Raw genomic sequence first — 110,656 nt, forward strand, 5'->3', positions numbered from 1 at the left:
GTTGGGGCGGTGGCGCAGACATCGGCGGCGCGGATCAACGTGATCGTGCTGAATGTGGGGAATGATGAGAGGCCGGCATTGCAGTTGCTGTTTGATCGGGCGTCGCTGGCGTATTTCCGTGAAGCAGTGCTGGATGCCATGGACGAGTTCGATGGTGGGTGGGCCGGGGTGGAGGAATTGATGCAATAACCTGTACCGGCCTCTTCGCGGGTAAACCCGCTCCCACAGGGTCATCACTGGGCTCGGGGCTGTGGAGTAGCTGTGGGAGCGGGTTTACCCGCGAAGAAGTTCACCCGGTGCCGAAGGTCAGAGCTGTACCAATCGCTCGCGCAGGAAGTTCACAAAACCCTGCACCGGCCGCGCCACCTGCCGGTGCTGCGGGTACACCGCAGACAGCTGCAGCGCCGGCGGCCGCCACTCATCCAGCACCGTCACCAGCCGCCCATCCGCCAGTGCCTGGCCCACGATGAAGGTTGGCAGATACGTCACCCCCATCCCGGCAATCGCGGCATCCCTGAGCAGCTCGCCATTGTTCGCCCGCATCCGCCCGGCCACCTGAATCACCTGTGCCTTGCCACCCTGGCTGAACTGCCACTGCACCTGCCGCGAATGCCCATATGGCAGGCAATCATGCCCCGCCAACTGCTCCGGCCTGGCCGGTACACCCCGTGCTTCCAGGTACGCCGGGCTCGCGCAATACACCCGCTCGACACTGGCGATGCGCCGCGCGATCAGGCTGGAGTCCTCCAGCGCGCCAATCCGTAGCGCCAGGTCATAGCCCTCGCCGATCAGGTCAACGGCGCGGTCGCTCAGATCCACTTCCACATCCACCTGCGGGTGCAACTGCAGGAACTCGGTCAGCAGGCAGCCCAGGTGCGCCATGGCGAACGACAGCGGCGCACTCAGGCGCAAGGTGCCACGCAAGGCCTGAGCCTGGCCGCTGATGTCGTGCTCCACCTGCTGCACTTCGCCCAGCAGGCGCAGCGCCGACTGGTAGTAGTGCTGGCCCAGCGGCGTAGCGTCCAGGCGCCGGGTGGAGCGATTGAGCAGGCGAACGCCCAGGCGCTCCTCCAACTGCATCAGGCGCCGGCTGACCGATTGCTTGGACATGCCCAGGCGGTCGGCCGCAGCAGTGAAACTGCCGGCCTCCATTACCTGGGCAAAGATCCGCATGTCTTCGTAAGGGTTCATTGTCTCGCTCTTGGTGACAGTCAAACGCTTTATAGCGGCTTTTTCCCATCAGCGCATCTCCCTAATCTACGCACAAGTCGCAGCGATGGCCCTGAAGGCCAGGCAAGACGCCCACTACCAACATTCAACAGAAAAGGATTCGCTCATGAACATTGTCCACAAAACCCTTACCGCTTCCCTTCTGGCCCTGTCCGTCTCCAGCGCCTTCGCTGCTGGCAGCCCGGGTATAGAACAGCACACCCAGGCCTTCCTCGAAGCCCTGGAGCAAGGCGGCGGCAAGCCACTGGAGCAGCTCAGCCCGAAAGACGCCCGCGCAGTGCTGACCGGTGCCCAGGCCTCGGTCAAGGTCGATCTCTCGGGTATCGAGGTGCAGGAGCGCACCATCCAGGCCAACGGCGAGTCGATCAAACTGCAAGTGGTGCGCCCGGCCAACGTGAAGGGCGAGTTGCCGGTGTTCATGTTCTTCCACGGTGGCGGCTGGGTACTCGGCGATTTCCCGACCCACCAGCGGCTGATCCGCGACCTAGTGGTTGGCTCTGGGGCAGTGGCGGTCTACGTCGACTACACCCCATCGCCGGAAGCGCACTACCCGACGGCGATCAACCAGGCCTACGCCGCCACCCGCTGGGTAGCCGAGCATGGCAAGGAAATCGGCGTGGACGGCAAGCGCCTGGCCGTGGCCGGCAACAGCGTCGGCGGCAACATGGCGGCAGTAGTGGCCTTGAAAGCCAAAGAGGCCGGCACCCCGGCCCTGCGCTTCCAGCTGCTGCTGTGGCCGGTGACCGATGCCAGCTTCGAAACTGCATCCTACAAGCAGTTTGCCGAGGGGCATTTCCTTACCACCGGGATGATGAAGTGGTTCTGGGACAACTACACCACCGACGCCAAGGCACGGGCGCAGATCTACGCCTCGCCGCTGCGGGCCAGCAGTGAACAGTTGAAAGGCTTGCCGCCAGCGCTGGTGCAAACGGCGGAGTTCGATGTGCTGCGTGACGAGGGTGAGGCTTATGCCCGCAAGCTGAACGCTGCTGGGGTGACCGTTACCTCGGTACGCTACAACGGCATGATTCATGACTACGGGCTGCTCAACCCCTTGCATCAGGTGCCTGCCGTGCAAGCGGCCATGCGCCAGGCCGCTGGCGAGCTGAAAGTGCACCTGCAATAACCTCACCCGCCCATGCGGCAGGGCCTGGTGCCCTGCCGGTTCAGGAGACCCGTCATGCTCACCGTCCGCAACGCCAAAGACCGCGGCCTGGCCTTCCATGGCTGGCTGAAATCGTTCCACACCTTCTCCTTCGGCCACTACCGCAACCCGGACGAGCAAGGTTTCTCCGACCTGCTGGTGATCAACGACGACCGCGTCATCCCCGGCAAGGGCTTTGGCCAGCACCCGCACCGCGACATGGAGATTTTCTCCTACGTGCTGGAAGGCGCGCTGGAGCACAAGGACACGCTGGGCACCGGCTCGGTAATCCGCCCGGGCGATGTGCAGCTGATGAGCGCTGGCCACGGCGTGGCCCATAGCGAGTTCAACCACAGCCAGGTGCAGCCGGTGCACTTCCTGCAGATCTGGATCGTGCCGAACGTGCAAGGGGCAACACCGCGTTACCAGCAACAGCATTTCAGTACCGAGGAAAAGCGCGGCAAGCTGCGCCTGATCATCTCGCCGGATGGCGCCGAGGGGTCACTGCAGGTACGGCAGAACGCGCGGGTGTATGCCGGTCTGTTCGATGGTGACGAGCGTGCCACCCTGACCTTGCCGGAAAACCGCCATGCCTACGTGCACGTGGCCCGGGGCAGCATCGAGCTCAATGGGCAAGTGCTGAACGAAGGGGATGGGGTGCGGGTGAGGCAGGAACAGGTGCTGGAACTGGGCAATGGGGTGGATGCCGAGGTGCTGGTGTTCGACCTGCGGCCGCATGAGTTGCCTGGCATGCCATAAGGCAGGTCCGGCCCTTTCGCGGGTAAACCCGCTCCCACAGGTACGCCACAGACTTCGAAATCTGTGGCGTACCTGTGGGAGCGGGTTTACCCGCGAAGGGGTCGCAAATCCAACTCAGGGCTCGAACCCTTCTACGATGATCACTTCAGCCTTCGCCACCCCCTGACGATGGCTGCAAGCCTCCTGGTACAGCTCGGACCGGTAACACGCCAGCGCCTGTTCGTACGAATCGAACTCGATCACCACGCTACGCTGAGGGGTAAGCCGCCCTTCCATTGCCTCGCTACGCCCGCCACGGGCCAGGAAACGGCCACCGAATGCCTTGAAGGCAGCCGGGGCGCGTTGGGTGTACTGCTGGTATTGCTCGTGATCGGTCACGTCCACATGGGCGATCCAATAGGCCTTCATGCGCTGCTCTCCTGTTACGGCGATATTTGTGTATGATGGTATACCATAATAATCACCCCACCACAGTGAGCGTGCAACATGGCTTTCAACACCATCGACGAACTTCTCGAGGACTACCGGCAAGGCAAGATGGTCCTGCTGGTGGATGACGAGGACCGGGAAAACGAAGGCGACCTGCTGATCGCCGCCGAGCGTTGCGACGCCCACGCCATCAATTTCATGGCCCGTGAAGCGCGCGGGCTGATCTGCCTGACCCTGACCGACGAACACTGCCAACGCCTGGGCCTGGAGCAGATGGTGCCGGCCAACGGCAGCGTGTTCAGTACCGCCTTCACCGTATCGATCGAGGCGGCCACGGGCGTTACCACCGGTATTTCCGCCGCCGACCGGGCGCGTACCGTGGCGGCGGCCATGGCCCCCAACGCCCGCCCCGAAGACCTGGTGCAACCCGGCCACATCTTCCCCCTGCGCGCCCGCGAAGGCGGTGTGCTGACCCGCGCCGGCCACACCGAAGCCGGCTGCGACCTCGCACGCCTGGCCGGCTTCACCCCGGCGTCGGTAATCGTCGAAGTGCTCAACGACGACGGCACCATGGCCCGGCGCCCGGACCTGGAAGTGTTCGCTGCCCGGCACGGCATCAAGATCGGCACCATCGCCGACCTCATCCACTATCGCTTGAGCACCGAGCAGACCATCAAGCGTATCGGCGAACGCGAACTGCCGACGGTGCATGGCACCTTCCGCCTGGTCACCTACGAAGACCGCATCGAAGGTGGCGTACACATGGCCATGGTCATGGGCGATATCCGCCGCGAGCAGCCGACCCTGGTGCGGGTGCACGTGATCGACCCGCTGCGCGACCTGGTCGGCGCCGAATACGCCGGCCCCGCCAACTGGACGCTTTGGGCGGCGCTGCAGAAGGTGGCCGAGGAAGGCGCCGGCGTGGTGGTGATCCTGGCCAACCATGAGTCCTCGCAGGCGCTGCTGGAGCGCGTGCCACAGCTGACCCAGCCGGTGCGGCCTTACCAGCGCGGGCAATCGAAGGTGTACTCGGAGGTGGGTACAGGCGCGCAGATCCTGCAGGACCTGGGCGTCGGCAAGCTGCGCCACCTGGGCCCGCCGCTGAAATACGCGGGGCTGGCGGGGTATGAGCTGGAGGTGGTGCAAAGCATCCCCTTCGAGCCCGGCCCCCTGTAGGAGCGGCAAATTGCAGAGGACGGAGTGATGGCCGGTAGCCTCATGCCTCTTGCTAAAAGTTTGGAATACCATAATATGATATCCCGTAGACCTTGAATCTGCAGGCCGGCACCTACAATCAAAAACGGCCACAAGACACTTTGTTTTAGCTGCTCCCCGAACACTGTTGGCGGGCGCACCACAAGCCCCGCCTCGAATAACAAAAGCAACGAGGGCGTAACCATGCTGTTGAGCAAACGTGTAACCGCAGTGCTGTCCGCCAGCCTGCTGACCCTGGCATGTCAGGCCGCCCAGGCCGCCGACAGCCTGAACTTCGTCAGCTGGGGCGGTACCACCCAGGACGCCCAGAAAGAAGCGTGGGCCGTACCCTTCACCAAAGCCACCGATATCAAGGTCGTCCAGGACGGCCCTACCGACTACGGCAAGCTCAAGGCCATGGTCGAGAGCGGCAACGTGCAGTGGGACGTGGTCGACGTCGAAGCCGACTTCGCCCTGCGTGCCGCCAGCGAAGGCCTGCTCGAACCCCTCGATTTCACCCAGATCAAGCGCGACAAGATCGACCCGCGCTTCGTCTCCGACCATGGCGTCGGCTCGTTCTTCTTCTCCTTCGTGCTCGGCTACAACGAAGGCAAGCTCGGTGCCAACAAACCGGTGGACTGGACCGCACTGTTCGATACCAAGACCTACCCCGGCAAGCGCGCCCTGTACAAATGGCCCAGCCCGGGTGTACTGGAACTGGCCCTGCTGGCCGACGGCGTAGCCCCCGACAAGCTGTACCCTCTGGACCTGGACCGCGCCTTCAAGAAGCTCGACACCATCAAGAAAGACATCGTCTGGTGGGGCGGTGGCGCCCAGTCGCAGCAACTGCTGGCCTCGGGTGAAGCCTCGCTCGGCCAGTTCTGGAACGGCCGCGTCTATGCCCTGCAGCAAGACGGTGCACCGGTGGGTGTGAGCTGGAAGCAGAACCTGGTCATGGCCGACTTCCTGGTCATCCCCAAAGGGGCCAAGAACAAGGACGCGGCCATGAAGTTCCTGGCCAATGCCAGCAGCGCCGAAGGCCAGGTCGAGTTCGCCAACAAGACCGCCTACGCGCCGGTGAACGTCGACAGCGTGGCCAAGCTGGACAAAGACCTCGCACAGAACCTGCCGACCGCCTACGCCCAGGACCAGGTCACCCTCGACTTCGCCTACTGGGCCAAGAACGGCCAGGCCATCGCAGCTAGCTGGAATGAGTGGTTGGTCAAATGAAAGTCGCCATCAACGCCCTGCATGACGCGCAAGGTGCCCCCACGGGCACCGGCGCTCCGGGAACGGCCCCGCGCCGCGTCAGCCTGAGCCAGCGCTGGAAAGGCAGCCGCAATTTGCTGCCGGCCCTGCTGTTCCTTGGCCTGTTCTTCTTCGCCCCGCTGGCCGGCCTGTTGCTGCGCGGGGTGCTGGAGCCGACGCCGGGCCTGGGCAACTACGAGCAGTTGTTCGCCAACTCGGCTTATGCACGGGTGCTGTTCAACACCTTCTCGGTGGCCGGCGTGGTCACCCTGATCAGCGTGCTGCTGGGCTTCCCGCTGGCCTGGGCAATTACCCTGGTGCCCAAGGGCTGGGGCCGCTGGTTGCTGAACATCGTGCTGCTGTCGATGTGGACCAGCCTGCTGGCGCGCACCTACTCGTGGCTGGTGCTGCTGCAGAGTTCGGGGGTGATCAACAAGGCGTTGATGGCAATGGGTATCATCGATGCCCCGCTGGAAATGGTGCACAACCTGACCGGCGTGGTGATCGGCATGAGCTACATCATGATCCCGTTCATCGTGCTGCCGCTGCAGGCGACCATGCACGCCATCGACCCGATGGTGCTGCAGGCCGGCTCGATCTGCGGCGCCAGCCCGTGGACCAATTTCTGGAAGGTGTTCCTGCCGCTGTGCCGCTCGGGGCTTTTCTCCGGGGCGCTGATGGTGTTCGTGATGTCGCTCGGTTACTACGTCACCCCGGCCCTGCTGGGTGGTGCGCAAAACATGATGCTGCCCGAATTCATCATCCAGCAGGTGCAGTCGTTCCTCAACTGGGGCCTGGCCAGCGCCGCCGCCGCACTGCTGGTGGTGATCACCCTGGTGCTCTTCTACCTGTACCTGAAGCTGCAGCCGGAATCCCCGGTCGGCAACGCGAGGTAAACCGCCATGCTCCTGTCTCCCAATGCCATGGGCCGCCCGCTGCGCACGGGCCTGTACCTGACCACCGGGGTCATCGCGGCCTTCCTGCTGCTGCCGGTGGTGTTCATCGTGTTGCTGTCGTTCGGCTCGTCGCAGTGGCTGGTGTTCCCGCCACCGGGCTGGACCTTCAAGTGGTACGGCCAGTTCTTCTCCAACCCGGAGTGGATGGACGCCGCGCTGGCCAGCCTGAAGGTGGCCGTGCTGACCACCATCGCCGCCGTGCTGCTCGGCCTGCCCACCGCGTTTGCCCTGGTGCGTGGCCGCTTCCCCGGCCGCGAGCTGCTGTATGGGCTGTTCACCATGCCGATGATCGTGCCGCTGGTGATCATTGCCGTAGCGGTGTACGCGCTGTTCCTCAAGCTCGGCTACACCGGCACACTGTTCGCCTTCGTGGTCAGCCACGTGATCGTCGCCCTGCCCTTCACCATCATCTCGATCATCAACTCGCTGAAGCTGTTCGACCAGTCGATCGAGGATGCCGCGGTGATCTGCGGCGCCTCGCGCCTGCAGGCAATCTTCAAGGTGACCTTCCCGGCGATTCGCCCGGGGATGATCGCTGGCGGCCTGTTTGCCTTCCTGGTGTCGTGGGATGAAGTGGTGCTGAGCGTGATGATGGCCAGCCCCGACCTGCAGACTCTGCCGGTGAAGATGTGGACCACCCTGCGCCAGGACCTCAGCCCGGTCATCGCCGTGGCCTCGACCCTGCTGATCGGCCTGTCGCTGCTTGTCATGTTCATTGCCGCCGCCTTGCGCCGGCGCACCGAAGCCAACGCCTGAGCGCGCGGAGAAAACAACAATGAGTGCAGTGATCAAAGACAACGCGCACGGCAAGACCCTGGTCAGCCTGCGCGGCCTGAACAAGCACTACGGCGACTTCACCGCCGTGGACAACCTCGACCTGGAAATCCAGGACGGCGAGTTCCTGACCTTCCTCGGTTCCAGCGGGTCGGGCAAGTCCACCACCCTGTCGATGCTGGCTGGCTTCGAAACACCGAGCAGCGGCGAGATCCTGGTCGATGGCCAGTCGCTGGTCAACGTGTCGCCGCACAAGCGTGACATCGGCATGGTGTTCCAGCGCTATTCGCTGTTCCCGCACCTGAACGTGCGCGACAACATCGGCTTCCCGCTGGCCATTCGCAAGCTCGGCGCCAGCGAAACCAGCAAGCGCGTCGACGCCATGCTCAAGCTGGTGCAGCTGGAGAAGTTCGCCCACCGCAAGCCGTCGCAGATGTCCGGTGGCCAGCAGCAGCGCGTGGCGATTGCCCGGGCCCTGGTGTACGAACCGCGCATCCTGCTGATGGACGAACCGCTCGGCGCGCTGGACAAAAAGCTGCGCGAAGACCTGCAGGATGAACTGCGCCAGTTGCACCGGCGCCTGGGCATCACCATCGTCTACGTCACCCACGACCAGGAAGAAGCCATGCGCCTGTCCCAGCGCATCGCCATCTTCAGCCATGGCAAGATCGTCGGCCTGGGCACCGGTTACGACCTGTACCAGAACCCGCCAAATGCCTTCGTCGCCTCGTTCCTGGGCAACTCCAACTTCCTGCGGATCAAGGCCAGCAGCAATGGCGCGGGCAGCTTCGAGGGCCAGCCGGTGGCTATCCGCCTGACCCCGGGCCTGGCCGCCTCGCAGGATGCGCTGATCATGGTGCGCCCGGAAAAGGCCCTGGCCCTGACCACCGAACAGGCCGCGCGCGAGCCGCTGCCGGCGGGCTGGAACGAGGTCAGCGCCAAGGTTGGCGAAGTGCTGTTCCTGGGCGAGAGCCAGACCTGCCATGTGGTGACTGCGGGCGGTACCGAGCTGACGGTCAAGGCGCTGTCGGCGGCTGGCATGCCGATGCAGCCGGGGGATACCGTGAAGGTGCGCTGGGCAGTGGCGGATGCGTGCATCTATACCGAGTGGGCAGAAAGTGACCTGAGCAAGTCTGCCGGGGCGCATTGATACCGCTGGGGCCGCTTTGCGGCCCGTTCGCCGGCAAGCCAGCTCCCACAGGTACAGCGCAGGTTTCAGGATTGGAAGGCCCCTGTGGGAGCTGGCTTGCCGGCGATGGGCTGCACAGCAGCCCCATTGACGCGAACATACAGGCATCAGGCAAAGCCCACTGCCCTATGGACTGTCACATTATCATCACGCCACTGTCGTAATCTGCCGGCCAACCCTATGCCACAGGCCTCCCGGCATGCACCGCCTGCTTGTCTTGCTGCTCTCCCTGCTACCGCTGGCGTCCCTGGCCGAGCCCGCTCACCTGCGCGTGCAAGGCTCCAACACCATCGGCGCGGCCTTGCTGCCGGCGCTGGTGCAAGGGCAATTGCGCGCACAGCAAGCTACCGCCATCGAACAATACCCGGGCAATCTGGCCAACGAGACTGTCATCACCGCGCGCGATACGCGTGGCCAGCCTTTGCGCATCGAAATCGCCGCACACGGTTCCAGCACCGGTTTCGTCGCCCTCGGCCATGGCGAGGCCGACCTGGCCGCCGCGTCACGGCCGATCAACGACAACGAAGCAAGCCAACTTCAGGCCTTGGGCGACCTGCGCGCCGCTGCCGCCGAACAAGTCATCGGCCTCGATGGCGTCGCCGTCATCGTTCACCCCGACAACCCGCTGCCACAGCTCACCACAGGGCAACTGGCACAAATTTTTGCCGGGCAGATCCAGCGCTGGGAGCAGTTGGGTGTTTCCGGCGGGGCCATCCACCTGTACGCCCGCGACGACCGCTCCGGTACCTTTGAGACTTTCAAGGCCCTGGTGCTGGAACCCCAGCACACCGAGCTTTCCCCCCAGGCCCAACGCTTCGAGTCCAGCGACGAACTGGCCGCGCGGGTAAGCACCGACCGCCAGGCCATCGGTTTCAGCAGCCTGGCGGCGGTGCATGGTGCCAAGGTGCTGGCGGTGGCCGAGGGTGACGCGCCGGCCATGCTGCCGGAGCGTGCACTGGTGGCCAGCGAGGACTACCCGCTATCGCGGCGCCTGTACTTCTACCTGCCGGCCAACCCCAAGCCCCAGGCCAAGGCCCTGGCCGATTTCGCCCAGAGCCCGGCGGGCCAGGTGATCGTCGCTGAGCAGGGTTTCGTTTCGCAGCAGATCAAGGCCCAACCTGTAGCTCCCCAGGCCGACATGCCGCCGCGCTATCGCACCTTGGTCCAGCAGGCACAGCGGTTGAGCGTCAACTTCCGCTTCCAGGAAGGCAGTGCCAGCCTCGACAACAAGGCCCTGCGCGATGTGCAGCGGGTGGCCGACTACCTGCGCCAAGCAGGCAAGTTGCAGCGCAAGGCGGTGCTGGTAGGCTTTGGCGACCCCAAGGAGACACCAGGCCGCGCCGCGCTGCTCTCCCGCCTGCGGGCCCAGGCGGTGCGCCGCGAGCTGGCGCGCGATGGCGTGGAGGTGCTGGAGGTGACGGGGATGGGGGATGACCTGCCAGTGGCAGGGAACGAGTTGGAGCAAGGGCGGCTGCGCAATCGCCGGGTGGAAGTGTGGGTGTATTGATCCGAAAGCGGCCCAGATCCCTGCAGGCCTTGCCTCGCAAAGAAATGTAACAGCTCCCCATTCGGCATCACCGGCAAACGGGTCTAGGCTCAAGCCCATGTGATACCGGGCCCCTCTGACGGCTGCCAGGCCGCCATGTCGGATCACTGTTGCCATGCAACGTCGACATTGAAGGAGGGGCTCATGACAGCTCTGCAGACATTCCTCACCACCCCGTTCCTCGGTACCAGCGCCTGGTTGTGGCTGGTGTTCATGGCCATCGTCATCGGTTTGCTGGTACTCGACCTCGGCGTGCTGCACCGCCACGACCGGGAAATCGAAATGCGCGAGAGCCTGCTGCTGTATTCGGGCTATTTCAGCGTCGGCGTACTGTTCGGCGTCGGGGTCTGGTACCAGTTGGGCGCGCAGTCTGCGCTTGAGTTCTACACCGGGTTCCTGGTCGAGCAGTCGCTGTCGATGGACAACGTGTTCGTCATGGCGATGATCTTCAGCTATTTCGCCATCCCCCGCCGCTACCAGCACCGCGTGCTGTTCTGGGGCATCCTCGGGGTGGTTTTCCTGCGGGCGATCATGATCGGCGTGGGCGCGGCGCTGGTGCAGAACTTCGCCTGGGTACTGTATATCTTCGGTGCCTTCCTGCTGTTTACCGGGGTCAAGATGGCGCTGTCGAAGGAGGACAGCCGCCCGGACCTGGCGAACAACCCGGTCCTGAAATTCGTGCGTCGGCACATGCGGGTCACCGAGCAGATCCACGGCTCGCACTTTTTCGTGCAGCAGACCCCGCCTGGGCAGCACAAGGCGCTACGCCATGCCACCCCGCTGTTCATGGCGCTGGTGCTGATCGAACTGGCCGACCTGGTGTTCGCAGTCGACAGCGTCCCGGCAATCTTCGCCATCACCCAGGACCCGTTCATCGTCTACACCTCGAACATCTTCGCCATTCTCGGCTTGCGCTCACTGTACTTTGCGCTGGCGGCACTGATGCACCGGTTCGTTTACCTCAAGTACGCGCTGGCACTGGTGCTGATCTTCATTGGCTGCAAGATCTTCTACCACGGCATGGTGGGCAAGGTGCCGGCGTTGTTGTCGTTGGGGGTGACGTTCGGGTTGTTGCTGGGTGGGGTGGTTGTTTCGCTGGTCAAGACGCGGGGGGAGAAGCCGGAAATCGAGGGTGCTCAATCCAGACAGCCTTCAAATGCCGATCGCACAGTAAGCGAGAAGGAGGAAGACCCGCAGATGCGGGTCTGACCATCCAGAGTGAGCCTTCAAGGGCCTCTTCGCGGGCTTGCCCGCTCCCACAGGTATTGCGCACAGCTTGGAGGCGGCACAGTTCCTGTGGGAGCGGGCAAGCCCGCGAAGAGGCCGGAACAGGCGGGCAAAATCACCGCCCGCTGCGCATCATCTCCGCCGGCACATACTTGCCAATCTCATACTTGCCGATCGCCGCCCGATGCACTTCATCCGGCCCGTCGGCCAGGCGCAAGGTACGCTGCATGGCGTACATGTAAGCCAGCGGGAAATCGCCACTCACCCCTGCCCCGCCATGAATCTGGATAGCCCGGTCGATCACCTTCAGTGCCACGTTCGGCGCCACTACCTTGATCTGTGCAATCTCGCTGCGGGCGACCTTGTTGCCGACCGTGTCCATCATGTATGCCGCTTTCAACGTCAGCAGCCGGGCCATGTCGATCTCCATGCGCGAGTCGGCAATCTTGTCGACGTTGCCGCCCAGACGCGCCAGTGGCCGGCCGAAGGCGGTACGCTCCACCGAGCGCTTGCACATCAGCTCCAGCGCGCGCTCGGCCATGCCGATCGAGCGCATGCAGTGGTGGATGCGGCCGGGGCCAAGGCGCCCCTGGGCAATCTCGAAGCCACGGCCCTCACCCAGGATCACGTTCTCATACGGCACCCGCACGTTCTCGAAGAGCACCTCGGCGTGGCCATGGGGAGCATCGTCATAGCCGAACACCGGCAGCGGGCGCACGATCTTCACACCGGGCGCATCGGTGGGCACCAGCACCATCGAGTGCTGCTGGTGGCGTGGCCCTTCAGGGTTGGACAGGCCCATGAAGATCATTACCTTGCAGCGCGGGTCGCAAGCGCCGGAGGTCCACCACTTGCGGCCGTTGATTACCCATTGGTCACCGTCACGCACTGCAGTGGCGGCCATGTTGGTGGCATCCGAGGACGCCACGTCCGGTTCGGTCATGGCGAATGCCGAACGGATCTCGCCACGCAGCAGCGGCTCCAGCCACTGGCGCTTCTGCGCTTCGCTGCCATAACGCACCAGCACTTCCATGTTGCCGGTGTCCGGCGCCGAGCAGTTGAACGGCTCCGGGCCGAGCAACGAACGGCCCATGATTTCCGCCAGCGGGGCATATTCCAGGTTGCTCAGGCCGGCACCGTATTCCGATTCGGGCAGAAACAGGTTCCACAGCCCTTCGGCGCGCGCCTTGGCCTTGAGTTCTTCCATGATCGCGGTGGGCTGCCAGCGGTCACCCTCGGCGACCTGGCGCTCGAACACCGCCTCGGCGGGGTAGACATAGGCGTCCATGAACGCGCTGACGCGCTCACGCAGTGCCTGGACCTTGGGCGAATAGGCGAAATCCATCGGGGCTACCTTCACGGTTCGGAGTACATGGGCCAGAGCCTAGAGCAGCATGCCCCCATCCACCTAGTCTATTTTCCGCGTGTATAAACATTCATAACCGATATATGATCGGCCAATAATTCCAACAAAGAGCGGCGCCCATGAACCTCAGCAAGGTCGACCTCAACCTGTTCATCGTGTTCGATGCGATCTATACCGAAGCCAACCTGACCCGCGCCGGGCAGATCGTCGGCATCACCCAGCCGGCAGTGTCCAACGCCCTTTCGCGGCTGCGCGAAACCTTCAACGACCCGTTGTTCGTGCGTACCGCGCAAGGCATGGTGCCCACGCCCATGGCGCAGAACATCATCGGCCCGGTGCGCAATGCCCTGGCACTGCTGCGCACCTCGGTGCAGGAAAGCCGCATCTTCAACCCGCAACAGGCCAACAAGACCTTCCGCATCAGCATGACCGACCTGACCGAAGCGGTGATCCTGCCACCGCTGTTCCAGCGCTTGCGCCGCCTGGCGCCGGCGGTGCTGATCGAAAGCTTTTTGTGCAAGCGCCGCGAGACCACCAAGGAACTTGCCGCCGGCCGCCTGGACTTCGCCATCGACGCACCGTTGAACACCGACCCGCAGGTACGCCACGTCAAACTGATGCAAGACCGCTATGTCTGCGCCCTGCGCCAGGGCCACCCGCTGGCCGACAGCAAGCTGACCCTCGACAACTACCTGGGCATGACCCACATCCATATTTCCAGCCGTCGCAACGGCCTGGGCTATGTCGACCTGGCCTTGGGCAAGATGGGCGTACAGCGCAAGGTTGCCTTGCGCTCGCAGCATTACCTGATGGCCTCGCAGGTATTGCAGCAGACCGACATGGCGATGACCGTCCCCGAGCGCTTCGCCCGTCGCCATCAGTTGCGTTACCAGCCACTGCCGGTGGAGGTGCCTGCGCTGGAAACGCACCTGTACTGGCATGAAAGCACCGATCAGGACCCAGCCAACCGCTGGATGCGCGAGCAGATCACCGAGTTGTGCGAACGTGTGGTGGCCGAGGAAGAAAGGGCCTTGGCACCCGCCTGAAGAGGCTGACGAGGGCCTTTTGCTGAGCCCTCGAAACGAGGAGAAAAAATTTCCAAGAAAACCTCAGGAGATAGAATTTTTTCTTGAGCATCTTGAGAATAGAGCCGCTGGAAGCGAAAAATATCTCTCAAGCAGCGGGTACGCTTGCTCCAACGATCGTCGATTTCACGGCGACAGACACGGACCCGCCCCAATGCCCAGCGCCCCGCTCTACTTCGATTACGCCGCCACCACTCCGGTCGACGACCGGGTCATCGAAACCATGCTTGCCTGCCTTGGCAGCCAGGCCAACTTCGGCAACCCGGCATCCAGTGGCCATGCCTTTGGCCAGGCCGCCCGCCACGCCGTGGAGCAGGCCCGCCAGCAAGTGGCCGAACGCGTCGGCGCACAGGCCGATGCACTGGTCTGGACATCAGGTGCGACCGAGTCCAACAACCTGGCGCTCAAGGGCATTGCCCAGGGCCTCGGCCAGCCCGGGCACCTGATCACCAGCCAACTGGAACACAAGGCCGTGCTCGACACGGTGGCCGAACTGGAGCGCCAGGGCTGGGCCGTTACCCGCCTGGCACCGGATGCCGCCGGCCTGATTCAGCCTGCGGCGGTGCAGGCAGCGTTGCGCGGCGACACACGCCTGGTGTCGCTGATGGCGGTCAACAATGAACTGGGTACGATTACCGACTTTGCCGCGATTGGCGAACAGGTACGTGCCCATGGTGCCCTGCTGCACGTGGATGCGGCGCAGGCGGTGGGCAAACTGGCCATCGACCTGAACGCGATGGCCGTGGACCTGATGTCGTTCTCGGCGCACAAGGTGTATGGGCCCAAGGGCATCGGTGCGCTCTACGTGGGGCCACGCGCCCGCATGCTGATGCGTGCGCAGATGCACGGCGGTGGCCATGAGCAGGGCCTGCGTTCCGGCACCCTGGCGACCCATCAGATTGCCGGCATGGGCAGCGCCTTTGCCTTGGCCGGCCAACCCGGCGACAGCGAAAACCTGCGCCTTGAGCAACTGGCAAGGCGTCTGCGCGGGGGCTTGCTGGCCCTGCCTGGCGTCACCCTCAACGGCTGCGCCAACCAGCGCATTCCCCATACCCTGAACCTGTGTATCGACAGCAAGGGCTTCAACAGCGCGGCGCTGGCCAGCGAGCTGGCGTTGTCGACCACCTCGGCCTGCAACTCTGCGAGCAATGCGGCCTCGCATGTGCTGCTCGCGCTGGGGCTGGATGAGCGCCAGGCACGCAACAGCGTGCGCCTGAGCATCGGGCGTTTCAGCAACGAGGCTGAAGTGGACAAGGCGCTCGAAGTGTTTGGCCGGGTGCTGACAGCGGCGTCAGCGGCACTTTGGTGAGCCTTCCCTAGAACAGCCGGCTGTCCGGGGTGAAGTCCTCGACCTCGAGCCTGGCACTGTTTGCCTGCGGATGGCGCGGGTTGAACAGGTAATTGGTGGTGCTGGGCATGATCGCGCTCGGCACCGGCAGCAGCAATGCCGAGCACTCGTCCAGAAAGCGGTTGCCCAGGCCCCGGGTCAGTTCGGTCTGGCTCGACCAGCCAGGCTGCAAGGCGGGCAACTGCGCTTGCGAAACGGTGTCGGGCAACTCGATACGCAGCAGCCGCATGGTGGTGGGGAAATCCTCAGGGTCGATCTCCAGGTGCACCAGCACCTCCAGCATCGCCCCGGCCGGGCTGGTGGCGGCATACACCACTGGCCGGCCGGCCTGGTGCCAGCGGCCGCTGACACGCAAGCCGCCCGTTCCGCTCAAGTCTGCATAGGCGCTGATACGCCACAGAATCACAGGCCGAAGCCCTCGGCGATCTGCAGTAACATTTCTTCGACCTGGGTGGTGCCCTGCTGGGTGGTGAGCATCTGCATCGGTGTCAACCCCGAGAAGCGCTCTTTGGGCTTGGACAGCCAGCGCTTGGCCTTGCCCGCCTCACCGAACACGGCTTCGGCCATGGCGGTAATATGAGCCGAACGGAACAGCCGGTCGCTTTCTTCCACGGTCAGTGGCTGATCACGTTCGATGCGGGTTTTCAGCGTGCGCAGGGGAATGATCTGGTCACGCTCCACAGGGGTGAACACGCCGAGCTCGGTCAGTTTCACCAGCCAGGTGGCAGCGAAGCCATGGGTAATGCGGGTGTGGATTTCGAAGTCACTGGCGAGTTCGGGGATTTCCAGCAGTGCATGCAGGCGCGCCCGGTACTCGTGGTAACCGTTGTCGCGAAGCACTTCGGCAAGCATGGCTCTCTCCTTTCCGGCGTTTGCCGACAAGTATGCGGCATATGCCGAATGTTTGCCAGTTCATGAGGCCTGTGAAAGTCATGACGGCGATGCCATCTTGTGGGAACGGCCCTGCTTCGCGAACGGGGCCGCAGGGCGGCCCCGGCAACCTCACAGGAAGGTGAACACCTGCGAAGCCGGCAAGCGCGACTTGTTCAAGCCAGCGTTGAAGTCCGTCTCGCTGCGATAGCCCAGGCTGAGAATGACCACACTGGTGAACCCACGCTCGCGCAAGCCCAGCTCGGCATCGAGAACCTTGCTGTCGAAGCCTTCGATCGGCGTAGCATCCAGCCCATGTGCCGCAGCCCCCAGCAAGGCAGTACCCAACGCCAGGTAAGTCTGCTTTTCCATCCAGTGCTGCACGTCCTTCTGGTCAAAGCGATGCAGGTCGACGTAGTGCCGGCGGCTCTGGTTCTGGCCGGCACGCGCCTGCTCATCACGGAAGCGGCCATCGGCAGCTTCCTGGTCGAGCACGGCATTGAGGTGCGCTTCAGTCATTTCGGTGCGGGTGCAGAACACGATCACATGCGAGGCATCGAGGATCTTCGACGAATTGTAGGCATAGCGCTCTGCGGTGCTCTTGGCCAGGCGGGCCTTGCCCTCGGCGCTGTCGGCAACGATGAAATGCCAAGGTTGCGAGTTGACAGAAGACGGGCTGTGGCGCAGTTGCTCGAGCAGCGCATCGACAGTGGCCTGGGGAATACGGCGCGAGACATCGTAGGCTTTGGTGGTGTAACGGCGCTTGGCCAGCGAGACGGTATCCATGCAACAACTCCGGGATGAACAGGGGATTTGCCGAGCATATTATCTTTCCTGCAGAAAAGAAAAACCGGCATAATTCAGCAACACTTTCACCCTAGGAGTGAAAATGCTGCGCATCGCAGACCTCGAACTGTTCGTCCGCAGCAGCGTGCTGGGCAGCTTCACCGCTGCCGCCCACGAGGCCGAACTGCTGCCAGGGCAGGTTGCCGCCGCGATCAAGCGCCTGGAGCGCGACCTGGACGTGCGCCTGTTCGCCCGCACCACCCGCAGCCTGCGCCTGACCGCCGAAGGCGAGTTGTACCTGCCGACAGCCCTGAATGTGCTGGAGAGCCTGCGCCAGGGGCGTGAAGACCTGCATGGCAACGCCAACACCCTGCGCGGCAACCTGCAGGTTTCGGCACCGTCCGACCTTGGCCGCAACATGCTGTTGCCGTGGCTGAGTGCCTTCCGCCGCGAGCACCCGGCCCTGCACCTGCGCTTCCTCCTGTCCGACCAGATCGCCGACCTCAACCGCGACCCGGTAGATGTGGCGATCCGCTATGGCCTCAACCTGGACGCCAACTACATTGCCCTGCCGCTGGCCGACTGGAACCGCCGGGTGCTGGTGGCTGCGCCCGAGTACCTGGCCCGCCACGGCCGCCCGCTCACGCCCGACGCCCTGCAGCAGCATGCCTGCCTGCTGTACATGCAGTACAACCGGGTCTACGACAAGTGGCGGGTGGGCAACCGCACCGTGCAGGTGAGTGGGCCGCTGGTCAGCGACGATGCCGACGTGATCCGCCGCCTGGCCTTGCAGGGCGAAGGCATCGTCTACAAGTCGTGGCTGGACGTAAGCGCCAACATCGCGGCCGGCGAGCTGGAAATCATCCTCCCCGAACACCATGGTGAGCCCGCCCCGGTCACTCTGGTGTGCCCGCACCGCAAGCAACTCAGCCCAGCGGTGGCACAACTGCACCTGTGGCTGCGCGAACGCTTCGAGGCCTTGCGTAACCGGGCGCTGACCAACGGCTGCACAATCGTTCCAGACTGAGCCTGGCCATTGCGCTAAGGTAGCGATTTGCGCCACGGCACGCCCCCATGAGCAACTGGATCGACCTCAAGCAAGACGCCGACACCGGCATCGAGTCGGTCCGCGCGCATTTCGTCGGGCATGCCTACGACCCGCACTGGCACGACAGCTTCCTGGTTGGCGTTACCGAGCAGGGTGTGCAGCAATTCGATTGCCGGCGAGTACGCCATCGCAGCACGCCGGGGCACGTATTCCTGCTGGAACCCGGTGAAATCCATGACGGCCATGCGCCCACCGAGGACGGCTTCACCTATTCGACCCTGTACCTGGAACCAACCTGGGTGGACAGCCAACTGCGGGCACTTTTCGAACACGCGCCGGGCGACAGCCTGCCCAGCTTCGCCGATACCTTGTGCCACGATGAGCACCTGGCGCGAGCCACTGCCCTCGCCTTCCAGGCCGTGCATACCCAGGACTTGCGCATTGTCCGGCAGACGGCCATGGACGACCTGCTGGCCTGCCTGACCCGCCACCTGCACTGGCGCCGGCGCCTGAACCCGGACCCGCGCCTGCCGCTGACCGCGCAGCGCGCGCGGGATTACCTGCACGCCAACCTGGAGCGCGACATCGGCCTGGAAGACCTGGCCCAGGCCTGTGGCATCGACCGCTTCCGCCTCACCCGCGCATTCAAGGCTGCATTCGGCCTGGCGCCGCATGCCTATCTGATCCAGCTGCGCCTGGCCCGGGCGCGGCGCCTGCTCGCCCAGGGCCAGACTCCCACCGAAGTGGCCATGGCCCTTGGCTTTGCCGACCAGAGCCACCTGGGGCGCTGGTTCCGCCGTGCCTACCAGCTGACCCCGGCCGACTACCGCAGGCGCTGCTCAAACCTTCCAGACTGAAAGGCGGCGGGCAGCGAGCATGGTGCTTCGTTTATCTGGAGCCCTTGATCATGTCGCAGTCGTTGTTGCCCTTCATCCTGTTTGCCCTGGTATCTAGCATCAGCCCGGGGCCGACCAACCTGTTGATTCTTGCCCATGGGGCCCGCTTTGGCCTGTGCGCGAGCCTGGCGCCGGTCGTTGCGGCCTGCGGTGCCGCAGCGGCGATCGTGCTGATGGTGGGCCTGGGGCTGGGTGAACTGCTGCTGCGCCACCCGCTGGCCCAGCAGTTGATGAGCTGGGCCGGGGTTCTGTGGTTGAGCTGGCTGGCGTGGAAGATGTTGCGCAGTGCTACCGCCCCGCTACAGGCAGCCACGGTGCAAGGCCTCAGTGCACTCAGCGCGGCCGCTCTGCAGGTGGTCAATCCGAAGGTTTGGTTGATGGCCGTGGCGGTGGTCGGGGTGTTTGCCGCGCCGTCGTTGCCAGTATGGCAACTGGCGCTGGTGTTCTTGCTGATCGCCCTGCCAAGCATGGCGGCTTGGGCGCTGCTGGGAGTGGGCAGCGCGCGCTGGTTGCAGGCACCGCGGCGGTTGCGGGTGTTCAACCAGGTGTTGGCGGGGGTGTTGTTGATTTCTGCGTGGGCTGCCGTACTGGCTTGAGCCCGCTATTGCCAGTACCGGCCTCTTCGCGGGCACGCCCGCGAAAAAAACAGCGCGGTCATTCAGGAATGCCCTGCCCCCCGCCCAGCGCCTCGCGGAATCGCCGGGTGCTGGCCACAGCCAGCAGCAACCCGACCACCGCCACGCTACCGCCCACCAGGCCGATATCCGCCACATCCAGCTGGCTGCTGACGATACTGCCCAGCAAAGCACCACCGCCGATGCCGATATTGTAGATACCCGAGAACAGCGCCATGGCCACATCGGTGGCATCGGACGCCAGCTTCAGGGTCTTGGACTGCAGCGACAGGCTGAAGCTGAGGATCGCCACACCCCAGAACATGCTCAACGCGGCAAACACGTAGAAGTTGCCCGACAGCGGCAACAGCAGCAACAGGCACGCCGCCAACAGGCCGATCGAGCCCACCAGGAAGCCATGCGGGAAGCGGTCGCTGTAACGGCTGAACAGCAACGAGCCGAATACCCCGGCACCGCCGAACAGCAGCAACACCAGTGTGGTGCGCTCACCGCCGATCTTCGCCACGTGCAGGGCGAACGGTTCGATGTAGCTGTAAGCGGTGAACTGCGCGGTAATCACCAGCGTCACCAGCACATAGGTGATCACCAGCGCCGGGCGCTTGAACAGGATCGGCAGACTGCGCAGCGAACCCGAGTTCTGGCTGGGCAGCAGCGGCAGCGACTTCATCAGGCACAGCATGGTCGCCAGCGCCACCCCGGCAATGCTCAGGAAGGTGGTGCGCCAGCCCAGCGCTTCGCCCACCACGCGGCCCAGCGGGATACCCAGGACCATGGCCAGGGTGGTGCCAGTGGCCAATAGGCCCAGCGCCTTGGCCTGCTGGCCGGGCGGCGCTACACGCACCGCCAGGGAAGCGGTGATGGCCCAGAACACCGCATGCGCCAAAGCAATACCGATACGGCTGACCAGCAACATGGCAAAGCTCTGCGACAACCACGACAGCAAGTGGCTGACGATGAACACCAGGAACACGAACAGCAACAGGCGCCGCCGCTCGATGTTGCGGGTCAGCAGCATCATCGGCAGCGAGGCCAGCGCCACCACCCAAGCGTAGATGGTCAGCATCAGGCCGACCTGCGCGGTACTCATGTCGAAACTGCGGCCGATGTCGCTGAGCAGCGCCACCGGGACGAACTCGGTGGTGTTGAAGATGAAGGCCGCCAGGGCCAGCGCAATGACGCTCAGCCAGCTGCCGCTACCCGCCGTGGGTGGCATGTTGGTGGGTATGGGTCCATTCATGGGTGCAAACCGCTTCTCCGCAGGCAAGGCAACAGGACGCACGCCAGTCACCCGCTTGCCGGGGTGTGGACGCACGCTTTGTTATTGGAAGGAATGCCCGGCATGGTACGCGTCAAGCCGGGGGCTCACAACCGCGAACCGGGCAGAAGGAGTAACATGCGCGCTTTGTACGAACGCGTATGCAACAAGGAGCCCGATCCGCTAATGGACCAGCAGCACACCCAGCAGCAGTGGCAGCAGGCGGTCATCGCCTATGCGCAGGCCGTCAACGACTATGTCGCGCAGGGCCGCGCGCAAGGTTGGGATGACCTGGAAGAGCCCCTGCCGCAAGCCACCGAGCATTTGCTCGATGCCTGGCTGCAAGCCCTGCAAGCAGCCAACCGGCCTGGCGTCGAAGCCTCCGAACAGCAAGCCTTCCGCGAAGCCTGGCCGCCCGCCCACCACCCATTGCTACCGCTGATCAAGGAGCACGGGCAAGGCATCGGCAACGTCCTGCTGCTGGAGGATGGCAGCCTGCTGGCACGCATCGGCATGCCGCATGACAAAGGCCAGGTGGTGCGCATTGACAATCTCGGGGTGACCCCGGTGATCGGCGTCGATCACTTCGGCCGCTGTCCGGCCCGGCGCTATTTCGCCCTGGCCAATGCAGAGGGCATACGCGTGACCGATGGCTGGGGGGGCCCGCAGGTGCTGCGCCTGAGCTGGCCCACGGGGCTGGAGGGGTTGCCGCCGGGTTACCCGTTCGAGCCATTCGAACTGCCGCCCACGCCGTCCGCACTGATCCCCTTCCCGGATGGCCAGCGGGTGCTGCTGGTGAGTGCCGAGGGTATCTTCCTGCTGGCCCGCCACGGCGCGACCCGCTTGCTGCCGCAACAGGCGCGGGTGCTCGACGAACTGGACGAAGGCACCGACCCGGACGACATCAGCCTCGGGCTGAGCATGGAGCATGGTGCGGTGTCGGTGGATGGCCGGTTGATCGTGGTCGGCGAACAAGGCAGCCGTCACCTGGTACTGGACGACCAGCTCAGGCCCGTAGCAGCAATCGGCCCGGCCAGCGAGTATCCGCACTTTGCGCTGTTCAACCACGCGGGTGACCAGTTGATAGTCAATGCCTGCCATTTCTACAGCGGTGCCACACTTGCCGTCAGGGTGGCCGACTTGCCGGGGTTGGACACCGACTACTACAGCCAGGACCCACGTACCCCGCTGGTACAGGATGGTGCACGGGTGTATGCCGGCGTGGCGCGCGACGGTGAGTACATCGTGGGGGATGCCTATGGTTACCTGCGGGCGTTTGGCGAAGATGGCGTGGAGCATTGGCAGCATTACCTGGGGTCGACCATCAGTGCGCTGGATATCAGTGCTGACGGGCGTACGCTGGTGGCAGCGAGCCATGCCGGGTTTGTTTCGGTGGTTGCCCTGGATAGCGGGCGGCCTGCCTGGCAGATCGGTACCGGGGCGCATGGCGAGGTACGGCGGTGGTTGTTCTGGAAAGGCTGGGACAGGGCATTGGCCTGGTAACAGATCCAGCGTCTTCATTGCCTGTGCCGGCCTCTTCGCGGGTAAACCCGCTGCCACAGGCAAATCACAGCTCACGAAGCCTGTGCTGTACCTGTGGGAGCGGACGAGCCCGCGAAGAGGCCGGGGCAGGCAACCAATCAGCCCTGCAAAGTGGCCATGTCGATCACGAACCGGTACTTCACGTCCCCGGCAATCATCCGCTCATACGCCTGGTTGATGTTGCGGATATCCAGCAACTCGATATCACAACGAATCGCGTGCTCGGCACAGAAATCCAGCACTTCCTGTGTCTCGGCAATTCCGCCGATCAATGACCCCGCCAGCACCCGACGCTTCATCACCAGATTGGCCGCGTGCACCGCCGGGTCGATCGGCTCGATCAGGCCGACCAGGATGTGCACGCCATCGAATTTCAGGGTTTCCAGGTACGGGTTGAGGTCGTGCTGCACCGGGATGGTGTCGAGCAGGAAGTCGAAACGGCCCGCCGCGGCGTGCATCTGCTCGGCATCGGTGGACACGATCACATGGTCGGCACCCTGGCGACGGGCTTCCTCGGCCTTGCCCTGGGAACGGGTGAACAGGGTCACTTCGGCGCCAAGGGCCTTGGCCAGCTTGATAGCCATGTGGCCCAGGCCGCCCATGCCGAGGATGCCGATCTTGTGACCAGGGCCGACGCCGTGGTGCTTGAGCGGCGAATAAGTGGTGATGCCGGCGCAGAGAATTGGCGCGGCGCTGGGCAGGTCCATGCCGGCCGGGATGCGCACCACGAAGTGCTCGCTGACCACGATGCTGCTGGAGTAACCGCCCATGGTGTTGCTACCGTCGACCCGGTCCGGGGTGGCGTAGGTCATGGTCGGGCCTTCCAGGCAATATTGCTCCAGGTCCTTGGCACAGGCTTCGCAGTGGCGGCATGAGTCGACCATGCAGCCAACGCCGACCAGGTCGCCGACCTTGTGCGCGGTCACTTTGTCGCCCACCGCAGTGACGCGGCCGATGATCTCGTGGCCAGGCATCAGCGGGTACACGGCGATGCCCCATTCGTTGCGCGCCTGGTGAATGTCGGAGTGGCACACGCCGCAGTACAGGATATCGATGGCGACGTCGTCAGGGCGCGGGCTGCGACGTTCGAAGGTCATGGGAGCCAGAGGGCTGGTGGGGGTCTGGGCGGCGTAACCGATGGCGGTGTACATGCAGGGCCTCGCTATGAAGTGAAACGATTCAGGCTGCGCATTCTGCGCGCCATGCGTGGCTCCGCCCACGGCTGATTCTCCGGTATCGATGCCTGATTCTCCGAAGATGCCATGCAACATCTGGCGCCGAGCGTTCATTCTGCGATGATCAAACTGTCTGATCCTCTGCCCAGGTCCATCATGCAATTGACCCGACACGTCGACGCCAATGCGCCGCTTTGCACACTGATCCGCAGCCTCGCCACGCGCCCGGGCTTCGTGCCTACGCACCTGCCCCAGGTGCAGGTGCTGAGTTGGGATCACTATGTGGCCAGCAGCCCGCAGATCTACGAACCCAGCCTGATGATTCTGGCCCAGGGCAGCAAGCTGGCACGCCTGGGGCCGCGTACCCTGGAGTACGGCGCCGGGCATTACCTGGTGCAGGCATTGTCGGTACCGTTCATGTGCGAAACCTTCGCCACTCCCCAAGCACCGTTGCTGGGCGTGGCGGTGGATATCGACCGCAGCGTGCTGGGTGAACTGGTGCAAAGCATGGCCCTGGCGCCGGATGCCGCAGTGCAGGCGCAAACCCCGCAGTCGATGACCTCGGCGGCACTGGATGCGCCGATGCGCGAATGCGTGGAACGGCTGCTGCGCTGCCTGCAGGACCCAGTGGACGCCAGGGTACTGGGCCCGGCGCGGGTACGCGAGGTGCTGTACACCGCCTTGCGCGGCCCACAGGCGGGCGTGTTGCGGGCGCTGGTGGAGCAACAAGGGCACTTCGCCCGCATCGGCGCCGCCCTTGCCTACCTGCGCGAACACTACACCGAGCCGCTGAGCGTGGAAGCGCTGGCCGCGCGCGCCAACATGAGCGTTTCGACCTTCCACGAGCACTTCAAGCGCTGCACCGACATGGCACCGATGCAGTACCTCAAGCGCCTGCGGCTGCTGAAGGCGCAGCAGATGCTGATCGGCGAAGGCCTGGGGGTGGCACAGACCGCGCACCGGGTGGGGTACCAGAGCACCTCGCAGTTCAGCCGCGAATACAAGCGCCAGTTCGACCGCAGCCCCGGGGATGAATTGCCGTACCAGAGCCTGCCGGTGTAATCGCCTGCCCTGGCGCCATGGCCTGAATCAGCTCGACAGCGGCCATTGCGCCAATGGCCAATAAGCGCCCTTGCGCGACTCGTACAGTGTGAAATGGCGGGCGGCGAGGTAAAAATCCGGCGCGCTGCTGGCTTCTGGCGGCTGGCCGCGGTAATCCCTGGCCAGCGTCAGGTGCGGGCGATACTCACGGTCGGCCGCTTCCACTCCCAACGGCAGCAGCGCCTGTTGCAAGCTGTACACCAGCTGCAACAGGGCCGGCGGCGTCTGCTGTGCCTCCAGCACCAAGGCGCTGGCCCGCTGCCACACCTGCAAGCGGTCCAGTACCAGCCGCGGTGCTGCGGACGACAGCGAAAGCTGGTCGACCGCCGCGCAAATTGCAGGCGCCTGGGCGGTATCCACATCGCCCAAAAACAGCAATGTCACGTGGAAGTTGGCGGCCGGCACCGGCTTGCCGCTACGCAGGTTCAAGCCACGTCGCCACTGAGCCAGGGCGCGACGCTGAGCCTCGCTGACCGGCAAGGCGAAAAACAACCGCTTGAAGGGGGTTCCGCCGGGGCGTACGTCCTGAATCATACGAACTCCTCAACATGAAACGTTTGCGCAAGGCTGTAGGGCATTACACCTAAGTCGCCCCGTCGTTTCGCAACAATAAGTACAAACTACCCCCATGATTGTTTATGCTGGCGGGCTTATGCCATGGCGCATGGCCATTTTTCGACAAGTAAACGTCCATGAAAATTGCACTCGTACTCCTCTTCGCCCTCTCGATCGCCTATGTTCACCTGCGCGGTCGGGTTCGTCACAAGCTGACCCGTCAGCTGGGCGATCACTCCAGCTTCCTGGCTCCGGTCAACAGCTTCCTGTACCTGTTTTCCAGGCACCCGGCCAAGCCTTACCTGCCGGTGGAGGCCTTCCCCGAACTGCAGACGCTGCAGGACCACTGGCAGGAGATCCGCGAGGAAGCCCAACAGCTGCTGCATGTGGGCGAAATCAAGAAGTCTGACAATTATGATGATGTCGGTTTCAACTCATTCTTCAAGACCGGCTGGAAGCGCTTCTACCTGAAGTGGTACGGCGAAAGCCACCCATCGGCGATGACCCTGTGCCCACGCACCACCGAGTTGCTAAAAGGTATCGGCACGGTCAAGGCCGCCATGTTCGCCACCCTGCCGCCGGGCGCCAAGCTGGTGCGCCACCGCGACCCGTATGCCGGTTCGTACCGCTACCACCTGGGCCTGGACACGCCGAACGACGACGGTTGCTACATCGACGTGGATGGTGAGAAGTATTCCTGGCGCGACGGCGAGGGCGTGGTCTTTGACGAGACCTACATCCACTATGCGGCCAATACCACCGAGCACAACCGCATAATCCTGTTCTGCGACGTGGAACGCCCGCTCAAGTACCGCTGGGCAACCGCGTTCAATCGCTGGTTCAGCCGCAACGTCATGGCCGCTGCCGCCGCACCCAACGATGCCGGGGACAAGACCGGTGGCATCAACCGGCTGTTCACCCGTATCTACAAGATCCGCGAACGTGGCAAGGCACTGAAGAAGCGCAACCGCACGCGCTACTATCTGGAGAAGTGGGCGTTCGTCGCGGCATTGGTGCTGGTGTTCATCTACATCTGATCGCTGTGGTTGCGCGCAGCCCAAGGGCCTGCGCGCAACCAACCAAAGTACAAGTCTCACCCTTCCCACTCTTCGACTAGCCTGAAAGCTCCACTCGCAACCTCTCCAAGGTGAAGACGATGAGCATGATGGACTGGGACGCCTACCGTAAGCAGTTGATGGCCGGCATCGGCGATCTCAAGCAGCTTTCCCCTGACACCGTGGCCGGCTACATGACCGCCAGCGGCGCAGGGGCCAAGACCAACCACCTGGACGCCAAGACCCGCGAGCTGATTTCCCTTGCCGTGGCCGTGACCACCCGCTGCGACGGCTGCATCGCCGTGCACTCGCAGCAGGCCGTCAAGCACGGCGCCAGCCGCGAGGAAATCGCCGAAGCCCTCGGCGTGGCCGTGGCGATGAACGCCGGTGCCGCGCTGGTCTACTCGGCACGTGCCATGGATGCGGTAGGCAAGGCCAACGGCTGAACGCAAATGGCGTCGCCGCCCTTGCGCGACGGCGCCGCGCCACCCAGACTGGGCGGCCCAGCCCTTGCAGGAACCCGCATGATCCACATCCGCCCGATGACGCCGGAAGACTTCGAACGCTTCTGGCCCACCTTTCAGGCCGTAGTACAGGCCCGTGAAACCTACGCATTCGACCCCGACCTCGGTTTCGATCAGGCCCGCCAGCTATGGCTGGAATTGCCCGTGCGCACATTCGTGGCCGAGGAAGACGGCGAGCTGCTGGGTTCGTATTACCTCAAGGCCAATACCGCAGGGCCTGGTGGGCACGTGGGCAATTGCGGCTACATGGTCTGTGAACCGGCACGCGGCCGCGGCGTTGCGCGGTTGATGTGCGAGCACTCACAGAAACAGGCGCGCCAGGAGGGTTTTCTGGCCCTGCAATTCAATTCGGTGGTGGCCACCAATGAGGTGGCAGTGGCGCTTTGGCACAAGCTGGGCTTCGAAACCGTTGGCCGTTTGCCCAAGGCCTACCGCCATGCCCGACTTGGGCTGGTGGACTGCCTGGTGATGTACAAGTGGCTGGCAGACGAGCCGGTAGTGGAGAAGCCGCCACTGCTGATCGGGCGCAAGAACATCGAAGCGCGGGTGTCGCGTCGGCGCGGGCGCTGAGTTCTTCAGGCCGCCCTGCTCGACGAAGGTCTATGGTAAAGTCGCGCCCTTTTTGAACATGCTGGGATATCGCTGCACATGACCCCCATCCTCCGCTTCCTCAACCGCACCAGCCTGGTGACGCAGATCGTCATCGGCCTGATTGCCGGCATAGCCCTGGCCATGCTTGCGCCCGCCATCGCCCGCGACATGGCATTCCTCGGGAAAGTGTTCGTCAGCGCCCTCAAGGCGGTGGCACCCGTGCTGGTGTTCATCCTGGTCATGGCCTCGATTGCCAACCACCGCCACGGCCAGGAAACCCACATCCGCCCGATCCTCTGGCTGTACCTGCTGGGCACCTTCGGGGCCGCGGTAGTCGCCGTGGCCGCCAGCATGCTGTTCCCGTCGAACCTGGTGCTGAGCACCAGCGACGCTACGCTGAGCGCGCCGGGCGGCATCACCGAGGTGCTGCAGAACCTGCTGCTGAGTGCGGTCGACAACCCGATCAACGCCCTGCTCAACGCCAACTTCATCGGGATACTGACCTGGGCCATCGGCCTGGGCGTGGCCCTGCGCCATGCCGGCGAAACCACCCGCACCGTGGTCGAGGACCTGTCCAACGGCGTAACCCTGATCGTGCGCGTGGTCATCCGCTTCGCCCCGCTGGGCATCTTCGGCCTGGTCAGCGCCACGCTGGCCCAGTCGGGCCTGGACGCCCTGCTCGGCTATCTGCACCTGCTGGCAGTACTGATCGGCTGCATGCTGTTCGTGGCGCTGGTGATGAACCCGCTGATCGTGTACTGGAAAATCCGCCGCAACCCCTACCCGCTGACCCTGCTCTGCCTGCGCGAAAGCGGTATCACCGCGTTCTTCACCCGCAGTTCGGCGGCCAACATCCCGGTCAACCTGGCCCTGTCGGAGCGCCTTGGCCTGCATGAAGACACCTACTCGGTGTCGATCCCGCTGGGCGCGACCATCAACATGGCCGGTGCCGCCATCACCATTACCGTGCTGACCCTGGCGGCAGTGCATACTCTGGGTATCCCGGTGGACATGCCGACCGCCGTGCTGCTCAGCGTGGTGGCGGCGGTCTGTGCCTGCGGCGCCTCGGGCGTGGCCGGTGGCTCGCTGCTGCTGATTCCGCTGGCGTGCAGCCTGTTCGGCATCCCGAGCGAAATTGCCATGCAGGTGGTGGCGGTTGGCTTCATCATCGGCGTGCTGCAGGATTCGGCGGAAACGGCGCTGAATTCCTCGACCGATGTGCTGTTTACCGCGGCGGCGTGCCAGGCTGAAGAGCGGCGCAACGCGTGAGTTTGCCGGGCACCTGTGGGAGCGGGTTCACCCGCCCCCACAGGTGCCAATTGCCTAACACGGTGGCATTACCTACCCTAGTGGCCTTTCCCCAGCAATGAGACAGGGCCATGTCAGAACACGAAACCGTCGGCGAAGGCCGCTTCAACAGCATCGAGATCCGTGTTCTCGGCTCGCTGATCGAGAAGCAGGCCACCAGCCCTGAAAGCTACCCGCTGACCCTCAACGCCCTGGTCCTGGCCTGCAACCAGAAGACCAGCCGCGAACCGGTGATGAATCTCACCCAAGGCCAGGTCGGCCAGGCCCTGCGCGCCCTCGAAGGGCAAGACATGACCCGCCTGCAGATGGGCAGCCGCGCCGACCGCTGGGAACAGAGGGTGGACAAAGCACTGGAGCTGGTGCCGGCGCAACTGGTGCTGATGGGCCTGATGTTCCTGCGCGGGCCGCAAACCCTCAACGAACTGCTGACCCGCAGCAACCGCCTGCACGACTTCGACGACACCGAGCAGATCCAGCACCAGCTGGAACGCCTGATCTCGCGCGGCCTGGCCTTGCACCTGCCACGCCAGCCCGGCCAGCGCGAAGACCGCTACACCCATGCCTTGGGCGACCCGGCGGAAATCGAGGCGATCCTGGCTGCACGGCAGCAGGAAGGCGGGGCACGCAGCAGCGGCGGCAATGTGTCGGAAGAACGCATCGAAGCCCTCGAAGCCCGCATCGCGGCGCTGGAGGCACGCCTGGCCGAGCTGGAAGGCTGAGCCGTCACGGCTCGGGGTCTGGGAAGTTCCGGCAACTCTTGCGCTCGGCCAGCTCTCGGTCACTCGGGCGCTGGTCGACGAACACGGTGCGGCCGTCGGCGTAGATTTCCAGGTAGCCCCAGTGCAGGTCCTGCTCTTGCTGCCCGGGTTTCGGGGGGACTAGCCACCAGGGTTCGCGGCTGATCAGGGTCATGGGTGTGATTCCTGAGGGTGTCTGCAGTAATCATAGACATCCTCATGTGCTGCTTTGTTTGTACTGGCCTCTTCGCAGCAGAAGGCTGCTCCTACAGATTCCGCACAGTTTTTGAATACTGTGGAATTCCCTGTAGGAGCAGCCTTGCGCTGCGAAGAGGCCGGTACGGGCTTACGCCGGTGCCGAAGTGCGAATCAGGTGGTCAAAGGCCGCCAGCGATGCCTTGGCCCCCTCACCCACCGCGATCACGATCTGCTTGTACGGCACGGTCGTCACGTCACCCGCCGCAAACACACCCGGGATGCTGGTCTGGCCCTTGGCGTCGACGATGATCTCGCCACGCGGCGACAGCTCGAGGGTGCCTTTCAGCCAGTCGGTATTCGGCAGCAGGCCGATCTGCACGAAGATGCCTTCCAGCGCCACTTCATGCTGCTGGTCGTTGGTGCGGTCCTTGTAACGCAGGCCGGTCACCTTTTCGCCATTGCCCAGCACTTCGGTGGTCAGCGCACTGGTGATCACCTTCACGTTGGGCAGGCTGTGCAACTTGCGCTGCAGCACGGCATCGGCACGCAGCTGGCTGTCGAACTCGATCAGTGTTACCTGGGCAACGATACCCGCCAGGTCGATGGCCGCTTCCACGCCGGAGTTGCCACCACCGATCACCGCCACGCGTTTGCCCTTGAACAGCGGGCCGTCGCAGTGCGGGCAGTAGGCTACGCCACGGGCGCGGTATTCCTGCTCGCCCGGCACGTTCATTTCGCGCCAGCGTGCACCGGTGGCCAGGATTACGGTCTTGGCCTTGAGCGATGCGCCGCCGGCCAGGCGCACTTCGTGCAGGCCGCCATCGGTGGCCGGGATCAAGGCTTCACCGCGCTGCAGGTTCATGATGTCCACGTCGTACTGCTTGACGTGCTCTTCCAGCGCCGTAGCCAGCTTCGGCCCTTCGGTTTCCTGTACCGAGATGAAGTTCTCGATGGCCAGGGTATCGAGCACCTGGCCGCCGAAACGCTCGGCCGCAATACCGGTGCGGATGCCTTTACGGGCGGCATAGATGGCTGCCGAAGCACCGGCTGGGCCACCACCTACCACCAGCACGTCGAAGGCGTCCTTGGCATTGATCTTCTCGGCCTGGCGGCTGCCTGCGTTGGTGTCGATCTTGCCAAGGATTTCTTCCAGGCCCATGCGGCCCTGGCCGAACAGTTCGCCGTTCAGGTAGATGCTCGGCACCGCCATGATCTTGCGCGATTCCACTTCCGCCTGGAAAAGCGCGCCGTCGATGGCCACGTGGCGTACGTTGGGGTTGAGCACCGCCATCAGGTTGAGCGCCTGGACCACATCGGGGCAGTTCTGGCACGACAGCGAGAAGTAGGTTTCGAAGGTGAACTCGCCTTCCAGTGCCTGGATCTGCTCGATCACTTCGGCACTGGCCTTCGAGGGGTGGCCGCCGACTTGCAGCAGTGCCAGCACCAGCGAGGTGAATTCGTGGCCCATGGGGATGCCGGCGAAGCGCAGGCTTATGTCGGCCCCCGGGCGGTTCAGCGAGAACGATGGACGACGGGCATCGCTGCCGTCCGCACTGAAGGTAATAAGATTCGACAGGCTGGCAATTTCCGCCAGCAGGTCGTGCAATTCGCGGGATTTCGCGCCGTCGTCGAGGGAGGCAACGATCTCGATCGGCTGGGTGACCCGCTCCAGGTAGGTTTTCAGTTGCGATTTAAGCGTGGCGTCCAACATACGGGCGATTCCTTTTTCAAAACTCGAATACAAAAACGCCCAGGCGAGGTCGCCCGGGCGTTTGACGGGGCGGTAAGTACTTCAGCTTTGGCGGCTGCTCACCGCCCGCGTCAAGCGCATGATCGGATTTTCGTTCGAGAAGTGCCCGCGCGGCGATCAGGCAAGGCGAAAACAGGCGAGGAAGCGGAGTTGACAGGTTGTCAATGAGCATTCCGAGCCTGTTTTCAACGCAGCATGGTCGTCGCGCAGGCGCTTATCGGGCGAAAATTAGATCTTGCCGACCAGGTCCAGCGATGGCGCCAGGGTGGCTTCGCCTTCTTTCCACTTGGCCGGGCAAACTTCGCCTGGGTGAGCGGCAACGTACTGGGCAGCTTTCACTTTGCGCAGCAGTTCGGCAGCATCGCGGCCTACACCACCGTCGTTCAGTTCGACGATCTTGATCTGGCCTTCCGGGTTGATCACGAAGGTACCGCGATCGGCCAGGCCGGCTTCTTCGATCAGCACGTCGAAGTTGCGCGAGATGACGTGGGTCGGGTCACCGATCAGCGGGTACTGGATCTTGCCGATGGTGTCCGAAGTGTCGTGCCAGGCTTTGTGGGTGAAGTGGGTGTCGGTGGACACGCCGTAGATTTCCACGCCCAGCTTCTGGAACTCGGCGTAGTTGTCAGCAAGGTCACCCAGCTCGGTCGGGCAGACGAAGGTGAAGTCGGCCGGGTAGAAGAACACGACAGACCACTTGCCTTTCAGGTCGGCTTCGCTGACCTGGACGAATTCGCCCTTGTGGTAGGCGGTGGCGTTGAACGGTTTGACCTGGCTGTTGATGATTGGCATGAGAGACGCTCCTTCATGGGGTTGGAAACATTTGATGGAGAGAATCCTAACCGCTGATCCCGCTAAAGGCTCATTGGCAAAGCTCATGCTTTTGATTGGTTTTGGCTATAACCGAGGATAATTAATAGAAGGGAATGGGCTGAGCAAAGGATTGCGGGGGCATTCAAGGGCCCCATTGCCGGCAAGCCAGCTCCCACAGGTACAGCGCAGGTCTCTGGACTTGTGCGATACCTGTGGAGCTGGCTTGCCGGCGATGGGGCCAGTGGCGTCAGCGGGTGACCGTGCGCATGGTCACGAACTCTTCGGCCGCGGTCGGGTGCACGCCAATGGTTTCGTCGAACTGTTGCTTGGTCGCACCGGCCTTCAGGGCAATGCCCAGGCCCTGGATGATCTCGCCGGCGTCGGGGCCAACCATGTGGCAACCCAGTACCTTGTCAGTCTCGGCATCGACCACCAGCTTCATCAGGGTCTTTTCCTGGATGTCGGTCAGGGTCAGTTTCATCGCACGGAAGCGGCTCTCGAATACCTGTACCCTGTGCCCGGCCTCCAGCGCCTGCTCCTCGGTCAGGCCCACGGTGCCGATCGGCGGCTGGCTGAATACTGCGGTGGGGATGTTCTGGTAGTCCACAGGGCGGTATTGCTCGGGCTTGAACAGGCGCCGGGCCACGGCCATGCCTTCGGCCAGAGCCACCGGAGTGAGTTGCACGCGGCCAATCACGTCGCCAATGGCCAGGATCGACGGCGCGGTGGTCTGGTACTGCTGGTCAACACGAATGTAACCCCGTGCGTCCAGCTCGACGCCGGTGTTTTCCAGGCCCAGGTTGTCCAGCATCGGGCGCCGGCCGGTGGCATAGAACACGCAATCGGTGACCAGCTCGCGCCCATCCTTGAGGGTGGCCTTGAGGCTGCCGTCCTCGAGCTTGTCGATGCGCTGGATGTCGGCGTTGAACTGCAGGTCGAGCCCGCGCTTTTCCAGTTCTTCCTTCAGGTGCGTGCGTACCGAACCGTCGAAGCCACGCAGGAACAGGTCGCCACGGTACAGCAGCGTGGTAGCCGCCCCCAGGCCCTGGAAGATGCCAGCGAACTCGACCGCGATATAGCCACCGCCCACCACCAGCACTCGGCGTGGCAGGTCCTTGAGGTAGAAGGCTTCGTTGGAGGTGATGGCCAGTTCCTTGCCCGGAATGTCCGGCACCTGTGGCCAGCCACCGGTGGCGATTAGGATGTGCTCGGCGGTGTAGCGCTGGCCGTCCACTTCCACTTCGTTGGCACCGGTCAGACGCGCATGCCCCTGCAGCAAGGTGACCCCGCTGTTGACCAGCAGGTTGCGGTAGATGCCGTTGAGGCGCTCGATTTCCCGGTTCTTGTTGGCAATCAGGGTGCCCCAGTCGAAATGCCCTTCTTCCAGGGTCCAGCCGAAGCCTGCGGCCTGCTCCAGTTCGTCGGCGACATGTGCCCCGTACACCAGCAGTTTTTTCGGCACGCAGCCGACGTTGACACAGGTACCGCCCAGGTAGCGGCTCTCGGCCACTGCCACCTTTGCCCCGAAGCCGGCGGCAAACCGCGCCGCGCGTACACCGCCGGACCCGGCACCAATCACGAACAGATCAAAATCGTAGGCCATGTATTCACTCTCCTAGGCAGGCGCCCAGCATAACGCACTGGGGCCGCTTTGCGCCCCTTCGCGGGCCCGCCCGCTCCCACAGTACCGGCGCAACCTTGAAGGTCTGCACAATACCTGTAGGAGCGGGCGAGCCCGCGAAGGGGCGCAAAGCGGCCCCAGTCTCAAGCAACTAGCGGCTTGTCAGTAAGCCTTGCCAGTCTTGTAGTAGTTCTCGAAGCAGAAGTTGGTCGCGTCGATGTAGCCTTCGGCACCACCGCAGTCGAAACGCTTGCCCTTGAACTTGTAGGCGATCACGCAGCCGTTCTGCGCCTGTTGCATCAGGGCGTCGGTGATCTGGATCTCGCCGCCTTTGCCCGGCTCGGTGTTGGCGATGATGTCGAAGATGTCCGGGGTCAGGATGTAGCGACCGATGATCGCCAGGTTCGACGGGGCATCTTCCGGCTTTGGCTTCTCGACCATGTTGGTGACGCGGAAAATGTCGTCACGGATCATGTCGCCGGCGATCACGCCGTACTTGTTGGTTTCCTGCGGATCGACTTCCTGGATGGCGACGATCGAGCAACGGAACTGGTTATACAGCTTGACCATCTGGGTCAGTACGCCGTCACCTTCCGGGTTCACGCACAGGTCGTCCGCCAGCACCACGGCGAAAGGCTCGTCACCGATCAGCGGGCGGCCGGTCAGGATGGCGTGGCCCAGGCCTTTCATTTCGGTCTGGCGGGTGTAGGAGAACGAGCACTCGTCGAGCAGGCGACGGATACCAACCAGGTATTTTTCCTTGTCGGTGCCCTTGATCTGGTTTTCCAGCTCATAGCTGATGTCGAAGTGGTCTTCCAGAGCACGCTTGCCGCGCCCGGTGACGATGGAGATCTCGTTCAGACCGGCATCCAGTGCCTCTTCAACGCCATACTGGATCAGTGGCTTGTTGACCACCGGCAGCATTTCCTTGGGCATGGCTTTGGTAGCGGGCAGGAAGCGGGTGCCGTAACCGGCTGCCGGGAACAAGCATTTCTTGATCATATACGTCCTTAAAAAAGGCTAGGCCTGTGGAATTCGGCGCAGTCTAATCAGGCGGCAGTCACCTTACAATGCCCCACCTGTGGCCGATCGATGGGAAGATAGAGATAACCCAGTGTAGATAGTTCCGGGGGATCGTAAATATTGCTGTCATCCACGACAGCTGGATGACAGCAAATGGGGGTGCCTGTATTGGCCTGGCAGGCAATCAGCTACCGGTGCCCTGCCCGATCAGCACCCCATCGACCTTCTGCCCATACAGGTTCACCCCATCGTTGGCATGGAACTTCACCCGCGTTTTCTCGATGGAGCCTTCCACCAGACGCGGATCCTGCGGCCTTTCATGGCGGTTGACCCAGGCCGCCACGTCCCAGGCCTGCTGGTCACTCAGGCTGCCCGGCTTGCCCAGCGGCATGTTGTACTTGATGAACGACGCCGCAGTGTTGATGCGGTGCATGCCAGCGCCCCAGTTGTAGGAGTCCTTGCCCCACAGCGGCGGCATCACATACTCGCCCGCCACCTTCTGCCCTTCGCCGTTGTCGCCGTGGCAAATCGCACACTGCTCACGATAAACCTGCTGGCCGCGCTTGAAGTCGTATCCGCCCTTGGGCTGCGGCACCTCCGGGTAGCCACGCCCGGCAATCTCCACGCCGGTCGGCGCCTTGGTCGACAGCCAGTATGAATACACCGCCAACGCCGTCATCTGCGGGCTGTCGGCCGCAGGCGGCTTGCCGTTCATGCTGAACTGGAAGCAGCCCTGGATACGCTCGGCGTAGGTGTTGACCTTGTCGTTTTTCTTGCGGTAGGCGGGGTACATCGGGTACGCCCCCCACATCGGCGCGGAATGCGCCAGCCGCCCCTGGTCAAGGTGGCAGTTGCTGCAGTTCATGCCATTGCCCACGGCCTCGGGCATCAACCTGCGGGTGTCGACGAACAAGGCATGCCCCTCACGCACCATCTTGCCAAAGGCATTGTCAGGCAACTCGCTTTCCGCTGGCGGCACGAACTGCGGCGCGGCCTGCACGCCAGGCACTTTCAACTGCGACTGGTCTTCCATGGCGATCTGGGCGGCCTGGGCGCTGCCCATGGCCAGCAGCAACAGGGCTGGAATCATCGGTTTCATGGCTTGACCTCCTGGCTGGCGGGGCGGGCGAAGAACTCGGCAACAGCCTTGATCTCGTCATCGGTCATGGCCTTTGCCACACCGACCATCAGCTGGTTGGGGTCATTGCTGCGGGTGCCGTCACGCCAGGCATTGAGCTGCGCCACCAGGTAACTGGCGGGCTGGCCGGCCAGGGGCGGAAAGTGTTCGCCAACCCCGCCACCACCCGGGCCATGGCATTGCACGCAACCAGGAATCTGTCGGCTCCAGTCACCGTACAGGGCCATGCGGGTGGTGGGGTCATCGGCAATCTGCTGGCGACGCAGGTCGCTTGCAGGGTCTGCCGGCAGGCTGGCCAGATAGGTGCTGACAGCCTTGATCTCATCCTCGCTCAGGGCCTTGGCAAGCGGCTCCATCACCGGCTGCTTGCGGCTGCCGCTGCGCCAATCATGCAATTGCTTGCTGAGGTAAGCGGCCGGCAGCCCGGCCAGGCGTGGGAAGCCGGCAGCGGCAATGCCCTTGCCGTCCGGGCCATGGCAACCCAGGCAAGCCATGGCGGCGGGGTTGGCCCCGCCCTGGGTGAAGACTTTCTGGCCATCGGCGGCATGCGCCGCGGGCCAGGCCAGGATCAGCAGGCTGCCGATCACGACGCGTCTCAACGGTGTCATCACGAATCTCCTTTTCTATTGTTATATGCTTAGGCCTAAAACATATAAGCAAAAGGAGCGTGATCAGTTGCGCTGGATCAACTCCCGGAGATGCATTGGGTGGCTGCGGTGCGCACGTCGCCCAGGCGCAGCGGGAAGTTGTTCAGCCGCTCGTGCAGCTTGATGCTGCTGCCGCTGCCACGCTTGTCTATATCCACCAGCGCCGCCGGGCCCACGCCCGAGCTGATCTTCTGTGGCACGATCAGCCGCAGGCCATCGCCGCGCTGCTCTTCCACCAGCGGGTCGCGGGTATCGGCCAGCTTCTGCTTGACGCAATCGGCATACGCGCGCGGGGACTTGCCGGAGATCACATCCAGCGTTTCACGCGACTGTTCCAGTTCGGTAACACTCACACAGCCACCCAGCGTCACCGCCAACGCCGCCACCATCCACTTCATTTGCAGCACCTCTGCCTTCAAGAATCCGCTTCGACCACAGCCAGGCCGTTTTGCTCCCTGCTTTGGCAGATTTATCTACGCCTGGCGGAACAGCGCGGCAGTGTAACTCGACATCGTGGTATCTTTCGCGTTTGCAGAACCAATCCTTGCGGAGCATCACATGAAATTCGTACACCAGCGCGAGCACCTGAACGAGGACGACATTGTCGTCATCGAGTGTTCCCAGCGCTGCAATATCCGCCTGATGAACGACGCCAACTTCCGCAGCTTCAAGAACGGCGGCCGTCACACCTACCACGGTGGCCATTTCGACAAGTTCCCGGCGAAGATCACCGTGCCCAGCACCGGTTTCTGGAACATCACCATCGATACCGTGACAACCCGCCCGATCTCGGTCACCCGCAAGCCAACCTTGACCCACAAGATCAAGATCGTCCGTCGTTCATCATCGAAACTCAGATAAGGCCACCATGACCCAGACCACCAAGTACGTCATCAAGTACAAACTCGACGGCCAGCGCCGCTGGGACTTCGCGCTGATGCCCGACGCTTCCCTCGAACAAGCCCTGGAAGCCCTGCGCAAGATTCACGGCGAAGACGCCGAGAAGATCAGCGACATCCAGGTCAGCAAAGCCTTGTAAGCCCCCGCCGCTCGCCCGCGCAAGGAGAATCGCATGAGCCACTGGCCCGACCGCCGCATCCTCGACCTGCTGGGCATCGAGTTGCCAATTCTGCAGGCCCCCATGGCCGGTGCGACGGGCTCGGGCATGGCCATTGCCGTCGGCCTGGCGGGCGGTTTGGGCGCCCTGCCCTGCGCCATGCTCACGGGCGACCAGGTGCGCGCCGAGATCGCCGCCTTCCGCGCCGGCTGCCCAGGCCGCCCGTTGAACCTGAACTTCTTCTGCCACCAGCCGCCTGCGCCCGATGCCGAGCGCGATGCACGCTGGAAGCAGGCGCTCGAGCCCTATTACAACGAAGTGGGTGCCGACTTCGCGGCGCCCACGCCGGTGTCCAACCGCGCGCCTTTCGACGAACAGAGCTGCCAGCTGGTCGAGCAACTGCGCCCGGAGGTGGTGAGCTTCCACTTCGGCCTGCCTCAGGCCGACCTGCTGCAACGGGTGAAGGCCAGTGGTGCCAAGGTGCTGTCCAGCGCCACCACCGTAGAAGAAGCAGAGTGGCTGGAGCTCCACGGCTGTGATGCGATCATTGCCATGGGCTATGAAGCGGGCGGCCATCGCGGCATGTTCCTCAGCGACGATATCACCAGCCAGATCGGTACCTTCGCCCTGGTGCCGCAGGTGGCCGATGCGGTCAGCGTGCCGGTGATTGCCGCCGGCGGCATTGCTGACCACCGCGGCCTGTTGGCGGCACTGGCCTTGGGGGCTTCGGCCGTGCAGATCGGCACGGCTTACCTGTTCTGCCCCGAGGCCAAGGTCTCGCCGGCGCATCGCCTGGCCCTGGACAGCGCGTCTGCCAGCGACACGGCGCTGACCAACCTGTTCACCGGCCGACCGGCGCGTGGCATCAACAACCGCATCATGCGTGAGCTGGGGCCAATGAGCGACCTGGCACCGCGCTTCCCGCTGGCCGGTGGGGCATTGATGCCTTTGCGGGCGATTACGGATCCGCAAGGCAACAGCGATTTCAGCAACCTGTGGTCGGGGCAGGCGTTGCGGCTGGGCAGGCATATGCCGGCGGGTGCGTTGACCCGAGAGATTGCCGAAAAGGCGCTGGCCGTAGTCGGCCGCCAGGCGTTTGCATAAGCAGGTCTGGCCTCATCGCGGGTGAACCCGCTCCCACAATTCGAATATTGGAGCGCCCCTGTAGGAGTGGGCAAGCCCGCGAAGGGCCGGACCTGCCCATGCATCATCCTGCCCCCTTTCCGGCCCATGGCCTATCGCTATATAGTTCAGGCTATAACGATAACTCCCAAGGAACTGTCTTCATGCGTATCCGCCCGTCCCACCTGGCTGCCACCGCCCTGGCCAGCCTGCTCGCCTTCAACAATGCCTGGGCCGATGAAGTCCAGGTCGCGGTCGCAGCGAACTTCACAGCGCCGATCCAGGCCATTGCCAAGAACTTCGAAAAAGACACCGGCCACAAGCTGGTCGCCGCCTATGGCGCCACCGGCCAGTTCTACACGCAAATCAAGAACGGGGCGCCGTTCGAGGTATTCCTGGCTGCCGACGACAGCACCCCGGCCAAGCTCGAGCAGGAAAAGGCCATTGTTCCGGGCTCGCGCTTCACCTACGCCATCGGCACCCTGGCCCTGTGGTCGGCCACGCCCGGCTATGTCGACGCCAACGGCGAAGTGCTGAAGAAGAACCAGTTCAAGCACCTGTCCATCGCCAACCCGAAAACCGCTCCCTACGGCCTGGCCGCCACCCAGGTGCTGGACAAGCTGAAACTGACCGAAACCACCAAGCGCAAGCTGGTCGAAGGGCAGAACATCACCCAGGCGTTCCAGTTCGTCTCCACCGGTAATGCCGAGCTGGGCTTTGTCGCCCTGTCGCAAATCTACAAGGATGGCAAGGTCGAAAGCGGGTCGGCCTGGATCGTGCCCTCGTCCCTGCACGAGCCCATCCGCCAGGACGCGGTAATCCTCGAAAAAGGCAAGGACAACCCCGCCGCCAAGGCCCTGGTCGACTACCTGAAGGGCCCGAAAGCCGCGGCGGTGATCAAATCCTACGGTTATGAAATCTGATGCCACTGGATGCCAGTGACCTGGGTGCCATCTGGCTGACCGTGAAACTGGCCAGCCTGACTACCCTGATCCTGCTGATCGTCGGCACGCCCATCGCCTGGTGGCTGGCGCGCACGCGCTCGTGGCTGCGCGGGCCGGTTGGCGCGGTAGTGGCCTTGCCGTTGGTGCTGCCACCCACGGTGATCGGTTTCTACCTGCTGATCGCCCTCGGCCCGCATGGCTGGCTGGGCCAGGCGACCCAGGCGCTGGGCCTGGGCAGCGTGGTGTTCAGTTTCACAGGCCTGGTGATCGGCTCGGTGATCTACTCCATGCCGTTCGTGGTCCAGCCGCTGCAGAATGCCTTTGGCGCAATTGGCCAGCGGCCGCTGGAAGTGGCTGCCACATTGCGCGCCAGCCCCTGGGACACCTTCGTCCACGTGGTGCTGCCGTTGGCCCGCCCGGGCTTCATAACCGCCAGCATCCTCGGTTTCGCCCACACGGTGGGCGAGTTCGGCGTGGTGTTGATGATCGGCGGCAACATCCCCGACAAGACACGCGTGGTCTCGGTGCAGATCTTCGACCATGTCGAAGCCATGGCCTATTCGCAAGCGCACTGGCTGGCCGGTGCCATGCTGGTATTCTCGTTCCTGGTGCTGCTCCTGCTGTACGCTGGACGCCGCGGCAAGGCTGGCTGGAGCTGATATGAGCGCATCGATTGTGGCGCGCCTGAAACTGGCGCGCGACGACTTCACCCTGGACGTCGACCTGCACCTGCCCGGCCGCGGCATCAGTGCGTTGTTCGGCCACTCCGGTTCTGGCAAGACCAGCTGCCTGCGTTGCCTGGCCGGGCTGGAGCGGGCCGCCAGCGCCTACATCGAAGTCAACGGCGAAATCTGGGAAGACAGCGCCCGGGGCTTCTTCCAGGCACCGCACCTGCGCCCGGTGGGCTATGTGTTCCAGGAGGCCAGCCTGTTCCCGCACCTGTCGGTACGCGGCAACCTGGAGTTCGGCTGGCGGCGGGTGGCCGCCGCCGAGCGCAAGGTCAGCCTCGACCAGGCCTGCCAGTTGCTGGGTATCGGCCACTTGCTGGCACGTCGGCCGGCGACCTTGTCCGGTGGCGAGGCGCAGCGGGTGGGCATTGCCCGCGCCCTGCTCAGCAGCCCGCGCCTGCTGTTGATGGACGAGCCGCTGGCTGCCCTCGACGGGCCGCGCAAGCGCGAGATCCTGCCCTACCTGGAACGCCTGCACGACGAACTGGACATCCCGCTGGTGTATGTCAGCCATGCCCAGGAGGAAGTGGTGCGGCTGGCCGACTACCTGGTGTTGCTGGAGCAAGGCCAGGCAGTGGCCAGCGGCCCGATCGGCGAAACCCTGGCCCGTCTCGACCTGTCGCTGGCCGAGGGCGAGGATGCCGGCGTGGTGTTCGAGGGCCTGGTGGTGGGGTATGACCCGCACTACGAACTACTCGACCTGCGCCTGTCCGGCAATGACGGGCCGCTACTGCGCATCGCCCACCCGGCCCAGGTGGTGGGCAGCACCTTGCGCGTCAAGGTACAGGCACGTGACGTCAGCCTGGCCCTGGCAGCCGACAGCACTTCAAGCATCCTCAACCGCCTGCCGGTGCGCGTGCGCGAAAGCCGCCCGGCCGCCAACCGGGCCCATGTACTGGTCAGCCTGGATGCCGGCGGCAACGCCCTGCTAGCGCGCATCACCCGCTTTTCGGCAGACCAGCTCGGCCTGCACCCGGGCCAGGTGCTGTTTGCGCAGATCAAATCGGTGGCGTTGCTAGGCTGAGCATCGGCCCCGTCGCTGGTGTCCATTGATCAGTGACCTGATCGAGGCCTGCCAGCCATGCTTGACTGCCCCCTTCCACGCACCCTGCACTACGTCGACGATAGCCAGCCAGGCCTGACCCGGCGGCGCTGGCGGGGCCGCTTCATCTACCTGGATGCCGACGGCCAGCGGGTACGCGACAGCGATACTCTCGCCCGCATCGCTGCACTGGTAATCCCACCGGCCTATACCGAGGTGTGGATCTGCGCCGACCCGCAAGGCCACCTGCAGGCGACAGGTCGCGATGCCCGTGGCCGAAAGCAGTACCGCTACCATGCGCAGTGGCGCGAAGTACGCGACCAGCACAAGTACGGGCGCATGCTGGCGTTTGCCCAGGCCCTGCCGAAACTGCGTGCACAGCTGCACGCCCACCTTGCCCGGCCGGGCCTGGACCGGGAAAAGGTGATGGCGCTGGTGGTCAGCCTGCTGGACCACACCCTGATCCGGATCGGTAACCAGCGCTACCTGCGTGACAACCAGTCCTATGGACTGACCACCCTGCGCAACCGTCATGTCGAGGTGAAAGGCAGCAGCATCCGCTTCCAGTTCCGCGGCAAGCGTGGCGTCGAGCACAGCGTCAGCCTCAACGATCGGCGCCTGGCCAACCTGCTCAAGCGCTGCATGGAGCTGCCCGGGCAAGCGCTGTTTCAGTACCTGGACGACGACGGCCAGCGTCACAGTGTCGGCTCCAGCGAGGTCAACCAGTTTCTGCAGCAGCTGACCGGTGCCGACTTCACCGCCAAGGACTACCGCACCTGGGCCGGAAGCAGCCTGGCCCTGGCCCTGCTCAGGCCCTTGGCCTGGGAGCCCGAGAGCGAAGCCAAACGCCAGGTTGCCGCCATCGTCCGCCAGGTCGCATCACGCTTGGGCAATACACCGGCAGTTTGCAGGCGCTGCTACATTCACCCGGCGGTACTTGAACACTATGCCCTTGGGCGCCTGGCCAACTTGCCGAAGAACCGTGTACGCAAAGGTCTGGACCGTGAAGAGGTGGCCTTGCTGTTGTTTCTTCAGGCACTCGAGGAACAGGATGACCATTAACCCGGTCTATTCAGACCATGATGCGAAGAAATTTCCCATTGGCCGCCAAGCACCCTATTCTTGCCACCGAGCACCTTGGCCGACAAACCGCTGGCGGTTTGCTTCGGCACCTGCGACTGAAGACACGCAACAGAATTTGTCTGTCGGGGAATTACTATCCGCCGAAAGCGTCTTTAATGAGAAGGAAGAGGGACAAGCTCCCGCCGCCGTGGCAACTAGCCCGACGGACTTTTACATCACCAAGGAGAACTACATGCTGATACTCACCCGCAAGGTTGGCGAAAGCATCGTCATCAACGATGACATCAAAGTCACCATTCTGGGCGTCAAAGGGATGCAGGTGAGGATCGGGATCGATGCACCGAAAGATGTCCAGGTCCATCGCGAAGAGATCTTCAAGCGTATCCAGGCCGGCAGCCCCGCGCCGGAAAAGCACGACGACTCGCACTGAGCGACCTGCCTCAAGCCGCACGGACGCGCTTGATCGCCCCACGCCTCAGGTGCCCAGCAGTTCGTGCACCTTGGCGATCATACAGTCCATGTCGAACGGTTTGTCGAACACCGCGGCGAACAGTTGCGGGCATCCCTGGTTGGCCTGCGCGCCACTCATGAGGATGACCGGCAACTTGCTCAAGGCAGGGTCTTCACGCATCGAGCGCACCAATTCCTCACCGTTGAGCACCGGCATCATGTAGTCGGTGATGACCAGCTGAACGCGCTTTTCCTTCAGTGCCTCCAGCGCCTTGCGGCCGTTGCTCGCCTTTTCCACCAGAAAACCTTCGTCCTCCAGGGCGTAACCGAGGATGTCGGCAATCAGGTACTCGTCATCGACGATCAGGATGGTGTTCATCGCCCGCCCCGTCACCCGCCCCCCTGCGGCACCGGCGTTCCCGAGAGCACACCGCAGGCGCCTTCGAACGCCTTGCGCAGGGTAATGCCCTGCGGCCCGATCAGCAGCTCGTGCAAGGCAGGGTCATGGTGGCTGTCACGCACCTTCAGGATCGACAGCATGCGCCGCAGCTGCGAATCCAACTCGACGAAGCGCATCAGCATCAGGTTGTCGACGATACTCGACAGGTCCGGGGCCGGAGCGCTGATTTCCGCTCCGAAGATGTCGCGCATTTCCCAAGTCAGCATCACGCTGACATTGCGCGCGCGCAGCTCGCCAACCAGGGCGCGGAAAAACGCATTGAGCCGCGCCGGGTCGGTGGCCAGGCGGCTGAACGCCCCCAGGCTGTCGATCAGCACACGCTTGCTGCCTTGCGCTGCGACCCGCTCGAGCAGACGTGCACCGACCTGGTCCAGCAGGCCCTCGGTGGTCGGCTGCCAGCACAGCTGCAGGCTGCCACCCTGCTCCATGGCTGCAAAATCGTAACCCAGCGACGAAGCCTTGATTCGCAGGCGTTCCGGCGTTTCGTAGAAGCCGAAATGCAGCCCCGGCGCCTGTGGGCTACTGGCGCCGAGAAAGGCAAGGCCCAATGACGTCTTGCCAATACCCGAAGGCCCGATCAGCAAGCTGACCGAGCCCGTGGCCAGCCCGCCACCGAGCATTTCATCCAGGGTCTCCACCCCGCTACCGACGCGCTCCAGTGTGGCGCTGCCCATATGGCTGGGGTGGCTGAACAGCGACTCCAGGCGCGGGTATACGTGCATGCCATCTCCATCGATGAGACATTCATGGCGCCCCGACAACGCCGCACTGCCCCGCGTCTTGCGCAGCTGGATATGGCGCACGGCGCGGCTACCGAACAGTTGCTCGCCCAGTTCGATAACACCGTCGACCATGGTGTGCTCCGGGCTGCCTTCTTCCAGCCGGGCGCTGGTCAGCAGCAGCACGGTACAACCGGCAAAGGCCGCATGGCCCTGTAGTTCGGAGACGAACTTCTTGGTGTCCAGCGCGGTTTCCGCACGCACCCGGGCATTGAGCACGCCATCGACAATCAGCAGGCTGGCCTGCTGACGGGCGATTTCCTGGCGCAGCAGCCGTACCACGGCGTCCAGGCCTTCCTGCTCCAGAGCATCGAAGGCACTGACGAACTGGATCGGGTCGCCGACCAGCGCCGGGTCGAAGAACTCCAGAGTCGCCAGGTACTGGAACAGCCGCTCGTGCGACTCGCTCAGCAAGGTCGCCACCAGCACCCTGCCACCGCCGCGCACATGCCCGCAGGCCAGCTGGTTGGCGAGGATGGTCTTGCCCGCCCCCGGCGGGCCCTGGATGATGTAGGACGCGCCAGCCACCAGGCCACCCTGGAGCAACGCATCGAGCCCATCGATCCCCGTCACCAGCCGCCTGAGTGCCTGTGCCATGGTGTTCTACCTGTCGAGTTGGCTTTCCGTCCGCTGATAGATTGGCAAGTAAAGCTGCATGCAAGTTCCCCGGCCGGGCTCACTGTCGACGCAAATGGCACCACCGCTCTGCCTGGCAAAACCATACACCTGGCTAAGGCCCAGGCCAGTCCCCTTGCCAAAGGGCTTTGTAGTGAAAAACGGTTCGAAGATCCGCGGCAGCACCGCTGGCGCGATGCCCTCACCGCTGTCTTCCACCTCGAAACGCACAAACCCGCCGTGCAGGCCTTCCACCTCGCCGGCCAGTTCGACCACATCGACGGTCAACCCGATCCGGCCCTGCCCCGGGATGGCATCGCGAGCATTGAACAACAGATTGAGCAGCACCATCTGCAATTGACCGGCATCCACCTCGATCAGGGGCAGGTCCGGTTGCAACACCACCTCCAGGTCAATCGAACCAGGCAGCGCATGCTCCAGTAGGCCACGGGTGGCGGCAATAAGGTTCGCCGGGGCGACGCAAGCCACATCAAGCTTGCGGTGGCGGGCAAAGCTGAGCAACTGCTGGGTCAGTTCGGTGCCCCGCTGCCCTGCATCCAGAATATGCTGCAGCATGCGCTGGGCGCGTACCGGGTCCTGGGTGGTCAGCGCCAGGCGCGCCGAGCTGATGATGATGGTCAGCAGGTTGTTGAAGTCATGTGCCAGGCCACCGGTCAACTGGCCGAGGGCCTCCAGCTTCTGCGCCTGGAACAGCTGAGCGCGCACCGCATCCAGTTGCAGCGCCGACTCGCGCCGGTCGGTGATGTCCCGGGTCACCTTGGCCAGGCCGACGACCTGGCCCTGGTCATCGCGGATCACATCCAGCGCGGCCAGCGCCCAGAACTGCGTGCCATCCTTACGTACACGCCAGCCTTCATCCTGCGCCACGCCCTGCTCCAGCGCCTGGCGCAGCAAGCGCTCCGGGCGGCCTTCGGTACAATCCTGCGGGGTGAAGAACAACGAGAAATGCTTGCCGATCACTTCATCGGCACGATACCCCTTGATGCGTTGCGCACCTGCGTTCCACGACACCACATGGCCGGACGGGTCGAGCATGTAGATGGCGTAATCCACTACCGACTGAACCAGCTGTTCATAGCGGTGTGCAGGCATGACGGGGTGGTCGAGACAATCAGCTGAAACCATGCGAGCTCCACCGGTACGGCAGGACGGAAGATAGGGCGAGGTTCAACGCTGTGGCTCAACCAGCACCGGGCTGATGCGCCGCGGCATCGCCACTTTCAGCAGCCACAGGCCAACCAGCAGGATAAACCCGCCACCGGCCAGGGCCATCAGCCGCTGCGATTGAGGGTGTTCTGCATCGAGCCCCAGCAGCAGCAGGTAACCGCCAAGACTGATCAGGCTGAGGTAGAGAAACGCCCCCAACACGACTACCAGCACGAACAACAGTCGCCAGAACAGCCGCGGGCGCACGATACGCTCGGAAGCACTGGACTGAATCATCACCACACTCTTGGATCCAATAGAGGGCAACAGTGGCGTAATGACAGCAAGGTGTCAATTGCCCATCCGATCGACCCTTCATTCTGTTGATCATAGGCGCTGTGGTTGACTCAACTATAACAATGGGTTATAAAGCGCGCTTGATTGCGAAGCCCTTCTGCTTAGAAGCGAGCTGGTCGTTACGACCCCTTCATGCGTGCGAGTGTGGTGGAATTGGTATACACAGCAGACTTAAAATCTGTCGGCGTGAGCCTTGCGGGTTCGAGTCCCGCCACTCGCACCAAATTCCTTGCGAAGGCGCCCTTGCGGCGCCTTTTTGCTGCCCGCCGGCAATCCTTTGCGCAGCTGCTAGAGTGGTGCTTGTACCCGCCCACTGGAACGCCGCCATGCGCTACTCCCTTTTCGATGGTCAACGCGACATCCTTATCCTGATTGCCCGCGTGCTGCTGGTGATCCTGTTCGTCTTGTCTGGCTGGGGCAAGCTGACCGGGTTCGAAGGCACGGTCGGCTACATGACTTCACTGGGCGCCCCTGCCCCCATGCTGGCAGCGGCAGTTGCCGTGCTCATGGAGTTCGTCGTCGGCATCCTGCTGATCCTCGGTTTCTACACCCGACCGCTGGCCTTCCTGCTTGCGCTTTTCGTACTGGGTACGGCGCTGCTGGGCCACCCGTTCTGGAACATGGTCGACCCTGAGCGCAGCGCCAACATGACCCAGTTCCTGAAAAACCTCAGCATCATGGGTGGCCTGCTGATGCTGGCAGTGAGCGGCCCAGGGCGTTTTTCGGTAGACGGGCGCTGAGTCAGTCGTCTTCGCAGTCATCGAACCAGGCTGGGTGATCGCGCTCCTCGTCATCGAGGTCATCCAGCGTTTCCTCGTCCTCCTCGACCTCATCCTCGGCGCCCTGGGCATCCGCTTCTGGCTCCGAATCGTCGTAGAGGAATTCGTGGTCAAGCAGGTGATCGTGCTCGGGTTCGTGCAAGTCGTCTTCGTCGTGCATGCTGGCTCCTGGGCTGGTGGCAGGCTTGTATAGGCTGATCGGCTGCGCAGGTCAATGCGTTACCGCTTAATGCTCGGTTAACCGGCCGGGTCCACTCTGCTGGCTCTCCCTTCAAACGTTGCTTGCCCGCCTCCCATGGCGGGCTTTTTTATCCCCTTGGGTTTTCCCTTCGTCCAGCCTTGGCAAATCACAGTGAACTGCGCCCATGCTGGCCAGGCTCGCAAATGATGCAGGACCTGTCGTTTTTCAAGGAGAAAGCCCATGGCTGTATATATCGACAACCTCATCATCACCACCCCCGTGCCGAAGTCCGCGACCAACCCGGTAGCCCTGGAGTTGACCGGTGCCCAGGCGCTGGCGACCCTGCCCGATGTCATCGCCCGCCTGAGCGACGGCTCGATCCGCATGACCGCCCCCACCAAGGGCGCATCCAGCAAGAGTACCCACCGTACCCGCTGCGAGTGGAAGGAGCCGGCGTACTGGGCGCTGAACAGCGGCGCCCGGCACCGCAATTACCAGACCATGACACTGCAGAAAGTGAACTTTGCGCAAAAGGTGGTGATTGCCCAGATGCACGTCAAAGACGACGACAACCCGCCCATCAAGGTGTTCTGGAACAAGGGCAAGATCACCGTGGGCTTCCGGACCGACTTCAACCAGACGGCCACGAGCAGCAGCACGGTGCTGGCCGACGTACCGCTCGGCGCCCGTTTCGATGTGAGCATCGACGTGACGAACAACGGCGCCTGCACGGTCAGTGCAAGCTGCAACGGCCGTATTGGCAGCACATCGCCCCTGCAATTGGGTGCGACCTGGGCAACGCGCACGCTCAACTTCCATGGTGGGGTATACAACCAGGTGGACTACACCGCCGACACGCCTGCCGAGGACGGTTCGGTGTGCGTCATCAGCCAACTGGAACTGAGCCATGCATGACAAGCTCATGACCTGACCTTCACGAAATACTGACATCCGGGTGGGCACACTGGCCCTGCTCCGTATGTTCTTGCAGCCCGCCGCATTATTGCCGCGGGCTTTTCTTTTTGTGGCGAGCCTTACGCAGAACCCTGTAGGAGCGGCCTTTTGTCGCGATGGGCTGCAAAGCAGCCCCAACAACTTATGCGCCACCGCTGAAATCCCGGGGCCGCTCTGCGGCCCTTTCGCGACACAAGGCCGCTCCTGCAAGTGCCCGCGCAGGGCAGGTACCTGCTGCGTCCAAGCCTCCCACCCAAGACCATGACCTGAAGCAGCTTTACCCCACCAGGCGAGGGCTATGCTAACCCCGCCGATATCATTCAGATAGACACGGAGGCTCCTATGAAAGCTGCTGTTGTTGCACCAGGCCGTCGCGTGGATGTGGTGGAGAAAACCCTGCGCCCCCTCGAGCACGGGGAAGCGCTGCTGAAGATGCAATGCTGCGGTGTCTGCCACACCGACCTGCACGTGAAAAATGGCGACTTCGGTGACAAGACCGGTGTGGTGCTAGGCCACGAAGGCATCGGTGTGGTCCAGGAAATTGGACCAGGCGTCACCTCGCTCAAGCCGGGCGACCGCGCCAGCGTGGCCTGGTTCTACCAGGGCTGCGGGCATTGCGAGTATTGCACCAGCGGCAACGAAACCCTGTGCCGCGAGGTGAAGAACTCCGGCTACACCGTGGACGGCGGCATGGCCGAAGCCTGCATCGTCAAGGCCGACTACTCGGTAAAAGTGCCCGACGGGCTCGACTCCGCTGCCGCCAGCAGCATTACCTGCGCTGGCGTGACCACCTACAAGGCGGTGAAGATCTCCAACATCCGCCCCGGCCAATGGATCGCCATCTACGGCCTCGGCGGCCTGGGCAACCTTGCCCTGCAATATGCCAAGAACGTCTTCAACGCCAAAGTGATCGCCATCGACGTCAACGAAGAGCAACTGCGCTTCGCCAGCGAGATGGGCGCTGACCTGGTCATAAACTCACGCACCGAGGATGCCGCCAAGGTCATCCAGGCCAAGACCGGTGGCGCCCATGCCGCCGTGGTTACCGCCGTTGCCAAGGCTGCCTTCAACTCGGCGGTTGATGCCCTGCGTGCGGGGGGCCGCCTGGTTGCGGTCGGCCTGCCGTCGGAAGCGATGAACCTGAACATTCCTCGCCTGGTGCTGGACGGTATCGAAGTGATCGGCTCGCTGGTCGGTACCCGGCAGGACCTGCAGGAAGCTTTCCAGTTTGCGGCGGAAGGGAAAGTGGTGCCGAAGGTGACCCCACGGCCGATCGAGGATATCAACCAGATCTTCGAAGAAATGCTGGAGGGCAAGATCAAAGGGCGGATGGTGATTCAGTTCGAAGGGTGATGGCTCAAGTGCGCTGGCTGTTGGCGCAGCGCACGCTACCCTGTTGCATTCAAGCGCAGGCGGTCAGAATGGCTTCCGGCCCCTTGTAAAACGAACCAATGGGCATGTCTTGGGCTCTGGTTTCGGGTAAGCGCTATGCTTCATATACGGTTTTTATCCAAGTCGTGGCTTGCAGTTGCTTCGCAAGCAGAAACCGGCTAGCACATCGGGGTCAACATATGAGCATCCGCAGCTTGGCGAAAAACCTCCCGCCCGACCCGGGCAATGACGGCTGGGTACTTGGCTGGGGCGTGCTGAGAGACCGGCATCCTTGGCATTTCGTCGATGTGTTTGCCGACCAGAACACGGCCAGGGCCGAGGCGGAGCGCCGCGGGGTTGGCTATGTTGTGGAGTTCGGCTCGCACCGCCTGGGATCGGATGAATTCGTTTGCGGGATATCCCCGCCTGAAGGCTAGCGTGTACCGGGTTCATTTCCGGTCTGAACACTGGCCAGCCGGCACACTACAGCACCTCCTTGTCTTCACATGTCCGTGAACCGCCGCCGCGTCAGGAACAGTACTACGCCCAACGGCACAGCTAGCAACATCAGCAGCTCCAAGTCAAAACCCAGGAACTGCTGCTGGCCGACGTTGAAGATCCCGATCAAGCCTGCTGCAAGTAGTACCAAACCCAGCCACTTGCGCAGCAGGTATGGTTTTAGAAACTGAACGAGGATCGCGCCCAGAATCATCAAGGCGACCGTTTGCAGGATGTAGGGCATGTGAATTCCTCAGACCTTGATGACCAGCGTCACGCCAGAGTGCTGTGGGCCAATCCCGCCATGGACCTCTCCCTCGATACTGATCAGCACATCACCTGCATGCAAGCTAGGCAACGCCCCTTTCAAGTACCAGTTCATACCTGCCGTCACGACTGCACCCGAAGCCCAGCCAATGACCGGGCCTCCCAACCCCCCCACCTTCCCGGCAACACCACCTGAGGCCGCAGCAACCCCCTTTGCGACGTTGCCTCGCACGGTGTTGATGGCGTCAGCCTGCTGCCGGGTCAGGGGATTGGAAATGCGGACTGTCAGCAGACATGGCAAATTTCGGGCCTGCATCCGGTCGTACATATCGACGACCATGCTGTTGACTTGATAATGGGCGCGTTTCGCTTCACCAAAGTGCAGCTCACGCAGGCGGCCTCGATCGCTTTCCATAAGTGTGATTTTCGAGAGGCTGAAGACGATCCCTTCATCCGTTTTGTACTGCGTGGTCGTCTCCACCTTCATGCGCGTATCCATTCGTGCAAAAGAGGGGATTTTCTACAAGCGATGGGCGGGATGCAAATGGTCTTTTGGTGGGTTCTTTCTGCTACGGATCGAAAGCAGCCTTCGAGCTAAGCCATGAAGCCAACAATTTGATAGATCTGCGAAATCGATGTGACCAGACATGAACATCTGGCCGATGCTTAGCAACATCGGCCGACATGCCCAAGTCGGCGTTACCCCTTGGTCAGATCAACCAATGGCGTCTGCCGCACCTCGGTTTCGCGCCCTCCTTGTATCTCGCCAACCTGCTTCAAGGCCTTGTCCACTGCAACCTTGTCCGCCAACAAGCTGTAGCTGATGTGGAACTGCCTGTGTTCCTTCGGTCCGATTGTCGGCACCAGGTTCAGTGGCCGCTGGTAACGGCGGTTGTAGGAAAAACTCGTTCCCGGCTCGAGCCCGGTCACATAGCCCTGACCTTGGGTATCGGTATTTTTCCACAGCGAGAATACAGGCAGCGTCCGAGTATTGAAGCCGACCGAAACGCCCAGATTGCCAGCTTTGTCATGCAACACGGCCAGTGTATTGCCTTGGGCATCGGCATACGGCACCACGTTATAAACCGTTTCGTCATAGTCCTTGGTGGGCGCTCGGTAGGTTTGCCAATCGGCCAGATCTTCCCTTGCCTTGTCGTTGAACGGCGACACCTGTTGCACTGGCGCGGCAAACCGAGCGCCCTGCTCCAGAAACGGTGTACTGAAGTTACTGTGATACAGCGCCTGGTATTCCTTCGGATAATCGCCGTTGTTGGTCAGGGTGTCGTTGAGGGCGAACATCACGCTGCCCGGTTCGGTGACCAATTCGGTCACGACGGAGAAGTCGACCTTCTTGAACGCCTGCTCTTTCAGTTCGCCACGCAGGCTGATGGCGTACGGTGGTTTCTCATCGATGTGTAGGGTGACTTTGTTCGCAGGTATGTTGGCAGCCCTACCATGCAGGGTCAGCAGTTCCCCATTGTCGACGCCTGGGTGGCCGACCCATTCGTAACCGCAGCGGGCGACCAGTTCGTTGAAGCCCTCCAGCCAGCCAAGGCCATTGCGCCCATTGAGCTCGATGAAGGACGGGTTGACCACTTCCTTGACCGGCGAATCCCAGCCCATGCGCACATTACCGACCGACGCCTGCAAGACGTTCATTCCACGGGTCGGCACTACCGAAAGTTTCATCGTACCGTTATCGATGTCGACGATACTGACACCCTCTTGCCGGCCTCCGTGCAAAGTGCGCAAGGTAACGCTGAAGGGCTTGTCGGTTTTTACGCCAAGTTGCTGGCTGCTGATCTGCCAGTTCTGGGCGGCTTTGTCGGTGTCGAGCAGAACGTAATCCCAGGCCATGGTGTGGGAGGTTGCGGACAGAGCGGCGAGAGCAACGAAGAATTTGAGAAGGGGCATGATAAGGGGCCTTTCTTGGAGTTGTTCCCCTTTATAGACACGAAGAAACGTTTCAGCAAGCTAACCAAAGAGATGCTTTCGATTGGCACGGGTTTCTTTAGCTATTTTCAGGGAGTAGCCTCGGCACAGTGAATCCTTCGAGCCCGATCAGGTTATCAACCGTGTGAAGGCATCAGAGAAACAGAAAAATTGCCAAACTCGATAGAATCTTCATTGCCATGCCAGACGGTTTCCCTGACTTGCCCTCGCTGAACGCGTTGCGTGTTTTTGAAGTGGTGGCTCGCCGCTTGAACTTCCGTGTGGCTGCCGAGGAACTGGGCGTGACCCAGGCAGCAGTTGCCCAGCAGATACGCGGATTGGAGGCGAGCCTGGATCTGCGTTTGTTTGAACGCCTGCCCCGTGGCTTGGCGTTGACCGATGCGGGCCTGGGCTATAGCGGAAGCATTCGCAGTGCGCTGGCCATGATCGACGAGGCAACACGCCTGCTTCGGCCACAGACTTCTCACCTGACAGTCAGCGTTACACCTACCTTCGCCTCGAAATGGCTGATTCCCAGGCTCGGCAATTTCGCGCAGAGTCATCCAGACATCGATTTGCGTGTGCTGGCAACCGATCGGCTGTCGCACTTCAGCAACGATGGTGTGGATATCGCTGTCCGCTATGGCAACCCCGAGTTCGGAGCGGGTTTGAATAGCGAGCTGCTGATGGAGCAGCGTATCGTTGCGGTGGCCAGCCCAAGGCTGTTCGAAGGCAACGAAATACCTGCCAGCTTTGCGCAGTTGCAGGACTTCGTCATGTTGCACGATGCCCATAATTTCTGGCCTCAGTTCCTTGCAGAGCTGTTCCCGCATCACCTGCAACCCACAGCCAGAAATCTGCGCTTCAATCAGACCTCATTGGCCATTGAAGCGGCAATAAGTGGCCAGGGCATTGCCTTGGCCAGCCCTGCGTTCGTCGGTGATGACATTGCCGCAGGTCGACTGATGCAGGTTTTTACCCAACAACTCAGGGTCGACAAGTCGTTTTATCTGGTCTGGCCACGCAAGATGAAACAGCCGGACTCATTGAGCGTGGTCCAACACTGGCTCAAGCAGCAAGCTGTCGATAGTTAATCTATCGCAATAGTAAAGTTTAGCCGTCTCCCTCACCAATGGGGCTGCTGCTAAGGTGAATGCACCTGAAAAATCAGCATTGAGAGATTGGAGGCAGCATGTCAGTAGAAAAAGTTGCGATTATCACGGCAGGTGGCAGCGGCATGGGCGCAGCTGCAGCACGACGCCTGGCCGCCGACGGCTTCAAGGTTGGGATTCTCTCCTCTTCGGGCAAGGGCGAGGCGTTGGCTGCCGAACTCGGCGGTATTGGTGTAACCGGTAGCAACCAGTCGGTTGAAGACCTGCAACGCCTGGTCGACGCTGTCGTGGAGAAGTGGGGCCGTATCGATGTGCTGGTCAATAGCGCCGGCCATGGTCCACGCGCGCCAATCCTGGAAATCAGCGACGAGGATTGGCACAAGGGTATGGATACTTACCTGCTCAATGTCATTCGCCCGACTCGCCTGGTGACGCCTTACATGCAGCGTCAGAAGAACGGAGTGATCATCAACATCTCCACTGCCTGGGCGTTCGAACCCAGCGAGCTGTTCCCGACTTCCGCGGTATTTCGCTCGGGCCTTGCCGCGTTCACCAAGATCTTCGCCGACAATTTCGCCGGCGATAACGTGCGCATAAACAACGTCCTACCTGGGTGGATCGACAGCTTGCCGAGCACCGAGCAACGCCGCGACAGCGTGCCGCTCAAGCGCTACGGCACCAGCGAAGAAATCGCTGCGACCATTGCGTTCCTTGCTAGCGAAGGCGCGGCCTACATCACCGGGCAGAACATCAGGGTCGATGGCGGCGTAACACGCAGCATTTGATAGTCCGTGGTCGCAGCGCTGCTGCGGCCTGCACCTGTGGCGAATGGACTGTGGGCAACGAGACCCGGGCGTGCATGGGGCCGGCGCCCCTGCTTCTGCCCTCTTCGAAAGGGAGGGTTGTCGTCACGGTCTCTTAAAGTGCCAGTAAGGCTTTGGTATAGCTCTCCGGGCATTGCGAAGACCTGCGCCCTTGGTGTTCGCAATGGTCCAACCGAGCAGTGCATTTGGACGCGCTATCGCTTGTAGGTGGGCTTGGCCGTGTGAGGACTGGTCCAAACGACCTTCGGCTTGCTCGCTAGCACTCCGCTGACGCCAGAAGGAACGCTTTCAATCTGGCCGCCCAGCTTGATGAACAACTCGGTCTGTTCATTCAAACGCTCATGGGCACGCTGCGTCTCGGGGGATATGGCCTGGTGCATAAAGCTACCTCAAAGTGAGAAGCCGCAGAGCACGGCTACGTGGTCACTATACAAGGATTTGGCTGGATCCGTTTGAATTGCGACAAGGTGCTCGAAAATACCAGCATGATGAACACTAATTTCCGCATGTTTGGATTAGAAATCCACGAACCTAACGATCCGCCGATGGCAACACAAACGAAAGTTCGGCAGTTCCAGTTCCGCGGTAATCGACCGAAGGCAGCGTCGGAGATTAGGACATCAGCCTCGTCAGCTGGCCGCTCGGGCACTCCAAGGAGGAAATCTGTATTTTTACGTAAGGTGCTGACCGCGCTAGTTTTACCGGAACTTGCTTTCTTTGCCTGGTTGTTTGGCCATTCGTAAGAGACGATAACGATGCGGGCCCACCAGCGCTTTGGCGAGCTGCAAAACCTCTCCCCGGCGTTGAAGCCGGGTTGCTGCTGACTTGGAGTTCCGGGTTTATCGGCGCACGCTTTTCCATCGATCATGCCCCCGTCCTGCTAGTGGTGTTCTGGCGCTGCCTCGTGGTGAGCCTGCTGTTATTCCCGTTCGTCTGCCGGGCCCTTTGCCATACGCCATTTGCCGTGTTGCTGAGCCACGCGGGTATCGGCCTGCTGGCCATGGCGGGCTACCTGACCGGCGTGACGCAGGGCATTGCCCTGGGAGTACCCGCCGGCCTTGCCGCGTTATGCGCCGACCTGTTGCCGCTGGGCATGGCGCTGCTCGCAGCGCTGGTGCTGGGCGAGCGCCTGCCGCTGCAGGTGTGGGTCGGCCTGATCGTCGGGCTGCTGGGGGTGCTGTGGGTGACCCACGATGCGCTGATGCTGGGCACAGCACCGATGTGGGCCTATGGCCTGCCCGTGGCCGGCATGTGCTCGCTGGCGGTCGCCACGTTGTGGCAAAAACGCAGCAAGGTGCAGCCGATGAGCCTGTTGCCCAACCTCTGGCTGCAGTGTTTCGTCTCCAGTTTCGCCTTCGCGGCCATCGAAGGCAGCCAACGCAGCCTGGCACCGGTTGCCAGCGCAGGCTTTGCACTGAGCGTGTCGTGGACCGTGGCCCTGTCGACGCTTGGCGGCTATGGGCTGTACTGGGCCTGCCTGCGCAGGTCCTCAGCCACCCGCGTCGCCAGCGTGCTGTACCTCAGCCCACCGATCACCCTGCTCTGGGCCTGGGCGATGTTCGATGAGCCGTTGTCCTGGCAGATGGCAGCGGGAATGGCGCTGTCGGCGGTCGGTATCTGGCTGGTGGTACGCGCCGAGGCCCGGCAAGCCGACCGCGATGACCGCAAGCCCAACCACCCTACCCCACGCTGAGGTGCCAGCGAGACTGACAGCAATGAACGTTGCCCGTGCAGTTTCGTAAGGCGCGCGCCGGGATGTGATTCCCTAGAGTGTGGCCCATCGGCCAGGCACGAGCGGGGCGACAACCCTCCAGGAAACCTGGCCTGCACGCGTATCGAACCTGAGTTGCCACACAGGATGCCTGTCATGTCTCGAATCGAAAACGAAGCCAGCGAACCCCGGCGCTGGTTGATGTTCGCCATCTTGCTGGTCGGTGCGTTTCTGCCTCCGCTGGATTTCTTCATCGTCAACGTCGCGCTGCCCTCGATACAGGCCGACCTGGGCACAGGTGCCTCTGCCGAGCAGCTGGTGATCGCATCCTACGCGACGCTCTATGCCGTGACGCTGATCACCGGCGGACGACTCGGCGACCTGTACGGTCGCGGGCGGATGTTCTTCATGGGCCTGCTGGGCTTTGCCGCTGCTTCGCTGCTGTGCGGCGTGGCGGCTGCACCATGGGTACTGGTGCTCGGGCGCGCCTTGCAGGGCGTAAGCGCCGCCGTGATGGCGCCGCAGGCACTCGCCTCGGTGCAGGCGATTTTCCCGGCAGCGGAAAGGTCATTGGCCCTGAGCCTGTACGGGGCCGTGTTTGGCCTGGCGTCTGTGCTCGGCCAGGCGCTGGGCGGCGTGCTGATTGCGCTCGACCTGTTCGGCATGGGCTGGCGCGCGATATTCCTGGTCAACCTGCCGATTGCATTGCTAGTGATTGCATTCGGTATCCCCGTGCTCAAGGACACCCGTGCGCTGCAGGCGAGCAAGCTGGACCTGGTGGGCACGGCGTTGTCGATGCTGGCCCTCGGCGCCCTGATCGTGCCGTTGATCGAGGGCCGCGAAGCGGGATGGCCTTGGTGGGCGGTACTGTCGCTCGCCGCAGTGCCTGTACTGGGGGCGTTGTTCTGGCGCTACGAGGCGCGCCTGCACCGCACCGGCGGAACCCCTTTGCTGGCCCCGGCCGCGCTGCAAGCCCACGGGCTGGGCCGGGCGTTATTGGTAGCGCTGTGCTTCTACGCCATTGGCGTGTTCTTCCTGCTGTTTTCGATCTACCTGCAAGGCGCACTGCATATGACCGCACTGCATGCCGGCCTGGTCTTCCTGCCGTTCGGCGCCGGCTTCCTGATCGGCCCGCTCTCGGTTCCCCTGCTCAGGCGCGTCCTCGGCGGTTACCTGAACCCCGTAGGCATGGGGCTGGAGGTGATCGGGTTGCTATGGCTGGGTTGGCTGATGTCGGTGACTGCGCCTGGCCTTGCCCCGCCCTTCACGTCCGTGACGGCCACTCTGTTCCTGATCGGGCTGGGACAAGGGCTGGCCTTGCCGACCTTGATGCGCCTGGTCACGGGCCGGGTCGCACCGGCATATGCCGGAATGATCGCAGGCATCACCAGCGCGACCTTGCAGATCAGCACCTCGCTGAGCGTAGCCCTCATCGGCGGCGTTTTCTACAGCCTGCTTGGTGAGCAGGCAACGGCCGCCCGCATCACCCACGCCTTCATGATCGCCGTGCTGTGCATGGCCGCCTGCCTGGCCGTGGGAGTTGCGCTGAGCCTGACGTTGGCGCGGCAGCCGGCACCACTGGCGGAGGCAGCGGCGATGCGCCCGAGCTGAGCGTCGGCAACCTGCTACCCCGTGCCAATCATGCTGGAGGCAAGGTCGGCCAGGGCGCGCAGTCGGTCCAGCTGGCGCATGTCGCGGTGATAGCCCATCCAGATGTCCCGCCCCGGGGGTGGCTGGTGCTCATCCAGCAGCCGCAGGCCCGGCACCGCGTCGCCGAGCACGCGTGGCAACACGGCGACCCCAAGCCCTTGCGCGCACATCTGCGCCTGGACCGTCCGGCTGCTGCTCGTGAACACGGTGCGGGCCAGCGGGTAGCGCTGCTGTAGCCAGTGCACATCCGGGTAATGGGCCTGGGCAACGTTCATCAGGATCAACCCCAGCCCCTCGCCGCCCGGTTGTGGCGCCGGAGCATGCAACGCGGTGTAGAGCCCGTACGGCAAGGTCGTCAGCTTGCGCTGGACGATGTCGGGTTCGGTGAAGGGCACGATGCGAAAAGCGATGTCGGCATCGCGGCGGGCAAGGTCGAACAGCCGATGCCCGGCGATGACTTCGGGCACGATCAACGGATACCGCCGTACCAGTTCGGCCAGCACCGGCGACAGCACATGGCAGGCGAACCAGTCGGCCGAGGAGATGCGCAACAGCCCCTCCGGCTGATCGCCATGCCCCGCCAGGCGACGTTCGATGGCCAGGGCACTGTGCTCCATGGCGAGGGCCAGGTCGAGAATCCGCTCGCCATTGTCGGTGAGCACCAGCCCTTGGGCAGTGCGCAGGAAAAACGCTTGCCCACTGGCCTGTTCGAGCACCTGCAAGCGTCGCCCGACCGTCGGGTGACTGACCTCCAGCGCCCTGGCGGCCCCTCCCAACGAGCCACTGCGAGCAATCGCCAGGAAGATCCGCATGTCACTCCAGTCCATGCTGCCCTCCCGTGCCAGAATGAGTGATGAGGGTGCAACAATGACGGCGTGGCTGCAATCCCCTGAGCGGCTGCCATTCCTGTGCGGTACCGGTGGCAGCCGCGGTTGCCGGCGATGAGGCCGGTACTGACCACAGAGGATTGGACAGTTATCCGCTTTAGGTCGAAAGCTGCCGTACGCGACAGGCCGCTATCGACCCATAGCGGACATTCGTATCTGAGGTGATCTTTGTGGGAGCGGGTTTACCCGCGAACACGGGCGAAGCCCGTGCCATCCTCCGCGTTGCCTGCTTCGCGGGTAAACCCGCTCCCACAGGGTTTGCGCCGGCCTTGAAAAATGAGCAATAGCAGTACTTGCGCAATGGCCGCTTTGGGTCGATAGCGGCCTGTCACGTACGGCAGCTTTCGACCCGGAGCGAACACTGATCCAGAGATCTGTTGTCAGTGCAGGCCTCATCGCCGGCAAGCCAGCTCCCACAGGAACATCACCAGCCTTCAGGCATGCGCTGTACCTGTGGGAGCCGCGCTTGCCGGCGATGGCCGCGAAGCGGCCCCGGTTACAGATGTTCGCTCAGTGTCGAAATCAGCCATTCACGACCGGCAACTAACGCTCCGCTGAAACTCACGATCTGAGCGATGCGAGCGTGTTGCTGGGACACTCGAAAGAGGGAATCACCGAGCGCCTTTACCGCCGCGTCGGCGCTATCGCCAAGCGCTCGAAAGGTTTAAGTTTCGGAACTCCATGCCTTCTATTTCGAAACACTTGGATTTTTTTACCCACAAAGAAAAACCCCGCAGACGTTAATCTGCGGGGCTTTCGAATGGTGGAGGCCGAGGTCGGAATCGAACCGGCGTAGACGGATTTGCAATCCGGAGCATAACCACTTTGCTACTCGGCCTCAAAGGTCGGATCTAGCAGCTTGCGCTTCGCTATCTCCTTGAAACGCTGAACCTTTTTCAAAGTTTGCTGCGTTTCGATGGGCGCCATTATGTCTTCATTCCTTTAACCTTGCAACCCCCTGAACGAAAAAAAATTTCAACGGGTTCAAGGTGTTAGCGCAGGCGGCCGAGTTTACTCCACAAGCCCACCACTGTGTTCTCCACGGTGCCACTGGCAGCCATGCCGATTCGCTCCTGCAAGCTCTTGCGTTCGGCGTAGTGCAAATGGAACAGGTTGGCGTTGCGCGCGCGTTCGCTGAGGTACTCGTCGCTGGTCTGCAGCTCGTCCACCAGCTTGCGGTTGAGTGCCGCAACGCCCAGCCAGACTTCGCCGGTGGCCACTTCGTCGATATGCAGCTGCGGGCGATAGCGGGCAACGAAGTCCTTGAACAGCTGGTGGGTGATGTCCAGGTCTTCCTGGAACTTCTCCCGGCCCTTCTCGGTGTTCTCGCCGAACACGGTCAGGGTGCGCTTGTATTCACCGGCGGTCAGCACTTCGAAATCGATGTCGTGCTTCTTCAGCAGGCGGTTCACGTTGGGCAGTTGCGCCACCACGCCGATGGAACCCAGTACTGCGAACGGTGCGCTGACGATCTTCTCGCCGATGCAGGCCATCATGTAGCCGCCGCTGGCGGCCACCTTGTCGATGCACACGGTCAACGGGATGCCGGCCTGACGAATGCGCGCCAGCTGCGATGCGGCCAGGCCGTAGCTGTGCACCAGGCCGCCACCGCTTTCCAGGCGCAGCACAACTTCGTCACGCGGGGTGGCGAGGGTCAGCAGCGCGGTGATTTCGTTGCGCAGGCTTTCGGTGGCAGAAGCTTTGATGTCGCCATCGAAGTCCAGCACGAAGACCCGGCCCTTTTCCTCGGCCTTGCCCTTCTTCTGCCGCTTTTCCGCCTTGGCCTGCTGCTTGCGCAAGGCCTTGAGCTGGGCCTTGTCGAGCAGGCCGGATTCCAGGCGCTCGCGCAGGTCCTTGTAGAACTCGTTCAGGCGAGTGACCTGCAATTGCCCACCCGATTTGCGCCGCCCCTTGCCGCGCAGCCCGGCGATAGCCGACAGCACTATCAGGATGGCGATGACCAGGGTGGCGGTTTTGGCGAGAAAGCTTGCGTATTCAGCAAGAAACTCCACATTGACTCCTTAAAGACATGCGCCACTACGGCGCGTAACTGTAGCAAGCATACCGTTGCGCCTGAGGTGCTGCCAGCCGTGGCAAACGCTGGCAGCACCTTTCAAACAACCTTTTCAAACGCTTGTATGTTTTTTCGTTGACAGCCCGTGTGCCGCATCCTAACCTCGCAGCAACCTCCAACAGGCCGGAACCTTTCGTGGGCAATCTCTACCTGATCCGACATGGCCAAGCCTCCTTCGGCGCCGATGACTACGATGTCCTCTCGCCCGTGGGCGTGCGCCAGAGCCAGGCCCTGGGTGAGCACCTGGCCCAGCTCGGTTTGCGGCTGGACCGCTGCGTGGCAGGCGATCTGCGCCGACAGCAGGATACCGCGCGCCTGGCCCTGGAAGCGTTGCGCGCCAATGGCTGCCCGGTGCCGGCTGTTGAGACCGATACAGCATTCAATGAGTTCGATGCCGATGGGGTGATCCGTGCGCTGTTACCAGGGCTGCTGCCGCAGGAACCCGACGCCCTGCACATCCTGCGCAATGGCGCACAGCACCGCAGCGAGTTCCAGCGCCTTTTCGCACTGATGGTGCAGCGCTGGCACGATGGCGAACATGCCGACGATGGCCTGGAGACCTGGCAGGCGTTCACCGCTCGGGTGCAAGGCGGCCTGCAGCGCGTACTGGATGCCGCCGGTAGCGGCGACAATATCGCCATCTTCACCTCGGGCGGCACCATTGCCGCCCTGCTCCACCTGGTTACCCGTATTACCCCCGGCCAGGCGTTCGCGCTGAACTGGCAGATCATCAACACGTCGCTCAGCCAGCTGAAGTTCCGCGGCCGCGACGTGGCACTGGCCTCCTTCAACAGCCAGGCCCATGTGCAGCTGTTGAGGGCGCCGGAGCTTGTCACCTATCGATGAGCCCGGCTTGTTGTGTCCCTGCGGGGACGTGTAAATCACTCTATAAGGAATGCGCCATGACCTCCGTAGCTGATGCCGTTAAAAAGATGCAAGAGAAGTTCAACCCATCCGCTGCCGCCGGCCTGGACCTGGTGTTCGGCTTCAACATCACCGACGAAGGCAAGCACTACGCACTGATCGTGAAGGATGGCACCTGCGACCTGCAGGAAGGCGAAAACCCGGATGCCAACTGCACTCTGGTGATGGACAGCGAAACCCTGAAGGGTATCGTCAGCGGCGAAACCGATGGCATGCAGGCATTCATGGGCGGCAAGCTGCGCGTCGAAGGTGACATGATGCTGTCGATGAAGCTCAGCGAGCTGTTCCCGTCCTGAGGGCTGGAAATAGCGGATGATCGAAAAACCGAAGCCTGACCGGCTTCGGTTTTTTTTTGCCCGCCTGTTCGGGCCCTATGCCGGCAAGCCAGTCGCCTTATCAAGGCAGTTGATCAGGCAGCAACACCCTCACCTATATGCCATCTGGCACGCTTGTCCCATCACCGGCCGACCATTAGATTAGCCAATAGTCCTTGCGATCGAGAATAAGGAAAACGCATGACGCTCACCGACCAGTCCACCCAGGTACGCCCCGGCGAAGAACTCGACGCGGCTGTCATCGACCCTTACCTCAAGGCCAATATCCCCGGCCTGGATGGCCTGCCGAGCATCAGCCAGTTCCCTGGCGGCGCCTCCAACCTCACCTACCTGGTCAGCTACCCAGGCCGCGACTTCGTGCTGCGCCGTCCGCCGTTCGGGCAGAAGGCCAAGTCGGCCCATGACATGGGCCGCGAGTTTCGCATCCTGAACCAACTGAACAGCGGCTTCCCCTACTGCCCCAAGGCCTATGTGCATTGCACCGACAGCAGCCTTATCGGCGGCGAGTTCTATGTGATGGAGCGGGTCAAGGGCATCATCCTGCGCTCCGACATCCCAGCCGAACTGGACCTTGACGCCAACCGCACCGAAGCCCTGTGCAAGAGCTTCATCGACCGGCTGGTGGAACTGCACCAGGTGGACTACAACGCCTGCGGCCTGGCCGACCTGGGCAAACCGGAAGGCTATGTGCAGCGCCAGATCGAGGGCTGGACCAGCCGCTATGAAAAGGCCCTGACCCCCGACGCACCGCGCTGGGAACAGGTGACCGCCTGGCTACACGAGAAAATGCCCGCCGACCACCCGCGGCCCGGCATCGTGCACAACGACTACCGTTTCGACAACGTGATCCTCGATGCTGGCAACCCCATGCGCATCATCGGTGTGCTGGACTGGGAAATGGCCACCCTCGGCGACCCGCTGATGGACCTGGGCAACAGCCTGGCCTACTGGATCGAGGCCGACGACCCGGCGCCGGTGCAGCTGATGCGTCGCCAGCCGAGCAACGCGCCGGGCATGCTCACCCGCCGCCAGTTCGTCGATTACTACGCCGAGCGCGCCGGCATCCGCCTGGACAACTTCGATTACTACTATTGCTATGGCCTGTTCCGCCTGGCCGGCATCGTCCAGCAGATCTACTACCGCTATTACCACGGCCAGACCCAGGACAAGCGCTTCGCCCAGTTCATCCACATGAACCGCTTGCTGGAACAGATGACCTTGCAGGTCATTGCCAAGTCCAGCCTCTGAGCCCCGACCTCGACGACGGATAACAAGGAAAAAAACATGTCCAAGACCCACCTGTTCGACCTCGACGGCAAGATTGCCTTCGTTTCCGGCGCCAGCCGTGGCATCGGCGAAGCCATCGCCCACCTGTTGGCCCAGCAAGGCGCCCACGTGATCGTGTCCAGCCGCAAGCTCGACGGTTGCCAGCAGGTGGCCGAAGCCATCATCGCCGCCGGCGGCAAGGCAACGGCAGTGGCTTGCCACATTGGTGAACTGGAGCAGATCCAGCATGTGTTTGCCGGCATCCGCGAACAGTTCGGGCGGCTCGACATCCTGGTCAACAATGCAGCTACCAACCCACAGTTCTGCAACGTGCTGGATACCGACCCGGGTGCTTTCCAGAAGACCGTGGACGTGAACATCCGTGGCTACTTCTTCATGTCAGTCGAGGCCGGCAAGCTGATGCGCGAACAAGGTGGCGGCAGCATCATCAACGTGGCGTCGATCAACGGGGTTTCGCCCGGCCTGTTCCAGGGCATCTATTCGGTGACCAAGGCGGCGGTCATCAACATGACCAAGGTCTTCGCCAAGGAGTGCGCGCCGTTCGGTATTCGCTGCAACGCCCTGCTGCCGGGCCTGACCGACACCAAGTTCGCTTCGGCACTGGTGAAGAACGACGCCATTCTCAATGCCGCGCTGCAGCATATCCCGCTCAAGCGCGTGGCCGACCCCAAGGAAATGGCCGGTGCCGTGTTGTACCTGGCCAGCGATGCTTCCAGCTACACCACCGGTACCGCGCTCAATGTCGACGGTGGCTACCTGTCCTGATCAGACTTTTACTGCCACCAGGGTGTAGCTCAGGGGCAGGCGTGCGGGCTGCTCGCGCAGGCGATATTCACCGTCATCGCCCTTGACCATCTGCCCCGGCAGCGCCTCCCAGGGGATGCTCTGGTGCTCGACCAGGGCGGTCAGTTGCAGGCCGTGGGCCAGCAAGGCGCTGATCACCTCGCCCAGGCCGTGGTTCCACTCATGGGTTTCGGTGTGGGAAAGGCGCTGCTCGGTTTCGACGTAGGTCTGGTCGTTGTGCCACACCGTCGGTTCTTCGTGCTCGAAATACGGGTATTCGAGTTGCAGGCGGTCCTGGTGGTCTTCGTTGACCGCCATCAGCATCGGGTGCCCGTCGCGCAGGAACAACCGCCCGCCGGGCTTCAGCAGGGCTGCGACCGTACGCGCCCACGGCTCGATGCGAGGCAGCCAGCAGAGCGCGCCAATGCCGGTGTAGACCAGGTCGAACGTGTCAGCCGGCAGCACCTTGTCGGCGGCGTAGACATCGGACTCGACATACGCGATGGGTGCCGCACAGCGCTGGGCCAACGCACGCGCCTCGGCCAGCGAAGCCGCGGAATAGTCCAGGCCACAGACCTTGGCGCCAAGGCGCGCCAGCGAGAGGGTATCGGTGCCGATATGGCACTGCAGGTGGACGACGTTGAGGCCGTCGATATTGCCGAGCAATGGCAGGTCGAAGCGTACGGTTTCGGAAAGGCGCTCGGGATGCTGGACGAGCCGTTCGACTTCATAGTCGTTGGAAGCAGCGTGCAGCGGGGCACGTTCATCCCAGCTGGCGCGGTTGAGTTGCAATGAGCGGTCCATGGTGTCTTCATTGATTGGTGGGGGCTCATGCTAGCCCCCACCAATCTCCCTGCGACAGGACTGCATTGCTAAAAATTGTAAAGCTGGCGCGGTCACTGTGGGAGCGGGTTTACCCGCGAATGCGGTGTTGAATGTACCGACGCATTCGCGGGTGAACCCGCTCCCACAGGGGAATGTGTTTTGACGTTACAGGCAGGTCGCCGCTGCCGCCCGGCGCTGCAGCGCCACACCGTCGTTCTTCTGCGCGTAGTAATCCACCCGCGCCCCACCCGCCTGCGGGTACACATCCACGAATGCCTCCGCCTCACGGGTATACACCGTGAAGCCCCCCTGCTTGCGTGGTTCCAGATAACCACTGGCGTCGTCTCCGAACACCTTCTCTTCCTGCCAGCTGAACTGGATGCACTGGGCCACCAGTTCCGGCGCCTTGTGCGAGTCGAGCTGCGCGGTCGGCTTGCCGCCGCGGGCCGTTTCCATGGTCGCAGAAGCACAACCGACCAGCATCAGCGCCACGGCCATCGGCAGAATCGCACGCATGTTCCATCCTCAGGGTAAAAAAGAAGGCGACTCTAGCACTGGCAAGCATCGAGAGTGAATTGTCGCGCGCAGGAGGCTGTCGCAGATAAGGCATTCCGTCACAAGGAGATCGTCATGAAATTGCACTACCTGCTGTTCGCCGCCCTTACCTGCCTGCCTCTCGCTGCTACCGCAGCTCCCTCCAGCGAAGAAAGCATCACCGCGCCAGAAACCCACAACCGCGAACTCAAGGTCGGCGACAAGGCACCGGACCAATACAAACGGGATGACCAGGCAATCAAGGACTGGAAAGCCAAGGGCCTGCCCGCACCGGAAAAGGAAAGCCACTGGGTAAACATGGGGGGGCGCTACGTGCTGGTGCAGATCACCAACGGCGTGGTTCTGGCGATTCAGCCAACCCACTGATTCCAAACTCTGCCCGCCGCTCATCGCTGGCACGACAAATTTTTGCCTGCCAGCGAAACCAAATGGATCCTTTCCAGTCTCAGAAGGTGTGCCGTAAACCTTTGCGGATCAAGGACCTATATCGTGATGACCCGTCTTGCAAGCCTTTCGCTGATTGCCGTTGTCCTGCTGACCGCAGGGTGCCATAGCCATCGCTATCATGACGACGACGATGGCTGGCGTGACCGTGATCGTGACCATCGCCACCACCATCGGCATGACCGTGACGACGATGATGATGACTATCGTCGCTATCGTGGTGACCGCTATTACCGCTGAAGCGTCTTTTTCAACCCTGGCCAGCCGCCCGTTGCGCGGCACCTTAACCTGATGATTCCTTTGAGGTTCGTATCATGCGTCTGACTCTGCCTTCCCTTGCCCTCGGCCTGCTGCTGTGCCAGGGCGCTTTCGCCGGTGACGGTACCGCCGCCATTGGCGGTGGCCTGGGTGGTGTTCTGGGTAACGTTGTCGGTCAACAGATCGGCGGCAAGACGGGGGCGGCCATCGGCGCCGGCCTCGGCGGCGCAGCCGGCAGTGCGGTAGGTGCACGCAAGGGCAACCGTACCGAAGCAGCCATCGGCGGTGGCCTGGGTTCGGTCGGCGGTTCGCTGCTGGGCGGCGCGGTAGGCGGCAGGACCGGCTCCACCGTGGGTGCCGGCCTGGGTGGCGCAGCCGGTGGTGCCATCGGCAACCACCTGGGCGACAACAATGGCAAGCACCGTCACCGCCACCGTCACTGATCGGGTGACTCCGGGGCTGCTGTGCAGCCCCTTTTCTTGCAGCACATCAACACCTCCTTCAGCACAATCCGGCACACTGGCTGCTACTGTCTATCGTGCCCCCGTGTGAAGGAACACCCCCTCCCCATGAACCAAGAGCTGCTCTGGGTCCTCGGCCTGCTGGCCATCGTCATCACCCTGTTCGTCATCAACCGTCCACGCATGGACGTGGTCGCGCTGCTGGTGATCCTCGCCCTGCCGCTATCGGGCATCCTCACCGTGGAGCAGGCGCTGGCCGGTTTCAGTGATCCCAATGTGGTATTGATCGCCGCCCTGTTCGTGATCGGTGAAGGCCTGGTGCGCACCGGCATTGCCTACCGTATCGGCGAATGGATGAGCGAGCGGGCCGGCAACAGCGAGGCGCGCCTGCTGGTGCTGCTGATGGTGGCCGTGGCGGGGCTGGGGTCAATGATGAGCTCCACCGGCGTGGTGGCCATTTTCATTCCGGTGGTGCTGAGCATCGCCGCACGCCTGCAGCTTTCGCCCGCCCGCCTGATGATGCCGCTGGCTTTCGCCGGCCTGATCAGCGGCATGCTCAGCCTGGTGGCCACACCGCCCAACGTGGTGGTGCACAGCGAGCTGGTGCGCCATGGCGAAGTGGGCTTCAGCTTCTTCAGTTTCACCCCGTTCGGCCTGGTGGTGCTGGTGCTGGGCATCGGCTACATGCTGTTGACCCGACACTGGCTGAATGGCGAAGTGCGCAAGGACGGCCGTGTGGAAAGCCGCCGCACCCTGTTGGACCTGGTGCTGGACTACAAGCTCAACGGCCGTGAACGGCGCCTGCGCATCCGTCCCCACTCGCCGCTGATCGGTCATACCCTGGGTGAGCTGGAGCTGCGCACCCGACATGGCGCCAACGTGATCGGCATCGAGCGCCAGCACAAGTTCACCACGAGGGTGATCGCCGCCGACTCCAGCACCGTGCTGCACCAGGGCGATGTACTGCTGCTCGACCTGTTCGCCAACCGCGACGACCTGCGCAGCCTGTGCCAGACCATGCAACTGGAGCCGCTGCACTTCAAGGCCGCCTACTTCATCGACCAGTCCCAGGAGCTGGGCATGGCCGAGGTCATGCTGCCACCAGGTTCGAAACTGCTCGGCAAGAGTATCCTCGACCTGGCCTTCCGCACTCGCTTCGACCTCAACGTGGTCGGCTTGCGCCGCGAGCAGGTGGCGATCGAAGAACAGCTGGTAGAGGAAAAGCTGCGCCTGGGCGACACCCTGCTGGTAGTTGGCCCGTGGAAAGCCGTGCGCCAGTTGCAAAGCAAGCCCAAGGACTTCCTGGTCCTGAGCCTGCCCGCGGAAATAGACTTGGTCGCGCCGGCCCGCACCCGCGCACCACAGGCGTTGCTGAGCCTGGCGGTGATGGTCGGGCTGATGGTCAGCGGCGCGGTACCCAATGTGATTGCCGCGCTGATCGGCTGCCTGCTGATGGGCGCAGGCCGCTGCATCGACATGAACAGCGCCTACCGGGCCATCCACTGGCAAAGCCTGGTGCTGATCGTCGGTATGCTGCCTTTTGCACAGGCACTGCAGAAGACCGGTGGCATCGACCTGGCAGTGGGCGGCCTGGTCAGCGTGCTGGGCGGTGCCGGCCCCAGCGCCATCCTTGCCTGCCTGTTTGCAGTCACGGCGGTGATCGGCCTGTTCATCTCCAACACGGCCACTGCAGTATTGATGGCACCTGTGGCCGTCAGCACCGCCACGCAGCTGGGCATGTCACCCTACCCGTTTGCCATGACCGTAGCGCTGGCCGCCTCGGCGGCGTTCATGACCCCGGTGTCATCGCCGGTGAACACCCTGGTATTGGGCCCAGGGCAATACCGCTTCGCCGATTTCGTCAAAGTTGGCGTACCGTTCACCGTACTGGTGATGCTGGTGACCGTGTTGATGGTGCCGTGGTTCTTCGGGCTGTGAGGTGACCCGTCTCGAATGAAGGCAATTTGGCATTATCTCGACCGATCGCGGCAGATTGACATCAAGTCCCCTGACGAAACACACTTATGCGCAGTCGCCCCAGGTGCTTCAAGCCGTTGTCCTGGATTTCGTTTCCGCTTTGCCGGTCGAGCCCATGGTTTTTCCAGCCCATTCGCGCTTGTTGCACTACGTCGTTCTACTTGGCCTGACCTTCGCCCTGACGCTGGGCGGCATCCTGGCCCGCCCGATCGAATCTCTGTCGCTGTTCTGGCCGGTCAATGCGGTACTGGCCGGCGTGCTGCTGCGCTACCCCCGGCAAGCCACGCCGACAGGCTTTACCCTGGTCTGGCTGGCCATGGTCGGCGCCGACTTGTTGTGTGGCAGCGCCTGGTTACCGGCCCTGTGGTTCAACCTGTGCAACCTGGGCGTGGTGGTCACCCTCTGGCTACTGCTCTCGCGTTTGCCGCGCTTGCACCGGCGCATGCGTACCCCCCACGGCGTGCTGAGCGTGTTCGGCGCCTGTGCCGCCGCGGCGATAGTGGCGGCCAGCATGGCGGCGGTAATGGCCACGCCGTGGTTCGAACAGTCCCTGCGCGCCACCTGGCTGGCCTGGTTCAGTGAACAATTTTCCACCAGCGTGCTGGTGCTGCCAGTGCTGCTGACGGCTCCCTCGGCACGCGCCCTGGTACGCGGTGGTGCCCAGGCCATCCGCCTGGCGCCGTTGTTGGTGCTGCTGGCCTCGCTGGCGTTCAGCATTGCCTTCGGTGGCCCCGGGGCCATTGCCTTCCCGATTGCCGCGCTGCTGTGGTGTGCCTGGACGTACTCGCCGTTCCTGGTCTCGCTGCTGACACTCACCGCCGGCAGCACGCTGATCGTGGCGGTGGCGCAAAACCTCATGCATTTCAGCGTTCCGCAAAGCGAGCCCGGGGTGACCACGCTGCTGTCGGCGCGCCTGGGCATCGCCATGCTGGTGCTCGGGCCGCTGGTGGTGGCCTGCGTCAGCCAGGCCAACCGCAGCCTCATGGCCCGCCTGGCGCATCAGGCCACCATCGACCACCTCACCGGCGTGCTCACCCGCAGTGCTTTCACTCGCCGCGCAAACACGCTGCTGGAAAGCCGCCAGCAACACGCCCAGGCGCTGCCGCTGACCCTGATGATGCTGGATATCGACCACTTCAAGTCGATCAATGATGCCCACGGCCATGCGGTCGGTGATCAGGTGCTGCGCCAGTTCGCCGGCACCCTGCAGGACCAGCTACACGATGGCGAACTGATCGCCCGCCTGGGCGGCGAGGAATTTGTCGTTGTACTCCCGGGCATGGCGCCAGACCGGGCCAGGTTCACTGCCGAACGCCTGCGTCGCGCCGTGCAGGACCTGCATGTGATGCAAGCCGAGCAGCACCTGCGGATTACTGTCAGCATCGGCCTGGCCGGCTGCGCCGCCGACATGCCGGCCCCCACCCTCGACGAACTGCTGGCGCGCGCCGACCAGGCGCTGTACCGGGCAAAGGCCCATGGCCGCAACCGTGTCGAGCAGGCTGAACTGCAACGCCAGGTGATGTGATCTAGGCGGCCAGCAAGTCCCACGTCAACTTGGCGATCAGCACGCACAACAGCACCAGGAACAGCCCGCGCACAAAGCCCGCGCCCTTGCGCACTGCCAGCCAGGTACCAGTCAGCGCACCGAGGATGTTGCACAGCGCCATGGGCAAGGCGATGGCGTACAGCACGTTGCCTGATGGCACGAAGAACACCAGTGCCGCCAGGTTTGTGGCGATGTTCACCACCTTTGCCGACGCCGAGGCGTGCAGGAAATCCAACGCAAAGAAGCGGATGAACAGGAAGATCAGGAAGCTGCCAGTGCCCGGGCCGAACAGGCCATCGTAAAAGCCGATCGCGCCACCGATCAGTAGCGCCAGGCACTGCTCCTTGCGGCCGATACTTGCGGGTTTGTGCAGTGTGCCGAAGTCCTTCTTGCAAAATGTGTAGATGGCCATCAGCACGATCAGCACCAGCACCGCCGGGCGCATCACGCTGGGCGGCACCAGCGACACTGTGGCGGCACCGGCGAACGACATGATGAAGGCACTGAGCGCCGCCGGCACGATCAACCCCCAGTCCAGCGTCACCCTGCGGATGAACGAACGCGCAGCGAAGGCCGTGCCACACACCGACGCCAGCTTGTTGCTACCGAGCAATGCCGCAGGTTGCGCGGTGGGCAGTACGTTGAACAAGGCGGGGATCTGGATCAAACCACCGCCACCCACGGCGGCGTCGATCAACCCCGCGGTGAAGGCGAACACGGAAAGCACAGCGATATCCATCATGACGCGGTTCCAGGCAGTGAAGACGCCTGCAAGGCTAATCAAAGCGCCGCGCTTGTGTTGAAATGCCGTATTGCGAAAACTGCAATAAGGAGCAGGCAATGGCTTTGGACATGTTGCGGGAAATTCAGGCGTTCGTCAGCGTGGCGCACAAGCGCAGCTTTGTCGCCGCCGCCCGCGCCCTGGGGCGCTCCCCCAGCGCGGTAACCCGCGCGGTACAAACCCTGGAAGACAACGCCGGGAACAAACTGCTCAACCGCAACGCCAATGCCGTGACCCTGACCGAAGCCGGCGAGCGCCTGCTGCCACACGCTGAACGCTTGCTGGATGTGCAACGTGATGCCGCCGACGAACTGGCCGCGCTCAGTGGCAGCGCACAAGGCTGGATCCGCTTCGCCGTGCCGCAGGTACTGGGTGAACATGTTCTGCCGCAGGTACTTGCCGAGTTTTCCCGCTGCCACCCCCAGGTAACCCTGGATGTGCAGTACAGCGACGGGGCCTTGGACCCGTTGCAAGGCAAATTCGATTTCGTGGTGCGCGGTGCATTCCCACAGTCGAGCGAACTGATCGGCTACCCGCTGTGGGATTACCGGCGCCACCTGTATGCGAGCCCTGAATACCTGGCCCTGGCCAGCACACCACAACACCCGCAGGACCTCGAAGGCCACGCGCTGATCCTGCACACTGCCCCGCGCATCCTCAAGGCCTGGCACTTCTGCCGCGACGGCCAGATTACCAGCCTGCGCCCCAGGCCCAGGCTGCGCCTGGACTCTGGCAACGCGGTGTATCACAGCACCCTGGCCGGCGCCGGCATCGCCCGCCTGGCCGCCTGGGTCGGCGAAGCACAAGTCAAGGCCGGGCGACTGGTGCGGGTATGCCCGCAGTACCGCCTGACCTCAAGCAACGGCCAGAACCCGCAAATGCACGCTGTGTACCCAGCCGGCGAACTGCCGGCACGGGTACGCGACCTGCTGACGGCCCTGCGCCGCGCCGGCCTGGCCTGCTGAAACACCCTCTGAAATCACTGTTCAAATTCTGCTCAATTTAACAGAGCCCGCCACAGGCTTGGCTTGCAGCACTTTATCCACAGACCTACCCACGTTTTTTGTGGACAGTTTTCCTAGTGCAAAGAACGACTTATCGTACAAACGGGTAGGGTGAATCGGCCAACAAGAAAGAGGAAAGGGCCCGCCCGGAGGACTGGCAGGCCGCGAGGGATGTGGGTGGTGAACGTCAGCTTGGCGGAATGGTGCCAAGAATACCGATCAGAATGGTCAGCAGCAGAAAACCACCCAGGAATAGCGCGAGCTTGCCCATTGGAACCTCTACAAGTGTGATACGGGAATGGGCTTATTGTCGGGCCAGCGCTGATACCGTTACAGATTCAGGTTTGTGGAAAAAAAGCGGATCAGATGTGAAGACTGGCGCGCTGCGATCCCCACCAACCCGGCCACGGCACCGCCCAGTGGCATGGACTGGCAGGGCGTTGCTGCAATTTTTTTTTACGGTTATCCACGCTACGCTGTGCCAAAGGCAATCGCTCGAACCTGCCAAGGAGTGCTATCTCGTCGTGACCGCTTTAACCACCAACGCAGCGCTGTTGCTGATCGACCTTCAGGTTGGCATCCATCACCCGCGCCTGGGCCGGCGCAACAACCCCGAGGCAGAACTGCGCATGGGCGAACTGCTGGCGGCATGGCGTCAGTCAGGACGCCCGGTGGTCCATGTGCGCCACCTCTCCCGGTCGGTGGACTCAGTGTTCTGGCCGGGCCAGTCCGGCTGCGAATTCCAGCCCGCATTTACCCCGCTGGCCAACGAGACAGTGTTCGACAAACATGTACCCGATGCCTTCGCCAACTCCGGCCTGGAGCGATGGCTGCACGCGCGCAGCATCAAAGCACTGGTCATCGCCGGGGTGATTACCAACAACTCCGTGGAAGCCAGCGCACGCTCGGCGGGCAATCTCGGTTTCGATGTGGTGGTGGTTGAAGATGCCTGCTTTACCTTTGACCAGCACGACCTGCAAGGACGGCTTTGGCCCGCGGAGGATGTACATGCGTTGTCGTTGAGCAACCTGGCTATGGATTACGCGCGCATCCTGTGCACGGAGCAGGTGCTGATCGATGGGGCACTTCAGGTCAGCCGCTGAAGCTTTTGCTCTGGCAACCAGCCAAGCTCGTCATCGCCATGGCGCCGACACCAGACCCAGCCATTGAGCTGGCGCACCATCTGCACCAACTGCCCCGGGTCGACATCCAGCTCATGCGCCGAATAGTGGTCCAGCGCCCTGCCCTGGCAGACGCTGAGCCGCTCGATCAATTGGGCTGGAACCCAGCCGGGTTCCTGGCCGGTGCAGGTACAGAGGTACCAGTTCTGCCACCCTGCCTCGCCCTCGTAACGCGGGCCAATGTCCAGCAAGGTGCCCTTGGCGAAGCGGATGGGCCGCGGGTATTCACTGCGATGAGGTTCAATCACGACGTAATGCATGGGCCTCTCCATGGCCGGGAAAGCTGGCGATCGTAGCAGAAGCAGCAAAACTCTCTGCCGTACGGCATTTGTATCTTCATGTATGTAAAGTGAGATGTGATACACAAGAACGTTTCATGCAGGTGCAACGGACACATCTGCGATACAGCCGTCACCTTTACTGGTACCCATCAATCTGCCCCGATGGTTTCGCCAAGGAGATGCCCGATGCCTGTCCGCCACTCGACCACCGCCCTGCCACACCGCTTCAGCCGTACGCTGCTCGCCTGTGCCCTGCTGCCGCTTGGCCTGATGGCGGCAAACATGGCCACGGCTGCACCACAGCAGCCCCAGCCAGCCGCCACAACGGCGGATGCTTTTGGCCCGCTGAAACACGTCAACGCTGGCGTGCTCGATGTGGCCTACGTAGAGCAAGGCCCGGCCGATGGCCCGGTGGTGATCCTGCTGCATGGCTGGCCGTATGACATTCACAGCTTCGAACAAGTTGCACCCGCCCTGGCGGCAAAAGGCTACCGGGTGCTGGTGCCCTATGTACGTGGTTACGGGCAGACCCGCTTCCTGTCTGCCGCAACCCCACGCAATGCCCAGCCCTCGGCGTTGGCCAGCGACGTGATCGCCTTCATGGACGCGCTGCATGTCCAGCGTGCCGTGCTTGCCGGCTTCGACTGGGGCGCACGCACCGCCGACATTGTCTCGGCGCTATGGCCAGAGCGGGTAAAGGCGCTGGTATCCGTCAGCGGCTACCTGATCAGCAGCCAGGAAGCCGCCAAGGCCCCCCTGCCCCCTGGTGCCGAGTTGCAGTGGTGGTACCAGTACTACTTCGCCACCGCGCGCGGCCAGGCCGGTTATGAAAAGAACCGCCATGCCTTCGCCAAACTGATCTGGCAAACCGCCTCGCCCAAGTGGTCCTTCGACGACGCCACCTTCGAGCGCAGCGCCAAGGCCCTGGACAATCCCGACCAGGTGGCGATCACCGTGCACAACTACCGTTGGCGGCTGGGGCTGGCCCAGGGCGAAACGCGCTACGACCCGCTCGAAGCCAAACTGGCCAACTTCCCCAGTATCGGAGTACCGACCATCACCCTGGAAGGCGACGCCAACGGCGCCCCGCATCCGCCGGCCGAAGCCTATGCGCAGCGCTTTACCGGCAAGTACGAGTACCGGCTGATCAGCGGCGGTATCGGCCACAACCTGCCGCAGGAAGCGCCGCAGGCGTTCACCCAGGCGGTGGTGGATGCGGACCACCTGTAGCTTGCCGGCGGCAATTGCTACATAAGGTTTCGAAAAGAACGGCAGGCCCTGGGTTGAGCCGCGTCGAGGGCCTGCATAGTCGAAAACCGATTGCGGCCAGTTACCACGTAGTGTTGAGGCGGATTTGAAATACACGATTTGAAATGCGACCTGTAGGATCTTTTTACCTCGCAATGTAGGAAGAATCGAAGCAGTGAGCTTTGCCTGTATGAAACATCAGTTTCTCCAGCAAATTCGAGCTGCTACGGTCCAGTTTTCCTACAACGGCACGGAAGCCTACAGCATGAGAAAAGCATGGATCCGTTCAATACCTCGGCCCTGAAGCTGCAGAAGAATTTGCTTAACCTGCGCATTGAGCGCGATCGCCTGAGAAGGGAGGGCAAGGACACGGAAGCGGACGAACTCGCAGCACCGATCGAGCGGATAGAGGCAGCTATTCGTCAATTACCGGATGACATGAAGCCAGTGACCCTGCAATAAAACCTGCGGGAGCGGGCATGCCCGCGAAAAATGCAAAGCAGTGTATGGCTCCGGCCGCGCCGGTGTTCGCGGCTGGATGCCGCTCCCACAGGTACAGTGCAGAGTTCAAGCTTTACGCAATCTCTGCAGAATATTACCCACCTGCGCGCTGCGCCACGGATCGTGAACATCAACGTCCGCGCTTTTATAGGTGACGGGATCTACCTCTTCTACTAGGATGACCACGCCTGCATCAAACGCCTGCAGGCCACTGATGTGGAGCATTTTCGAAATCTCGTAGAACACCGGGCACAAGGATCGGCTTATCCGCCTGGACGTAACCTCCAGGTCTGGATGCTGCTGGCGTGGAACGCCTATCTAGTCTGATTTGCCCCGCATTTCGTAGCCACATTACATCTATCGGGATCACCCGTGTCACGTATCAAAAAGCTTGGTGTTTTTATCATTCTGCTCGTGGGTTCCGGCTATGCAGCTGTCGAATGGAAGAGGCACGCAGACTTTGAAAAGACTGGGGAGGACCTGGTCCGCCAGCTGGGCTCACAAATCGTCACCAATCTTGGGCAGATGAATGCCACTTGCAGGTCCGTGGCCAGAATCGACTCGGTCGCCCTTGATACTGACGGACTGCTTGGCATGAAGGGATCCGCCGTTCTTTACATTACCGGGAGGAACGACAGCGTTATTGCCATTAACTACCGTATGGAAACGGTGGGAGACAAGGTTTGGGTCCAACCTACGGATCAGATTTCCGCGCAGTTGTCAGTAATGCAATTTGGCTTGAGAGGCTGCGGCTAGCGCTCAGTAGCAAGCGAGGAGCCCGCCTTGGCGGGCTTTTTCGTGCCTGTAAGAATGGGATGAAGCCAGGTAAGTTGGAGCCTTGGCGAAATCGACCAAGCAGGAAGTATCGGAAGCGCCGAAACAAACCATTCCCATCGATGGTTTCCTATGCCCCAAAAACGCAAAAAGCCCTGAATAATCAGGGCTTTGAATATGGCGGAAGCGTAGAGATTCGAACTCTAGGATAGTTGCCCATCGACGGTTTTCAAGACCGTTGCCTTAAACCACTCGGCCACGCTTCCAGCTCGTTTTGCGGGCGCCATAATACCTTAATGAAACAAGCTGTCAAACTCTCTGTGTCGCGGGCTGCAGGAGCTCTGATAGACTCCTAGCATCTGAACGTTTGAAACCACAGGTTTACCAAGGAGTGTCGCCATGCGCGAACAGGATTACGCCGTACACCACGGCCAGCAGGTCGAGCAGCAGGAGATCAGCAAGGTCCTGCGCAACACGTACAGCCTGCTGGCGCTCACTCTCGCCTTCAGCGGTGTCATGGCCTTCGTGGCCCAGCAGATGCGCGTCGGCTACCCGAACGTGTTCGTGGTATTGATCGGCTTCTACGGGCTGTTCTTCCTTACCAACAAACTGCGTGATTCGGTCTGGGGCCTGGTATCCACCTTCGCTCTCACCGGCTTCATGGGCTTTATCCTCGGCCCTATCCTGAACCGCTACCTGGGCATGGCCGGTGGCGCCGAGGTGGTCAGCTCGGCATTTGCCATGACTGCCCTGGTGTTCGGCGGCCTGTCGGCTTATGTGCTGATTACCCGCAAGGACATGAGCTTCCTCAGCGGCTTCATCACTGCGGGCTTCTTTGTCCTGCTGGGTGCTGTCGTGGCCAGCTTCTTCTTCCAGATCAGCGGCCTGCAACTGGCGATCAGCGCTGGCTTCGTACTGTTCTCGTCGGTCTGCATCCTGTTCCAGACCAGCGCGATCATTCATGGCGGCGAGCGTAACTACATCATGGCGACCATCAGCCTGTATGTGTCGATCTACAACCTGTTTGTCAGCCTGCTGCAGCTGTTTGGCATCATGGGTCGTGATGACTGATTGATTGCTGCGTGAGAAAGCCCGCTTCGGCGGGCTTTTTTGTGGGAGCGGCTTTAGCCGCGAACACCGGCGCAGCCGGTACCAGGCACCGCGGTGGATTCTTCGCGGCTAAAGCTGCTCCCACAGGGTACGAGGATCGCTTGCGAATTCAGTTATCTGTGCGACAGCGCGGCCCAAACGGCTGGGCAATCTCCCACAGGGTCAGTGCAGGTTTCGGGCCTATGCTCTGCCTGCTGAAGCATACGGCACCAGTAACTGACCATAAAGTCAGATAATAAGGCGAATGGTCGTCGATCATGCCGCCATCGTGCTTTTCTCTACCCCAATTCGCCATCACCTCGTAGAATGCGCTCCTTTTTTTCTTCCGGGGCAGCTTTTCGCAATGAGCTCACACGAACACAGCCCAGGCGCGGCGGCGCCTGCCAATGAACTGGTGCTTGGTCTGGAGGACAAGCCACGGCTGTTGATCGGCCTGCTGGCAGCACTGCAACATCTGCTGGCGATCATCGTCCCGATCGTCACCCCTGGCCTGCTGATTTGCCAGGCACTGGGTGTTTCCGCACGTGATACCAATCTGATCGTCTCCATGTCGCTGGTCATTTCGGGTATCGCCACCTTCGTCCAGTGCAAACGCTTCGGGCCGTTCGGTGCCGGGCTGCTGATCGTCCAGGGCACCAGCTTCAACTTCGTCGGCCCGCTGATTGCCGGCGGAGCGCTGATGGTCAAGCAAGGTACGCCGGTGGAAGGCGTCATGGCAGCCATATTTGGCGTGGTAATCGCCGGCTCGTTCGTCGAGATGGGCGTGTCGCGCATCCTGCCCTTCGTCAAACGCCTGATCACCCCGCTGGTAACCGGCATCGTGGTGTTGATGATCGGCCTGACTCTGATCAAGGTCGGCCTGATCAGTATGGGGGGTGGCTTCGGCGCCATGGCCAATGGCACCTTCGCCAATGGCGAGAACCTGCTGCTGTCGGGCGTGGTGCTGGCGATCATCGTCATCCTAAACCGCATCCCGGTGGTGTGGATGCGCAGCTGCGCCATCGTTATCGCCCTGGCGGTCGGCTATGCGCTGGCCGGCTACCTGGGCCGTCTGGATTTCACCGGCATGCACGAAGCCGCGCTGTTCCAGGTGCCGACGCCGCTGCACTTCGGCCTGGGCTTCTCCTGGGCATTGTTTATCCCGATGCTCGTGATCTATCTGGTAACTTCGCTTGAAGCCATCGGCGATGTCACCGCTACCAGCAAGGTGTCGCGCCAGCCGGTCGAAGGGCCGGTGTGGATGCAGCGGATCAAGGGCGGTGTGCTGGTCAACGGAGCCAACTCGCTGCTGGCCGGTTTGTTCAATACCTTCCCGAGCTCGATCTTTGCCCAGAATAATGGCGTGATTCAGCTGACAGGTATCGCCAGCCGCCATATCGGTATGTGGATTGCCGTGATGCTGGTGCTGCTGGGGCTGTTCCCGAGCGTTGCCGGGGTGATCCAGGCGGTGCCAGAACCGGTGCTGGGTGGTGCGGCCATGGTCATGTTCGGTGCGGTTGCGGCTTCGGGGATCAATATCCTGGCCAGCACTCGCCTGGACCGTCGTGCCCTGCTGATCATCGCTGTATCCCTGGCCCTCGGCCTGGGTGTGGCACAGGTGCCGGAGTTCCTGGCGCACATGCCGGCGGCGATTCGCAATGTGCTGGAGTCGGGCGTGGCTACCGGGGGTATCTGTGCCCTGGTGTTGAACTGGTTCTTGCCGGAGAGCAAAGAACAGGCTTGAGCCTAGCGTCCGTCTGTTAGGGCCATGGGGCTGCTTTGCAGCCCGCGCGACGCAAGGCCGCTCCTACACGGGGTCGCGCAGATCTGGATATTGGCTCAGGGCAGAACGCCCGCCCCGCCATGCACAAGCGGGCGCGGGCTTTTTTGCTTTATCATGGCACCATTCCTTTTGCATGAGTTATCCATGAAATTCGCTATCGCGGTGTTCTCCCCGGCCCATGCGCCCTCCTCGCGCCGCGCCCTGCGCTACGCCGAGGCGGTGTTGGCCTGCGGGCATGAGATTGCCCGACTGTTCTTCTACCAGGACGGGGTACACAGTGCCTCTGCCAACGTGGTCACCCCCCAGGATGAGCTGGACGTCGCCGGCCAATGGCACGCCTTCATTGCAGCCAACCAGCTGGACGCAGTGGTGTGCATCGCCGCCGCCCTGCGCCGTGGCGTGCTCGACGAGGCCGAGGCCAACCGCTACCAGCGCCAGGCCGTGAACCTGCCCAAGCCTTGGGAACTGTCGGGGCTTGGCCAACTGCACGAGGCGGCGCAACTTGCCGATCGCCTTGTCTGCTTCGGAGGCGACTGAAATGGCCAAATCCTTGTTGATCATCAGCCGCCAGGCGCCGTGGAACGGCCCATCGGCCCGTGAGGCACTGGACATCGCCCTGGCTGGCGGCGCGTTCGATCTGCCGCTGGGCATGCTGTTCCTCGATGACGGCGTTTTCCAGCTCGCTGCGGACCAGCAGCCCACCGCCGTGCAACAGAAGAACCTGGCCGCCAACTTGCAGGCGCTGCCAATGTTCGGTGTCGAGGAACTGTTCGCCTGCAGTCACAGCCTCACTCGCCGCGGCCTGGCAGCCGACAACCTGACGCTGCCGGTGCAAGTGCTGGACGACGCGGCACTGACCGCGCTGATCTCCCGTTTCGACCAGGTGGTAACGCTCTGATGACGACCCTGCATGTTATTGCCCACTCCCCGTTTGGCGACGAGCGCCTGGTCAGTTGCCTGCGCCTGCTCGGCACCGACGACGCCCTGCTGCTGTGTGGCGATGCGGTATATGCCTTGCGTAGCGGCAGCGAACCGCACCGCCAGCTGCAAGCCGCCGGCCTGGCCCAGCGCCTGTTCGCCCTTGAAGAGGACGTGCAGGCCCGCGCGGTCGGCAACGACCTGGCCAAGGCCGTGGACTACGCCGCGTTCGTCGAACTGTCGCTGCATTACGACAAGGTCAACAGCTGGCTATGAACACCCTCAACGTTGGCGATCAGGCGATCGCCCTGGACAAGGACGGCTTCCTGGTCGACCTGCAAGACTGGTCCCATGCCGCCGCCGAGGCCCTGGCCGCACGCGAGGGCATCCCGCTGACGGCAGACCACTGGGAAATCCTCGAACTGCTGCGCCAGTTCTACCAGGAATACCAGCTGTCCCCGGCCACGCGCCCACTGATCAAGTACACGGCCCTCAAACTGGGCCCGGACAAGGGCAACAGCCCGCACCTCAACCGCCTGTTCAACGGCACTCCCGCCAAACTGGCCGCCAAGCTGGCGGGCCTGCCCAAGCCGACCAATTGCATATGACAGCACCTCGCCCGCTTACCCTTGAAACACCAGCCGAACATCCGTTCGCCGAATTCGTGCGTATTCTTGGCAAAGGAAAGCGCGGCGCGCGCGGCCTGAACCGTGACGAAGCCCGTGTGGCCATGACGCTGCTGCTGGAAGACAAGGTCGAAGACACCCAGCTCGGTGCGTTCCTCATGTTGCTGCGGCACAAGGAAGAAAGCGCCGAAGAACTGGCCGGCTTCACCGAAGCCCTGCGCGCGCAACTGCAGGCACCGCGTATCGCCGTGGACTTGGACTGGCCCACTTACGCCGGCAAGAAACGCCATCTGCCCTGGTATCTGCTGGCTGCCAAATGCCTGGCCAACAATGGCGTGCGCATCCTGATGCACGGTGGCGGTGCGCACACCGCCGGGCGCCTGTACACCGAGCAGTTGCTGTCCTTGCTGGACATCCCGCTGTGCCGTGACTGGGCTGCCGTCAGCCAGGCCCTGGACCAGCAGCGCCTGGCCTTTTTCCCGCTGCAGGACTGGGCGCCGCAGTTGCAGCGCATGATCGACCTGCGCAACACCCTGGGCCTGCGGTCGCCCATCCATTCGCTGGCCCGGGTCCTCAACCCGCTGGCTGCGCGTTGCGGCCTGCAGAGCATCTTCCACCCCGGTTACCAGGCGGTGCACCGCGAAGCCAGCCGCCTGCTAGGCGATCATGCCGTGGTGATCAAGGGTGATGGCGGCGAGATCGAAGTCAACCCCGATGTCATCAGCCACCTGTACGGCACCACTGCCGGCGAAGCCTGGGACGAGGAATGGCCAGCGCTTAGCGAACGCCGCCACGTGAAGCCGCCAAGCCTGCAGCCCGAGCAATTGCTGGTGGTCTGGCGCGGCGAGGCCGAGGACAGCTACGGTGAAATGGCCGTGGTCGCGACCATGGCCTTGGCCTTGCGCGGCCTTGGCCAGGACCGTGAGCAGGCTTTCGCCACCGCACGTGGTTACTGGAGCGCACGGAACCAATCGAATAACTAGATAACAAGGGGGCATTCTTTGCGCTAGTTATTCGAACGATTTCCCCTAGACTGGGCTCCAACGACAAACAACTTTGTTCCGAGGAGCTCACCATGGGCCTTTTGATCGACGGCCGCTGGCATGATCAGTGGTATGAAAACGGCAAGGACGGCACGTTCAAACGCGAAAACGCCCAACGCCGCAATCAGCTACCCGCTCCCGAAGCTGGCCGCTACCACCTGTACGTCTCGCTGGCCTGCCCATGGGCACATCGCACCCTGATCTTCCGTGCCCTCAAGGGCCTGGAGCCTCTGATCGACGTGTCAGTGGTCAGCTGGCTGATGCAGGACCATGGCTGGACTTTCGACCGCCAGCAAGGCTCCAGCGGTGACCACCTCGACGCGCTGCAGTACCTGCACCAGCGCTACACCCAGGATGACCCGCACTACACCGGCCGCGTAACTGTACCGGTACTGTGGGACAAGAAAGAGAAACGCATCGTCAACAACGAGTCGTCGGAGATCATCCGCATCTTCAACAGCGCGTTCAACGAGCTGACCGGCAATACGCTCGACCTGTACCCACAGCCGCTGCGCCCGGCCATCGAGGCGCTGAACGAGCGCATCTACCCTGCGGTGAACAACGGCGTGTATCGCGCAGGTTTTGCCACTACGCAGGAAGCCTACGAGGCTGCATTTGACGAAGTGTTCAACGAACTGGACCACCTGGAAGACTTGCTCGGACGCAATCGCTACCTGGCCGGGGAATATCTGACCGAGGCCGATGTGCGCCTGTTCACTACCTTGGTGCGCTTCGATGCGGTGTACCACGGGCACTTCAAGTGCAACCTGCGGCGCCTGAGCGATTACCACAACCTGTCGAACTGGCTGCGCGAGCTATATCAGTGGCCGGGGGTGGCGGGTACAGTGGACATGGAGCATATCCAGAAGCACTACTACATGAGCCACAAGACCATCAACCCGAACGGGATCGTGCCCAAGGGGCCACTGCAGGACTTCAACCTGGCGCATGATCGGGAGCGGTTGGCAGGCAAGGGGATCTGGCAGGCTTGAGATTGTCGGGGCCGCAAAGCGGCCCCCACGATTTCAGCTGTTCTGCGAGCCTTCGAACCACGCCAGCTTGTCACGCAACTGCACCACTTCCCCGACAATCACCAGGGTCGGCGCGTGCACTTCATGCTGGGCCACCAGGTCCGGCAAGTCCGCCAGTGTGCCAGTGAACACCCGTTGATTTCGCGTAGTCCCCTGCTGCACCAGTGCTGCCGGGGTACTGGCCGCGCGGCCATGGCGAATCAGCTCGGCGCAGATGGTCGGCAAGCCTACCAAGCCCATGTAGAACACCAGAGTCTGCGCCGGCGCCACCAGGTCATGCCAAGGCAGGTTGCTGGTGCCGTCCTTCAGGTGCCCGGTCACGAAACGCACCGACTGGGCATGGTCGCGGTGAGTCAGCGGAATCCCACCATAGGCGGAACACCCACTGGCCGCAGTAATGCCCGGCACCACCTGGAATGGGATGCCATGCTCGGCCAGTTCTTCGATCTCTTCGCCGCCCCGGCCGAAGATGAACGGGTCGCCGCCCTTCAGGCGCAGCACACGCTTGCCCTGCTGGGCCAGATCGACCAGCAGTCGGTTGATCTGGTCCTGAGGCACGGCATGATCGGCGCGACGCTTGCCCACGTAGATACGCTCGGCATCGCGGCGGCACATCTCGATGATCGCCGGTGCTACCAGGCGATCGTACAGCACCACGTCGGCCTGCTGCATCAGACGCAAGGCACGGAAGGTCAGCAAGTCCGGATCGCCCGGGCCCGCCCCCACCAGGTACACTTCACCGCCTTGCTGCACCGGCGCACCGTCGACCATCGCCTGCAACAGGCGCTCGGCCTCGGCGCCCTGCCCGGCCAGCTGACGCTCGGCAATCGGCCCCTGGAACACGGTTTCCCAGAAGCCTCGGCGTTGGTTGACGTCCGGGTACAAGGCCTTGACCTTGTCGCGGAAGCGCGCGGCCAGGCCGGCCAGCTCGCCATAGGCGGACGGGATCCAGGCTTCCAGCTTGGCGCGAATCAAACGCGCCAGCACCGGGGCATCACCGCCACTGGACACCGCAACCACCAACGGCGAACGATCGACGATCGCCGGGAAGATCACCGTGCACAGGGCCGGCGCATCCACCACGTTGACGGGCAGGCTCAGGGCCTGCGCATCCGCCGACACCTGGGCATTGAGCCCAGGGTCGTCGGTGGCCGCGATCACCAGCCGGCAACCGACCAGATCGGCTGCCTGATAGCCGCGCACCAGCACCTCGCCGCCACCTTCCCGGGCCAACGCGGCCAACTGGCCGTCGACGTCCGGTGCAACCACGCGCAGCGCGGCGCCGGCATCGGCCAGCAGGCGCGCCTTGCGCAAGGCGATCTCACCGCCGCCGACGACCAGCACGCGGCCGCCCTGCAGCTTGTGGAACAGCGGCAGGTAATCCATTTAGCGGATAACCTCGACGCCACCCATGTAAGGCTTCAGCACTTCCGGCACACGGATCGAACCGTCGGCCTGCTGGTAGTTTTCCAGCACGGCAACCAGGGTACGGCCTACGGCAAGGCCGGAGCCATTGAGGGTGTGCACCAACTCTGGCTTGCCGGTTTCCGGATTGCGCCAGCGGGCCTGCATGCGGCGCGCCTGGAAGTCGCCGCAGTTGGAGCACGAGCTGATTTCGCGGTACTTGTCCTGGCTTGGTACCCACACTTCCAGGTCGTAGGTCTTCACAGCACCAAAGCCCATGTCGCCGGTGCACAGGGCCAGCACGCGATATGGCAGTTCCAGCAGCTGCAGCACGCGCTCGGCGTTGGCAGTCAGGCCTTCCAGGGCTTCCATCGACTTGGACGGCTCGACCACCTGCACCATCTCGACCTTGTCGAACTGGTGCTGGCGGATCATGCCGCGGGTGTCACGACCGGAAGCACCGGCTTCGCTGCGGAAGCAGGGGGTGTGGGCAACCAGCTTCAGTGGCAGCTGCTTGGCGTCGAGGATTTCACCGGCCACCAGGTTGGTCAGCGAAACTTCGGCGGTCGGAATCAGGTAGAAGTCGGCCTCGCCTTCACGGCTGATCTTGAACAGGTCTTCCTCGAACTTCGGCAGTTGGCCGGTGCCCTGCAAGGCCGGGGCCTGGACCAGGTACGGGGTGTAGTGCTCCTCGTAACCGTGCTCGCCGGTGTGCAGGTTGATCATGAACTGCGCCAGGGCACGGTGCAGGCGGGCAACCGGGCCACGCAGCACGGCAAAGCGCGCGCCAGAAAGCTTGGCGGCGGCTTCGAAGTCCAGGCCGCCACTGACTTCGCCGAGGGCGACGTGGTCCTTGATTTCGAAGTCGAAAGCCTTTGGCGTGCCCCAACGGCGCACTTCGACGTTGTCGTCTTCGCTGGCACCGACCGGCACGCTGGCGTCCGGCAGGTTGGGAATGGTCAGCAGGATACCGTCCAGTTCAGCCTGGATGCCGTCCAGTTCAGTCTTGCCGGCAGCCAGTTCGTTGGCCATGCGCTCGACGTCGGCCATAAGCGGCGCAATGTCTTCGCCCTTGGCCTTGGCCTGGCCGATGGACTTGGAACGGGCGTTACGCTCGGCCTGCAGCTGCTCGGTGCGGGTCTGCACCGCCTTGCGGCGCTCTTCCAGTGATTCGATGCGCGCGACATCCAGGCTGAAGCCACGGGAGGCCAGGCGATCCGCCACTTCCTGAAGTTGGCCGCGTAACAGTTTGGAATCGAGCATATCGTTCTCTCGTTATGTGTAGGTGTTGGTTCAGAATCGGGTCAGGGACAGGCCGACCCAGGTCGCGAGCAGCCCGCCCACCACGCTGATACCGGTATAGCCCAGAGCCAGCGGCACTTGCCCGCTCTCCAGCAGGCGTACGGTATCCAGCGAAAAGGAGGAAAAAGTCGTCAGGCCACCGAGGAAGCCGACGATCAGCCCGGCGCGCAGCTCGACCGGCACGATCGGCTTGTGCAGGAACAGGCCATAGAGCAGGCCGATCAGCAGGCAGCCAACCAGGTTGACCGCCAGCGTACCGAGATAGAAGTGTCGTGACCAGTGGGCAGCCACCCAGTTGGTGGTAGCAAAGCGCAACAAAGTACCGGCAATACCACCAGCGCTGACAGCGGCAATCAGTGCAATCACGGTTTTCTCCGCTGACGGGGGCTGTTGCGGTCAAGGTCGGCGAGGTGGCGCAGCTTCTCGCCAATCTTCAGTTCCAGGCCACGGGGCACCGGTTGATAGTACTGGCGCGGCTCGAGCTCCTCGGGGAAGTAGTCTTCGCCGGCGGCATAGGCGTCGGGTTCATCGTGGGCATAGCGGTACTCGTCGCCATAGCCCAGTTGCTTCATCAATTTGGTCGGGGCGTTGCGCAGGTGCAGCGGCACTTCCAGCGAGCCATGCTCGGCGGCCTCGCGCAGGGCGGTCTTGAAGCCCATGTACACCGCGTTGCTTTTCGGCGCACAAGCAAGGTAGGTGATGGCCTGGGCCACCGCCAGTTCACCCTCGGGGCTGCCCAGGCGCTCTTGTACATCCCACGCCGCCAGGCACAGGCTGAGTGCGCGCGGGTCGGCATTGCCGATGTCTTCGCTGGCCATGCGCACCACGCGGCGGGCAATGTACAGCGGGTCGCAACCGCCATCGAGCATGCGCGCGAACCAGTAAAGGGCTCCATCGGGGTTGGAGCCGCGCACCGACTTGTGCAACGCGGAAATCTGGTCGTAGAACGCCTCGCCACCCTTGTCGAAGCGGCGGCGGCTGTCGCCGAGCAGGCTCTGCAGCATCTCGACGTCGATCTCGCTGCCGTCTTCAGCCAGGTCCGAGGCGTTTTCCAGGAAGTTGAGCATGCGCCGGCCATCGCCGTCGGCGGCGGCCATCAGCATCTTGAAGGCGTCGTCGCCAACCCGCAGGTTGCGCTTGCCCAGGCCGCGTTCTTCTGTCAGAGCGCGGTTGACCAGTTTGCGCAGTGCTGCCTCATCCAGGCTCTTGAGCACATAAACCCGCGCCCGCGACAGCAATGCGTTGTTCAGCTCGAACGACGGGTTTTCGGTAGTGGCGCCAATGAACAGCAGCGTGCCGTCTTCCACATAGGGCAGGAAGGCATCCTGCTGCGACTTGTTGAAACGGTGCACTTCGTCGACGAACAGGATGGTGCGGCGGCCGTACTGACCAGCCTGCTGCTTGGCCACCTCGACCGCCTGGCGGATCTCCTTCACCCCGGCCAGTACTGCCGATACCGTTTCGAAGTGCGCATCGCAGAACTGCGCCAGCAGCCGCGCGAGGGTGGTCTTGCCCACCCCCGGCGGCCCCCAGAAGATCATCGAGTGCAGCGCACCCTGCTCCAGCGCCTCGCGCAGCGGTTTGCCGCGCGCCAGCAGGTGCTCCTGGCCGACATACTCGTCCAGGTTGGACGGGCGCAGGCGAGCGGCCAGGGGCTGGGCGACGGGTTCGCTTCGAAACAGGTCCATGGCGAGCTCTGGTTACTCCTTGATGACGTCCGCGCCTTTGGGGATGTCGAACTTGAACTTGCTGTCCGGCACCGCCTGGTTGGCTTTCACGCCATTGAACAGGATGTTGGTGCGCTGGCCGACGCTGTCGATCAGCTGCATGTCGTTGATCAGGCCCTTGCGGAACGACACGCGCAGCGAGTCGAACAGGGTGTCCTTGGTCTTCGGCTTGAGGGTGAAGTCCATCACTTCGCCCTGCTCCTTCGAGCTGATGTCGAAGCTCTGGCTGATCTTCGACACGTCACCGGACAGCAGCAGCGCCGGGGTCTGGTTCAGGCGCTGGTCGAGCTTCTTGATGGTGGCCTGTTCCAGGTCCGGATCCCACAGGGTGACGTTCTTGCCGTCGGATACCACCACCTGCTCCTGCGGCGCATCGGTGTGCCAGTAGAACAGGCCTGGGCGCTTGACGGTCATCTTGCCGGAGGTTTCCTGCAGGCTGGTGCCGCCGGCATCCAGCGTCAGCTGGGAAAAGTTGGCCTCGATGGTCTGCGACTTTTCCAGCAATTGGGTCAGGCGTTGTACGTCTTGCTCACCGGCAAAAGCCGATACGGTGGCCGACACAGAAGCCGCGGCCAGGGCAGAAACCAACAGCATGCGAATCGCGCGCATGGGAGTCCTCATCGAGCATTGAAAAGACCGGGCGCCACCGTTGGCACCCGGCAAGGTGTACGTCAGTCGCGCGGGCCGCCCGGGGCAATCACTTCCCGCGAGCCGTTGCTGTTCATGGGGGTGACCACGCCGGCCATTTCCATGGCTTCGATCATGCGGGCGGCGCGGTTGTAGCCGATCTTCAGTTTGCGCTGCACGGCCGAGATGGATGCGCGACGGCTTTCCAGCACGAACTGCACAGCCTCATCATACAGGGCGTCGCTTTCCGAATCTTCGCCATCGCCACCACCGCCGCCGCCTTCGAAGCCGCTGCCGGCCTCCTCGACGCCGTTGAGGATGTCGTCGTTGTAGTCCGGAGCGCCGCGCAGCTTCCACGCCTCCACCACGCGGTGCACCTCGTCGTCGGAGACGAACGCGCCGTGGACACGGATCGGCAAGCTGGTGCCTGGCGGCATGTACAGCATGTCACCGTGGCCCAGCAACTGCTCGGCACCACCCTGGTCGATGATGGTCCGCGAGTCGATCTTGCTCGACACCTGGAACGCCATGCGGGTCGGGATGTTGGCCTTGATCAGGCCGGTAATCACGTCTACCGACGGGCGCTGGGTAGCGAGGATCAGGTGGATACCGGCTGCACGTGCCTTCTGGGCGATACGGGCGATCAGCTCTTCGACCTTCTTGCCGACGATCATCATCATGTCGGCGAATTCGTCGACCACCACCACGATGGTCGGCAGGGTTTTCAACGCAGGCGGCTCGTCGTCCATGCTCTCGCGGCGGTAAAGCGGGTCATGGATGATCTCGCCAGCTTCCTGGGCGTCCTTGATCTTGCGGTTGAAGCCGGCCAGGTTACGCACGCCCATCGCCGCCATCAGCTTGTAGCGACGCTCCATCTCGGCCACGCTCCAGCGCAAGGCGTTGGCAGCGTCCTTCATGTCGGTGACCACCGGGCACAGCAGGTGCGGGATGCCTTCGTAGATCGACAGTTCGAGCATTTTAGGGTCGATCATGATCAGCCGCGCATCTTCCGGGCTGGACTTGAACAGGATCGACAGGATCATCGCGTTCACACCTACCGACTTACCGGAACCGGTGGTACCGGCCACCAGCAGGTGCGGCATCTTGGCAAGGTCGGTGATCACCGGCTTGCCGCCGATGTCGTGGCCCAGGGCCAGGGTGACCGGCGATTTCTGCTCGTCGTACTGCGGCGTGGCCAGCACTTCGGAGAAGCGCACCATCTGCCGGTTTTCGTTGGGGATCTCGATACCCACGGTGGTCTTGCCGGGGATGACCTCGACCACACGCACACTGGTCACCGCCAGCGAACGCGCCAGGTCCTTGGCCAGGTTGGCGATACGGCTGACCTTCACGCCCGCGGCCGGCTGGATTTCGTAACGGGTAATTACCGGGCCCGGGTGGATCGAGTCCACCGCCACTTCCACGCCGAATTCCTTAAGCTTGATTTCCAGCAGCTGACCGACACCGGCCAGGGATTCCGGCGAGTACTCGATCTTCTTCTGTTCGGCCGGGTCGAGGATGGAAATCGACGGCAAGGTGCCTTCCACCGCGCTGTCGACGAACAGCGGCGCCTGCTTCTCCTTCATCACCCGCTTGCTCGGCTCCGGCGCCCTGGCGGGTGTCGGCGGCACGATCATCGGGGCCGCGGCAGGTTGTTCGCGGGAGATTATCGGCTCACGCGGGGCCGGCGACTCGCGCGGCACCACGGGCTCGCGTGACAGGGTTGGCTCACGTGGCTCGGCTGGCTGTGCAGATGCTTCTTCACGTTTGAAGATACGCTCGCGCAGCCCCGGCTTGGCCGGCTCGTGCCTGTCAGCGGCCATCGGCGCGGGCTTGACCGCCACCGGCTCGTCCTCGCGCAACTGCGCCTCCAGGCGTTTGCGCTCGTTGCGCGCTTCCCACCAACGGTTGGCGGCGCCCTGCACCAGCTCGAACAGGTCGAGAGTGATCTTGCCGGTCAGGTCCATCACCTTGAACCACGACAGGTCGGTGAAAACGGTCAAGCCGAACAGGAACAGGGCAATGAACATCAGCGTGCTGCCTTGCACGTTCAGCAGGTTGCGCGCCAGGTCGCCCAGGCTCTCGCCCAGTGCGCCACCGGCGGAGAACGGCATGCTCGCAGGCGGGTGGAAATGAATATGCGCCAGCGCCGCACCCGACAGCACCAGGAATACAAGGCCGATCAGCCGCCAGGAAAACAGCCAGCCGCTCCAGTCCCAGGGCTGGTGGCGTTCGCGAAAGATCTGCCAGGTCTTTATCGCCAGCAGCAGCGGGAAGATGTAGGCAAAGTACCCCAGTACCATGAACAGGATGTCGGCGAAGTAGGCACCGGCACGCCCGGCGGCGTTCTGCACCTGGTCGACGTTGCTGGTGTGGCTGAAGCCCGGGTCCGACGTATCGTAGGTCAGCAGCGCCATCCACAGGTACAGGCACAGGGCGCCGACAGCGATCAACGCACCTTCCTTGAGGCGATAATGCAGCTGCTGCCGCCACAGAGGGACGGGCAAGGGAGCTGGAGTTGCGGTGGATTTCTTCAAAACGCGTCTATTCCTGCGCGTGCTGCGCGTCCAATAGTGATCGGCCGACGGTGCGGCCAATGAACCACTACTTTTAACATTACTGCCCGCCAGCCGCCATGGCAGCACGCCGTAAGGAGCTTGAGTGGGGGCGACTTTCGTATACCTGCAATTTGAGCACGCATTGTCTTCTGTGACAAAGGCTTATGCTGTGTTTTTGCACAGGTGTGACAGCAAATGTAGCGGATGGTGCCTGCGGTTTCATGAATGTGTAGGAAATTGCCTATTTTGATCGCCAGTGCCGGCCTCTTTGCGGGCTCGCCCGCTCCCACAGGTACCCCGCAGGGTTCAGAGCCTGTAAATGGCCTGTGGAAGCGGGCAAGCCCGCGAAGAAGCCAAAGAGATTGACCCTGCTTTTCACCCGCGCCATGCTGCCCTCTCCCCTCCCCCACCGCACGATAGACCATGCTCACCTGGCTGACCCGCGACTCGTTGACCTTCCCGCCCCTGGAAAAGGCCCTGCACGACCCCAACGGCCTGCTCGCCGCTGGCGGCGACCTGAGCCCCGAGCGCCTGGTGCAGGCCTATCGCCATGGCTGCTTCCCGTGGTACCAGGACGGCCAGCCGATCCTCTGGTGGTCACCCGACCCGCGCACCGTGCTGCTTCCGGATCAGCTGCACGTGTCGCGCTCGCTGGCCAAGTTGATGCGCCAGGGCCGCTACCAGGTCAGCTTCGACACCGACTTCCCGGCGGTGATCGCCGCCTGCGCCGCGCCACGTGACTACGCCGACGGCACCTGGATCACCGACACCATGCGCGCCGCCTACTGCGAGCTGCACCGACGCGGCATCGCTCATTCGGTGGAGGTGCACCAGGACGGCGAGCTGGTTGGTGGCCTGTACGGCCTGGCTATCGGCCAGCTGTTCTTCGGCGAATCGATGTTCAGCCGCGCCGACAATGCATCCAAGGTCGGCTTCGTGACCCTGGTCAACCACCTGCGCCAAGCCGGTTTCGTCCTCATCGACTGCCAGATGCCGACCAACCACCTGCACAGTCTGGGGGCACATGCCATCAGCCGCGCCGAGTTCGCCGCCTACCTGGCACGCCACCTCGACCAGCCGAACAGCGCCACATGGCTTCCCTAGGCGAGTTCCCATAGCTGGCTTACACTTAAAGCAAAGTCTCACCGAGGGGGTTGATCATGACAGAGTTGGCGCGGTTGAAGTTCTATGCCACTCAGCCCCACTCCTGCAGCTACCTGCCCGACGAACAGGCAACCACGCTGTTCCTCGACCCCAGCCAGCCGATGGACGTGCACGTGTACGCCGACCTTTCGGAAATGGGTTTTCGCCGCAGTGGCGATCACCTGTACCGCCCGCACTGCCAGAACTGCAATGCCTGCGTGCCGGCACGCATCCCGGCGGCGCGCTTCATCCCCAACCGCCAGCAACGGCGCATTCTCAAGCGCAACGCCGACCTGACCGTGACCGCCGCACGCCCGGCGTTCAAGGAAGAGTACTTCGAGCTGTACCGGCGCTACATCGAAACGCGCCACGCCGATGGTGACATGTACCCGCCCAGCCGCGACCAGTTTTCCACCTTCCTGGTGCGCGACCTGCCGTTCTGCTGGTTCTACGAATTCCGCCTGGAAGGCCGTTTGATGGCAGTGGCCGTGTGCGACCTGCTGCCCAACGGGCTGTCGGCGGTGTACACCTTCTACGAGCCGGAGGAAGAACGCCGCAGCCTGGGCCGCTTTGCCATCCTCTGGCAGATCACCGAAGCCCTGCGCCAGGACCTGGAGGCGGTTTACCTGGGTTACTGGATCAAGAACTGCAAGAAAATGAACTACAAGACGCAGTATCGGCCTATCGAATTGTTGATAAATCAGCGCTGGGTCACCCTCAACTGAAAGGCATTGGCTTGACACACAGTTTTCGGGCATAATCCACGCCACTTTTTTGCCCGGTGCGGTTATGCGTCGGGCCAACACTGGATCCGAGGGCTCTACTGCATGTCGAAAGAAGACAGCTTCGAAATGGAAGGTACTGTCGTCGACACCCTGCCCAACACCATGTTCCGCGTGGAGTTGGAAAACGGGCACGTCGTAACCGCGCACATCTCCGGAAAGATGCGCAAGAACTACATCCGTATTCTCACTGGCGACAAAGTCCGCGTCGAACTGACGCCGTACGACCTGAGCAAGGGCCGCATCACTTATCGTGCGCGCTAAGCTCAAGCCATGAAAAAGCCCGGCCATGTGCCGGGCTTTTTTGTACCTGTCAGATTGCAGGGGCTGCGTAGCAGCCCTGTGGGAGCGGGTTCACCCGCGAAGAGCCCAACGCGATGGAAGGCACCGGCTGCGCCGGTGTTCGCGGCTAAAGCCGCTCCCACAGGTACAGCCCTGCCCCGTTGTCACGCAACCTCGGCCGTCGTCTCGAAGTCGAACACCAGCTCGCCATCACGCAGGTCGACATGCACCACGCCACCATGCTCGGCCAGTTCGCCAAACAGGATCTCCTCGGCCAGCGGCCGCTTGATCTTGTCCTGGATCAGCCGCGCCATCGGCCGCGCGCCCATCTGCACATCGTAGCCCGAGGCCGCCAGCCAGCCACGTGCATCGTCGCTGACTTCCAGTAGCACCCGTTTGTCTTCCAGCTGCGCCTGCAGTTCGATAAGGAACTTGTCGACGATGCTCTTGATCGTCTCGTGGCTCAGGCGACCAAACTGGATGATAGTGTCCAGGCGGTTGCGGAACTCCGGCGTGAAGCTCTTGCGGATGACTTCCATGGCATCGGACGCATGGTCCTGATGGGTGAAGCCGATCGAGGCCCGCGCGGCTGTTTCTGCGCCGGCGTTGGTGGTCATGATCAGGATCACGTTGCGGAAGTCGGCCTTGCGCCCGTTGTTGTCGGTCAGGGTGCCATGGTCCATAACCTGCAGCAGCAAGTTGAAGACTTCCGGGTGGGCCTTCTCGATTTCGTCGAGCAGCAATACACAGTGCGGCTGCTTGGTGATCGCCTCGGTCAGCAAACCACCCTGGTCGAAGCCAACATAGCCAGGAGGTGCACCGATCAGGCGCGACACAGTGTGGCGCTCCATGTACTCGGACATGTCGAAGCGCACCAGCTCAACGCCCAGCGCCTTGGCCAGCTGCCGTGCAGCTTCGGTCTTGCCGACGCCGGTCGGGCCAGCGAACAGGAACGAACCGACAGGCTTGTCCGGCGACTTGAGCCCCGCGCGAGACAGCTTGATGGCGGTGGCCAGCGAATCGATCGCCTGGTCCTGACCAAATACGGTCAGCTTCAGGTCACGCTCGAGGTTGCGCAGCAGTTCCTTGTCGGAACTGGTCACGTGCTTCGGCGGAATCCGAGCGATCTTGGCGACGATGTCTTCGACCTGTGGCACATCGATGCGCTTGACGCGGTTGGCCTCCGGCTGCAGGCGCTGGTAGGCACCGGCTTCGTCGATCACGTCGATGGCCTTGTCCGGCATGTGCCGGTCATTGATGTAGCGTGAGGCCAGTTCAGCAGCGGCGCGCAAGGCTTCGTCGCTGTACTCGATGTTGTGGTGGCTTTCGAAGCGGCCTTTCAGGCCACGCAGGATGCCCACGGTGTCTTCGACCGATGGCTCGCTGACATCGACCTTCTGGAAGCGCCGCGCCAGGGCACGGTCCTTCTCGAAGATGCCGCGAAACTCCTGGAAGGTGGTCGAGCCGATGCAACGGATTTCACCGGACGACAGCAATGGCTTGAGCAGGTTGGACGCATCCATCACCCCACCCGACGCTGCACCGGCACCAATGATGGTGTGGATTTCGTCGATGAACAGGATCGCCTGCGGGCGCTTGCGCAGCTCGCCGAGCAGCGCCTTGAAGCGCTTCTCGAAATCGCCGCGGTATTTGGTGCCGGCCAGCAGCGCGCCGAGATCGAGGGAATACACCACGCTCTGCGCCAGCAGATCGGGCACCTGGCCATCGACGATGCGCTTGGCCAGGCCCTCGGCGATGGCAGTCTTGCCCACGCCTGCCTCGCCCACCAGCAACGGGTTGTTCTTGCGCCGACGGGCAAGAATCTGCGCCACGCGCTCCACTTCCTGCTCGCGGCCTACCAGCGGGTCGATACGGCCGGCACGGGCCAGTTCGTTCAGGTTGCTGGCATAGGCATCCAGCGGGTTGCTAGAGGAAGCGGTATCGCCGCCCTCTTCGTCCTGCATTTCCTGGTCGCTTTCGGAATGCGAACCATGGCCCGGTACCTTGGAGATGCCATGGGCGATGTAGTTGACCACGTCGATGCGGGCCACGCTCTGCTGCTTGAGCAGGAACACGGCCTGGCTTTCCTGTTCGCTGAAGATCGCAACCAGCACGTTGGCGCCGGTGACTTCACGCTTGCCGGAGCTTTGCACGTGGAACACGGCACGCTGCAGAACACGCTGGAAACCCAGGGTCGGCTGGGTTTCGCGATCTTCGTCATTGACCGGGATCAGGGGTGTGGTGGAATCGATGAACTCTTGCAGGTCGTGCTTGAGTTTGTCGAGATTGGCGCCACAGGCGCGCAGAACGGTCGCGGCAGCCTCATTGTCAAGGAGTGCCAGCAGCAGATGTTCGACAGTCATGAACTCATGACGCTTCGAACGAGCCTCCTTGAAGGCAAGATTGAGGGTGACTTCGAGCTCGCGGTTTAACATAGCTTCACCTCATACCCAAGTGGTCGGCGATTAACCGTCCTTCTCGATTTCACAGAGTAGCGGATGCTGGCTTTCCCTGGCGTATTGGTTGACCTGCATAGCCTTTGTTTCGGCGATGTCACGGGTAAACAATCCGCACACTGCCCGCCCTTCGGTATGGACGGTCAGCATGATCTTGGTCGCCAGCTCGCGGTTCAGATTGAAGAACGTCTCGAGCACTTCGACGACGAAATCCATCGGCGTGTAGTCATCGTTGAACAAAACCACCTTGTACATCGGTGGCGCCTGCAGGATCGGCTTGGCTTCCTGAACTGCAAGACCTGAGCCGTCGTCCTCATTCGATTGCGGGCGATCCTGATTGAATGTTAGTCGAATCTCACTAGGTGCATGCATGGAAAGAATTTCATCATGAGCGACAGGTTAAGGTTGTGGGTTGACTGCGAAAGGCACGGCCAGCAAGGCGCCGGGCGACCTTGACTATCGGCAAAACGGTGTTACAACCAATAAGAACCCACCGTGGTCGATAAAGATCCGCGCAGTCAACCAGATTTTTCGCATGGTTCGTATGCGGATGACGTGGATGATACTCCAGTGATGGAGTCCTTTGCAGAGGGACATAGGGATGACAAGCGGTAAAGTCAAGTGGTTCAACAATGCCAAGGGCTACGGATTCATCAATGAAGACGGCAAGACTGACGACTTGTTCGCTCATTATTCAGCCATCCAGATGGACGGGTACAAGACGCTCAAGGCCGGCCAGGTCGTGAGCTTCGACATCGTCCAGGGCCCCAAAGGCCTGCACGCGGTGAATATCCGCAGCGCCACTGCCGCCGCGGCCGCCAGGGCTCCGCAGACCAGCAGCACTGCCGACGCCTGAACTGCCGCGCCGCATGCCGGTACACGAAAAAACCGGCCGCCTCCTGACTGGAAGCGGCCGGTTTTCCGTTGCCTTACATATGCTTGATCATTTCATCGCCAAAGCCTGAACTGCTCACCAGTCTGGCGCCGTCCATCAGGCGTTCGAAATCATAGGTCACGGTCTTGGCAGCAATCGCGCCATTGGTACCTTTGATGATCAGGTCCGCCGCCTCGGTCCAGCCCATGTGCCGCAGCATCATCTCCGCCGACAGGATCACCGAACCCGGGTTGACCTTGTCCTGCCCGGCATACTTGGGCGCGGTGCCGTGGGTGGCCTCGAACATGGCCACGGTGTCGGACAGGTTGGCACCCGGCGCAATGCCGATACCGCCCACTTCCGCCGCCAAGGCATCGGACAGGTAGTCACCGTTGAGGTTGAGGGTGGCGATCACGTCATACTCGGCCGGGCGCAGCAGTATCTGCTGCAGCATGGCATCAGCGATGGCGTCCTTGACGATGACCTCACGGCCGCTCTTGGGGTTCTTGAACTTCATCCACGGGCCACCATCGAGCAGCTCGGCCCCGAACTCGTCGCGCGCCACTTCATAGCCCCAGTCCTTGAAGGCACCCTCGGTGAACTTCATGATGTTGCCCTTGTGCACCAGGGTCAGCGACTCGCGGTCGTTGTCCACCACATACTGCAGGGCCTTGCGCACCAGGCGCTTGGTGCCCTCGCGGGACACCGGCTTGACGCCAATGCCGCAGTCCTGGTCGAAGCGGATCTTGGTAACGCCCATTTCCTCCTTCAGGAACTTGATTACCTTGTTCGCCTCGGGCGAACCGGCCTTCCACTCGATGCCGGCATAAATGTCCTCGGAGTTCTCGCGGAAGATCACCATGTCCACATCGCCGGGTTTTTTCACCGGGCTGGGCACGCCTTGGAACCACAGCACCGGGCGCAGGCACACGTACAAGTCCAGTTGCTGGCGCAAGGCCACGTTGAGCGACCGGATGCCACCGCCCACCGGGGTGGTCAGCGGCCCCTTGATCGACACCACATAATCACGCACGGCATCGAGGGTCTCCTGGGGCAGCCAGGTATCCTGATCGTACACCTGGGTGGCTTTTTCACCGGCGTACACCTCCATCCAGGCGATCTTGCGCTTGCCACCGTAGGCCTTGTGCACGGCGGCATCGACCACCTTGATCATTACCGGCGAAACATCGACGCCAATCCCGTCGCCCTCGATATAAGGAATGATCGGGTTGTCAGGAACGTTAAGCGAATGGTCGGCATTGACGGTGATCTTCGCGCCGTCGGTCGGAACCTTGATTTTCTGGTATCCCATGCTTGCACTACTCCGCTGTCGGGTGTGATTGGACATCATGCGATCCACTGAGCCTAAACCACATCTGTCGACCTGCAAGCTGCAGGAGCGGCGGTGCGGCGATCCGACTGGCCTGTGAAGAATGCACCGCCGGCGCTGCGGCGTTTCGCCACATTGCCGCTTAGTCTTTGGTCTTATAAGTGGGCCGATATCACTTGGCCTTGCTGATTAGCCCGAATGGTTTGGTATACTCCGCCGCGACCGAAGGGTCATTGGGGCGATCCCTTGGAAAAATGCGGACCGCCCTTGGCCATGAAAGGCCGTAAAGCCCGGGCTGTTACCGCAGCTCAGCACTTGACGCTCGACTGATGCATCCACCATCACCGCTCGCAGCCTCTCGACTTTCCGCTCATGGCGCTGCCAGGGCGATGCGCCTACCCTGCGCACCACGAGACTCGAGCACGCTCAGCACACAGAGAGTTAACCCGCATGCCCACCCGTTCCAAGATCATCTATACCTTCACCGACGAAGCCCCCGCCCTCGCCACTTACTCGCTGCTGCCGATCATCGAAGCCTTCACCGCTTCGGCCGACATCGCCGTCGAAACCCGCGACATCTCCCTGGCTGGCCGCATCCTCGCCGCCTTCCCGGAGCAACTGGGCGCAGAGAAGCAAGTAGGCGATCACCTGGCGGAACTGGGCCAGCTGGCTACCACCCCTGAAGCCAACATCATCAAGCTGCCGAACATCAGCGCCTCGGTACCGCAACTGAAAGCCGCGATCAAGGAGCTGCAGGGCAAGGGCTTCAACATCCCTGACTACGCCGACGAGCCGGCCACCGCGGAAGAGAAAGAATCCCGCGCCCGCTACGACCGCATCAAGGGTTCCGCCGTGAACCCGGTACTGCGCGAAGGCAACTCCGACCGCCGCGCGCCGCTGTCGGTCAAGAACTATGCCCGCAAGCACCCGCACAAGATGGGCGCCTGGGCTGCCGACTCCAAGTCGCACGTTGCTCACATGACCCAGGGCGACTTCTACGGCAGCGAGAAAGCCGCACTGATCGAAGCTGACGACAGCCTGCGCATCGAGCTGGTCGGCAAAGACGGCAACACCACCGTACTGAAAGAAAAGACCGCGGTAAAAGCTGCCGAAGTCATCGACTGCGCCACCATGAGCCGCAAGGCCCTGAAAGCCTTCATCGCCGAGCAGATCGCCGATGCCAAGGCTTCCGGCGTGCTGCTGTCGGTACACTTGAAAGCCACCATGATGAAGGTCTCCGACCCGATCATGTTCGGCGTCATCGTCGAAGAGTTCTACAACGACGTGCTGGCCAAGCATGCCGCCGCCCTGGCTGAAGTCGGCTTCAACCCCAACAACGGCATCGGCGACCTGTACGCCCGCATCAAGGACCTGCCAGCCGAGAAGCAGGCCGAGATCGAAGCCGACATCCAGGCCCTGTACGCCCAGCGTCCGGCCCTGGCCATGGTCAACTCCGACAAAGGCATCACCAACCTGCACGTGCCGAGCGACGTCATTGTCGACGCCTCGATGCCAGCCATGATCCGCGACTCGGGCAAGATGTGGAACGCCGCCGGCGAACTGCAGGATGCCAAGGCGATCATCCCGGATCGCTGCTACGCCGGCATCTACCAGGCCACCATCGAAGACTGCAAGGCCAACGGCGCCTTCGACCCGACCACCATGGGCAGCGTACCGAACGTCGGCCTGATGGCACAGAAGGCCGAGGAATACGGCTCCCACGACAAGACCTTCCAGATCAAGGCCGACGGTGTCGTGCGCGTGGTCGACAGCAAAGGCCAGGTCGTTCTCGAGCAGAACGTCGAAGCCGGTGACATCTTCCGCATGTGCCAGGTCAAGGACGCGCCGATCCAGGACTGGGTCAAGCTGGCCGTCAACCGTGCCCGCCTGAGCAACACCCCAGCAGTGTTCTGGCTGGACCCCGCCCGCGCCCACGACGGCGTCATGATCGAGAAGGTGCAGAAGTACCTGAAGGACCACGACACCAGCGGCCTGGACATCCGCATCCTGGCACCGGTCGACGCCATCAAGTTCTCCCTGGCCCGCATCCGCGAAGGCAAGGACACCATCTCGGTGACCGGCAACGTGCTGCGTGACTACCTGACCGACCTGTTCCCGATCATGGAACTGGGCACCAGTGCCAAGATGCTGTCGATCGTGCCGCTGATGAACGGCGGTGGCCTGTTCGAAACCGGCGCCGGCGGTTCGGCACCGAAGCACGTGCAGCAACTGGTGGAAGAGAACTTCCTGCGTTGGGACTCGCTGGGTGAATTCCTGGCCCTGGCCGCTTCCCTGGAGCACCTGGGCAACACCTACGACAACCCGCGCGCCAAAGTGCTGGCCAACACCCTGGACCAGGCCACCGGCAAGTTCCTCGACACCAACAAGTCGCCTTCGCGCAAAGTCGGTGGTATCGACAACCGCGGCAGCCACTTCTACCTGACCCTGTACTGGGCCCAGGCCCTGGCCGCGCAGAACGACGACGCTGCCCTGCAGGCACGCTTCGCACCACTGGCCAAGACCCTGACCGAGAACGAGGAGACCATCGTCGCCGAGCTCAACGCCGTCCAGGGCAAGCCGGCCGACATCGGTGGCTACTATGCCCCGGATGCCGAGCTGACCGCCAAGGTGATGCGCCCAAGCCAGACCCTGAACAGCGCCATTGCCGCCCTGTAAGGTTCGCTTGAAGTAACAGCACAAACCCCGGCCACGCACCGGGGTTTGTGCTTTCTGGGAAATGGGGTGGCTCTGCAACCCATCGCCGGCAAGCCAGCTCCCACAGGTATTGTGAATGCCTCAAGCTTGCACTGCACCTGTGGGAGCTGGCTTGCCGGCGATGGGCCGCAAAGCGGCCCCACCAATCTGAAGGGACATACAAATGACCTGGCAACCCCACATCACCGTCGCCACCATCGTCGAACACGAAGGCAAGTTCCTCTTCGTCGAAGAATTCAAAGCCAACCAGCACGTCTTCAATCAACCTGCCGGCCACCTCGAACCCAACGAGACCCTGCCCCAGGCCGCCCTGCGCGAAACCCTCGAAGAAACCGCCTGGGAAGTCGAGCTCACCGGCGTGGTCGGCATCTACCTGTACACCGCCCCAAGCAACGGCGTGACCTACCAGCGCATCTGCTTCGCCGCCCGTCCCGTGCGCCATCACGCCGACCTGGCGCTGGACAGCGACATCGTCCGCGCCGTGTGGCTGACCCGCGACGAACTGCTGGCCGACCCCGCCCGCTGGCGTAGCGAGCTGGTGCCACGCTGCCTGGACGACTACCTCAAAGGCCCCTTGCACAGCCTCGACCTGCTGCGCGACTGACGCGCCGGCGCAGGTTTGATAGAATCGGCGTTTTTCCCCCTTGATACACACCGGTAACCATGACCAGCCCAGCACTCAAAGACCCCGCCAAGACCCGCGTCATCGTCGGCATGTCCGGCGGCGTGGACTCTTCCGTCTCCGCCCTTCTGCTCATGGAGCAGGGCTACCAGGTGGAAGGGCTGTTCATGAAGAACTGGGAAGAAGACGACGGCACCGAATACTGCACCGCCCGTGAAGACCTGGCCGACGCCCAGGCCGTGTGCGACCGCATCGGCATCAAGCTGCACACCGCCAACTTCGCCGCCGAATACTGGGACAATGTGTTCGAGCACTTCCTCGAAGAGTACAAGGCCGGCCGCACGCCCAACCCGGACATCCTCTGCAACCGCGAAATCAAGTTCAAGGCGTTCCTCGACTACGCCCTGTCGCTGGGTGCCGACCTGATCGCCACCGGCCACTACGTGCGTCGCCGCGATACCGGCGAGCTCACCGAACTGCTCAAGGGCCTGGACCCGAACAAGGACCAGAGCTACTTCCTGCACGCCGTCGGTGGCAAGGAAATCGCCCGCACCCTGTTCCCGGTCGGCGAGCTGGAAAAGCCCGAAGTACGCGCCATTGCCGAAAAGCACGGGCTGGCCACCGCAAAGAAGAAGGACTCCACCGGCATCTGCTTCATCGGCGAGCGCCGCTTCAGCGACTTCCTCAAGCAATACCTGCCGGCCCAGCCGGGCAACATCGAAACAACCGACGGTGAAGTTATCGGCCGCCACCACGGCCTGATGTACCACACCATCGGCCAGCGCCAGGGCCTGGGCATTGGCGGCCTGAAGGACGCCGGCGACGAGCCGTGGTACGTGCTGCACAAGGACCTGACCCGCAACGTGCTGGTGGTCGGCCAGGGCAATGAACATCCGTGGTTGTTCTCCCGTGCCCTGCTCGCTTCGGAAATCTTCTGGGTCAACCCGGTCGACCTAAGCTGCCCGCGCCAGCTCACCGCCAAGGTGCGCTACCGCCAGAGCGACCAGCAGTGCACACTGGAACTGACCGATAGCGGTTACCGCGCAGTGTTCGACGAACCGCAACGTGCCGTTACCCCGGGCCAGTCGGTGGTGTTCTATGACGGCGAAGTGTGCCTGGGCGGCGGCGTGATCGAAGCCGCCGAGCCTTGGAGCCCGCGCGCATGAGCAACCTGCAGGAGCAGCTGATTGCGTTGGGCGGTGTGTTCCAGGCCGCCGTACTGGTCGACCGCATCGCCCGCACCGGCCAGGCCAGCGAGGCCAACATCGGCTGCATGCTGGGCAGCCTGCTGGTGCGCGACCCCAAGGACACCCTGGAAGTGTTCGGCGGTGACGACCTGAATTTGCGCGACGGCTACCGCGCGCTGGTCGGCGCACTGGAGCGCGACCCCAGCAGCCTGCAGCGCGAGCCGCTGCGTTACGCCCTGTCGATGCTGGGCCTGGAGCGCCAGCTGAACAAGCGCGGCGACCTGCTCGACACCATCGGCAACCGCCTGCCGCAAATCCAGGCCCAGGCCGAGCATTTCGGCCTGGTTCATGAAAACGTCATCGCTTCCAGTGGAGCCTTGTACCAGGACACCCTGAGCACCTTGCGCCAGCGCATCCAGGTGCATGGCGACATGCGCTTCCTGCAGCAAGCCAGCAACGCCTCGAAGATCCGCGCCCTGCTGCTGGCCGGCATCCGCGCCGCCCGCCTGTGGCGCCAGCTGGGCGGGCACCGCTGGCAGCTGGTGTTCAGCCGGCGCAAGCTGTTGAACGAACTGTACGACATGATGCGCAACCCCTCCTGACAGGGGTTTGACAGTTCCGGCCCTATCGCCGGCAAGCCAGCTCCCACAGGACTTGCACTGTGCTCAAGGCCGGTGCAGTACCTGTGGGAGCCGGCTTGCCGGCGATAGGGCCGGAACAGGCAATGCACAATGCACAGCTTATTTATGGCCCGACCTTTGGTCAGCCACCCGACTCGGGCGCAAAATTCATGTATGATATGCGCCCTTCCAAAAGCCTGACTGTCCGAGAACACCCCATGCAGCTTTCTTCGCTCACTGCGGTTTCCCCTGTAGACGGCCGTTATGCCGGCAAAACCCAGGCCTTGCGCCCCATTTTCAGCGAATTCGGCCTGATCCGTTTCCGCGCCCTGGTCGAAGTGCGCTGGCTGCAGCGCCTGGCCGCCCACCCGCAGATCGGCGAAGTGCCGGCGTTTTCCGCCGAAGCCAACGCCCTGCTGGACAGCCTGGCCACCGACTTCAAGCTCGAGCACGCCGAACGCGTCAAGGAAATCGAGCGCACCACCAACCACGACGTCAAGGCGATCGAATACCTCCTCAAGGAGCAGGCCGCCAAGCTGCCTGAGCTGGCCAAGGTCAGCGAGTTCATCCATTTCGCCTGCACCAGCGAGGACATCAACAATCTGTCCCACGCCCTGATGCTGCGCGCCGGCCGTGACGAAGTGCTGCTGCCGCTGATGCGCCAGATCGCCGACGCCATCCGCGCCCTGGCCCACGCCCACGCCGACGTGCCGATGCTGTCGCGCACCCACGGCCAGCCGGCTTCGCCGACAACCCTGGGCAAGGAACTGGCCAACGTCGTATACCGCCTGGAGCGCCAGATCGCCCAGGTTGCCGCCGTGCCGCTGCTGGGCAAGATCAACGGCGCCGTGGGCAACTACAACGCTCACCTGTCGGCCTACTCGCAGATCGACTGGGAGCAGAACGCCCGCGCCTTCATCGAAGACGAGCTGGGCCTGCAGTTCAACCCGTACACCACCCAGATCGAGCCGCACGACTACATCGCCGAGCTGTTCGACGCCATCGCCCGCTTCAACACCATCCTGATCGACTTCGACCGCGATGTGTGGGGCTACATCTCGCTGGGCTACTTCAAGCAGAAGACCGTTGCCGGTGAAATCGGCTCGTCGACCATGCCGCACAAGGTCAACCCGATCGACTTCGAAAACTCCGAAGGCAACCTGGGTATCGCCAACGCGCTGTTCCAGCACCTGGCCAGCAAGCTGCCGATCTCGCGCTGGCAGCGTGACCTGACCGACTCCACCGTGCTGCGCAACCTGGGCGTGGGCTTTGCCCACAGCGTCATCGCCTACGAAGCCAGCCTGAAAGGCATCGGCAAGCTGGAAGTCAACGAAGCCCGCATCGCCGCCGACCTGGACGCCTGCTGGGAAGTGCTGGCCGAGCCGATCCAGACCGTGATGCGCCGCTTCAACATCGAAAACCCCTACGAGAAGCTCAAAGAGCTGACCCGTGGCAAGGGCATCACCCCGGAAGCGCTGCTGACCTTCATCGACGGCCTGGACATGCCAGCCGAAGCCAAGGCCGAGCTCAAGCAACTGACCCCTGCTACCTACATCGGCAACGCGGCAGCACAGGCCAAACGCATCTAAGCTGACCGTCGCGTTCAACGCCCGGCCTGGCCGGGCGTTTTTATTCCCGAACGAAAATTACATTTTTTCAATAGGTTGAACATGAATCCTGATACTCCACTGCAGCTGCTTGGCGGCATCTCGGCCCGCGAATTCATGCGCGACTACTGGCAGAAGAAGCCGCTGCTGGTGCGCCAGGCATTCCCGGATTTCATCAGCCCGATCGACCCCGACGAGTTGGCCGGCCTGGCCCTGGAAGAGGAAGTAGAGTCGCGTATCGTGCTCGAGCACGGTGCGCACCCGTGGGAACTGCGTCGCGGCCCGTTCACCGAGGACACCTTCGCAGAGCTGCCGGAAAAGGACTGGACCCTGCTGGTGCAGGCCGTGGACCAGTTCGTCCCGGAAGTAGCCGAACTGCTGGAAAACTTCCGCTTCCTGCCCAGCTGGCGCATCGATGACGTGATGATCAGCTTCGCCGCTCCCGGTGGCAGCGTCGGCCCGCACTTCGACAACTACGACGTGTTCCTGCTGCAGGGCCACGGCCAGCGCAACTGGAAAATCGGCCAGATGTGCAGCAGCGAAAGCTCGCTGCTGGAGCACGCCGACCTGCGCATCCTCGCCGACTTCGAACAGAGCGATGAGTGGACCCTGGAGCCGGGCGACATGCTCTACCTGCCGCCACGCCTGGCCCACTATGGCGTGGCCGTGGATGACTGCCTGACCTACTCGGTAGGCTTCCGCGCGCCAAGCGCCGCCGAAGTGCTGACCCACTTCACCGATTTCCTCGGCCAGTTCCTGCCCGACGAAGAACGCTACAGCGACGCCGACGCCCAACCGGTCAGCGACCCGCACCAGATCCAGCACGACGCCCTCGACCGCCTCAAGGCGCTGCTCGACAAGCACATGGGCGACAAGGACCTGCTGCTGACCTGGTTCGGCCAGTTCATGACCGAGCCGCGCTACCCCGAGCAGATCGTCGGTGAAGAGCTGTCCGAGGAAGAGCTGATCGATGCCCTGGAACAGGGCGCCATCCTGATCCGCAACCCGAGCGCGCGCCTGGCCTGGTCGGAATTCGAAGAAGACCTGCTGCTGTTCGCCAGCGGCCGCAGCTGCCCGCTGCCGGGCAAACTGCGCGACCTGCTGAAGCTGGTTTGCGCGGCCGACGCCCTGCACATCGACAACCTGGGCGAATGGCTGCAGGATGAAGATGGCCTTATGCTGGTACAGCAGCTGGTCAAACAAGGAAGCCTGGGATTCGCCAATGAATAAGATTCGTGTGCGCCTCGCCGACTGGCACAAGGACAACGCCGACATCCGCCGCATCCGCGAAGCGGTATTCATTGCCGAACAGCACGTGCCGCCGGAGCTGGAGTGGGACTCGGATGATCCGACCGCCGCGCATTTCCTGGCCCTGGAAGGCGACTACCCGATCGGCACCGCGCGCCTGCTGCCTGATGGCACCATCGGCCGGGTCTCGGTGCTGAAGGACTGGCGCGGGCTGAAGGTGGGTGACGCGCTGATGAACGCGGTGATTGTCGAAGCACAGAACCGCGACCTGAAGCAGCAGATGCTCAGCGCCCAGGTGCACGCCACGCCGTTCTACGAGCGGCTGGGCTTTCGCGTAGTCAGCGAAGAGTTCCTCGAAGCCGGCATCCCGCACGTGGACATGGTGCGCGACTCGCGCGCCTGATCCACGACTTCCCCGCAGTGCCCCCCACAAATTCTCAAAAATTGTGGGGGGCACTGCGGGAGCGGGTTCACCCGCGAAGAGGCCAACACAGCCAAGACATCCCCCCTGACAAAAAACCTGTACATCCATCCAGATAAAACTTGCCTCCGCGCCCTCGCTTGCGCATCCTATCGCCCATCACCCCCGATGAAGCGTCCCCGGCCATGCGCCTGTTCCTCTGCGAAAAACCCTCCCAGGCAAAAGATATCGCCAAAGTGCTCGGCGCCAACCGCAAGGGCGATGGCTGCTGGCAAGGTACCGACGTCTGCGTGACCTGGTGCATCGGCCACCTGCTGGAAACCGCCCCGCCCGACAGCTACGACGAGCGCTACAAGCGCTGGAACCTGGCCGACCTGCCGATCATCCCGGAAAAGTGGAAGATGCTGGTCAAGCCCAAGACCGCCAGCCAGTTCAAGGCAGTCAAGCGCCTGCTCGGCGAAGCGCGCGAACTGGTGATCGCCACCGACGCCGACCGCGAAGGCGAAATGATCGCCCGCGAACTGGTCGAGCATTGCCGCTACCGCGGCCCGGTCCAGCGCCTGTGGCTGTCGGCACTGGACGACGCCTCCATTCGCAAGGCCCTGGCGCGGCTGCTGCCGGGCCACGAAACCTTCAACCTGTACCACTCGGCGCTGGGCCGTTCGCGCGCAGACTGGCTGATCGGCATGAACATGAGCCGGCTGTTCACCCTGCTGGGCCGCCAGTCAGGCTATCAGGGCGTGCTGCCGGTGGGCCGGGTGCAAACGCCCACCTTGCGCCTGGTGGTAGACCGCGACCGCAGCATCGCCAACTTCGTGCCGGTACCGTTCTGGGCCATCGACGTGCAGCTCGAACACGCAGGCTTTGGCTTCAACGCCCAGTGGCGCGCCCCCGAGGACGCCTGCGACGACCAGGGCCGCTGCCTGAACCAGGCCCTGGCGCAGCAGGCTGCCGCCGAGATCGGCAATGCGGGTACTGCCCGGGCCGTGAAGGTGGCCACCGAGCGCGTGCGTGAAGCGGCACCCCTGCCCTTCGACCTTGGCACCCTGCAGGAGCTGTGCTCGAAAAAGTTCGGCCTCGGTGCCCAGGAAACACTCGACATCGCCCAGGCCTTGTACGAAACCCATAAGCTCATCACCTACCCCCGTAGCGACTGCGGCTACCTGCCGCAAAGTCAGCACGCTGAAGCGCCCGCCATCCTCGCCGCCCTGCAACGGGCCGATGCCAGCCTGGCGCCGCTGCAGCCCTATCTGGAGCCGCAACGCCGCTCACGGGCGTGGAACGACGCCAAGGTCAGTGCCCACCACGGCATCATCCCCACTGCCGCCGCCAGCGACCCGTCGCGCCTGCCGGCCAAGTACAAGGCTGTGTACACCCTGATCCGCGCTCGCTACCTGGCGCAGTTCCTGCCCAACCACGAGTACGACCGGACCCAGGCCGATTTCGACTGCGCCGGCCATGCCCTGCGTGCAGTAGGCAAGCAGATCGTCGAACCAGGCTGGCGCCGTGCGCTGCCCGAGGCGCTGAACCCGGCCAAGGGCCGCGAGGCACCACCGGCCCAGGTGCTGCCGGCGCTGCACGAAGGCCAGGACTGCACAGTGCAGGGCCTGCAACTGAAAGACCTGTGGACCCAGCCACCCAAACCGTTTACCGAAGGCGACCTGATCAAGGCGATGAAGAACGTGGCCAAGCTGGTAGAGGACCCACGGTTGAAGCAGAAGCTCAAGGAAACCACCGGTATCGGCACCGAGGCCACCCGCGCCAGCATCATCCAGGGCCTGCTTGACCGCGGCTACCTGGTGAAGAACGGCAAAGCCCTGTCCGCCACCCCTGCGGCCTTCAGCCTGATCGACGCCGTGCCACGCGCCATTGCCGACCCAGGCACTACGGCTATCTGGGAGCAGGCGCTGGACATGGTGCAGAGTGGCGAGATGACGCTGGAAGAGTTCGTCGCCCGGCAGTCGGCATGGATGGGTAAGCTGGTCGAACGGTGCAGCGGCATGCGCATGACCATCAGCGGGCCAGCAGCCGGGGCTGCGCCGCCGTGGAAGAAGAAGCGCAGGGGCGGCGGGAAAAGCAAAGCGGCCGCAGGCAAGCCAAGGCAGCCTCGAAAAAAGGCGACAACCTGAAGATTTTGCCCTCCCACGTCAGGCCCCTTCGCGGGTAAACCCGCTCCCACAGTTACAGCGCCGACCTCAAGACCTGCGATGACTCCGTGGGAGCGGGTTTACCCGCGAAAGGGCCAGGACAGGCAACACAACAACCCCAGGTAAACCACAAAGCCGGCCAATGCGTTGGCGCCATGAAATTTACCTGCTAAATTTTCATGAAAATAATCAAAACAAATTTCATGAGACCCCTGCATGTTCAAACAATCCGCCCAGCACGTCGCCAGCTACTACGCCCAGACCTACCCCACCAGCATTCCCCTGCGCCCCACCCTGCAAGGCAGTCACGACACCGAAGTCCTGATCATTGGCGCCGGCTTCAGCGGCCTGCACACCGCCCTGCGCCTGACCCAGGCCGGCAAGCGCGTAACGCTGCTGGAAGCCAGCCGCGTGGCCTGGGCCGCGTCCGGCCGCAACGGCGGCCAGGCACTGCTCGGCTGGTCGTGCGGCATGCCGCCGCTGGAAAAGGCCCTAGGCGTCGAACGCACCCAACGCCTGTGGGCCAGCATGTGCTGGGCCGCCGATGAAATGCGCGAACTGCCCGAGCGCCATGGCTTCGACATCGACTACCGGCTGGGCAGCCTGTGGACCGCCGTGCTGCCGCGCCGGGTGAAGATGCTGGAAGAAGCCCTGCACGAGGCCGAACACAAATGGGGCTACGACGCCCTGCGCCTGATCGGCCGCGACGAGCTGCCACAATGGATCGACAGCCCGCGCTACCAGGCCGCGCTATACGACGCCAAAGGCGCCCACCTCAACCCGCTGAAGCTGGCCCAGGGCCTGGCCAGCACCATCGAGGCGGCTGGCGGGCAGATCTACGAACAGAGCCAGGCGCTCGACTACCAGAATGTCGGCGACGGCTATGTGGCCCGTACCGACCGCGGCGAAGTACGCTGCCAGGTGCTGGTGCTGGCCTGCAACGCCTACATCGACCGCCTCGACCGCAACCTGTCGCGCCGCCTGTTGCCGGTTGGCTCCTATCAGGTAGCCACCGCACCGCTGGGTGCCGACTTCGCCCAGTCGCTACTGCCGCGCAACAGTTGCGTGATCGACAACCAGTTCGTGCCCGACTATTTCCGCCTCACCCCGGACCATCGCCTGCTGTTCGGCGGCGGTTGCACCTACCTCGGCGGCATTCCCAAAGATGTCGCCAGCGCCACCCGCCCCTATCTGGAGCGGGTGTTCCCGCAGTTGGCCGGGGTGGCCATCGACTATGCCTGGGGCGGCCACGTCGACTGCAGCATCCAGCGCACCCCGGATGTCGGCCGCGAGGGCCAGCGCTACTGGCTGCAGGGGTTCTCTGGTCATGGCGTACTGCCTACACTGGCGGCGGCGCGGGCTGTCAGCGATGCCATTCTTGGCGACGACGACCTGCTGGCGCTGTACCAAGGCATCGACAACGGCCGCTTCCCCGGCGGCGACCTGCTGGCAGCACCGCTGGAAGCCGCCGCCAAGGCCTGGTACCGGATGCGCGATCGTGTATGAAGACCGCCGGCGCTTGATACCCAGAAATCTCTCCTATCATCAATAGCTCCCTTCGCTTCCTGCACTCAGGAGACCCGACCATGAGCTATGTAACCACAAAGGACGGCGTACAGATCTTCTACAAGGACTGGGGCCCGCGCGATGCACCGGTCATCCACTTCCACCATGGCTGGCCGCTCAGCGCCGACGACTGGGATGCGCAGATGCTGTTCTTCCTCGCCCAGGGTTACCGCGTGGTCGCCCACGACCGCCGCGGCCATGGCCGCTCCAGCCAGGTATGGGACGGCCACGACATGGACCACTATGCCGACGATGTGGCGGCGGTCGTCGCTCACCTGGGCATCCAGGGCGCCGTGCATGTCGGTCACTCGACCGGTGGCGGTGAAGTGGTGCGCTACATGGCTCGGCACCCTCAGGACAAGGTGGCCAAGGCAGTGTTGATCGCCGCCGTACCGCCACTGATGGTGCAGACTCCCGGTAATCCGGGTGGCCTGCCCAAATCGGTATTCGACGGCTTCCAGGCCCAGGTCGCCAGCAATCGCGCGCAGTTCTACCGGGATGTGCCAGCCGGGCCGTTCTATGGCTACAACCGCCCGGGCGTCGAGGCCAGCGAAGGCATCATCGGCAACTGGTGGCGCCAAGGCATGATTGGCAGTGCCAAGGCCCATTACGATGGCATCGTGGCGTTTTCTCAGACCGACTTTACCGAAGACCTGAAGGGCATCCAGCAACCGGTGCTGGTGATGCATGGCGATGATGATCAGATCGTGCCGTATGAGAACGCTGGGGTGCTGTCGGCGAAGCTACTGCCCAATGGCACGCTGAAGACCTACAAGGGCTACCCGCATGGCATGCCGACCACCCATGCCGATGTGATCAATGCGGATTTGCTGGCGTTTATCCGTAGCTGATGTGATCGCCTGCACCGGCCTCTTCGCGGGTAAACCCGCTCCCACAGGTACTGCACAGGTATTGAAATGTGCAGGTAACCTGTGGGAGCGGGTTTACCCGCGAAAGGGCCGGCACTGGCAACCCATACACCTCAGGATTAACATGCTTTCCTTCTAGCGCGGCCCTTTGCCGCCCCTTGCCTCCCTGCCTGCCAAGAAACCATGCCCTTCGAACTCACCGTAGAACCCCTTACCCTGCTGATCCTGGCCCTGGTCGCCTTCGTCGCCGGTTTCATCGATGCCATCGCCGGCGGTGGCGGCCTGCTCACCACACCGGCGCTACTCACCGCTGGCATGCCACCGCACCTGGTACTGGGCACCAACAAGCTCAGCTCTACCTTCGGCTCGGCCACCGCCGGCTTCACCTACTACAGGCGCAAGCTGTTCCACCCAGCGCAATGGCGCCCGGCATTGTTCGCCACTCTGGTAGGTGCTTTGCTCGGCGCAGTGATCGCCCACTACATGCCGGCCGAATGGCTGAACAAGATGCTGCCGGTGATCGTCTTCGCCTGTGGCGTCTACCTGCTGTTCGGCGGCACGCCGAAGGCGCCGCTGGATGCCGATGCACCGATCAGGAAGAAATGGCAGGCGCCGCAAGGCTTCACCCTGGGCTTCTATGACGGCGTGGCCGGCCCGGGTACCGGGGCGTTCTGGACGGTCAGCACCCTGCTGCTCTACCCCATCGA

General features: G+C 62.9%; 118 protein-coding genes, 3 tRNA genes and 1 pseudogene (2 of these 122 running past the window's edge). 77 read left to right on the forward strand and 45 right to left on the reverse strand.

The window, feature by feature from the left end; translation table 11 throughout:
• Positions 1–189 carry the 3' portion of a sarcosine oxidase subunit gamma gene (locus CAF92_RS03610; RefSeq protein ID WP_046615128.1) on the forward strand. 417 nt of this gene lie to the left of the window's left edge, so the window shows 189 of its 606 coding nt (coding positions 418–606); the start codon falls outside the window, past its left edge; it ends in the stop codon at positions 187–189.
• A 117-nt stretch (positions 190–306) separates the two neighbouring features.
• Here the strand turns inward: CAF92_RS03610 and CAF92_RS03615 are convergent, their stop codons facing one another.
• A complete protein-coding gene (locus CAF92_RS03615; protein WP_085599260.1) occupies positions 307–1,191 on the reverse strand; it encodes a LysR family transcriptional regulator in 885 nt (294 codons plus the stop codon).
• A gap of 145 nt (positions 1,192–1,336) precedes the next feature.
• On the opposite strand from CAF92_RS03615, the gene CAF92_RS03620 reads away from it, so the two are divergent.
• Positions 1,337–2,356: an alpha/beta hydrolase gene (locus CAF92_RS03620; protein WP_085599262.1), complete on the forward strand. Its 1,020-nt coding sequence runs from the start codon at positions 1,337–1,339 to the stop codon at positions 2,354–2,356.
• A gap of 54 nt (positions 2,357–2,410) precedes the next feature.
• On the forward strand, positions 2,411–3,133 hold the full coding sequence (locus CAF92_RS03625; RefSeq protein WP_085599264.1) for a pirin family protein: 723 nt from the start codon (positions 2,411–2,413) through the stop codon (positions 3,131–3,133).
• A 114-nt stretch (positions 3,134–3,247) separates the two neighbouring features.
• Here CAF92_RS03625 and CAF92_RS03630 read toward each other — a convergent pair whose 3' ends face one another.
• A complete protein-coding gene (locus CAF92_RS03630) occupies positions 3,248–3,541 on the reverse strand; it encodes a DUF1330 domain-containing protein (RefSeq protein ID WP_085599266.1) in 294 nt (97 codons plus the stop codon).
• 78 nt (positions 3,542–3,619) lie between these two features.
• Between CAF92_RS03630 and ribBA the strand changes: the two genes are divergently transcribed.
• The 7 genes from ribBA to CAF92_RS03665 all read left to right on the forward strand — a co-directional run bounded on the left by ribBA (position 3,620) and on the right by CAF92_RS03665 (position 11,678).
• Complete coding sequence (ribBA, locus tag CAF92_RS03635) at positions 3,620–4,738, forward strand: bifunctional 3,4-dihydroxy-2-butanone-4-phosphate synthase/GTP cyclohydrolase II (RefSeq protein ID WP_085599268.1); 1,119 nt, start codon at positions 3,620–3,622, stop codon at positions 4,736–4,738.
• Between the two features lie 222 nt (positions 4,739–4,960).
• Positions 4,961–5,986 (forward strand): ABC transporter substrate-binding protein, encoded by a 1,026-nt coding sequence (locus CAF92_RS03640; RefSeq protein ID WP_085599270.1) that lies wholly within the window; start codon positions 4,961–4,963, stop codon positions 5,984–5,986.
• Positions 5,983–6,900: an ABC transporter permease gene (locus CAF92_RS03645; RefSeq protein ID WP_046614999.1), complete on the forward strand. Its 918-nt coding sequence runs from the start codon at positions 5,983–5,985 to the stop codon at positions 6,898–6,900. The genes CAF92_RS03640 and CAF92_RS03645 overlap by 4 nt, the downstream gene beginning before the upstream one ends.
• Positions 6,901–6,906: 6 nt before the next feature.
• On the forward strand, positions 6,907–7,716 hold the full coding sequence (locus tag CAF92_RS03650; RefSeq protein WP_015270845.1) for an ABC transporter permease: 810 nt from the start codon (positions 6,907–6,909) through the stop codon (positions 7,714–7,716).
• A 19-nt stretch (positions 7,717–7,735) separates the two neighbouring features.
• Positions 7,736–8,884: an ABC transporter ATP-binding protein gene (locus CAF92_RS03655; RefSeq protein ID WP_085599272.1), complete on the forward strand. Its 1,149-nt coding sequence runs from the start codon at positions 7,736–7,738 to the stop codon at positions 8,882–8,884.
• 238 nt (positions 8,885–9,122) lie between these two features.
• Positions 9,123–10,430, forward strand: a complete 1,308-nt coding sequence (locus CAF92_RS03660; RefSeq protein WP_085599274.1) for a substrate-binding domain-containing protein — start codon at positions 9,123–9,125, stop codon at positions 10,428–10,430.
• Between the two features lie 183 nt (positions 10,431–10,613).
• On the forward strand, positions 10,614–11,678 hold the full coding sequence (locus CAF92_RS03665) for a TerC family protein (RefSeq protein WP_085599276.1): 1,065 nt from the start codon (positions 10,614–10,616) through the stop codon (positions 11,676–11,678).
• Positions 11,679–11,811: 133 nt separating this feature from the next.
• Here CAF92_RS03665 and CAF92_RS03670 read toward each other — a convergent pair whose 3' ends face one another.
• Positions 11,812–13,041, reverse strand: coding sequence for an acyl-CoA dehydrogenase (locus tag CAF92_RS03670; protein WP_085599278.1), 1,230 nt, complete (start codon positions 13,039–13,041; stop codon positions 11,812–11,814).
• A gap of 140 nt (positions 13,042–13,181) precedes the next feature.
• Between CAF92_RS03670 and CAF92_RS03675 the strand changes: the two genes are divergently transcribed.
• Together CAF92_RS03675 and CAF92_RS03680 are read left to right on the forward strand one after the other, a co-directional pair.
• Positions 13,182–14,108: a LysR family transcriptional regulator gene (locus CAF92_RS03675; protein WP_025339647.1), complete on the forward strand. Its 927-nt coding sequence runs from the start codon at positions 13,182–13,184 to the stop codon at positions 14,106–14,108.
• 193 nt (positions 14,109–14,301) lie between these two features.
• On the forward strand, positions 14,302–15,456 hold the full coding sequence (locus CAF92_RS03680; protein WP_085599280.1) for a cysteine desulfurase family protein: 1,155 nt from the start codon (positions 14,302–14,304) through the stop codon (positions 15,454–15,456).
• Between the two features lie 7 nt (positions 15,457–15,463).
• On the opposite strand, the gene CAF92_RS03685 is transcribed toward CAF92_RS03680, so the two are convergent.
• From CAF92_RS03685 to nfsB, 3 genes are all read right to left on the reverse strand, one after another.
• Entirely contained in the window at positions 15,464–15,901 is a 438-nt protein-coding gene (locus CAF92_RS03685) for an RES family NAD+ phosphorylase (RefSeq protein ID WP_015270851.1), read from the reverse strand.
• The gene (locus tag CAF92_RS03690) at positions 15,898–16,347 is read right to left on the reverse strand and encodes an antitoxin Xre/MbcA/ParS toxin-binding domain-containing protein (protein ID WP_013973163.1); all 450 of its coding nucleotides are present in this window, start codon (positions 16,345–16,347) and stop codon (positions 15,898–15,900) included. Before CAF92_RS03690 ends, CAF92_RS03685 begins: the two co-directional genes overlap by 4 nt.
• 150 nt (positions 16,348–16,497) lie before the next feature.
• A complete protein-coding gene (gene nfsB, locus CAF92_RS03695; protein WP_085599282.1) occupies positions 16,498–17,151 on the reverse strand; it encodes an oxygen-insensitive NAD(P)H nitroreductase in 654 nt (217 codons plus the stop codon).
• Between the two features lie 103 nt (positions 17,152–17,254).
• On the opposite strand from nfsB, the gene CAF92_RS03700 reads away from it, so the two are divergent.
• Genes CAF92_RS03700 through CAF92_RS03710 form a run of 3 tightly spaced genes read left to right on the forward strand, consistent with a single transcriptional unit; the run spans position 17,255 to position 19,691 of the window.
• The gene (locus CAF92_RS03700) at positions 17,255–18,178 is read left to right on the forward strand and encodes a LysR family transcriptional regulator (RefSeq protein ID WP_085599284.1); all 924 of its coding nucleotides are present in this window, start codon (positions 17,255–17,257) and stop codon (positions 18,176–18,178) included.
• Between the two features lie 47 nt (positions 18,179–18,225).
• Entirely contained in the window at positions 18,226–19,056 is an 831-nt protein-coding gene (locus CAF92_RS03705) for an AraC family transcriptional regulator (protein WP_046614992.1), read from the forward strand.
• A 50-nt stretch (positions 19,057–19,106) separates the two neighbouring features.
• Positions 19,107–19,691: a LysE family translocator gene (locus CAF92_RS03710; protein ID WP_085599286.1), complete on the forward strand. Its 585-nt coding sequence runs from the start codon at positions 19,107–19,109 to the stop codon at positions 19,689–19,691.
• A gap of 58 nt (positions 19,692–19,749) precedes the next feature.
• Here CAF92_RS03710 and CAF92_RS03715 read toward each other — a convergent pair whose 3' ends face one another.
• A complete protein-coding gene (locus CAF92_RS03715; protein WP_085599288.1) occupies positions 19,750–20,967 on the reverse strand; it encodes a sugar transporter in 1,218 nt (405 codons plus the stop codon).
• Between the two features lie 204 nt (positions 20,968–21,171).
• Here CAF92_RS03715 and CAF92_RS03720 point away from each other — a divergent pair, with 204 nt between their 5' ends.
• Positions 21,172–22,488 carry a hypothetical protein gene (locus tag CAF92_RS03720; protein WP_046614989.1) on the forward strand — a complete coding sequence of 439 codons (1,317 nt, stop codon included), beginning with the start codon at positions 21,172–21,174 and terminating at the stop codon, positions 22,486–22,488.
• Between the two features lie 137 nt (positions 22,489–22,625).
• Here the strand turns inward: CAF92_RS03720 and calA are convergent, their stop codons facing one another.
• On the reverse strand, positions 22,626–23,678 hold the full coding sequence (gene calA / locus CAF92_RS03725) for a vanillin reductase (RefSeq protein WP_085599290.1): 1,053 nt from the start codon (positions 23,676–23,678) through the stop codon (positions 22,626–22,628).
• 180 nt (positions 23,679–23,858) lie between these two features.
• On the opposite strand from calA, the gene CAF92_RS03730 reads away from it, so the two are divergent.
• Complete coding sequence (locus CAF92_RS03730; RefSeq protein ID WP_085599292.1) at positions 23,859–24,764, forward strand: AraC family transcriptional regulator; 906 nt, start codon at positions 23,859–23,861, stop codon at positions 24,762–24,764.
• Between the two features lie 27 nt (positions 24,765–24,791).
• On the opposite strand, the gene thpR is transcribed toward CAF92_RS03730, so the two are convergent.
• On the reverse strand, positions 24,792–25,337 hold the full coding sequence (thpR, locus tag CAF92_RS03735) for an RNA 2',3'-cyclic phosphodiesterase (RefSeq protein ID WP_085599294.1): 546 nt from the start codon (positions 25,335–25,337) through the stop codon (positions 24,792–24,794).
• Between the two features lie 158 nt (positions 25,338–25,495).
• Here thpR and lpxO point away from each other — a divergent pair, with 158 nt between their 5' ends.
• The 5 genes from lpxO (at position 25,496) to CAF92_RS03760 (ending at position 29,555) form a co-directional block, all read left to right on the forward strand.
• Positions 25,496–26,395, forward strand: a complete 900-nt coding sequence (gene lpxO / locus CAF92_RS03740) for a lipid A hydroxylase LpxO (protein ID WP_046614984.1) — start codon at positions 25,496–25,498, stop codon at positions 26,393–26,395.
• Between the two features lie 119 nt (positions 26,396–26,514).
• Positions 26,515–26,859 carry a carboxymuconolactone decarboxylase family protein gene (locus CAF92_RS03745; protein ID WP_013973174.1) on the forward strand — a complete coding sequence of 115 codons (345 nt, stop codon included), beginning with the start codon at positions 26,515–26,517 and terminating at the stop codon, positions 26,857–26,859.
• 78 nt (positions 26,860–26,937) lie between these two features.
• Positions 26,938–27,507: a GNAT family N-acetyltransferase gene (locus tag CAF92_RS03750; RefSeq protein WP_046614983.1), complete on the forward strand. Its 570-nt coding sequence runs from the start codon at positions 26,938–26,940 to the stop codon at positions 27,505–27,507.
• 78 nt (positions 27,508–27,585) lie between these two features.
• Positions 27,586–28,797, forward strand: a complete 1,212-nt coding sequence (sstT, locus tag CAF92_RS03755) for a serine/threonine transporter SstT (protein ID WP_085599296.1) — start codon at positions 27,586–27,588, stop codon at positions 28,795–28,797.
• Between the two features lie 110 nt (positions 28,798–28,907).
• Positions 28,908–29,555 (forward strand): YceH family protein, encoded by a 648-nt coding sequence (locus tag CAF92_RS03760; protein WP_046614981.1) that lies wholly within the window; start codon positions 28,908–28,910, stop codon positions 29,553–29,555.
• A gap of 4 nt (positions 29,556–29,559) precedes the next feature.
• On the opposite strand, the gene CAF92_RS03765 is transcribed toward CAF92_RS03760, so the two are convergent.
• The 8 genes from CAF92_RS03765 to CAF92_RS03800 all read right to left on the reverse strand — a co-directional run bounded on the left by CAF92_RS03765 (position 29,560) and on the right by CAF92_RS03800 (position 37,161).
• Positions 29,560–29,748 (reverse strand): hypothetical protein, encoded by a 189-nt coding sequence (locus CAF92_RS03765; RefSeq protein ID WP_013973178.1) that lies wholly within the window; start codon positions 29,746–29,748, stop codon positions 29,560–29,562.
• Positions 29,749–29,919: 171 nt separating this feature from the next.
• Positions 29,920–31,482: an alkyl hydroperoxide reductase subunit F gene (ahpF, locus tag CAF92_RS03770; protein ID WP_085599298.1), complete on the reverse strand. Its 1,563-nt coding sequence runs from the start codon at positions 31,480–31,482 to the stop codon at positions 29,920–29,922.
• Positions 31,483–31,749: 267 nt separating this feature from the next.
• Complete coding sequence (gene ahpC / locus CAF92_RS03775; protein WP_004375926.1) at positions 31,750–32,313, reverse strand: alkyl hydroperoxide reductase subunit C; 564 nt, start codon at positions 32,311–32,313, stop codon at positions 31,750–31,752.
• Between the two features lie 268 nt (positions 32,314–32,581).
• The gene (gorA, locus tag CAF92_RS03780; RefSeq protein ID WP_085599300.1) at positions 32,582–33,937 is read right to left on the reverse strand and encodes a glutathione-disulfide reductase; all 1,356 of its coding nucleotides are present in this window, start codon (positions 33,935–33,937) and stop codon (positions 32,582–32,584) included.
• Positions 33,938–34,117: 180 nt separating this feature from the next.
• Positions 34,118–34,957: a UTP--glucose-1-phosphate uridylyltransferase GalU gene (galU, locus tag CAF92_RS03785; protein ID WP_013973181.1), complete on the reverse strand. Its 840-nt coding sequence runs from the start codon at positions 34,955–34,957 to the stop codon at positions 34,118–34,120.
• Positions 34,958–35,162: 205 nt separating this feature from the next.
• Positions 35,163–36,077 (reverse strand): c-type cytochrome, encoded by a 915-nt coding sequence (locus tag CAF92_RS03790; RefSeq protein WP_046614978.1) that lies wholly within the window; start codon positions 36,075–36,077, stop codon positions 35,163–35,165.
• Entirely contained in the window at positions 36,074–36,724 is a 651-nt protein-coding gene (locus CAF92_RS03795) for a cytochrome c (RefSeq protein ID WP_085599302.1), read from the reverse strand. Before CAF92_RS03795 ends, CAF92_RS03790 begins: the two co-directional genes overlap by 4 nt.
• Before the next feature lie 77 nt (positions 36,725–36,801).
• On the reverse strand, positions 36,802–37,161 hold the full coding sequence (locus tag CAF92_RS03800) for a hypothetical protein (RefSeq protein ID WP_025339668.1): 360 nt from the start codon (positions 37,159–37,161) through the stop codon (positions 36,802–36,804).
• Positions 37,162–37,321: 160 nt separating this feature from the next.
• Between CAF92_RS03800 and CAF92_RS03805 the strand changes: the two genes are divergently transcribed.
• The 8 genes from CAF92_RS03805 (at position 37,322) to csrA (ending at position 43,169) form a co-directional block, all read left to right on the forward strand.
• Positions 37,322–37,624 (forward strand): DUF1883 domain-containing protein, encoded by a 303-nt coding sequence (locus CAF92_RS03805; protein WP_004375922.1) that lies wholly within the window; start codon positions 37,322–37,324, stop codon positions 37,622–37,624.
• Positions 37,625–37,631: 7 nt separating this feature from the next.
• Positions 37,632–37,802, forward strand: a complete 171-nt coding sequence (locus tag CAF92_RS27410) for a hypothetical protein (protein WP_013973186.1) — start codon at positions 37,632–37,634, stop codon at positions 37,800–37,802.
• 33 nt (positions 37,803–37,835) lie between these two features.
• Entirely contained in the window at positions 37,836–38,924 is a 1,089-nt protein-coding gene (locus CAF92_RS03810) for a nitronate monooxygenase family protein (RefSeq protein ID WP_085599304.1), read from the forward strand.
• 182 nt (positions 38,925–39,106) lie between these two features.
• Positions 39,107–39,865, forward strand: coding sequence for a molybdate ABC transporter substrate-binding protein (gene modA / locus CAF92_RS03815; RefSeq protein WP_085599306.1), 759 nt, complete (start codon positions 39,107–39,109; stop codon positions 39,863–39,865).
• Positions 39,865–40,545, forward strand: a complete 681-nt coding sequence (gene modB, locus CAF92_RS03820; protein ID WP_025339672.1) for a molybdate ABC transporter permease subunit — start codon at positions 39,865–39,867, stop codon at positions 40,543–40,545. Before modA ends, modB begins: the two co-directional genes overlap by 1 nt.
• Before the next feature lies 1 nt (position 40,546).
• Positions 40,547–41,638, forward strand: a complete 1,092-nt coding sequence (gene modC, locus CAF92_RS03825) for a molybdenum ABC transporter ATP-binding protein (protein WP_085599308.1) — start codon at positions 40,547–40,549, stop codon at positions 41,636–41,638.
• A 57-nt stretch (positions 41,639–41,695) separates the two neighbouring features.
• Positions 41,696–42,718: a DNA topoisomerase IB gene (locus CAF92_RS03830; protein WP_046614973.1), complete on the forward strand. Its 1,023-nt coding sequence runs from the start codon at positions 41,696–41,698 to the stop codon at positions 42,716–42,718.
• Positions 42,719–42,971: 253 nt separating this feature from the next.
• Positions 42,972–43,169 carry a carbon storage regulator CsrA gene (gene csrA, locus CAF92_RS03835; protein ID WP_004375914.1) on the forward strand — a complete coding sequence of 66 codons (198 nt, stop codon included), beginning with the start codon at positions 42,972–42,974 and terminating at the stop codon, positions 43,167–43,169.
• Between the two features lie 45 nt (positions 43,170–43,214).
• On the opposite strand, the gene CAF92_RS03840 is transcribed toward csrA, so the two are convergent.
• Genes CAF92_RS03840 through CAF92_RS03855 form a run of 4 tightly spaced genes read right to left on the reverse strand, consistent with a single transcriptional unit; the run spans position 43,215 to position 46,507 of the window.
• The gene (locus CAF92_RS03840; protein ID WP_046614972.1) at positions 43,215–43,568 is read right to left on the reverse strand and encodes a response regulator; all 354 of its coding nucleotides are present in this window, start codon (positions 43,566–43,568) and stop codon (positions 43,215–43,217) included.
• A gap of 11 nt (positions 43,569–43,579) precedes the next feature.
• On the reverse strand, positions 43,580–45,025 hold the full coding sequence (locus tag CAF92_RS03845; protein WP_046614971.1) for an ATPase domain-containing protein: 1,446 nt from the start codon (positions 45,023–45,025) through the stop codon (positions 43,580–43,582).
• 6 nt (positions 45,026–45,031) lie between these two features.
• Positions 45,032–46,189: a nitrogen regulation protein NR(II) gene (locus CAF92_RS03850; RefSeq protein ID WP_046614970.1), complete on the reverse strand. Its 1,158-nt coding sequence runs from the start codon at positions 46,187–46,189 to the stop codon at positions 45,032–45,034.
• Positions 46,190–46,231: 42 nt separating this feature from the next.
• Positions 46,232–46,507 carry a hypothetical protein gene (locus CAF92_RS03855; RefSeq protein WP_046614969.1) on the reverse strand — a complete coding sequence of 92 codons (276 nt, stop codon included), beginning with the start codon at positions 46,505–46,507 and terminating at the stop codon, positions 46,232–46,234.
• Positions 46,508–46,705: 198 nt separating this feature from the next.
• Here CAF92_RS03855 and CAF92_RS03860 point away from each other — a divergent pair.
• Positions 46,706–46,790: transfer RNA gene (locus CAF92_RS03860), tRNA-Leu, on the forward strand.
• A gap of 103 nt (positions 46,791–46,893) precedes the next feature.
• Positions 46,894–47,307 carry a DoxX family protein gene (locus CAF92_RS03865; protein WP_085599310.1) on the forward strand — a complete coding sequence of 138 codons (414 nt, stop codon included), beginning with the start codon at positions 46,894–46,896 and terminating at the stop codon, positions 47,305–47,307.
• A 1-nt stretch (position 47,308) separates the two neighbouring features.
• On the opposite strand, the gene CAF92_RS03870 is transcribed toward CAF92_RS03865, so the two are convergent.
• Complete coding sequence (locus tag CAF92_RS03870; protein ID WP_046614920.1) at positions 47,309–47,506, reverse strand: hypothetical protein; 198 nt, start codon at positions 47,504–47,506, stop codon at positions 47,309–47,311.
• A gap of 261 nt (positions 47,507–47,767) precedes the next feature.
• Between CAF92_RS03870 and CAF92_RS03875 the strand changes: the two genes are divergently transcribed.
• From CAF92_RS03875 to CAF92_RS03885, 3 genes are all read left to right on the forward strand, one after another.
• Positions 47,768–48,442 (forward strand): polysaccharide lyase family 7 protein, encoded by a 675-nt coding sequence (locus tag CAF92_RS03875; protein ID WP_085599312.1) that lies wholly within the window; start codon positions 47,768–47,770, stop codon positions 48,440–48,442.
• Positions 48,443–48,823: 381 nt separating this feature from the next.
• Positions 48,824–49,834: an alcohol dehydrogenase AdhP gene (gene adhP, locus CAF92_RS03880; protein WP_085599314.1), complete on the forward strand. Its 1,011-nt coding sequence runs from the start codon at positions 48,824–48,826 to the stop codon at positions 49,832–49,834.
• Between the two features lie 218 nt (positions 49,835–50,052).
• On the forward strand, positions 50,053–50,289 hold the full coding sequence (locus tag CAF92_RS03885) for a hypothetical protein (protein WP_046614917.1): 237 nt from the start codon (positions 50,053–50,055) through the stop codon (positions 50,287–50,289).
• Between the two features lie 65 nt (positions 50,290–50,354).
• On the opposite strand, the gene CAF92_RS03890 is transcribed toward CAF92_RS03885, so the two are convergent.
• From CAF92_RS03890 to CAF92_RS03900, 3 genes are all read right to left on the reverse strand, one after another.
• Positions 50,355–50,594 carry a hypothetical protein gene (locus CAF92_RS03890; RefSeq protein ID WP_085599316.1) on the reverse strand — a complete coding sequence of 80 codons (240 nt, stop codon included), beginning with the start codon at positions 50,592–50,594 and terminating at the stop codon, positions 50,355–50,357.
• Positions 50,595–50,603: 9 nt separating this feature from the next.
• Positions 50,604–51,104, reverse strand: coding sequence for a hypothetical protein (locus CAF92_RS03895; RefSeq protein ID WP_046614915.1), 501 nt, complete (start codon positions 51,102–51,104; stop codon positions 50,604–50,606).
• 212 nt (positions 51,105–51,316) lie between these two features.
• Positions 51,317–52,531 carry an aldose 1-epimerase family protein gene (locus tag CAF92_RS03900; RefSeq protein WP_085599318.1) on the reverse strand — a complete coding sequence of 405 codons (1,215 nt, stop codon included), beginning with the start codon at positions 52,529–52,531 and terminating at the stop codon, positions 51,317–51,319.
• Between the two features lie 218 nt (positions 52,532–52,749).
• On the opposite strand from CAF92_RS03900, the gene CAF92_RS03905 reads away from it, so the two are divergent.
• Both CAF92_RS03905 and CAF92_RS03910 read left to right on the forward strand, forming a co-directional pair.
• Positions 52,750–53,643, forward strand: coding sequence for a LysR substrate-binding domain-containing protein (locus CAF92_RS03905; protein WP_046614913.1), 894 nt, complete (start codon positions 52,750–52,752; stop codon positions 53,641–53,643).
• Between the two features lie 98 nt (positions 53,644–53,741).
• Positions 53,742–54,446 (forward strand): SDR family oxidoreductase, encoded by a 705-nt coding sequence (locus CAF92_RS03910; RefSeq protein ID WP_085599320.1) that lies wholly within the window; start codon positions 53,742–53,744, stop codon positions 54,444–54,446.
• A gap of 233 nt (positions 54,447–54,679) precedes the next feature.
• On the opposite strand, the gene CAF92_RS27775 is transcribed toward CAF92_RS03910, so the two are convergent.
• Both CAF92_RS27775 and CAF92_RS27415 read right to left on the reverse strand, forming a co-directional pair.
• Positions 54,680–54,865, reverse strand: a complete 186-nt coding sequence (locus tag CAF92_RS27775; RefSeq protein WP_046614911.1) for a hypothetical protein — start codon at positions 54,863–54,865, stop codon at positions 54,680–54,682.
• A 35-nt stretch (positions 54,866–54,900) separates the two neighbouring features.
• Complete coding sequence (locus tag CAF92_RS27415; RefSeq protein ID WP_178081758.1) at positions 54,901–55,353, reverse strand: hypothetical protein; 453 nt, start codon at positions 55,351–55,353, stop codon at positions 54,901–54,903.
• On the opposite strand from CAF92_RS27415, the gene CAF92_RS03920 reads away from it, so the two are divergent.
• Together CAF92_RS03920 and CAF92_RS03925 are read left to right on the forward strand one after the other, a co-directional pair.
• Positions 55,303–56,178, forward strand: a complete 876-nt coding sequence (locus CAF92_RS03920) for a DMT family transporter (protein ID WP_085599540.1) — start codon at positions 55,303–55,305, stop codon at positions 56,176–56,178. The two genes, CAF92_RS27415 and CAF92_RS03920, sit on opposite strands and share 51 nt — an antisense overlap.
• Before the next feature lie 174 nt (positions 56,179–56,352).
• On the forward strand, positions 56,353–57,807 hold the full coding sequence (locus CAF92_RS03925) for an MFS transporter (RefSeq protein WP_085599322.1): 1,455 nt from the start codon (positions 56,353–56,355) through the stop codon (positions 57,805–57,807).
• Positions 57,808–57,821: 14 nt separating this feature from the next.
• Here the strand turns inward: CAF92_RS03925 and CAF92_RS03930 are convergent, their stop codons facing one another.
• Complete coding sequence (locus tag CAF92_RS03930; protein ID WP_085599324.1) at positions 57,822–58,673, reverse strand: LysR family transcriptional regulator; 852 nt, start codon at positions 58,671–58,673, stop codon at positions 57,822–57,824.
• A 610-nt stretch (positions 58,674–59,283) separates the two neighbouring features.
• Here CAF92_RS03930 and CAF92_RS27590 point away from each other — a divergent pair.
• Positions 59,284–59,394, forward strand: a pseudogene (locus CAF92_RS27590) (integrase); the annotation flags it as partial.
• Positions 59,395–59,497: 103 nt separating this feature from the next.
• Here the strand turns inward: CAF92_RS27590 and CAF92_RS03940 are convergent.
• Both CAF92_RS03940 and sohB read right to left on the reverse strand, forming a co-directional pair.
• Positions 59,498–59,571, reverse strand: a tRNA-Cys gene (locus CAF92_RS03940).
• Between the two features lie 154 nt (positions 59,572–59,725).
• Positions 59,726–60,745, reverse strand: coding sequence for a protease SohB (gene sohB, locus CAF92_RS03945; protein WP_023662815.1), 1,020 nt, complete (start codon positions 60,743–60,745; stop codon positions 59,726–59,728).
• Between the two features lie 197 nt (positions 60,746–60,942).
• Here sohB and CAF92_RS03950 point away from each other — a divergent pair, with 197 nt between their 5' ends.
• The 4 genes from CAF92_RS03950 (at position 60,943) to CAF92_RS03965 (ending at position 64,118) form a co-directional block, all read left to right on the forward strand.
• The gene (locus CAF92_RS03950; RefSeq protein WP_046614880.1) at positions 60,943–61,653 is read left to right on the forward strand and encodes a histidine phosphatase family protein; all 711 of its coding nucleotides are present in this window, start codon (positions 60,943–60,945) and stop codon (positions 61,651–61,653) included.
• Positions 61,654–61,709: 56 nt separating this feature from the next.
• A complete protein-coding gene (locus tag CAF92_RS03955) occupies positions 61,710–62,027 on the forward strand; it encodes an SCP2 sterol-binding domain-containing protein (RefSeq protein WP_046614879.1) in 318 nt (105 codons plus the stop codon).
• Positions 62,028–62,246: 219 nt separating this feature from the next.
• Positions 62,247–63,314 carry a phosphotransferase family protein gene (locus CAF92_RS03960; RefSeq protein WP_046614878.1) on the forward strand — a complete coding sequence of 356 codons (1,068 nt, stop codon included), beginning with the start codon at positions 62,247–62,249 and terminating at the stop codon, positions 63,312–63,314.
• Positions 63,315–63,350: 36 nt separating this feature from the next.
• A complete protein-coding gene (locus CAF92_RS03965; protein ID WP_046614877.1) occupies positions 63,351–64,118 on the forward strand; it encodes an SDR family oxidoreductase in 768 nt (255 codons plus the stop codon).
• Here the strand turns inward: CAF92_RS03965 and CAF92_RS03970 are convergent, their stop codons facing one another.
• Positions 64,119–64,940: a bifunctional 2-polyprenyl-6-hydroxyphenol methylase/3-demethylubiquinol 3-O-methyltransferase UbiG gene (locus CAF92_RS03970; protein ID WP_046614876.1), complete on the reverse strand. Its 822-nt coding sequence runs from the start codon at positions 64,938–64,940 to the stop codon at positions 64,119–64,121.
• A 186-nt stretch (positions 64,941–65,126) separates the two neighbouring features.
• Positions 65,127–65,477: a hypothetical protein gene (locus tag CAF92_RS03975; RefSeq protein ID WP_085599328.1), complete on the reverse strand. Its 351-nt coding sequence runs from the start codon at positions 65,475–65,477 to the stop codon at positions 65,127–65,129.
• A 114-nt stretch (positions 65,478–65,591) separates the two neighbouring features.
• Here CAF92_RS03975 and CAF92_RS03980 point away from each other — a divergent pair, with 114 nt between their 5' ends.
• The 5 genes from CAF92_RS03980 (at position 65,592) to CAF92_RS04000 (ending at position 70,181) form a co-directional block, all read left to right on the forward strand.
• A complete protein-coding gene (locus CAF92_RS03980) occupies positions 65,592–65,882 on the forward strand; it encodes an RcnB family protein (protein ID WP_046614874.1) in 291 nt (96 codons plus the stop codon).
• 126 nt (positions 65,883–66,008) lie between these two features.
• Entirely contained in the window at positions 66,009–66,200 is a 192-nt protein-coding gene (locus CAF92_RS03985) for a hypothetical protein (RefSeq protein ID WP_003257401.1), read from the forward strand.
• A 74-nt stretch (positions 66,201–66,274) separates the two neighbouring features.
• Positions 66,275–66,661, forward strand: a complete 387-nt coding sequence (locus tag CAF92_RS03990; RefSeq protein WP_085599330.1) for a glycine zipper domain-containing protein — start codon at positions 66,275–66,277, stop codon at positions 66,659–66,661.
• Between the two features lie 126 nt (positions 66,662–66,787).
• Positions 66,788–68,617 carry an SLC13 family permease gene (locus CAF92_RS03995; protein ID WP_085599332.1) on the forward strand — a complete coding sequence of 610 codons (1,830 nt, stop codon included), beginning with the start codon at positions 66,788–66,790 and terminating at the stop codon, positions 68,615–68,617.
• Between the two features lie 139 nt (positions 68,618–68,756).
• Positions 68,757–70,181, forward strand: coding sequence for a GGDEF domain-containing protein (locus CAF92_RS04000; RefSeq protein WP_085599334.1), 1,425 nt, complete (start codon positions 68,757–68,759; stop codon positions 70,179–70,181).
• 1 nt (position 70,182) lies between these two features.
• On the opposite strand, the gene CAF92_RS04005 is transcribed toward CAF92_RS04000, so the two are convergent.
• Positions 70,183–70,944: a TSUP family transporter gene (locus CAF92_RS04005; RefSeq protein ID WP_085599337.1), complete on the reverse strand. Its 762-nt coding sequence runs from the start codon at positions 70,942–70,944 to the stop codon at positions 70,183–70,185.
• 98 nt (positions 70,945–71,042) lie between these two features.
• Here CAF92_RS04005 and CAF92_RS04010 point away from each other — a divergent pair, with 98 nt between their 5' ends.
• Together CAF92_RS04010 and CAF92_RS04015 are read left to right on the forward strand one after the other, a co-directional pair.
• Positions 71,043–71,948 (forward strand): LysR family transcriptional regulator, encoded by a 906-nt coding sequence (locus CAF92_RS04010; RefSeq protein WP_085599339.1) that lies wholly within the window; start codon positions 71,043–71,045, stop codon positions 71,946–71,948.
• Between the two features lie 563 nt (positions 71,949–72,511).
• A complete protein-coding gene (locus CAF92_RS04015) occupies positions 72,512–73,090 on the forward strand; it encodes a cysteine hydrolase family protein (RefSeq protein ID WP_085599341.1) in 579 nt (192 codons plus the stop codon).
• On the opposite strand, the gene CAF92_RS04020 is transcribed toward CAF92_RS04015, so the two are convergent.
• Positions 73,075–73,428 carry an SH3 domain-containing protein gene (locus tag CAF92_RS04020; RefSeq protein WP_085599344.1) on the reverse strand — a complete coding sequence of 118 codons (354 nt, stop codon included), beginning with the start codon at positions 73,426–73,428 and terminating at the stop codon, positions 73,075–73,077. The two genes, CAF92_RS04015 and CAF92_RS04020, sit on opposite strands and share 16 nt — an antisense overlap.
• A gap of 207 nt (positions 73,429–73,635) precedes the next feature.
• Here CAF92_RS04020 and CAF92_RS04025 point away from each other — a divergent pair, with 207 nt between their 5' ends.
• Together CAF92_RS04025 and CAF92_RS04030 are read left to right on the forward strand one after the other, a co-directional pair.
• Positions 73,636–74,679 carry an alpha/beta fold hydrolase gene (locus CAF92_RS04025; RefSeq protein ID WP_085599345.1) on the forward strand — a complete coding sequence of 348 codons (1,044 nt, stop codon included), beginning with the start codon at positions 73,636–73,638 and terminating at the stop codon, positions 74,677–74,679.
• Positions 74,680–74,973: 294 nt separating this feature from the next.
• On the forward strand, positions 74,974–75,159 hold the full coding sequence (locus CAF92_RS04030) for a hypothetical protein (protein ID WP_085599347.1): 186 nt from the start codon (positions 74,974–74,976) through the stop codon (positions 75,157–75,159).
• A 105-nt stretch (positions 75,160–75,264) separates the two neighbouring features.
• Here CAF92_RS04030 and CAF92_RS27330 read toward each other — a convergent pair whose 3' ends face one another.
• A complete protein-coding gene (locus CAF92_RS27330) occupies positions 75,265–75,423 on the reverse strand; it encodes a hypothetical protein (RefSeq protein WP_158090594.1) in 159 nt (52 codons plus the stop codon).
• Positions 75,424–75,570: 147 nt separating this feature from the next.
• On the opposite strand from CAF92_RS27330, the gene CAF92_RS04040 reads away from it, so the two are divergent.
• The gene (locus CAF92_RS04040; RefSeq protein ID WP_085599351.1) at positions 75,571–75,954 is read left to right on the forward strand and encodes a hypothetical protein; all 384 of its coding nucleotides are present in this window, start codon (positions 75,571–75,573) and stop codon (positions 75,952–75,954) included.
• Between the two features lie 196 nt (positions 75,955–76,150).
• Here the strand turns inward: CAF92_RS04040 and CAF92_RS04045 are convergent.
• A tRNA-Ser gene (locus tag CAF92_RS04045) sits at positions 76,151–76,238 on the reverse strand.
• A gap of 133 nt (positions 76,239–76,371) precedes the next feature.
• Here CAF92_RS04045 and CAF92_RS04050 point away from each other — a divergent pair.
• The 8 genes from CAF92_RS04050 to CAF92_RS04085 all read left to right on the forward strand — a co-directional run bounded on the left by CAF92_RS04050 (position 76,372) and on the right by CAF92_RS04085 (position 82,423).
• Positions 76,372–77,043 carry a Bax inhibitor-1/YccA family protein gene (locus CAF92_RS04050; protein WP_046614862.1) on the forward strand — a complete coding sequence of 224 codons (672 nt, stop codon included), beginning with the start codon at positions 76,372–76,374 and terminating at the stop codon, positions 77,041–77,043.
• Positions 77,044–77,425: 382 nt separating this feature from the next.
• Positions 77,426–78,805, forward strand: a complete 1,380-nt coding sequence (locus CAF92_RS04055; protein ID WP_013973275.1) for a nucleobase:cation symporter-2 family protein — start codon at positions 77,426–77,428, stop codon at positions 78,803–78,805.
• A 183-nt stretch (positions 78,806–78,988) separates the two neighbouring features.
• Positions 78,989–79,381 (forward strand): sulfurtransferase complex subunit TusD, encoded by a 393-nt coding sequence (tusD, locus tag CAF92_RS04060; protein WP_046614861.1) that lies wholly within the window; start codon positions 78,989–78,991, stop codon positions 79,379–79,381.
• A 1-nt stretch (position 79,382) separates the two neighbouring features.
• Positions 79,383–79,742 carry a sulfurtransferase complex subunit TusC gene (gene tusC / locus CAF92_RS04065; RefSeq protein ID WP_085599353.1) on the forward strand — a complete coding sequence of 120 codons (360 nt, stop codon included), beginning with the start codon at positions 79,383–79,385 and terminating at the stop codon, positions 79,740–79,742.
• Complete coding sequence (gene tusB, locus CAF92_RS04070; protein ID WP_085599355.1) at positions 79,742–80,038, forward strand: sulfurtransferase complex subunit TusB; 297 nt, start codon at positions 79,742–79,744, stop codon at positions 80,036–80,038. The genes tusC and tusB overlap by 1 nt, the downstream gene beginning before the upstream one ends.
• Positions 80,035–80,370: a TusE/DsrC/DsvC family sulfur relay protein gene (locus tag CAF92_RS04075; RefSeq protein ID WP_025339766.1), complete on the forward strand. Its 336-nt coding sequence runs from the start codon at positions 80,035–80,037 to the stop codon at positions 80,368–80,370. Before tusB ends, CAF92_RS04075 begins: the two co-directional genes overlap by 4 nt.
• Complete coding sequence (locus CAF92_RS04080; RefSeq protein ID WP_085599357.1) at positions 80,367–81,371, forward strand: glycosyl transferase family protein; 1,005 nt, start codon at positions 80,367–80,369, stop codon at positions 81,369–81,371. The genes CAF92_RS04075 and CAF92_RS04080 overlap by 4 nt, the downstream gene beginning before the upstream one ends.
• Before the next feature lie 92 nt (positions 81,372–81,463).
• Positions 81,464–82,423: a glutathione S-transferase family protein gene (locus tag CAF92_RS04085; RefSeq protein ID WP_085599359.1), complete on the forward strand. Its 960-nt coding sequence runs from the start codon at positions 81,464–81,466 to the stop codon at positions 82,421–82,423.
• A gap of 33 nt (positions 82,424–82,456) precedes the next feature.
• On the opposite strand, the gene cysG is transcribed toward CAF92_RS04085, so the two are convergent.
• The 6 genes from cysG to CAF92_RS04115 all read right to left on the reverse strand — a co-directional run bounded on the left by cysG (position 82,457) and on the right by CAF92_RS04115 (position 90,119).
• Positions 82,457–83,848 carry a siroheme synthase CysG gene (gene cysG / locus CAF92_RS04090; protein ID WP_085599361.1) on the reverse strand — a complete coding sequence of 464 codons (1,392 nt, stop codon included), beginning with the start codon at positions 83,846–83,848 and terminating at the stop codon, positions 82,457–82,459.
• Positions 83,849–85,129: a serine--tRNA ligase gene (gene serS / locus CAF92_RS04095; protein WP_003258877.1), complete on the reverse strand. Its 1,281-nt coding sequence runs from the start codon at positions 85,127–85,129 to the stop codon at positions 83,849–83,851.
• A gap of 30 nt (positions 85,130–85,159) precedes the next feature.
• Positions 85,160–85,534: a fluoride efflux transporter CrcB gene (gene crcB / locus CAF92_RS04100; RefSeq protein WP_046614855.1), complete on the reverse strand. Its 375-nt coding sequence runs from the start codon at positions 85,532–85,534 to the stop codon at positions 85,160–85,162.
• On the reverse strand, positions 85,531–86,856 hold the full coding sequence (locus tag CAF92_RS04105; protein WP_013973284.1) for a replication-associated recombination protein A: 1,326 nt from the start codon (positions 86,854–86,856) through the stop codon (positions 85,531–85,533). The genes crcB and CAF92_RS04105 overlap by 4 nt, the downstream gene beginning before the upstream one ends.
• Positions 86,857–86,868: 12 nt before the next feature.
• Positions 86,869–87,504, reverse strand: a complete 636-nt coding sequence (lolA, locus tag CAF92_RS04110; RefSeq protein WP_003258873.1) for an outer membrane lipoprotein chaperone LolA — start codon at positions 87,502–87,504, stop codon at positions 86,869–86,871.
• 62 nt (positions 87,505–87,566) lie between these two features.
• Positions 87,567–90,119 carry a DNA translocase FtsK gene (locus CAF92_RS04115; protein WP_371916234.1) on the reverse strand — a complete coding sequence of 851 codons (2,553 nt, stop codon included), beginning with the start codon at positions 90,117–90,119 and terminating at the stop codon, positions 87,567–87,569.
• Between the two features lie 384 nt (positions 90,120–90,503).
• On the opposite strand from CAF92_RS04115, the gene aat reads away from it, so the two are divergent.
• The 3 genes from aat (at position 90,504) to infA (ending at position 92,269) form a co-directional block, all read left to right on the forward strand.
• Entirely contained in the window at positions 90,504–91,184 is a 681-nt protein-coding gene (gene aat / locus CAF92_RS04120) for a leucyl/phenylalanyl-tRNA--protein transferase (RefSeq protein ID WP_085599365.1), read from the forward strand.
• Between the two features lie 56 nt (positions 91,185–91,240).
• A complete protein-coding gene (locus tag CAF92_RS04125; protein ID WP_085599367.1) occupies positions 91,241–91,948 on the forward strand; it encodes an arginyltransferase in 708 nt (235 codons plus the stop codon).
• A 102-nt stretch (positions 91,949–92,050) separates the two neighbouring features.
• A complete protein-coding gene (infA, locus tag CAF92_RS04130; protein WP_002553999.1) occupies positions 92,051–92,269 on the forward strand; it encodes a translation initiation factor IF-1 in 219 nt (72 codons plus the stop codon).
• A 182-nt stretch (positions 92,270–92,451) separates the two neighbouring features.
• Here infA and clpA read toward each other — a convergent pair whose 3' ends face one another.
• The gene (gene clpA, locus CAF92_RS04135; protein WP_013973289.1) at positions 92,452–94,722 is read right to left on the reverse strand and encodes an ATP-dependent Clp protease ATP-binding subunit ClpA; all 2,271 of its coding nucleotides are present in this window, start codon (positions 94,720–94,722) and stop codon (positions 92,452–92,454) included.
• Between the two features lie 30 nt (positions 94,723–94,752).
• Positions 94,753–95,115 (reverse strand): ATP-dependent Clp protease adapter ClpS, encoded by a 363-nt coding sequence (clpS, locus tag CAF92_RS04140; RefSeq protein WP_013973290.1) that lies wholly within the window; start codon positions 95,113–95,115, stop codon positions 94,753–94,755.
• A 229-nt stretch (positions 95,116–95,344) separates the two neighbouring features.
• On the opposite strand from clpS, the gene cspD reads away from it, so the two are divergent.
• Entirely contained in the window at positions 95,345–95,599 is a 255-nt protein-coding gene (gene cspD / locus CAF92_RS04145) for a cold shock domain-containing protein CspD (protein ID WP_085599369.1), read from the forward strand.
• Between the two features lie 73 nt (positions 95,600–95,672).
• Here the strand turns inward: cspD and icd are convergent, their stop codons facing one another.
• Positions 95,673–96,929 carry an NADP-dependent isocitrate dehydrogenase gene (gene icd, locus CAF92_RS04150; RefSeq protein ID WP_085599371.1) on the reverse strand — a complete coding sequence of 419 codons (1,257 nt, stop codon included), beginning with the start codon at positions 96,927–96,929 and terminating at the stop codon, positions 95,673–95,675.
• 468 nt (positions 96,930–97,397) lie between these two features.
• Between icd and CAF92_RS04155 the strand changes: the two genes are divergently transcribed.
• The 11 genes from CAF92_RS04155 to CAF92_RS04210 all read left to right on the forward strand — a co-directional run.
• The gene (locus CAF92_RS04155; protein WP_046614850.1) at positions 97,398–99,623 is read left to right on the forward strand and encodes an NADP-dependent isocitrate dehydrogenase; all 2,226 of its coding nucleotides are present in this window, start codon (positions 97,398–97,400) and stop codon (positions 99,621–99,623) included.
• 202 nt (positions 99,624–99,825) lie between these two features.
• Entirely contained in the window at positions 99,826–100,266 is a 441-nt protein-coding gene (locus CAF92_RS04160) for an NUDIX hydrolase (protein WP_025339778.1), read from the forward strand.
• Positions 100,267–100,325: 59 nt separating this feature from the next.
• Positions 100,326–101,450 (forward strand): tRNA 2-thiouridine(34) synthase MnmA, encoded by a 1,125-nt coding sequence (gene mnmA, locus CAF92_RS04165; RefSeq protein WP_085599373.1) that lies wholly within the window; start codon positions 100,326–100,328, stop codon positions 101,448–101,450.
• A complete protein-coding gene (gene hflD, locus CAF92_RS04170) occupies positions 101,447–102,073 on the forward strand; it encodes a high frequency lysogenization protein HflD (RefSeq protein WP_085599375.1) in 627 nt (208 codons plus the stop codon). Before mnmA ends, hflD begins: the two co-directional genes overlap by 4 nt.
• Before the next feature lie 236 nt (positions 102,074–102,309).
• Positions 102,310–103,680, forward strand: a complete 1,371-nt coding sequence (purB, locus tag CAF92_RS04180; RefSeq protein WP_013973297.1) for an adenylosuccinate lyase — start codon at positions 102,310–102,312, stop codon at positions 103,678–103,680.
• A gap of 81 nt (positions 103,681–103,761) precedes the next feature.
• Positions 103,762–104,928: a cupin domain-containing protein gene (locus tag CAF92_RS04185; protein ID WP_046614846.1), complete on the forward strand. Its 1,167-nt coding sequence runs from the start codon at positions 103,762–103,764 to the stop codon at positions 104,926–104,928.
• Positions 104,921–105,349 carry a GNAT family N-acetyltransferase gene (locus CAF92_RS04190; RefSeq protein ID WP_003258855.1) on the forward strand — a complete coding sequence of 143 codons (429 nt, stop codon included), beginning with the start codon at positions 104,921–104,923 and terminating at the stop codon, positions 105,347–105,349. The genes CAF92_RS04185 and CAF92_RS04190 overlap by 8 nt, the downstream gene beginning before the upstream one ends.
• 203 nt (positions 105,350–105,552) lie before the next feature.
• Entirely contained in the window at positions 105,553–107,496 is a 1,944-nt protein-coding gene (locus CAF92_RS04195; protein WP_085599379.1) for a DNA topoisomerase III, read from the forward strand.
• A gap of 234 nt (positions 107,497–107,730) precedes the next feature.
• Positions 107,731–109,020, forward strand: coding sequence for an FAD-binding oxidoreductase (locus CAF92_RS04200; RefSeq protein ID WP_085599381.1), 1,290 nt, complete (start codon positions 107,731–107,733; stop codon positions 109,018–109,020).
• 80 nt (positions 109,021–109,100) lie between these two features.
• Positions 109,101–109,931 (forward strand): alpha/beta fold hydrolase, encoded by an 831-nt coding sequence (locus CAF92_RS04205; RefSeq protein WP_085599382.1) that lies wholly within the window; start codon positions 109,101–109,103, stop codon positions 109,929–109,931.
• Positions 109,932–110,132: 201 nt separating this feature from the next.
• Positions 110,133–110,656, forward strand: partial view of a TSUP family transporter gene (locus tag CAF92_RS04210; RefSeq protein ID WP_085599384.1) — the 5' portion only. 256 nt of this gene lie beyond the right edge of the window; only the first 524 of its 780 coding nucleotides appear in the window; its start codon is at positions 110,133–110,135; its stop codon lies beyond the right edge, outside the window.

The sequence above is a fragment of the Pseudomonas sp. B10(2017) genome (assembly GCF_002113295.1).
In the GTDB taxonomy this organism is placed as follows: Bacteria; Pseudomonadota; Gammaproteobacteria; order Pseudomonadales; family Pseudomonadaceae; genus Aquipseudomonas; species Aquipseudomonas pudica.

Coding starts and splice junctions, on each gene's coding strand:
- CAF92_RS03615 (WP_085599260.1), bottom strand. CDS start 1,191: ATGAACCCTTACGAAGACATGCGGATCTTTGCCCAGGTAATGGAGGCC.
- CAF92_RS03620 (WP_085599262.1), top strand. CDS start 1,337: ATGAACATTGTCCACAAAACCCTTACCGCTTCCCTTCTGGCCCTGTCC.
- CAF92_RS03625 (WP_085599264.1), top strand. CDS start 2,411: ATGCTCACCGTCCGCAACGCCAAAGACCGCGGCCTGGCCTTCCATGGC.
- CAF92_RS03630 (WP_085599266.1), bottom strand. CDS start 3,541: ATGAAGGCCTATTGGATCGCCCATGTGGACGTGACCGATCACGAGCAA.
- ribBA (WP_085599268.1), top strand. CDS start 3,620: ATGGCTTTCAACACCATCGACGAACTTCTCGAGGACTACCGGCAAGGC.
- CAF92_RS03640 (WP_085599270.1), top strand. CDS start 4,961: ATGCTGTTGAGCAAACGTGTAACCGCAGTGCTGTCCGCCAGCCTGCTG.
- CAF92_RS03645 (WP_046614999.1), top strand. CDS start 5,983: ATGAAAGTCGCCATCAACGCCCTGCATGACGCGCAAGGTGCCCCCACG.
- CAF92_RS03650 (WP_015270845.1), top strand. CDS start 6,907: ATGCTCCTGTCTCCCAATGCCATGGGCCGCCCGCTGCGCACGGGCCTG.
- CAF92_RS03655 (WP_085599272.1), top strand. CDS start 7,736: ATGAGTGCAGTGATCAAAGACAACGCGCACGGCAAGACCCTGGTCAGC.
- CAF92_RS03660 (WP_085599274.1), top strand. CDS start 9,123: ATGCACCGCCTGCTTGTCTTGCTGCTCTCCCTGCTACCGCTGGCGTCC.
- CAF92_RS03665 (WP_085599276.1), top strand. CDS start 10,614: ATGACAGCTCTGCAGACATTCCTCACCACCCCGTTCCTCGGTACCAGC.
- CAF92_RS03670 (WP_085599278.1), bottom strand. CDS start 13,041: ATGGATTTCGCCTATTCGCCCAAGGTCCAGGCACTGCGTGAGCGCGTC.
- CAF92_RS03675 (WP_025339647.1), top strand. CDS start 13,182: ATGAACCTCAGCAAGGTCGACCTCAACCTGTTCATCGTGTTCGATGCG.
- CAF92_RS03680 (WP_085599280.1), top strand. CDS start 14,302: ATGCCCAGCGCCCCGCTCTACTTCGATTACGCCGCCACCACTCCGGTC.
- CAF92_RS03690 (WP_013973163.1), bottom strand. CDS start 16,347: ATGCTTGCCGAAGTGCTTCGCGACAACGGTTACCACGAGTACCGGGCG.
- nfsB (WP_085599282.1), bottom strand. CDS start 17,151: ATGGATACCGTCTCGCTGGCCAAGCGCCGTTACACCACCAAAGCCTAC.
- CAF92_RS03700 (WP_085599284.1), top strand. CDS start 17,255: ATGCTGCGCATCGCAGACCTCGAACTGTTCGTCCGCAGCAGCGTGCTG.
- CAF92_RS03705 (WP_046614992.1), top strand. CDS start 18,226: ATGAGCAACTGGATCGACCTCAAGCAAGACGCCGACACCGGCATCGAG.
- CAF92_RS03710 (WP_085599286.1), top strand. CDS start 19,107: ATGTCGCAGTCGTTGTTGCCCTTCATCCTGTTTGCCCTGGTATCTAGC.
- CAF92_RS03715 (WP_085599288.1), bottom strand. CDS start 20,967: ATGAATGGACCCATACCCACCAACATGCCACCCACGGCGGGTAGCGGC.
- CAF92_RS03720 (WP_046614989.1), top strand. CDS start 21,172: ATGGACCAGCAGCACACCCAGCAGCAGTGGCAGCAGGCGGTCATCGCC.
- calA (WP_085599290.1), bottom strand. CDS start 23,678: ATGTACACCGCCATCGGTTACGCCGCCCAGACCCCCACCAGCCCTCTG.
- CAF92_RS03730 (WP_085599292.1), top strand. CDS start 23,859: ATGCAATTGACCCGACACGTCGACGCCAATGCGCCGCTTTGCACACTG.
- thpR (WP_085599294.1), bottom strand. CDS start 25,337: ATGATTCAGGACGTACGCCCCGGCGGAACCCCCTTCAAGCGGTTGTTT.
- lpxO (WP_046614984.1), top strand. CDS start 25,496: ATGAAAATTGCACTCGTACTCCTCTTCGCCCTCTCGATCGCCTATGTT.
- CAF92_RS03745 (WP_013973174.1), top strand. CDS start 26,515: ATGAGCATGATGGACTGGGACGCCTACCGTAAGCAGTTGATGGCCGGC.
- CAF92_RS03750 (WP_046614983.1), top strand. CDS start 26,938: ATGATCCACATCCGCCCGATGACGCCGGAAGACTTCGAACGCTTCTGG.
- sstT (WP_085599296.1), top strand. CDS start 27,586: ATGACCCCCATCCTCCGCTTCCTCAACCGCACCAGCCTGGTGACGCAG.
- CAF92_RS03760 (WP_046614981.1), top strand. CDS start 28,908: ATGTCAGAACACGAAACCGTCGGCGAAGGCCGCTTCAACAGCATCGAG.
- CAF92_RS03765 (WP_013973178.1), bottom strand. CDS start 29,748: ATGACCCTGATCAGCCGCGAACCCTGGTGGCTAGTCCCCCCGAAACCC.
- ahpF (WP_085599298.1), bottom strand. CDS start 31,482: ATGTTGGACGCCACGCTTAAATCGCAACTGAAAACCTACCTGGAGCGG.
- ahpC (WP_004375926.1), bottom strand. CDS start 32,313: ATGCCAATCATCAACAGCCAGGTCAAACCGTTCAACGCCACCGCCTAC.
- gorA (WP_085599300.1), bottom strand. CDS start 33,937: ATGGCCTACGATTTTGATCTGTTCGTGATTGGTGCCGGGTCCGGCGGT.
- galU (WP_013973181.1), bottom strand. CDS start 34,957: ATGATCAAGAAATGCTTGTTCCCGGCAGCCGGTTACGGCACCCGCTTC.
- CAF92_RS03790 (WP_046614978.1), bottom strand. CDS start 36,077: ATGAAACCGATGATTCCAGCCCTGTTGCTGCTGGCCATGGGCAGCGCC.
- CAF92_RS03795 (WP_085599302.1), bottom strand. CDS start 36,724: ATGACACCGTTGAGACGCGTCGTGATCGGCAGCCTGCTGATCCTGGCC.
- CAF92_RS03800 (WP_025339668.1), bottom strand. CDS start 37,161: ATGAAGTGGATGGTGGCGGCGTTGGCGGTGACGCTGGGTGGCTGTGTG.
- CAF92_RS03805 (WP_004375922.1), top strand. CDS start 37,322: ATGAAATTCGTACACCAGCGCGAGCACCTGAACGAGGACGACATTGTC.
- CAF92_RS27410 (WP_013973186.1), top strand. CDS start 37,632: ATGACCCAGACCACCAAGTACGTCATCAAGTACAAACTCGACGGCCAG.
- CAF92_RS03810 (WP_085599304.1), top strand. CDS start 37,836: ATGAGCCACTGGCCCGACCGCCGCATCCTCGACCTGCTGGGCATCGAG.
- modA (WP_085599306.1), top strand. CDS start 39,107: ATGCGTATCCGCCCGTCCCACCTGGCTGCCACCGCCCTGGCCAGCCTG.
- modB (WP_025339672.1), top strand. CDS start 39,865: ATGCCACTGGATGCCAGTGACCTGGGTGCCATCTGGCTGACCGTGAAA.
- modC (WP_085599308.1), top strand. CDS start 40,547: ATGAGCGCATCGATTGTGGCGCGCCTGAAACTGGCGCGCGACGACTTC.
- CAF92_RS03830 (WP_046614973.1), top strand. CDS start 41,696: ATGCTTGACTGCCCCCTTCCACGCACCCTGCACTACGTCGACGATAGC.
- csrA (WP_004375914.1), top strand. CDS start 42,972: ATGCTGATACTCACCCGCAAGGTTGGCGAAAGCATCGTCATCAACGAT.
- CAF92_RS03840 (WP_046614972.1), bottom strand. CDS start 43,568: ATGAACACCATCCTGATCGTCGATGACGAGTACCTGATTGCCGACATC.
- CAF92_RS03845 (WP_046614971.1), bottom strand. CDS start 45,025: ATGGCACAGGCACTCAGGCGGCTGGTGACGGGGATCGATGGGCTCGAT.
- CAF92_RS03850 (WP_046614970.1), bottom strand. CDS start 46,189: ATGGTTTCAGCTGATTGTCTCGACCACCCCGTCATGCCTGCACACCGC.
- CAF92_RS03855 (WP_046614969.1), bottom strand. CDS start 46,507: ATGATTCAGTCCAGTGCTTCCGAGCGTATCGTGCGCCCGCGGCTGTTC.
- CAF92_RS03865 (WP_085599310.1), top strand. CDS start 46,894: ATGCGCTACTCCCTTTTCGATGGTCAACGCGACATCCTTATCCTGATT.
- CAF92_RS03870 (WP_046614920.1), bottom strand. CDS start 47,506: ATGCACGACGAAGACGACTTGCACGAACCCGAGCACGATCACCTGCTT.
- CAF92_RS03875 (WP_085599312.1), top strand. CDS start 47,768: ATGGCTGTATATATCGACAACCTCATCATCACCACCCCCGTGCCGAAG.
- adhP (WP_085599314.1), top strand. CDS start 48,824: ATGAAAGCTGCTGTTGTTGCACCAGGCCGTCGCGTGGATGTGGTGGAG.
- CAF92_RS03885 (WP_046614917.1), top strand. CDS start 50,053: ATGAGCATCCGCAGCTTGGCGAAAAACCTCCCGCCCGACCCGGGCAAT.
- CAF92_RS03890 (WP_085599316.1), bottom strand. CDS start 50,594: ATGCCCTACATCCTGCAAACGGTCGCCTTGATGATTCTGGGCGCGATC.
- CAF92_RS03895 (WP_046614915.1), bottom strand. CDS start 51,104: ATGAAGGTGGAGACGACCACGCAGTACAAAACGGATGAAGGGATCGTC.
- CAF92_RS03900 (WP_085599318.1), bottom strand. CDS start 52,531: ATGCCCCTTCTCAAATTCTTCGTTGCTCTCGCCGCTCTGTCCGCAACC.
- CAF92_RS03905 (WP_046614913.1), top strand. CDS start 52,750: ATGCCAGACGGTTTCCCTGACTTGCCCTCGCTGAACGCGTTGCGTGTT.
- CAF92_RS03910 (WP_085599320.1), top strand. CDS start 53,742: ATGTCAGTAGAAAAAGTTGCGATTATCACGGCAGGTGGCAGCGGCATG.
- CAF92_RS27775 (WP_046614911.1), bottom strand. CDS start 54,865: ATGCACCAGGCCATATCCCCCGAGACGCAGCGTGCCCATGAGCGTTTG.
- CAF92_RS27415 (WP_178081758.1), bottom strand. CDS start 55,353: ATGATCGATGGAAAAGCGTGCGCCGATAAACCCGGAACTCCAAGTCAG.
- CAF92_RS03925 (WP_085599322.1), top strand. CDS start 56,353: ATGTCTCGAATCGAAAACGAAGCCAGCGAACCCCGGCGCTGGTTGATG.
- CAF92_RS03930 (WP_085599324.1), bottom strand. CDS start 58,673: ATGGACTGGAGTGACATGCGGATCTTCCTGGCGATTGCTCGCAGTGGC.
- CAF92_RS03955 (WP_046614879.1), top strand. CDS start 61,710: ATGACCTCCGTAGCTGATGCCGTTAAAAAGATGCAAGAGAAGTTCAAC.
- CAF92_RS03960 (WP_046614878.1), top strand. CDS start 62,247: ATGACGCTCACCGACCAGTCCACCCAGGTACGCCCCGGCGAAGAACTC.
- CAF92_RS03965 (WP_046614877.1), top strand. CDS start 63,351: ATGTCCAAGACCCACCTGTTCGACCTCGACGGCAAGATTGCCTTCGTT.
- CAF92_RS03970 (WP_046614876.1), bottom strand. CDS start 64,940: ATGGACCGCTCATTGCAACTCAACCGCGCCAGCTGGGATGAACGTGCC.
- CAF92_RS03975 (WP_085599328.1), bottom strand. CDS start 65,477: ATGCGTGCGATTCTGCCGATGGCCGTGGCGCTGATGCTGGTCGGTTGT.
- CAF92_RS03980 (WP_046614874.1), top strand. CDS start 65,592: ATGAAATTGCACTACCTGCTGTTCGCCGCCCTTACCTGCCTGCCTCTC.
- CAF92_RS03985 (WP_003257401.1), top strand. CDS start 66,009: ATGACCCGTCTTGCAAGCCTTTCGCTGATTGCCGTTGTCCTGCTGACC.
- CAF92_RS03990 (WP_085599330.1), top strand. CDS start 66,275: ATGCGTCTGACTCTGCCTTCCCTTGCCCTCGGCCTGCTGCTGTGCCAG.
- CAF92_RS03995 (WP_085599332.1), top strand. CDS start 66,788: ATGAACCAAGAGCTGCTCTGGGTCCTCGGCCTGCTGGCCATCGTCATC.
- CAF92_RS04005 (WP_085599337.1), bottom strand. CDS start 70,944: ATGATGGATATCGCTGTGCTTTCCGTGTTCGCCTTCACCGCGGGGTTG.
- CAF92_RS04010 (WP_085599339.1), top strand. CDS start 71,043: ATGGCTTTGGACATGTTGCGGGAAATTCAGGCGTTCGTCAGCGTGGCG.
- CAF92_RS04020 (WP_085599344.1), bottom strand. CDS start 73,428: ATGCATTACGTCGTGATTGAACCTCATCGCAGTGAATACCCGCGGCCC.
- CAF92_RS04025 (WP_085599345.1), top strand. CDS start 73,636: ATGCCTGTCCGCCACTCGACCACCGCCCTGCCACACCGCTTCAGCCGT.
- CAF92_RS04030 (WP_085599347.1), top strand. CDS start 74,974: ATGGATCCGTTCAATACCTCGGCCCTGAAGCTGCAGAAGAATTTGCTT.
- CAF92_RS27330 (WP_158090594.1), bottom strand. CDS start 75,423: ATGCTCCACATCAGTGGCCTGCAGGCGTTTGATGCAGGCGTGGTCATC.
- CAF92_RS04050 (WP_046614862.1), top strand. CDS start 76,372: ATGCGCGAACAGGATTACGCCGTACACCACGGCCAGCAGGTCGAGCAG.
- CAF92_RS04055 (WP_013973275.1), top strand. CDS start 77,426: ATGAGCTCACACGAACACAGCCCAGGCGCGGCGGCGCCTGCCAATGAA.
- tusD (WP_046614861.1), top strand. CDS start 78,989: ATGAAATTCGCTATCGCGGTGTTCTCCCCGGCCCATGCGCCCTCCTCG.
- tusC (WP_085599353.1), top strand. CDS start 79,383: ATGGCCAAATCCTTGTTGATCATCAGCCGCCAGGCGCCGTGGAACGGC.
- tusB (WP_085599355.1), top strand. CDS start 79,742: ATGACGACCCTGCATGTTATTGCCCACTCCCCGTTTGGCGACGAGCGC.
- CAF92_RS04075 (WP_025339766.1), top strand. CDS start 80,035: ATGAACACCCTCAACGTTGGCGATCAGGCGATCGCCCTGGACAAGGAC.
- CAF92_RS04080 (WP_085599357.1), top strand. CDS start 80,367: ATGACAGCACCTCGCCCGCTTACCCTTGAAACACCAGCCGAACATCCG.
- CAF92_RS04085 (WP_085599359.1), top strand. CDS start 81,464: ATGGGCCTTTTGATCGACGGCCGCTGGCATGATCAGTGGTATGAAAAC.
- cysG (WP_085599361.1), bottom strand. CDS start 83,848: ATGGATTACCTGCCGCTGTTCCACAAGCTGCAGGGCGGCCGCGTGCTG.
- serS (WP_003258877.1), bottom strand. CDS start 85,129: ATGCTCGATTCCAAACTGTTACGCGGCCAACTTCAGGAAGTGGCGGAT.
- CAF92_RS04105 (WP_013973284.1), bottom strand. CDS start 86,856: ATGGACCTGTTTCGAAGCGAACCCGTCGCCCAGCCCCTGGCCGCTCGC.
- lolA (WP_003258873.1), bottom strand. CDS start 87,504: ATGCGCGCGATTCGCATGCTGTTGGTTTCTGCCCTGGCCGCGGCTTCT.
- aat (WP_085599365.1), top strand. CDS start 90,504: ATGCTCACCTGGCTGACCCGCGACTCGTTGACCTTCCCGCCCCTGGAA.
- CAF92_RS04125 (WP_085599367.1), top strand. CDS start 91,241: ATGACAGAGTTGGCGCGGTTGAAGTTCTATGCCACTCAGCCCCACTCC.
- infA (WP_002553999.1), top strand. CDS start 92,051: ATGTCGAAAGAAGACAGCTTCGAAATGGAAGGTACTGTCGTCGACACC.
- clpA (WP_013973289.1), bottom strand. CDS start 94,722: ATGTTAAACCGCGAGCTCGAAGTCACCCTCAATCTTGCCTTCAAGGAG.
- clpS (WP_013973290.1), bottom strand. CDS start 95,115: ATGCATGCACCTAGTGAGATTCGACTAACATTCAATCAGGATCGCCCG.
- cspD (WP_085599369.1), top strand. CDS start 95,345: ATGACAAGCGGTAAAGTCAAGTGGTTCAACAATGCCAAGGGCTACGGA.
- icd (WP_085599371.1), bottom strand. CDS start 96,929: ATGGGATACCAGAAAATCAAGGTTCCGACCGACGGCGCGAAGATCACC.
- CAF92_RS04155 (WP_046614850.1), top strand. CDS start 97,398: ATGCCCACCCGTTCCAAGATCATCTATACCTTCACCGACGAAGCCCCC.
- CAF92_RS04160 (WP_025339778.1), top strand. CDS start 99,826: ATGACCTGGCAACCCCACATCACCGTCGCCACCATCGTCGAACACGAA.
- mnmA (WP_085599373.1), top strand. CDS start 100,326: ATGACCAGCCCAGCACTCAAAGACCCCGCCAAGACCCGCGTCATCGTC.
- hflD (WP_085599375.1), top strand. CDS start 101,447: ATGAGCAACCTGCAGGAGCAGCTGATTGCGTTGGGCGGTGTGTTCCAG.
- purB (WP_013973297.1), top strand. CDS start 102,310: ATGCAGCTTTCTTCGCTCACTGCGGTTTCCCCTGTAGACGGCCGTTAT.
- CAF92_RS04185 (WP_046614846.1), top strand. CDS start 103,762: ATGAATCCTGATACTCCACTGCAGCTGCTTGGCGGCATCTCGGCCCGC.
- CAF92_RS04190 (WP_003258855.1), top strand. CDS start 104,921: ATGAATAAGATTCGTGTGCGCCTCGCCGACTGGCACAAGGACAACGCC.
- CAF92_RS04195 (WP_085599379.1), top strand. CDS start 105,553: ATGCGCCTGTTCCTCTGCGAAAAACCCTCCCAGGCAAAAGATATCGCC.
- CAF92_RS04200 (WP_085599381.1), top strand. CDS start 107,731: ATGTTCAAACAATCCGCCCAGCACGTCGCCAGCTACTACGCCCAGACC.
- CAF92_RS04205 (WP_085599382.1), top strand. CDS start 109,101: ATGAGCTATGTAACCACAAAGGACGGCGTACAGATCTTCTACAAGGAC.